Origin of the sequence: Methylocystis sp. H4A, assembly GCF_015709545.1 — a bacterium.
Classification (GTDB): Bacteria; Pseudomonadota; Alphaproteobacteria; order Rhizobiales; family Beijerinckiaceae; genus Methylocystis; species Methylocystis silviterrae.
This window is the reverse complement of record NZ_JADNQY010000028.1, coordinates 122,622-233,440: the sequence shown is the minus strand read 5'-3', so window position 1 is coordinate 233,440 and position 110,819 is coordinate 122,622. Positions and strand designations below refer to the sequence as shown.

The window sequence follows — 110,819 nt, the reverse complement described above, 5'->3', positions numbered from 1 at the left end:
GGTCGAGCGTCGGATCGATCGCGCGGGGACAAGCACATCCAGAAATTTGCTTGAGTCCAGTCGCCGGGATATGGGTTCGCCATGTTCCCGGGGGCGCACAAACTGGCGTTTGTTCTGGCCGTCGCCTGCGGGCTGACGCTTTTCAGCCTGAAGCGGTCGGATGAGCCGACGCTCTACTGCGCCAATGTGAACGGCGGCGGGGACGACTATAGAATCCTTGTCATCGGTGAATCCTGGGCCTCGGACGGCAAGGTCCTCCCCGAACTGCCGCGCGCCGTGTCAAAAAGACTTGAAGGCCGCGGCGTTCGGGCGTGCAGTCTCGGCTTTGCCGGCCGCAACTCACGGTTGCTCTACGCCGAACTGCGCGAGAAATTCCCCAAATACAAACTCTACCGCATGTTTGAGGACAAGAAGCCGGACAAGGTCGTCCTGATGAACGGCGTCAACGACGCGATTCAACACGTCGGCGCATCTGCCTATGTCGAATATACAAAAAAGCTTGTCGAGTATTTTGCCGACGTCGACGACGTCGAACTCATCTCGATACCGCGGGTCAACGAGCGGAATTTCAGACCGCCGAATTTCTACAGCGCCCTCAAGCGCTCGATATTGAGCTGTTTTTACGATGACTGCGAGCGACAGGTGAATGACCTCTATCGTGTCGCGCTGTGGCGCGACCACCCCGAACTCAACACTCTCGAATATGACGCCTTCATCGAGCGCTACGAAGGACACGAGCAGTGTTACACGAGGGACGGCGTTCATCTGACTGACGAATATTTCCACAAATACGGAGAGTTTGTCGGCGGCGCGGTTTCGCTCGGAAAGACCGCGCCGGCCGTGAAATAGCGCCGTCTTGCGCGCGTCGCTGCTATAAGCCGCTGATGGACCTCCTCTCTCGCCTGCTCCACCGCGACGGGCTGATGCTAATCATCGACAAGCCCGCGGGCGTCGCCGTCCATCGAGGACCGAAGGGCGGCGCAAGCCTTGAAGACGCCTTCGACCAGCTGCGCTTTGGACTGCCCCGACCGCCGGCGCTGGCCCACCGACTGGACAAGGACACGTCCGGCTGCCTCGTGCTTGGGCGCCACCGCAAGGCTCTCGAACGGCTCGGCAGGCTGTTCAAGTCCGGCCGAATTGGCAAGACCTATTGGGCGGTGGTCGAAGGCGCGCCCACGGGTGAAGAAGGCGAAATCGACCTCCCGCTCGGGCGGCTCGACGCGACGCGCGGGTGGTGGATGCGTCCGGACCCGCTGGGTCTGCCCGCCAGAACCTCCTGGCGCGTGCTTGGCAGAAGTCCGGACAACGCGCTGACGTTCATCGAATTCACGCCGCACACGGGCCGCACGCATCAGATCCGCGTGCATGCGCAGGCGATGGGGTGGCCCATTCTCGGCGATCCGATCTATGGCTCCGGTCGCCGCGAGGACTCAGCCCCTCTGCATCTTCATGCGCGCGCGGTGAGCGTGCCAATGCAGGACGGCAAGCCGCCCGTGGAAGCTGTCGCCGCGCCGCCCGCGCATATGGGCGAGGCGCTCGCCGCATGCGGATGGAACGGCGAAGCGCAACCGTAACACGGCGATTGCAAATCGTCGCCGAAACGACCACCATATGAGGCAATTTTGGAGCGACCAATGGCGGCCACGCCTTCGACGACCGAAGCCTCACGCCCCAGGGGCGGCAACGCCTTCGCGTTGGACCGCGCGCTGCTCTACGATCTTGCCGATATCGCGCTGACCGCCGCGAAGCGAAACGGCGCCAGCTACGCCGACGTCAGGATCGGCGAAACCCGGCGCGAATACGCCTTCGCCAAGGACGACCGCTTGGAGAATTTCGACGAGCGCGCCTCGCAAGGCTTCGGCATGCGCGTGCTGCTCGACGGCTGCTGGGGATTTTATGGCGCGCGGCGGCTCGACTCACAGAGCCTGCGCGATGGCGTCGAGCGCGCGCTGGAGAACGCCCGCGCGGTGAAGCGGATACAGTTCCAGCCGATCGCGCTCGAGCGTCTGCCCGTGCATGAAGCCGAATGGATCATGCCGATGGGCATCGATCCCCTTGAAGTGTCCGCCGGCGAGAAGGCAGACCTGCTGCTTTCGATCATCGCCAGCGCGCGCGATCACGGGGCGGATTTTTGTTCAGCCTCGCTTTCGGCGACCTGCGAAGAGCGATTCTTCGCCAATAGTCTTGGCAGCCGCATTCATCAGACGCGCACGCGCGTCGCGCCCAACTTTCAGGCGACCGCCATCGACCGCGCCAGCGGCCGTTTCGCGACGCGCGACTGCCTGGCGCCGGCGCGCGGCGCCGGCTGGGACTATATCGTCGGCGCCGGCCTGATCGAGGAGGCCGCACAGGCCGGCGAGGAGGCGCGCGCGAAGCTTGGCGCCAAGCCAGTGACGCCGGGCGACTACGACGTCGTGATCGACCCGACGAATCTGTGGCTCACCATTCACGAGACGGTCGGCCATTCGACCGAACTCGACCGCGTGCTGGGCTGGGAGGCGAATTTCGCCGGAACGAGTTTCGTCAAGCCGCATATGCTCAACGAACTGCAATTCGGCTCCGAATTGATGACGATCGTCGCCGATCGCGCGCAGCCCGGCGCGCTCGCCACGATCGGCTACGACGACGACGGCGCCCCCGCGGAAGCCGCCGACTTCGCCATCGTCGAAAAGGGCGTGTTCAGGAATTTCCAGATGGCGCTTGGACAGGCGCATCTCATCGGCCTGTCGCATTCGAACGGCTGCGCCTATGCGGACAGCCCCACGACGTTTCCCATTCAACGCATGCCGAATATTTCGCTCAAGCCCAATCCGCAGAAATGCTCCTTTGACGATCTCATCAGCGATGTCGAGAACGGCATTTACGTCGTCGGCGCAGGCAGCTGGAGCATCGATCAGCAGCGCGACAACTTCCAGTTCGGCGGACAGCTGTTCTATGAGATCAAGAACGGCAAGCTCGGCGATCTGCTGCGCGACGGCGCCTATCAGGGCCGCACCACGCAATTTTGGAACTCTCTCGCAGGTCTATGCGACGCGAGCGCCTATCATCTCGACGGCACCTTCACCTGCGGCAAGGCCGAGCCGGTGCAGGTGGCGCCGGTCTCGCACGGCAGCCCTCCGGCGCTCTTTCGCAATGTGCGCGTGCTGAACACGAGCGACGACGCATAGCGCATGTTTCTTTCTTCAGAAGACGCAAAGTCGATCGCCGACAATGTTCTCGCGCGCTCCAAGGCCGACGCCTGCGCCGTGCAGATTCACGGCGGCCTGGACCAGAGTCTGCGCTTCGCCCGGGGCGGCGCCACGACCAATCTTGCGACCGCGGAAGCCAATCTGCGCATCTCGTCACATATTGGCGGTCGCATCGGCTCTTGCAGCATCTCGCGTTTCGACGACGAGGCGCTGGCCGCCGCCGTGGCGCGCTCGGAAGAGATCGCGCGCCTATTGCCCGTCGATCCCGATTATGTCGCGCCGCTCGGCCCGCAGAATTATGGCTTCTCCGACCGCTATGACGACGCGACCGCCAATCTGCGCCTCGACGCCCTCGCCGACGCGGCGGCGCGCGTCATCGACGAGGGCGCGCGCATCGGCGTCGACACCTTCGGCTGCGCGACGACAGCAAGGCGATTCGACGCATTCGCGACGAGCGCAGGCCTCTTCGCCTATGAGCGGCGCAGCGAGATCGATTTGTCCGCCACGGCGCGCAACCGCGCCGACGCTTGGTCGGGGTGGGCTGGCGCGCATCAATTCTTCGCGGATCGTCTCGACGCGGAGGCGATCGCGCGCGTGGCCTGCGCCAAGGGCGCGCATGACGCGACGCCGGTTGATCTCGAACCCGGCGCCTATACCGTGGTTCTCGAGCCGGAGGCGACGACCGAGCTCGCTTTTTGGCTCATCAGAACGATGGAGGCGCGCGCCGCCGACGAGGGGAGAAGCTTCTTCGCGCGTCCTGGCGGCGGAGCGCTTTTGGGCGAGAAGCTCTTTGACGAACAGCTCACGATCCGCGTCGATCCCGCCGACCCGCTGGCGCCCGAAGCCGCCTTCGGCTTCGAGGGCCTGCCGCATCGCGCCCGCGCCTTCGTTGAGAACGGCGTTGTGACGACGCTCTATCGTTCACGCGCCTGGGCGCAAAAGACCGAATCCGAACCAATCCCCTTTGCGAAGAATTTCGTAATGTCCGGCGGCGACGTTTCGCTGGACGACATGGTCCGCTCGGTGCGGCGCGGCGTTCTCGTGACGAGACTTTGGTACACCAATATCGTCGACCGGAAGAGCCTGCTGCTGACCGGGCTCACGCGCGACGGCAATTTCCTTATCGAGAACGGCCGGATCGTCGCGCCCATGCGCAACATGCGCTTCAATCAGCGGCTCGGCGAGCTGTTCAGCAACATCAAAGCGCTCGGTCCAACGCGTCGGACCTGGCGCGCGGCGGGCGAAGGCGGCGCGCCGGCGGCGCCGGCGATGCTCGTCGAAGGCTTCAATTTCTCGTCGAAGTCGAGCGGGATATAGAGCCCGCGCGCGTTCATGTATGATGCGCGCCTCGCAGCCGGAGCCCGCACCATGCGCCTTGTCGCCTTGCTCATCGCTCTCCTCATCGCGGCGCCCGCCCTCGCGCTCGACAAGGTGCGCTTCGCCACCGATTGGCGGGCGCAGGCCGAACACGGCGGCTTCTATCAGGCCGTCGCCGACGGCACTTATGCGCGCTACGGACTCGACGTGACCATTCTGCAAGGCGGCCCGCAGCTCAACGCGCGGCTGCTCCTCGCGGCGGGCCGGGTCGACTTCGCGATGGGCGCAAACACGATTCAGATGTTCGAATCGGTGCAGCAGAACGTGCCGGTCGTCACCCTCGCCAGCATGTTTCAGGTCGATCCGGTGATTTTCATGTCGCATCCCGGCGTCGGCCTCGATCGTTTCGAAGATCTGCCGAAGGCGACGGCTTTCATCGCCAGCGACATGCGCGCTTCCGTCTGGCAATGGCTGAAACAGGCCTATGGGTTCAAGGACCAAAACGCCAAGCCCTATAATTTCAACTCGGCGCCTTTCCTTGCCGACAAGAAGTCGATTCAGGAGGGGATTCTCACCTCGGAGCCCTACGCCATCGAACGCCAAGGCGGCTTTACGCCCAACGTCTTTCTTTTGCATGACTACGGCTATGACAGCTATTCGACGACGATCGAGACGCGCGCCGACACGATCGCGAAGACCCCCGACCTCGTACAGCGCTTCGTCGACGCCTCGATTGTCGGTTGGTACAATTACCTCTACCGCGATAACGCTCAGGCGAATGCGATGATCAAGCGCGACAATCCGGAGATGACCGACGATCAGATCGCCTATTCCCTCGCCAAGATGAAGGAGCGTGGCATCGTCGATTCCGGCGACGCGCTGACCTATGGCGTCGGCGTCATCACCGACGCGCGGATGAAGAGCTTTTTCGACAAGATGGCGAAGGCCGGCGTGGTTCCCGGCGACATTGATTACACGCGCGGCTACACGCTGCGTTTCATCGGCAAGAAGGTCGGCATGGAGCTACGGCCCAAATGACGCCGGGGGCTTCGGCGGTCAAAGAGATGCAAGTGACGGCGCCCACGCTCGTTTCATTACGCGAGGTCGGCAAGATTTTTCCAAGCGGGCTCGTCGCCCTCGCCGACTATGACCTCAACGTGCGCGACGGCGAGATCCTGACGCTGCTCGGGCCTTCGGGCTGCGGCAAGTCGACGGTGCTGCGGCTCATCGCAGGGCTTGCGAGCCCAACGGCAGGCGCGATCGACTGGAGCGCGCCTCAAATTAAGAACAATATCGGCGTCGTGTTCCAGGATGCGACGCTGCTGCCCTGGGCGAGCGTTTCCGACAATGTCTTTCTGCCGCTGCGGCTTAAGGGCGTTGCGCGCGAGGCGGCGTCGCCGCGCATCGAAGAGGCGCTCGCGCATGTCGGTCTTCTGAACTTTTCGCGCGCGCTGCCGCGAGAACTCTCTGGCGGGATGCGGATGCGCTGCGCCATCGCCCGCGCCCTGGTGACGCAGCCCACGCTGATGATGATGGACGAACCTTTCGCCGCGCTCGACGAGGTGACGCGCTTCAAGCTCAATGACGATCTGCTCGCGCTCAAACGCCGGTTCGACGCGACGATCGTCTTCGTCACCCATTCGGTGTTCGAAGCCGCCTATCTCTCGACGCGCATCGTGGTGATGTCGCGGCGCGCCGGCAGAATCATCGACGAGATCAAGATCGACCCGGCGATCCCACGCGACGACGACTATCGGTCGAGCAAGAATTTCGCCGACGTGTGCCGCCGGGCGTCGCAGGCGCTTCGCGTCTCAATCGAAGAGGCGACGCCGTGATCCAGAAACCAAGCGCGATCGCCTGGCGCGATATCGGCGTGCCGCTCGCCGTACTTTTCGCAGCGCTCGCGCTGTGGGAAGCGCTCGTGCGGTGGAAAAACATTCCGCCCTATATTCTCCCGGCGCCGAGCGTCATCCTCGCCAAGCTGATCGAGGACCGTGAACTCCTGTTCTCGTCGCTATTGGTGACTCTCGGCGTCACCTTCGAGGCGCTCGTCGTCGCTACGGTTTGCGGCGTGGCGCTGGCGCTGCTGATCGCCCAGTCGAAATGGCTGGAGCGCGCGCTGCTGCCCTTCGCCATCACCTTGCAGGTCACGCCGATCATCGCCATCGCGCCTTTGCTGCTCGTTTATCTGCAGCCCGGCAATGCGGTGCTGGTTTGCGCCTTTCTCGTCGCCTTCTTTCCGATTCTCTCGAATACGTCGCTCGGACTCGCCTCCGTCGACTTCGGCTTGCGCGACCTGTTCGACCTTTATCGCGCCTCGCCGTGGCAGAAGCTGATTTATCTGCGCCTGCCCTCGGCGCTGCCGCAATTCCTCGCCGGCTTGCGCATCGGCGGCGGACTGGCGCTCATCGGCGCCATCGTCGCGGAGCTCGCCGCGGGCGCATCGGGTCAGGGAACCGGCCTCGCCTATCGCATCGTCGAGGCGGGCTTCCGTCTCGACATTCCACGCATGTTCGCGGCGCTGGCGCTCATCTCGCTGAGCGGGCTGGCGATCTATGGCGCGCTCGCCGCGCTCTCATATGTTCTGCTGCGCGGCTGGCACGAAAGCGCAAGAGCGCAAGACGAATGACGCTCATCCGGGACATTCGCGAGTCAGACGCCGCGGACTGGCGCAGACTCTGGGCAGGCTATAACGAATTTTACGCAACGACTGTGCCGATCGACGTGACGGAATTGACCTTGCGCCGCCTGCTCGATCCGACATCCGCGATGCTCGGACGGATTGCAGAAAGCGAGGGATGCATTGCCGGCTTTTCCGTCTCCGTGCTGCATGAAAGCAGTTGGACCTCCTCCCCTTCGTGTTACCTCGAAGACCTTTTCGTCGATCCAAATGTTCGGGGCGCGGGCGTGGGACGCGCGCTCGTTCAAGACCTCATCTATCTTGGACGCGCGCGCGGATGGGCGCGCCTCTATTGGCACACGCAAGCGGACAACGAACGCGCGCGGCGCCTCTATGATTCATTCGTTGAAGCCGACACTTTCGTTCGCTACCGCGTGACGCTGTAGCGCTCATACGGACGATACGTTTGGGTGTGATTCCCGACACGCGCGACGTGCGTGATCGGGAATCCAGAACTTGAATAGCGCTCTGGATTCCCGGTCGGACCTTCGGTCCGCCGGGAATGACATCCCGGCCATGCAAACCAACGAGGCCTACTGCTCGGCGACTCCGCTCACCTCGTCGAGATGATAGACGTCGTCGCGAAAATGCACGAGGCCGTCCGCCGACGCCCAGCCGGTCATATAGACCCACGCCACCGGCACGTGCTGCGTCAGCCTCGCCTCCACGCGTTCGCCCGACGCGATTTTTGCGTTGATCTCATCCTTGCTCATCTGCGGGCCGGATTCGCCGTCAAGCAGCCAGGCCGCGAGATCGACGACGCCCTGCACGCGCACGCAGCCATGCGACAGGAAACGATAGTCATTGGCGAAGAGATTTCGCGAGGGCGTGTCATGCATGTAGACGGAATGGGGATTGGGCATCGAAATGCGGATCGAGCCCAGCGAATTGTCCGCGCCGGAATCCTGCCGCAGCGTATATTGGGCGGCGCGCTCGCTCGCCCAATTGATCGAGCGCGGATCGACCTCTTCGCGCTGCGCATTCAGCACGCGAATGTGCGAGCGCTGCAGGTAGGTCGGATCCTTCAGCATCTTCGGCGCGATCTCGTTCTTGATGATCGAGACCGGAACCGTCCATGTCGGATTGATGTTGACCGCGACGACCTTCGCATGCAGCTCCGGCGAATGGTGCTCGGGATCGCCGACGATCGCAGCGTAGCGGCGCACGACGCGATCGTCTTCCACCGCGTCGACCGCCGTCGACGGAATGTTGACGACAATGTAGCGCGGGCCAAAGGCGAAATCGAACGCGGTGAGACGTTGTGCGGTGGACTCGAGCTGATGGAAGCGGGTCTCCGCCGGCACGTCGAGTTCGCGTAGCGTCGCGCCGGCGACGACGCCCGTCTGTTTCAGCCCCAGGCGATACTGAAAGCGCTTCACCGCCGCCGTGAGATCGGCGTCCCACTTCTCTTTCGCCGTGTCGACGATGCTGTCGTCTTCGGCCGCAAGGCGCCGGCGCAGCGCCGAGACCGCAGCTCCCTTCGCGCCAGGCCGAAGCGAGACGCCCACTCTTGGCCATCCGCCGAGATCGACGATCTGCCGATAGCGATCCGCCGCCTTCGACGTGGTGAAAAATGTTTGAGGCTGCAATGCGGGCGTCGGATCGTCGGAGAGCGCCGCCTCGCGCGGCGGCGCGGGTTTTGGCTTTGGCTTTGGCTTTTTCACGGCGGTCTGAGCGGGCGCTGGATTTGTCGCTTGCGGCGCGGCCGGCGCGACGCTGACAGGCGGCGCAGATGTCACGGGCGCAGGTTCGGACGGCGCCGCGGGCGCCGGCGGCGCTATGGGCGTCGGCGCCGACTGCGCGGGAGCCGGCGCCGGTTCGGGCGTCGCGGTTTCAGCGCGAAGCGGCGCGCCTGTCGCGAGCATCGCCAACAGCGCCCCGATGAGGAGGCGAAGACTCGAAGCGGAAGACATTTTCTTCATTTTCATGCCGTGTCGGCGCGTGCATAGCGCACAGCGGCGGCGCGCCGCCGCCCGTTGTGAATCACGCGCGCCTATGCTCTAATTTCATCGCATATTCTATTGTTTTGGGGGAGCCATGATTGCAAACAAAGCACTGCGCCCGCTATTGCGGGCGCACATCGCCGCCGCGCTGCTCGCGTTCGCCGCGGCAAATCCTTCGTCAGCCGCCGAACCGAACTACGCGAATCAGGGAGTTCATTGGACGCCCGCCGAGCGCACGGAATTCTACAGTCTCGATCAGGGCTCGCGAATCATGCCGCTCGACTGGTTCAAGGCGCTGAAGCGTCCCGACGGCTCACATTTTCTCGACGACGGAATGACGCGCTACGGCTATCTGCGCAATCCGGACAGCGCCGCCGGCCTCCCTGTTGGATTTCTTATCGCGCCTGAGAGCAAGACGCTCAGCATGACATGCTCCGCGTGCCATACGCGCCAGATCGACGTCGGCGGAGTGTCGTGGCGAATCGACGGAGGTCCGGCGATCGTCGACATTCAGCACTTTTTTGCGGACATCGACACGTCCGTCGATAAGGTTGTCAACGACACGCCGACATTCGCCGAATTCGCCAAACAAGTGCTGGGCCAGCATGCGACGGAGCTGGAACGCAAACTGCTCCACAAGCAGGTGGAGGACTGGTTCAAGCCCTACCATGTGCTGATGAAAGAATCCCTGCCGCCCCAAGGATGGGGCGTCGGGCGTCTCGATGCCGTGTCGATGATCTTCAACCGCGTCTCGGGATTGGACATCGGGACTTCGCCCGATCACATCATCAAGGAGAATATAAAGAGGGCCAACGCGCCCGTGCGCTATCCCTTTCTTTGGAACGCGCCGGTCCAGGATATGACCCAGTGGCCGGGGTTTGCGGAAAACGGAAACGGCATTCTCGGCCTCGCGCGCAACGTCGGCGAGGTTTATGGCGTCTTCGGCGTCTTTCATCCCCGTAAGGATTTTTTGTATCCGGACGGGGTCGAATATCTGAATGGCTCTTCACTCAATATGCCGGGCCTCATGCGTCTCGAAACGCTCATAAGGCAAATTGAGCCGCCAAAATGGCAGTGGGCCGTCGACAAGAGACTCGCCGACGCCGGAAAGAAAATTTACGACCGCGAATGCGGAGCGAATTGCCACGAGATCAACACCAAGGACGCCGCCAAGCGCTTATGCGCGAAATTTACCTGGAGAACGCCGATACAGGACGTCGGAACAGACGTTGCGGAATATGGGGTTCTCGAGCGTGTCGGCAAAACCGGCGTGCTCGAAGGCCAGTTGCTCCCAAAACCTCCCTTTAATCAGAGATTAAAGCGCGAGGGTGAAAGCCAAATCAACATTTTAACCGTGGCTGTCGTCCAATCGATCCTTCGCGCGCCCATACATTTCAGAGACATCGCACTGTATGAGCCCCTGCTGCGGGAGTGCCTAAATAATGAGTCCGATAGGGCGGATGTGACGGCGCAGGCATTGAGGGAGAACTTTCTCGGCGTCATCGGGAAAAGCCTCGCCACTCTCTATCAAAAGCCGGAGGAAAAGACGCCGCCTGCATATGAGGCTCGGGTCATGCAAGGCATCTGGGCGGCGGCGCCTTATCTGCACAATGGCTCTGTGCCGACGCTCGCCGATCTCCTGAAAAAGCCTGCCGACCGTCCGGCGTCTTTCAAGGTCGGCCCCGCCTATGACATCGAAAACGTCGGCCTCGCCAAGGAACAGACGAAGTTCGACGACACCTACACCACCACCGCCAGTTGCGATCCGAAAAACCGCGACGCTTCCGGCAACAGCCGCTGCGGCCATGACTTCGGGACTTCGCTTTCGGACCCCGACAAGAAGGCGCTTCTTGAATATCTGAAGAGCCTATAGCGCCAAGGCCGAGAGCCCCGCGCGAGATACTGCAGCGACACGAAGACGAGGGGGACGCGCGTCCCCCTTGCCTTTTCTCGCGCCGCCCCGCATACCGCGCCGCAACGCGCAATCCAAAAACCGGGACGGATATGGGGTTCAAATGTGGCATCGTCGGCCTGCCCAACGTCGGCAAGTCGACCCTTTTCAACGCCCTCACGCAGACCGCCGCGGCGCAGGCCGCGAACTATCCCTTCTGCACGATCGAGCCCAATGTCGGCGAAGTCGCCGTTCCGGACCCGAGGCTTGAGGAACTGGCCAGGATCGCCGGCTCCAAAGAGATCATTCCGACGCGCCTGACCTTCGTCGACATCGCCGGCCTCGTGCGCGGCGCCTCCAAGGGCGAAGGGCTCGGCAACCAGTTTCTCGCCAATATCCGCGAATGCGACGCCATCGCCCATGTCGTGCGCTGTTTTGAGGACGGCGACGTGACGCATGTCGAAGGCGGCGTCGATCCGATCCGCGACGTCGAGACGATCGAGACGGAGCTGATGCTCGCCGATCTCGACAGCCTCGAAAAGCGCGTCGTCGCCATGGAGAAGAAAGCCAAGGGCGGCGACAAGGAGGCGAAGGAACTCGCCGATTTGATGAACCGCTGCCTTGTCCTGCTGCGCGAGGGCAAGCCCGCGCGTCTCGCCAAGGTGAGCGCGGAGGAGCGCGTCGCCTTCGCGGGTCTCGGGCTCCTCTCGTCGAAGCCCGTGCTTTACGTCTGCAACGTCGAAGAAGCCTCGGCGTCCGAAGGCAACGCCCAGTCAGCGAAAGTCGCGGCGCGCGCCGCCGAGGAAGGCGCGATTGCGGTCGTCGTCTCGGCGAAGATCGAAAGTGAGATCGCGGTGCTGCCGGCCGCCGAGCAGAAGGATTATTTGGAGGCGGTCGGCCTCACCGAGCCCGGGCTTAATCGCGTCATCCGCGCCGGCTACGACCTCCTGCATCTCATCACCTATTTCACCGTCGGCCCCAAGGAGGCGCGCGCCTGGACCATCGAGAAGGGCGTGCGCGCGCCGGCGGCGGCAGGCGTGATCCATACCGATTTCGAGAAGGGGTTTATTCGCGCCGAGACGATCGCCTATGGCGATTACATTTCAAACAAGGGCGAGGCGGGCGCCCGCGACGCCGGGCGCTTAAGGCTGGAAGGCAAGGAATATGTCGTCGCCGACGGCGACGTGATGCATTTCAGGTTTAATACGTAGGACTTTTACCCCTTCGACAGATTATCGATCCGCTTGTTCAGCTCGTCGAGCTGGCGCTTCAGGTCGGCGACGTCGCCGCCTTCCTTGCGAACGCCGCCATTCTCCTGCTCGTCGAGCGTCGGCGCTGTAGTCATCATGCCCTCCGTCGGCACGCCAAAGGGATTGAACATGGTCAGCGCCTGACGGAACACGGCCATATTCTTGCGCGCCTGCTCTTCGAGCGATTGGAACGCCGCCCGTGTCGGCTCGGCGAACGGAGCGCCCCCGACGCCGAGCGCCGAGGTGAACTGATCCCGGAATCTTTGCTGTTCCTTCGTCAGCTTGTCGATCGAGAATTCGAGATAGCTCGGCACCAGCATCTGCATCGAGTCGCCGTAAAAGCGGATGAGCTGGCGCAGGAAGGCGATCGGCAGCAGGCTTTGGCCTTCCTTGCCCTCCTGCTCGAAGATGATTTGGGCCAGCACCGGGCGGGTGATGTCATCGCCGCTTTTTGCATCGCACACGACGAAATCCTCGCCGCGCTTCACCATCCCGGCAAGGTCCTCCAGCGTCACATAGGTGCTCGTTCCCGTGTCGTAGAGCCGACGATTGGCGTATTTCTTGATCGTTGTGGGTTTTTTCTCAGTCGCCATACGCCTGACACTCTCCCCTCGCCGCACGACCGCCGCCCGCCTAAAAACAGTCGTCTAGCGTTGGACGATACGCGCAAATTGGCGCCTGCGGCAATATTTTCATGCCGAAAGCCTTTCGCTACCGCTCGATTCCGTGCAAAACGGGCCGCGGCTTGCCCACCGCAAGCGCGAAAGGACCAACACTTCGCCCCCTGACCGGCCAAGGCGGTCGGGCGGTTGGACTATTTTTTTAAGGAGATCGACAGATGACCGATATCGTGATCGTTTCCGCGGCGCGCACCGCCGTCGGATCGTTCAACGGAGCCTTTGGAGCGGTTCCGGCCCACGAGCTCGGCGCCGTCGCCATCAAGGCCGCTCTCGAGCGCGCCAAAGTCCAGCCAAGCGAGGTCAACGAGGTCATTCTCGGGCAGGTGCTCGACTCCGCGCAGGGCCAGAATCCGGCGCGTCAGGCGGCGATCAAGGCCGGCGTTCCGGACAGCGCCACGGCCTTCGGAATCAATCAGGTCTGCGGCTCCGGCCTGCGCGCCGTGGCGCTCGCGGCCCAGCAGATCCAGGCGGGCGACGCCAGCATCATCGTCGCCGGCGGTCAGGAGTCGATGTCGCTCGCGCCGCACGCGTCGCAGCTGCGCACGGGCACGAAAATGGGCGACGTCAAATTCGTCGACACCATGATCATTGACGGGCTCACCGACGCCTTCAACAATTATCACATGGGCGTCACCGCCGAGAACGTCGCCCGGCAGTGGCAGATCACCCGCGAGCAGCAGGACGAATTCGCGGTCAAGTCGCAGAACAAGGCCGAGGCGGCGCAGAAGGCCGGCAAGTTCAAGGACGAAATCATTCCCTATACGATCTCGACCAGGAAGGGCGACGTCGTCGTCGACGCCGACGAATACATCAAGCATGGCGTGACCATCGAGGGCGTCGGCAAGCTGCGCCCGGCCTTCGCCAAGGACGGCACGGTGACGGCGGCGAACGCCTCGGGCCTCAACGACGGCGCCGCGGCGCTCATCGTGATGAGCGCCGAAGAGGCCAAGAAGCGCGGCCTGACGCCGCTGGCGCGCATCGCCTCCTGGGCGACCGCTGGCGTCGACCCGTCGTTGATGGGCTCCGGGCCGATCCCCGCATCGCGCAGAGCGCTGGAGAAGGCCGGCTGGAAGGTCGCCGACCTCGATCTCATCGAGGCGAACGAAGCCTTCGCGGCGCAGGCGCTCGCGGTCAACAAGGACATGGGCTGGGATCCCGCCATCGTGAACGTCAATGGCGGCGCGATCGCCATCGGCCATCCGATCGGCGCCTCCGGCGCGCGCGTGCTCACGACGCTCCTGCACGAGATGGCGCGTCGCGGCTCCAAGAAGGGCCTCGCGACGCTCTGCATCGGCGGCGGCATGGGCATCGCGCTGACGGTGGAACGGTAAGCCGGGGCAGTCGGCAATAGGCGATAGGCAGTCGGATTATGACGATCTCCGACTGCCTGCTCACGACTGCCGACCGCCGTTTCAAACGATCAACAATTCTGGAGGAGACTCTTTAAATGGCAAGAACTGCAGTTGTGACAGGCGGCACGCGCGGCATTGGCGAAGCGATTTCCAAGGCGCTGAAGGCGGCGGGCTACACTGTCGCGGCGACTTACGCCGGCAATGACGAAGCCGCCAATAAGTTCAAGGCTGAGACGGGCATTCCGGTCTTCAAGTTCGACGTTTCCGACTATGACGCCTGCGCCGCCGGAATCGCGCAGATCGAGAAAGAGATCGGCCCGGTCGACATTCTCGTCAACAACGCCGGCATCACCAAGGACCGTCTGTTCCACAAGATGGAGCTTGCCCAGTGGCAGGCGGTGATCAACACCAATCTCAATTCGCTGTTCAACGTCACGCGCCCGGTCATCAACGGCATGCGCGATCGCGGCTTCGGCCGCATCATCGTCATCTCGTCGATCAACGGCCAGAAGGGCCAGGCCGGCCAGACCAACTATTCCGCCTCCAAGGCCGGCGACATCGGCTTCGTGAAGGCGCTGGCTCAGGAGAGCGCGTCTAAGGGCATCACCGTCAACGCCATCGCGCCGGGCTATATCGCCACCGAGATGGTGAAGGCGGTTCCGCAGGACGTGCTCGACAAGCACATCATTCCCTATATCGCCGTCGGCCGGCTCGGCGAGCCCGAAGAGATCGCGCGCGCCGTCGTATTCCTCGCCGCCGATGACGCCGGCTTCATCACCGGCTCGACGCTGACGATCAACGGCGGCCAGTATCTGCACTAAGCGGATGGTCTGTGCGGGCCAGAGAATTGGCCGGTCTGAGCGCCGGCCATTTTTCTGACCTTTGAGGCGAAGCGCTATTCCGCGCATAGCGAGATGGCCATGAGCGTAGAGGACGATCGACTTCGACCGACGCGTCTCGCGCCCGAGCTGCAATTGAGCGAGATTGTCTCGCCGGTCGGCGGCCTTCGGCCTTTGCCCGCGAACTCCGGGCCGCAGCGAGCGACCAGCTCAATAAAATACATCTCTCAGCGTAGCGGATATGTCGCGCTGATTTTGAACGCCGCTTTTTTTGCCTACATATCCTACTGGCTTTACCAGAACATAGAATTTGCGGGTCTCTCGCAGGAACTCAAGCAGATCCCCTTAAGCGCGATTCTGATCGCAATGACGATGAATGTGTTCGTCTTGCTGTTCTATGGGTCACGCCTCTCGACGCTGCTTGGCGGCGGACTCTCGTCCGGTTTTCTGATCGCCACGATGGGATTCACCTTCAACAGTTTAGTTCCGTTCAGGGCTGGCGAAGGCGTGAAAATCTATTTTGGACATTCCTATTATAATTATGCGATTGGCGGCATCAGCGCCGCAGTCCTGCTGGAAAAACTCTACGACGTTACAGCGATCGTCATTTTGTCGTTGCTGATTCTGGCAAGCTCAGATTCGCGCATCATCGATCCACGCTTGTTGATCGCAGCCGTCGTGTTCATTTCAATTGTTTTTTGCGGCATGTTCGTCTTCCGAAGGAAAGCCGTCATTTGGCGCCTTCCGGACTGGCGCATCCTGGACGCCTTGCGGCTGGACGCATTTTTCAAACAGGCCGGAGGATTGGTCGCCCATCATCGCGCCGCGAGAACCGCGTTCTTCACGGCCACGATATGGACGACGAATGTCTGCCTGGTCTACGTCGCCTTTCGAACGCTGCTCCCCGAAATCGATTTCACCCTCATCCACGCGATGACCTTATTGATGATCGGCGCGCTGGCGGTCGCCGTTCCAGCCAGCCCCGCCGGCTTGGGGCTGTTTGAGGCCGGCATCGTCGCCTATCTCGTCAACGGCTACGGCGTTCAGAAGGAACGCGCCATTTCCGCGGCCTTGGCGTATCATTTCTCAATCACCGCGCCCCACACGCTGATCATCGTGGGTTTTCTTGGAATTGCATGTTTCAGATGGTTGAAAGAACGTGCGAGGCCTGAGGGAGCTGCGCAAGACTCCGCTTCGACACTCACCTGACGGAATTTCCCGCGTGCGCCACCGCACGGATTGCGGGCGGCGGCTCTTCTACAACGCGCTCATCGAGACATCGAACATCGAGCGCAAGACAATGAACCGCCGCACTTCCAAGATCGCCCAATTCGCTTTCGCCGCCGCCCTCATCGGCGCCGCCGCCGCGCCGCAGGCCGCCGCCGCCCGCGAATTCGTTCATTATCACTCCGAGCTCGACCCCGGCTCCATCGTCGTCAGCGAGCACGAGCGCAAGCTCTATCTCATCGTCGATCAGGACGACGCCATCGCCTACAAGGTCGCGGTGCCGAAGGCGGGCAAGGAATGGAGCGGCGTCGTCCAGATCAACGCCAAATTCGTCGAGCCCGATTGGACGCCGCCGGAAGATGTGAAGCACGATCATCCAGAACTGCCGGAGGTGATCCCCGGCGGCGCGTCGAATAACCCGATGGGCGCCCGCGCCATGACGCTCAGCGAGGGTCAGGTCGCGATCCACGGCACGACGCAGAAGATGCGCAAGTCGATCGGCTCGGCCGCTTCCTATGGCTGCATCCGCATGCTCAACGAGGACGTCGTCGATCTCTACGACCGCGTCGCCGTCGGCGCCACAGTGGTGGTGACTCCGTAACTTGATGCTGCCTCGCCGACGGAAAACGCCCCTTAGCGCTTCTGTATCTCATCGAAGATCCCGCCGTCGGCGAAGAATTTCTTCTGCGCTGCAGGCCAGCCGCCAAACTGCTTGTCGATGGTGACAAGTTTGATTTGGGCGAAGCGTTTAAGATCCTCTTTCGAAGCGTATTGGGGAGAAGCCGGACGGTAGCCGAATTTGGCGATAAGCGCCTGCGCCTTCGGCTTGAACAGGCTATCAAGATAGGCCTCGGCGAGCTTGCGCGTGCCTTTCGCGTCGACGTTTCCGTCGACGATCGAGATGGCAGGCTCGGCGAGTATTGAAATAGACGGCGTGACGATCTCAAATTTGTCCGCGCCAAATTCCTGCAGCGTCAAGAACGCTTCGTTTTCCCAAGTGATCAGCGCATCGCCGATGCCGCGCTGGGCGAAGGTCGTCGTCGAACCGCGCGCGCCGGAGTCGAGCACCGGGGCATTGGCGTAAATCGCCTTGACCAATTCTTGCGTCTTCGCCTCGTCGCCGTTGAATTTGTCGAGGCCATAAGCCCAGGCCGCAAGAAAATTCCATCTTGCGCCCCCGCCTGTTTTCGGGTTGGGCGTCACCACTGCGACGCCGGGTTTTGCAAGATCGCCCCAGTCCCGGATCGCCTTTGGATTTCCCTTGCGCACAAGCAGCACGATCGTCGACGTATAGGGAGACGAATTGTTTGGCAGGCGCTTCTGCCAGTCTGCGGGAATTTTACCGCTTCTGGCGGCAATTTGGTCGATGTCGTTCGCCAACGCCAATGTCACGACGTCGGCGGCGAGACCGTCGATGACCGCCCTCGCCTGAGCGCCAGACCCGCCATGCGACATTTTGATCTCGACTTCTCCGGCGCCGCTGGCTTTCCAATCGGCCACAAAAGCTTCGTTGACCGCCTTATAGAGCTCGCGAGTAGGATCATAGGAGACGTTCAGCAGCGTCTGACCGGCCAAGGCTGGCGATAGAAACAGACCGATAACGAGAGAACCCAGTCGAGCAGCGGCGAACGTTCCTGACATTTGCGAGTTTCTCCATTTCGTGTCGAGCTAGTCTATTAAATTAGTAGTCTAATAGCTCAACATCGCGCGGAGAGCAAACGGCCTGCACGACAGCTAACAGTGCGATCACGCTTCCGGCAGCGGAATGAACTCCGCGTCGCCCGGCACTGAAGGGAACTTCCCTTCCCGCCAATCGCGCTTGGCCTGCTCAATCCGCTCCTTGCTGGAAGAGACGAGGTTCCACCAGACATAGCGGCGCCCGTCGACCGGCGCGCCGCCGAGCAGCATCATCCGCGCATCGGAAAGCGCGCGGATCGTGATCGCGGCGCCCGGGCTGAAGATCAGCAATTGCGGCTCATCGAAACGTTCGCCGGCGATCTCTACGGCGCCCTCGACGAGATAAAGCGCGCGCTGCTCATAGTCGGCGTCGAGCGGCGCTGAGGCGCCGGCGGCGAGACGCAGCTCGACATAGAACCAATCTGACAGGGTCTCCACGGGCGACGTTGTCCCGAACGCCGCGCCGGCGATGACGCGCGCGAACACGCCTTGATCCTCAACGATGGGAAGAACGTTCGCGCTAAAATGCTGGAAGCTCGGCTCCGTCTCTTCATGCGCCAGCGGCAAGGCCAGCCAGCTTTGCACGCCGAGCATCTGTTGCCCCGCCGCGCGCGGCCCCGGCGGCGTGCGCTCGGAATGAACGATGCCGCGCCCGGCGGTCATCAAATTCATCGCGCCTGGCGCGATCTCCTGCACATTGGCCAAACTGTCGCGATGCAGAATGCGCCCGTCGAAAAGATAGGTGACCGTCGCCAGGCCGATATGGGGATGCGGACGCACGTCTATCCCCTGCCCCGGCCCGAATTGAACCGGGCCGAAATGATCATAGAAGACGAACGGCCCGACCATCTGGCGCCTGTCGTCGGGCAAAGCCCGCCTGACGCTGAAGCCGCCGAGATCGCGCGCGCGCGGCGCAATCTGCAATTCAATTGTCTTCGCCGCCGTCTCGGCGCCCCCGGGAATGGACATGCTGAGCCTCTTCTCGCGCGTGAGGGTTGCGCGAGTAGCTAACGCCGCCCGTCGACGGATCAAGCGCCCCAATTACGCGCTGCGGCGCTTGCCCTTCATGACGCATCCGACGTTCGCCGCCTGTCGCACCCTCTTGCTATTGGCGCAACGCGGCGGCGGATTGGCGTCGAGACCCGTCGCCTGAGGCGCAGAGATCGACGCGCGCTTCAAGCCGCCAGCGCTCGAATAGAGACTGAACGACATGGCCAGAGCAGCGACCACCAGGAATAAGAACATTCGCATCCCATCACTCCCCTTTTGATAATGAGAAAAGCAGTTCACGACCCTCATCCGAAGCGAGCTGGTTTGCTGTGTTCTTGCGCACAAGCGAGCGCCGGCCGCCTTGACGGCGCGAATAAACGGGCATATACACATATCATGACTTCGTTAGACCAAGCCGACGTCAAGCTGTGCGCGCAAAGCTGCGCGGCCGCGAATATCCGCCGCGCCAGCCGCGCCATCACGCGGCTCTACGGGCAGTTTATGGCCGCGACGGGTCTGGAGCCGACGCAATATTCGCTGCTCGTCGCCTGCTCTCTCACCGGAGGCGCGACGGTTAGCAAACTGGCCGAATATTTCGCGCTTGATCGCAGCGCGCTTGCGCGAAACCTCGCGGTTTTGGAGAAGCGCGGGCTTGTAAAGGTGAAGCGCGGCGACGATCGCCGCACGCGCAAGATTGCGCTGACGCCGTTCGGCGAGGCGACGCTCGCCAACGCGCTGCCGCATTGGCGCGAGGCGCAGAATGCAGTGGAGTCGAAATTCGGCGCCGAACGCCTGCAAAAGCTTCTCTCAGAACTGCGCGTCCTGACGGAGGCGACCTCGCCAATCTAAGGTGAACGGCGCCGAGACTGTCGCCGCGCTGAAAGGGGTATATGCAATGACGGTAGATCGCAGCCTCTCCTTCGCACATGACGCCGCAGTTCTCGATGCGAACGCCCTCCGCGAGATTGCTCTTGAGGCCGGCGCCGACGACGTCGGCCTTGTCTCGCTCGACGATCCGGCGCTTGACGATCAACGGGACGACATCCTCGCGGCCTTTCCCTTCGCGCGCACGCTCATCTCCTTCGTCCTCCGCATGAACCGCGAGAACATCCGCAGTCCCGCGCGATCCGTCGCCAATCTCGAATTCCACCATGCAGCCGATGATTGCGACGAAGTCGCGCGCGCGATTGCCCAGTCCCTCGAAGCGCGCGGCGTGCGCGCCGCCTATCCGTCGATGGGATTCCCAATGGAAGCGTCACGCTGGCCGCGCAAGATGTGGATCGTCTCGCACAAGCCCGTCGCCGTCGCCGCGGGTCTCGGGCACATGGGACTCCATCGCAATGTCATCCATCCGACGTTCGGCAATTTCATTCTGCTCGGCACGGTCGCCGTCGACATCGAGCTTGAGGCGCGCGCCACGCCGCTCGACTTCAATCCGTGCTTCGAATGCAAGCTCTGCGTCGCCGCCTGTCCGACGGGCGCGATCGCGCCGGACGGACATTTCGACTTCGGCGCCTGCTACACGCATAATTATCGCGAGTTCATGGGCGGTTTCGGCGAGTGGGCAGAGACGATCGCGGATGCAAAAAGCGCGCGCGCCTATCGCGCGAAAGTCAGCGACGCCGAGACCGTCTCAATGTGGCAGAGCCTCGCCTTCGGTCCGAACTACAAGGCGGCCTATTGCATGGCCGTCTGCCCGGCGGGCGCGGATGTGATCGGCGCCTATCAGGCGGACAAGAAGCATTATCTTCAGGAGATCGTCGATCCGCTGCAGAAGAAAGCCGAGACGGTCTACGTCGTCGCGGACTCCGACGCCGAAGCTTATGTGGCGCGCCGGTTTCCGGCCAAGACGCCGAAACGCGTGGGCTCGACGCCACGCGCCATGACGATCGAGGGTTTCCTCTCCGGCTTGCGGCTATTCTTCCAGCGCGGCAAGTCGACCGGTCTCGACGCGGTCTACCACTTCGTCTTCACCGGCGCGGACCGTCGCAGCGCCACCATCGTCATCGCCAACAAAACGCTCAGCGTCAACGACGGCCTTGTCGGCGACTCCCGACTGCTCGTGACCGCCGACTCCGAAACTTGGCTGCGCTTCGTGCGCAAGGAGACGAGCCTCGTCTGGGCGCTGCTGCGCGGCAAGATCCGGCTGCGCGGCGATCCGCGCCTGCTGCTGGCCTTCGGGCGCTGCTTTCCAGGCTGAACCGCTATCCCCCGTTCGCCTTCGCCGTATGCGCGGCGACGATGTCGCGCGCCTGCTTGCCGACGACTTCCGCGAGATGGTCGAAGCGCGCCTGGTAAAAGCCCGCGCCCGCCGTCGCGGAGCGCAGTTCGACGATGAGATTGTCCATCTCCGCCTCGGGAATCAGAGTTTCGAGTTTGTCCCAGCCTTCCCACCCCTCGCGCGGACCAAAGCCCATGATCTGGCCGCGCCGCGCCGAGACGATGCCGGTTGCGCGCGACATCGCGTCGCTCGGCACGAAAATATCGACCGCGAGCACCGGCTCCAGCAGGATCGGCTCGGCCTTTTCCAGGGCTTCGCTCATGCCGATGCGCGCCGCGGTGCGGAACGCCATGTCGGAAGAATCGACGGAATGGTACGAGCCGTCGGTCAGCACCGCCTCGACGTCGACCACGGGAAAGCCTAACGGGCCGTGCAGCAAGGCGTCCTGACAGCCGGCCTCGACGGACGAGAAATATTGCCTGGGCACGGAGCCGCCGTGCACGCGCTCGCTGAAGGCGAATCCTTCGCCGCGGCCGCGCGGCGCGATCTCCATCACAACGTCGCCGAACTGGCCATGTCCGCCCGACTGCTTCTTGTGACGGCCGCGGATGGTGACCTTATGGCGGATCGTTTCGCGATAGGCGACCGTCGGCTTTGAGCAGTCGACCGCGACGTTGAAGCGCGAGGCGAGGCGTTCGAGGGCCACACGCAAATGCATCTCTCCCTGGCCGAAGAGCTTGATCTGCGACAGCTCCTGGTCATGGACAAAAACGAGCGAAGGATCCTCTTCGATGAGCTTCGTCATCGCCGCGGCGAGGCGCATCTCGTCCTTGCGGTCCTTCACATTGAGCGCGAGGGCGTGCACCGGATCGGGAGCGTCCGCGCGCGTCTTCTGCAAATCCGCCGCGCCGGAGCGGGCGTCGGCGACGATCGTGTCGCCGGTCTGCGAATGATCGAGACGCCCGAGCGCGACGACGTCTCCCGTCTTCGCCTCCGTCGTCTTACTCGTCGCCGCGCCCATCAAATGCGACATGCCCGAAATGCGATCCTCTCCCTGAGGCGAAGCGACGGTCTGCCCGTCCGCAAGGGAGCCGCGCAGCACGCGCGCGACCGATATTTTTCCGCCGTGCGGCGTGTGGATCGTACGGATGATGCGCGCCAGCGCGGGGCCGCCCTCGCCGACGCCAAGCCGCACGCGGGTCGCTTCGACTCCCGGCGCCTCGTGGCGCATCGCTTTCAACAGCCGCGTCACCCCGGCGCCGCGTTCGGCCGAGCCGATGAACAAAGGCACGACCAGCCCGGCGCGCAATTCCTTGGTGAGGTCGTCGAACACCTGATCGCGCGGCGGCTCGATGTCGGAAATCAGCTCCTCCATCAACGCGTCGTCATAGTCGGCGAGCCGCTCCAGCATCGAATAGCGGGCGTCCTTCTCGGTCGCGACGTCGCCCCCGGAAATGTCGACGACTTCCGACGGCGCATGTTCGCGATAGACATAGGCGCGCTCCAGCGCGAGATCGATGAAGCCGACCGCGACGCCATTGTTCCAGATCGGAACCTGGCGCAGCAGCAGCGGCGTGCGCGAAGCCTGCTGCAGAATGGTGAGCGCCTCGCGCACATCGATGGTCGCGGCGTCGATCTTATTCAGGAAAATGAAATGCGGCACGCCGAACTCTTCGAGCTGGCGCAAAATGAGCTGCAACGCCGGTATCTTGCGGGGGTCGGCCTCGCAGACGACGACGGCGGCGTCGACCGTCGGCAGGATATTGCGCGAGTCATGGGCGAATTCGACGGAGCCTGGCAGATCGACGAATGTGTAGCCGTCGCCCATATAATCGACCGTCGCGACATTGGACTCGACGCTCATCTGATGGGCGCGGGCTTCCGGACTGGAGTCGCCGACGCTGGCTCCTGCAGCGACGGGGCCCTGCCGCGGGATCGCGCCGGCGTGGGCCAGAATAGCCTCGAGAAGAGTGGTCTTGCCGCATTGGAACGGGCCCGCCAGCGCAATCAGCCGGGGGCCCCGTGCTCTCGCCTCGTGAGAATGCGCTCCTTGGGACGACGCTGGGGACAATGTTTGACCCATCACTCCCTCCTTATCTATCGGAGCCTGGTTTCCGTCCGGCCCCGTTAGCTCATGGTTTCACCATGCGGCCGCCAGCGCAAGACGCCGTCCCTCGCCCGGCGCTTCCACGCTCGCGGAAAGCGCGATAGAAGGCGCAACCCATACGACAACGGAGCTATTATGCGCCCCAGTAAACGCGCGCCCGACGAGATGCGCCAAGTGAGTTTCGAGCGAGGCGTCGCCCGCTACGCCGAGGGCTCCTGCCTCGTAAAATTCGGCAATACGCAGGTGCTCTGCGCGGCGTCGCTCGAGGACAAGCCGCCGCCGTGGCTGCGCGGCCAGGGCCGAGGCTGGGTGACGGCGGAATATTCCATGCTGCCCCGCGCCACCCACACGCGCACGCGTCGCGAGGCCGCCGCCGGCAGGCTCTCGGGACGCACGCAGGAAATCCAGCGCCTCATCGGCCGTTCGCTGCGCGCCGTCACCAATCTGCCAGCGCTTGGCGAGCGGCAGATCGTCGTCGATTGCGACGTCATCCAGGCGGATGGCGGCACGCGCACGGCGTCGATCACCGGCGCCTGGCTGGCGCTGCATGATTGCCTTGATTGGATGCGTTCGCGCTCCATCGTCAAGGAAAGCCCGCTGCGCGATCATGTCGCCGCGGTGTCCTGCGGCATCTTCAACGCAACGCCGGTGATCGACCTCGATTACGCCGAGGATTCAACCGCGGCGACCGACGCCAATTTCGTCCTCACCGGGTCGGGCGGCCTCGTTGAAATTCAGGCGACAGCCGAAGTCGCGGTTTTCTCCCAGGATGAGTTGTCGGCCATGCTGGCGCTCGCCCAGCAGGGAGTCGCGGACCTCGTCGCTCTGCAGAAGGCGGCGCTCGCGTGAGCGATCTCGTCCGCGTCAGAAGCACAAAGGCCGCAATCGGCTCTTCATCCATTAGCGCGTGAAGAGGCGGCGCAGCTCAAGCCGATTTGTTACGCGCCCTGCATCGATCGCCGGGCGCGTTTCTTTCAGTGTTCCGCTTACGCTGGCGATGGCGGATTGATCGGCTGAGGATCAGTTTCCAACAGCGCATAAAGCAAATGGTCACGCCACTGGCCGTTGATGTTGAGATAGGAGCGCGCATAGCCCTCCTGCTTGAAGCCGACGCGCTCCAGCAAGCGCTTCGAGGGCTCGTTCGTCGGCAGGCAAGCCGCCTCGATGCGATGGAAGCCGCGCTTCTCGAAAGCATAGGCGCAAGCGGCGCGAACGGCGCGGGTCATGTGGCCCTTGCCTGCATAGGGTTCGCCCATCCAGTAGCCGAGCGTCGCCGCCTGCGACACGCCCCGCCGGACATGGCCGAAGGAGAGGCCGCCCATCAGCGCGTCGTCCTCCTCACGGAAGACGAAAAAGGAATAGGCCTCGTCACGGGCCATTTCCTCGGCGTGGCGGCGCACGCGATAACGAAAGCTCGCCCGTGTGAGATCGTCGATCGGCCAGAGCGGCTCCCAGGGCGTCAGGAAGGAGCGGCTTTTTTCGCGCAGCTCGGCCCACTCAATGTAGTCGCGCATTTCGGACGCGCGCAGATAAAGACCGTCGCCTCTAATCGGCAGGTCTCGCCGCCCGATTACGCTGAAGATCGCCATCTTGCTCCTTGCCAGACCTTGTCAGCTCTTCGCCGCCCGCGCGTGCGACGAGATGAATTCGGCGACTCGCGCGCCGTCATTTTCAAGAATCGTGAATCGTTCCGGCGCGTCAAGTCGCGCCGCAATATTTTCAGGCGGCTGCGGACGCAGTCCGATGGCGCGCTCAATGGCGTCTGGAAACTTTGCCGGATGCGCCGTCGAAAGCGCGATGACGGGCGTCGCGGGATCTTTCGCAAGCCGCGCGCGCGCCGCAGTGACGCCGGTCGCGGTATGTGGATCGAGCACATAGCCGGTCTCGCGCCAAGTGCGGCGAATCTCCTCCGTCGTCTCGGTCTCGCCAACGGACTCGGCATCGAATTCGGCGCGAATGGCGGCGAGCGCCGCAGGCGGAATCTCGAAAGCTCCGGATTGATCGAGCGAGGCGAAAGCGGCGCGGACCGCAGCCGGATCGCGTCCCGTCGCATCAAACAATAGGCGCTCGAAATTGGATGAAACCTGAATGTCCATCGACGGCGACTGAGTTGGCGTGACGCCCCGCGGCTCGTATCGGCCGCTCGCAAGCGCGCGCGCAAGGATATCGTTGGCGTTGGTCGCGACGACCAGTCTGTCGATCGGCAGACCCATCCGCTTGGCGACATAGCCGGCCAGCACGTCGCCGAAATTGCCTGTCGGCACGGCGAAGGAAATATGCCGATGCGGCGCGCCGAGGGCGACGGCGCTCGTGAAATAATAGACGGTCTGCGCGACGACGCGCGCCCAGTTGATCGAATTGACCCCGGCGAGTCCGACGCGCGTGCGAAAGTCGGCGGCGCGAAACAGCCGTTTCAAAATCGCCTGCGCGTCGTCAAAGGAGCCCTGCAGCGCGATCGTATGAACATTGTCGTCAGCGACCGTGGTCATTTGCTTGCGCTGCACGTCGGAGACCCGGCCATGCGGAAACAAGATGAAGACGTCGACGCGATCCAGACCCTTGAACGCCTCGATCGCCGCGGCGCCCGTATCGCCGGACGTCGCGCCGACGATGGTAGCGCGCAGATTTCGCTCTTCGAGCACATGATTCATCATGCGCCCGAGGAGCTGCATCGCCAGATCCTTGAAGGCGAGCGTCGGCCCGTGAAAAAGTTCGAGAACGAAGAGATTGTCGGCGATCTGCGTCAGCGGCGCGATCGCGCGGTGACGAAACCCGCTATAGGCGCTCTCTGTCTGCGCCCGCAAAATCTCACGCGAAAACGTCTCGCTGAGATAGGGCGCGATCACTTGCGCCGTCGCTTCGGCATAGGACCGGCCCGCGAGCGCGGCGATCTCGGAAGGCGCGAGACGCGGATAGGCGAGCGGCGTGTAGAGCCCGCCGTCAGTCGCAAGACCGGCGAGCAGAACCTCGTCGAAGCCAAGCTGCGCGGCCTCGCCGCGGGTTGAGAGATAGCGCAACCGTCAATCCATGGATGGAAGAGCGCGCGCCGCGCGCGCGCGTGTCAGTGCGCTTTTCATAGCATATTCGACAGCGCTGCAAGCCCGAGGTCGCTAGATGCGCTCCTGCGCAAGGACGCCCCGCGCGTAGATCCCAAAAACGACGAGAAGCGCGAGGGACAGGCTGAACCACGTCACGGCGTAGGAGAAGTGATTATTGACGATCGTTGGAACGCCCCCCACCGGGCGCGGCCAATCCGGCCCCGCTGCAGGAACCGCGTCAACGACGAGCGCGAAAGGCGCGGCGTCGGCTAAGCCGAGAGCGCCGGCGATCGCCGCGGGATCGCGCGCATAGAAGACGCCCTTCTCGGGCTCGTCGGCGGGCGTAAAGGAGTTGCGGCGCTCCGGCGCACGCAGCAGTCCGACGAGCGTCACTTCGTCGGGAGCGACGGCGCGTATCGCAGCGTCGCCGGCTTTTGACGCTGGAAGAAATCCGCGATCGACAAGCACAACGCCGCCGCCCGTCAGCGCGAAAGGCGTGAGCAGCCAATAGCCCGGCTCTCGGCTCGCGCCTTCCGGCGGCGCGGCGAAGACGAGCGCGTCGCGGCCGCCGATAAAACGGCCCGTCGCCCGCACATGCATGAAGTCGTAATCTTCAGCGCGAAGGCTCGCCCATCGCTCAGGCGGCGGCAGTGGCTGCGGCGACTGCGTGGAGCGCTGCTCGACGCGCGCGATCAGCGCCTCTTTCTCGCCAAGCCGCCGCACCTGCCAGAATCCCAGACTGACCAGCAGCGCAAAGAGCAGCGTCGTCGCAGCCGCCGGCCCCAGAAGCGCGCGGACGGCGGAACTCACGACTGATGGCGGCTTTCTTCGGCCTTGTTGAAATATTGCAGGGCGATCAGCAGGCCCTTCATCGGCCGCAGCAGCCCCACGCAGAGAATGGCCGACAGGGGCACAAGGATCGCTGCATGCACCCAATAGGACGGCTGATAGTTCACCTCGACATACCACAGCACCGCGATCGCGACGAAACCGACGACGGTCATGACCAAGATCGCCGGACCGTCGCCCGCGTCGGCAAAGGAGAAATCGAGCCCGCAAACCTCGCAGGTCGGTGCGACGGTCAGCAGGCCGCGAATCATGTGGCCCTTGCCGCAGCGCGGACATCTGCCGAGGATTCCGTCGACATAGAGCGAAACGGGCGGATAGACGTGCTCTTGTGACATGTTGGTCCTCCAACGAAAACGGTCACGGGCGCGCCCGTGACCGTCCAATGTTCTAATTGGCGTCGGCGCGCCTATTCCATTGTCCCGCCCCAGTTCCCCCACACGTAAATGCAGGCGAACAGAAACAGCCAGACGACGTCGACGAAGTGCCAGTACCAGGCGGCGAATTCGAAGCCCAAATGCTGGTCCGGCGTGAAGGCGCCCCTGAAGACGCGCAGCAGGCATACGATGAGGAAGATCGTGCCGACGATCACATGGAAGCCATGGAAACCGGTCGCCATGAAGAAGGTCGAGCCGTAATTCGTCGCCGCCGGCTTTGCCGGGTCGAAGGCGAAGGCGAAGGGCGCGTGCAGATATTCATAGGCCTGGATCGTCGTGAACAGCAGGCCGAGCGCGATCGTCGCAATCAAGCCCTTCTTCAACACGTCGCGCTTGTTTTCCAGAAGGCCGTGATGGGCCCAGGTCAGAGTCGCGCCGGAGCTGAGCAGAATGAGCGTATTGATGAGCGGCAGTTTCCAGGGGCTCAACACTTCCATGCCCTTGGGCGGCCAGACGCCCTGAAATAGTTCGGTGCGCATAACCTGCACCGCATCTGCAGGGAAAAGCGCCGAATTGAAGAACGCCCAGAACCAGGCGACGAAGAACATCACCTCCGAGAAGATGAACAGGATCATGCCGTAGCGATGATGCAGCCGCACGACCGGCGAGTGGAACCCGCCGACGCTCGCTTCGCGGATGATGTCGCTCCACCACGCGTACATCACGAGGAGAATGCCGCCCATGCCGACAAAGAACATGGCGCCGCCGAAGGTCATGCCGCCGATCGGCGCGCCCTTGTGCTGCGCCATCCACATGACCGCGCCGATCGCCGTGATGAGCGCGGCGAACGCGCCCACGATCGGCCACGGACTCGGATCGACCAGATGATAGTCGTGTTCGGGTTTCGCGTGTCCGTCCGCCATCTTGCTCTTCCTTGTCATCGGCCGGCGCTACCGGCCAGTCCCCTAGTTTGCCGCGCGGTCAAGTCGCGCGGCGCCGTCAACCCTTCGGCTTTGCGGTCGCCGTCTCGCTCGTCTTCGCCGCAGTCGAATCCTTGATCGCGAAGAACGTGTAGGAAAGCGTGATCTCGCGAACGCCGCGCATGCCTTCTTCGCGCTCAAGAGCGGGATCGAGATAGAAAACCACCGGCCATTCCTCGGCCTCGTGCGGTCCGAGCCGCTTCTCCTCGAAGCAGAAGCAGGCGACCTTGACGAAGAAGGCCCCGGCCTGGCCGGGCGTAACATTGTAGGCCGCCTGGCCGCTGGTCTCGCGATCAGAGAGATTGGCGACCTTGTAATAGACGGTTTTCGTCTCGCCGGTGCGCAAGGAGATCTTGGCGACCTCGGGCTCGAAGCGCCACGGCAGATCGCGGGCGACATTGGCGTCGAAGCGCACGGTGAGCACGCGCTCGCCGGGGGACGGCGCGCCGGCGACATCGGTCCTCGGCGTGCCGCCAAAGCCGGTCGCGGCGCAAAAGGCCCGGTAAAGCGGAACCGAAGCGAAAGACAGGCCGAGCATCGCCGCCGTGCCCACGACCAGCGCCGCCGCGATCATCTGCGGGCGTTTGCGTGAACGAGGCGCCGGCGCGTTCATGGTCAGATCGTCCGATTGACGATGGCCGCGCCAAATTTGACGAGCGTGACGGCGTAGAACAGCACGGCGAGGAGCGCGATCGTCACGCCGATCGCGATATTGCGCGCGCGACGGCTGCGCGCTTGCTCTTCGGTCAGAACGACCCCTGGCCGATCGAATAAGCTCGCGCGCGCTTTCATCTTATCTCCTGCATCGGTCATTTCGTTCACCATCCGCTTGGCCGCCTAAATCAGCGCAAAGATATGCGCCGTCTGCTCGACGACGAGGACCAGGAACAGCAGGAACAGATAGAGGATCGAGAACAAAAACATCCGGCGGGCGGCCAGCCGGGCCGCGTCGCCTTCGCGCTGCTTGAACACAGCCGCGGCGAGGCCGACGAGCGCGATCCCGCAGCCGATCGAGACAAGCCCATAGGCGAGCGAGGCGAAGCCCATCAGCCATGGCGCAACGCCAAGCGGCGCAAGCGCCAGCGCATAGATCAGGATTTCGAGACGCGTGCGGTCTTCGCCGGCGACATTGGGCAGCATCGGCACGCCGGCGCGGGCGTAGTCCTCGCTTCTCAGCAACGCGAGCGACCAGAAATGCGGCGGCGTCCACATGAAGATGATCGCAAAGAGCACGACGCTCGCGAGATTGATCTCGCCTGTCGCGGCGGCATAGCCGACCATCGGCGGAAGCGCGCCGGCGGCGCCGCCGATGACGATGTTCATCGGCGTCCAGCGCTTCAGCCACATCGTATAGATCACGACATAGAAGAGAATGGTGAAGGCGAGCAGCGCGGCGGCGAACCAGTTCGCGACATAGCCGAGCGTAAAGACCGACAGCGTCGCCAGCACGAGGCCAAAGGCGAGCCCCGTTTCGGGATCGAGGCGACCGGCGGGAATTGGCCGCTTGCGCGTGCGCGTCATCAGCGCGTCGATGTCGGCGTCGTACCACATGTTGAGCGCGCCGGAGGCTCCGGCGCCGACGGCGATCGCCAGGAGCGACGCAAAGCCGATCAGCGGATGCGGCGGCGTCGGCGCGAGCAACAGGCCGGCGAGCGCGGTGAACACCACGAGCGACATCACGCGCGGCTTAAGCAGCGCAAAATAGTCCGACGGCGACGCGACGGAGATTCGCGGAGCCTTTTCGTCGTGCAGATAGGATGCGTCGCTCATGGCGTTTCACTCAAAACCTTGGCCGCCGAGACGGCGCAGTGAGCCACGTCATGCTCGCCGGCGCCGGCTTGCATCGTCGGCGCGCGTTCTTTCGCGCCGACGCGTCGTTTTGTTACCGCGCCGACCCGGTGATGCGCGGCAGAACCTCGAACTGGTGGAAGGGCGGCGGCGAAGACAGGGTCCATTCCAGCGTCGTTGCGCCCACGCCCCAGGGATTGGCGCCGGCCAGCCGCTTCTTCATGAAGGCCTCGATGATCGCGTAGAACCAGACGATCAGCGAGAGCGTCACGAAGATCATGCCGGAGGACGACACCAGATTCCACAGCGCATAAGCGTCGGGATAATCGATGTAGCGGCGCGGCATCCCGCCCAGTCCGAGGAAGTGCTGGGGGAAGAAGACGACGTTGACGCCGATGAACAGCAGCCAGAAGTTCGCCTTGGCCAGAGTCTCCGAATACATGTAGCCGGTCATTTTGGGGAACCAGTAATAGAACCCCGCATAGAGCGCGAAGACCGCGCCGAGCGACAGCGTGTAATGGAAGTGCGCGACGACATAGTAGCCCTCATGGAACTGCTTGTCGGCGCTGGCGTTGGCGAGCACGACGCCCGTGATGCCGCCCATCGTGAACACGAAGATGAAGCCGATCGCCCAGACCATCGGCGCGCGGAACGAGATCGAACCGCCCCACATCGTCGCGATCCAGGAGAAGATCTTGATGCCGGTCGGCACCGCGATCACCATGGTCGCCAGCGTGAAGTAGCGCTGCGCATTGAGCGACATGCCGACCGTATACATGTGGTGCGCCCACACGATGCTGCCGAGCACGCCGATGCTGACCATCGCGTAGGCCATGCCGAGATAGCCGAACACCGGCTTTTTCGAGAAGGTCGACACGATCTGGCTGATGATGCCGAAGCCGGGAAGAATGACGATATAGACTTCCGGATGGCCGAAGAACCACAGCAGGTGCTGGAACAGCAGCGGATCGCCGCCGCCCGCCGGGTCATAGAACATCGTGCCGAAGTTGCGGTCGGTGAGCAGCATCGTCACGCAGCCCGCGAGCACCGGCAGCACGAGCAGCAGCAGGAAGGCGGTCACGAGCATCGACCATACGAACAGCGGCATCTTGTGCAGCGTCATGCCGGGCGCGCGCATGTTGAAGATCGTCGTGATGAAGTTGATCGCGCCAAGGATCGACGATGCGCCGGCGAGATGCAGCGCCAGGATCACGAAATCCATCGCCGGGCCGGGCGAGCCGGTGTTCGACGACAGCGGCGGATAGAAGGTCCAGCCGCCGCCGAAGCCCTTCATGCCCGGCGCGCCCTCGACGAACATCGAAATGACGGCGAGCACGAGTGAGGCGAAGAGCAGCCAGAATGAGATGTTGTTGAGGCGCGGGAAGGCCATGTCCGGCGCGCCGATCATGATCGGCACAAACCAATTGCCGAAGCCGCCGATGAGAATCGGCATGGCCATGAAGAAGATCATGAGCACGCCATGGACCGTGATGAACACGTTGTAGAGGTTCTTGCCCGCGTCCAGCGCCATCGACGGATCGGCGCCCTGGAGCGCTTCCGCAAGCCCCGGAAAAATCTGCACGCCCGGATACGCCAGCTCGAGCCGCATGCCGAGCGACAGCAGGAAGCCGATGACGCCGCCGACTGAACCAAGGATGATGTAGAGCGTGCCGATGTCTTTGTGGTTGGTGGAGAAGAGGAAGCGGCGCAAACCCCTCGGATGATCATGCGCCCCGGCCATCGTCGAACTCGCCATCGTCATGTTCCTTAGAAAAACTAGTGTGTTCCGTTGCGTCTCGTTTCAGCGGCTATTCAGTGGCTCTCGGCGGCGACCCGCACCCGCGAGTCGGCGCTGGCGAACTTCTGCTTCGCCTCGGCAAGCCACTCATTGTATTTCTCGCGGCTGACCGCGCGGATCACGATCGGCATATAGGCGTGATCCTTGCCGCAGATAAAGAAGCACTGGCCGTAGTAGACGCCTTCCTTCTCGATCTTGAACCATGTCTGATTCAAACGACCGGGAATCGCGTCCATGCGAACGCCGAACGAAGGGACGCCGAACGCGTGGATGACGTCGTTCGACGTGATGTGCACGGCGATGACCTCATTGACCGGCACAACAGCCTCATTGTCGACGGACAGCAGACGAAGATCGCCGGGCTGGAGCTCGGATTCGGGCTTCATCATCTGATCGAAGCCAAAGCCGCCGCCCTGATCCTCCGGATATTTATAGGACCAATACCACTGGTTGCCGGTCACTTTGATCGTGACGGACGCCTCCGGCACCTCAACTTGCTCCGCCAGCAGTCGCAGCGACGGAACGGAGATGAACAGAAGGATCAGAACCGGAATCAGGGTCCAGACGATTTCGAGCGGCGTATTGTGCGTCAGCTTCGAAGGAATGGGGTTCTTCTGCTCGTTGAAGCGATAGCTCACATAGACCAGCAAGCCCAGAACGAAGAGCGCGATGAACGAAATGATCGGCATCAGCACCATGTTGTAGAATTGCTGAGTCCCCAAGCCGACCGGCGTGACCATGTTCGGCAGGCCGAGGCCGCCCGGGGTGGGCTGCCCTTCAACTTGTGCGAGGGCGAAGCCCGCGAACAAAGTCGCAGAAATCGCCACGGCGGCCGCCAATGCGCCACGTGTGAGCATCTGTCGATTGACGTTAAACATTAAAGCCGCCTTTCGAACCCTTCGCCAGACAGTCGTTGTTCTTTTTGTGATTTCCGTGCGCAGCCCGCCCAAAGCCCGCCCCGCTCGGTAGTCGGCCGGTTCAATCACAAACCGTCGGTCCGCGCAATTGTTGCAACGCCAGATTCGACAGACAAATCGTCGCGTCAAAGGGTTTGCCAAACAATGCGGCGCGAACGCCGACGACCTTGACAGTTGAAGTCCATTTGATAGGCAACGGCCTGTCGCGCAGGACGGCCCGAGGCGACCGGCCACTTTCCCTGCGTCACGAAATTGGAACGGCGACGGAGCCGTCCGCCAGGAGCCATCATGAAGCCCTTGCGCGCTGCAAAAACGCGTCGCCTGTTGCGACATCAGGTCGCGGCGGCGGTCTCATTGCTGTTGCTCGGACTCAGCGCCAACGCGAGCCATGCGCAAGGCGGCCCCGCCAAGGCCAAATTCGGCGATTGGGAAATGCGCTGCGAAAAGCCCGCAGGCGCGGCCGCGGAACAATGCGCGCTGATTCAGAGCGTCGTCGCCGAGGATAAGAGCAACATCAACCTCGTCGTCATCGTCTTGAAGACGAGCGACGGCAAGAGCCGTCTGCTGCGCGTGATCGCGCCGCTCGGCGTGCTCCTGCCTAGCGGGCTCGGCTTGAAAATCGACCAAGCCGACGTTGGCCGCGCCGGCTTCGTCAAATGTCTGCCGACGGGCTGCGTGGCCGAGGTGATGATGGACGACAAGCTCATCGATCAACTGAAGAGCGGCAAGACCGCAACCTTCATCATTCACCAGGTTCCGGAAGAAGGCATAGGATTGCCGCTGACTCTGCAGGGATTCAAGGATGGATTCGCAAAGCTGCCGTAACGTTTGCACGAAGCGCCCGGTGGGCAAGCTCTTTAGAACTGCGCGGAGTCGCCTGGCGATTGCTGTTTCAGCGTCCATCGCGCTCACGCCTGTGGCGGCGGCGTTCGAACTGCCGCGGCTTCGCGTGCCCAGCATCTTCGGCGGCGGCGAACCAAAGGAGGGGCCGCCAGCGCCGCCCGGCGCGACGCCCGATTGTCCTGAAGTCTTCATTGAAAGCGGCGCGGCCATGCTGCGGTCGCCGCCGGACGCCGATGGCCCCAATGTGCGCTATCAGCTTTCGCTCGGTGAAACCGCGCGCCAATGCATTGTCGACGGCGACCATCTGACGATCAGAGTGGGAGTCGAAGGTTCGGCCGTACTCGGCGCGGCCGGTCAGCCCGGCGCCTTTGGCGCCAATCTGCGGGTGGCGATTCGCCGTCTGAAAGACGATACGCTCGTCACCTCGAAGACCTATCGCGTTAACGCGTCAATCCCAAAGGGCGGCGCGCGCGGCGAATTTCAAGTCATCGCCGATCCGTTCACGGTGCCTCTCATGAGCCCGCGCGCCCAGGACGATTACGAAATTCTCGTCGGCTTTACCCAGGGCGCAGAAAAGCCCGCAGCCGAAAAAAAGCGCAAGGGCGGCTAGCTCGCCCTTCTCATCAGTGCGCGAGCGACTTCAGTTCCTTGATGCCGTCGCCGACGAAATCCTTGCCAGCGCCCGCGCCGGCGGAGAGCGCGCGCTCGGCGATCTTGACTGCGGCGTCCGCGGCGGCGGCGCGCACTTCGGCCGAGGCCTGCGCCTCCGCCTGAGCGATCTTCTGTTCGACCTGCTTGACGCTGCGGTCCATGAATTCGCCGAGGCGGCGACGCCCCTCGGCGGCGATCAACTCCGCCTCTTCCTTCGCCTGCGCGACGATGGACTTGGCTTCGGCTTCCGCTTCCGCCCGCTTCTGTTCGAAGGACGCAAGAAGCGCCTCCGCTTCGTTGCGCAGGCGTTCGGCTTCGGCGAGTTCGCCCTTGATGCGGTTGATGCGCGCATCAATGAACGCGGCGAACTTAGAGTGCGCGCCGACCCAAACCATCACGAGAACGAAGATCGTGAAGCCGACGGCGACGTAGAATTCCGCGTCGAAATGCATTGAGCCTCTCCTCAGTTCGACGATGTCGCGTGCTTGGCGAGCGCGGCCTGGTCGATTTTTGCGCCGGTGAGCTTCTCGACGATGGAGGCGGCGGCGTCGACGGCGATCTGCTCGACATTGGCCAGCGCCTGAGTCTTTGCGCTCGCGATGCGCTCGTCGGCGACGCGGATCTTCTCCGCCGCCTGCGATTCGGCAAGCGCGCGCTGCCTTGCGCTCTCAGCGGCGATCTTGTGCTGCGCCTCGCGGCCGATGCCTTGCGCCTCGTCACGACGGCGACGAAGGTTTTCGTCATTCGCGGCCGCGGCGGCCTGCGCCTTCGACTGCATCTCGCGCGCGGCGCCGAGATCTAAAGCGATCTTGGCGCCCCGGTTCTCGATGATGCCGCCCACGCGCGGAAGCGCGATGCGCGACATCAGCACGTAGAGCAGTCCGAAAATGATGACGAGCCAGAAAATCTGCGGCGCGAAATTTTCAGTCTGGAAGGGCGGAAAGACGCCCTCATGATGCGCCTCGCCGGCGCCGACGGCCTCGTGCGTCGTCTGCTCGCCCTCGGCGGCGAAAGCGGAAGAGATGATCGCCATGGACATGATCCAAGTCTCGGACAAAGGCCGCGCGGCGGCCGCGCGGCGCATGAGAAAGCGCGCCCGGCCGAAAGGCCGGACGCGAAACGTCACTGCTTCAGGAACAGCAGGATTGCGATCAGAAAGGCGAAGATGCCCAGGCCTTCGGCAAGCGCCGCGCCGATGATGGCGTTGGTGAACTGGGAAGCGGCCGCCGACGGGTTGCGCAGGGCGCCGTTGACGAAGTTGCCGAAAATGATGCCGACGCCGATCGCCGCAGCGCCGGTGCCGATCGCCGCCAGTCCGGCGCCGACGAGTTGCATTTCTGACATATCTTTCTCCTGCTGAATGGGGCGACGTTTATTGTTCGATTTTTATCAGTGGCCCGGGTGAATAGCGTCGTTCAGATAGACGCATGTGAGAACGCTGAAGACGAACGCCTGCAGACAGGCGACGAGCAGTTCGAGCGCATAGAGCGCGACAATCGCCAGGATCGGCACGGGCGCGAGCGCCGCCCAGGCGCCGGCCCCGAGCAGCATCACCACGAAGCCGCCGAACACGGCGAGGGTGATGTGGCCGGCGAGGATATTGGCGAAGAGACGGACGGAAAGCGACACCGGCCGCGACAGGAAGGAGATGATCTCGATCGGCACCAGCACGACGAGCACGGGCAGCGGCACGCCATGCGGCACGAAAAGGTTGAGGAAGCCGAAGCCGTGGCGATAGAGGCCGTAAACGACCACGAGCGAGATCACCACGATCGCGAAGGCGAAGGTGACGACGATCTGGCTCGTCACCGAATAGGTGTAGGGCACAAGCCCGATCAGATTGGCGATGAGAATGAAGGCGAAGAGCGTGAAGACGAAGGGGAAGAACTTCATCCCTTCCGTCCCGGCGGTCTGACGCACCATGCCGGCGACGAATTCATAGAGCATCTCAGCCATGGCCTGCACGCGGCCCGGCACGATCGCCTTTTTGGAGGTCGCGAGGATCATCAGCGCGACGACGCCGAGCGCGGCGAGCAACATGAACAGCGAGGCGTTGGTGAAGGATGTCTCGACGCCGTTGATCTCGAAGGGCCACAGTCGATGCAGTTCGAACTGCTCGATGGGATTGGACTTTGCGGCTGCTTCTTCCGGATTCATCGCTTTTTCCGGGCGTCGCCGCCCGGCCCCGCTTGGCGCTAGGACGCGCCTTCGTGTTCCCTAGAGCGCCTGCCGATCACATCGAATCATGCGATCGATAGGAATCGCTCAAAATCAAAACGCTGGAGCAGGTTCCCATCGAAAAAGTCTGTCGACTTTTCGGAACCTGCTCTACTCCTCGCCCGGCGCTTTCGGCTTCGCCACGCGATAGACATTCCAAAATCCCGCCGCGACGCCCAGTCCGAGCATCACGATCAGAAGCCATGGCGTCGTGCCAAGCCACTGATCCGCCTGCCAGCCAATGACGGCGCTGACCAACACCGCCCCGACGAATTCGGAGAACGCGTTGAGGCCGACGCGCATGGCGCGCGTGAAGCCCTTGCGCTCCGTCCGCGGCGCCGCTTCGGCGGCGGCCTGCTCTTCGTCGACCTTGCGCAAGGCCGCGTTGAGCTTTTGAAGCCGCGCGTTGAGCGCCGCGCGCTCCGCGTCTTCCGCGTCGTCGTCGTTTTCGTCGCTCATCGGCGTTTTTCGCCTCGCAGATTGCGCCATGCGCAAAAATTGAACGATGGCGCGACGCCGCGCGACGGAAAAGTCGAACCGTTCGGGAGACGGCGCGAAATTCTCGGCTTTGCGGCCAATCCTTTCGAGCCGCGCGCAACATATTTCCGCGCTTTCATTTAGTCAAGGCGAGGCTCGTTTAGATAACCTATTGATATAAAAGCGTGTTTATCGGAGCGGACCCATCTGCTCTCCAACGAGGCGCCGCGGCGCGGCAATTTGCCGGAGCTCGGGCGCACGGAACTGTGACAGAGGAAAGTCTGTTACGCTTTTATGACGCTTCCCTCGCGATCCCTGGCGCCGCTGATCGGCTTCGTGCTTTTGCTGCTCGCGCCGAGCCTCGCGATCGCCGCCGGCGCGCTGTCATTCCAGATCCGCTTCGAAGCGCTGCTCGTCGTTTCCGGCCTTTGCATCGCCGCCTGCGTCATCGGCGGATATTCCTTCGCTGAACTCGGTCTGGGCGCGCCAAGAGGCGGTCGCGCCTGGCTGATCTGCGGCGCCCTGACCTGCCTGCTTCTGGCGGGAATCGTCGTCGAAGCGCAGTTCCTGAATCATTCGAGTCCGGAGCCGAACTGGGTCGCCTTCGCGCCCTTCTATGTGCTCGTGTCGAGCCCCTGCCAGGAGATCGTCTGCCGCTCGGTCCCCAAGCTGATCGCCGATCGGCTGCAGATGAGCGGACGCCACTACGTGCTGTTTTCCTCGGCGGTCTTTTCGCTGATGCATGGCGCCTATGGCGATCCCGTCCTGCTCGCCAACACGTTTCTCGCCGGAGTCGCGTGGAGCACGGCCTATCTTTTCACGCGCAACGTCTGGCCGCTGACCGCCTCTCACGCGGCGGTCGGCTCTTTCGCATTCTGGATCGGGCTCGCCTGATCGCCACGCGGTCCGGCGATGATCGCCGCGCGCAGCAGCAGCCACAACACGCAGGCGTTCAGCATATGCCACAGGACATGCGCGCCGAGCGGAAAGGCGGGACAGATCGCGCGATCGATCGTTCGAAAGACAAGCGAGATTGCGAACAGGAGCGCGGCGGCGGCAAGTGTTCGCCCCGTCTCGCGCCGTCCTCTCGACGTCCACAGCAGCGCGGCGAAGATCGACAGCGCCGCGAGAGCCGGCAGATAGCCGACCGAACCGTTCAGCGCGTCCACGGTCGTCGCGAAAGACGAGCCGGCGGCGAAGCCCAGCGTGATCGCCATCGCCGGAACCATCGACAGACGAAAGTACCGGCGAAGCGCCAGCAGAAAATAGCCATAGATGAAGATCGCGATCGGAACGACGTCGAGCAGCATGGCGCCGCGCGTCGCGACCGTATGGAAAACGAAACTCCCGACGCCGACCGACGCCGTGACGATGATGAGCGCGAGCGCAGGATAATCCGCCCCGCCCCGCCGTCGCCAAAGAAGAAAGGCGCTGGCGGCCGCGATCACGAAAGCGAAATTGCTCAGCGCATTCGCCGGCTCCGCCCAGAAGGCCGAGCTCTGCCTTTCGCAATAATCCATCACTGGCGCGCGCCAATCCATGAACGGTTCTTGCAATCAATTGCTACGGCAGGACGACGGCGTTCGTCGTGTCGCCCACCCTCCCCTTGAGGGGGGAGGGTGGAAACGCGAAGCGTTTCGGGGTGGGGTGACTTACGGATAAATGCATAAACAAAGTCGCACTGAATGGCGCACGCCATAAGCAATCATCGGAGAAGGGCTTCACCCCACCCCGCGCCTTCGGCGCGACCCTCCCCCTCAAGGGGAGGGTTTTTGCGCAGCTTCTCACCCACTCATGCCAGCGCCAGGCAGACTCTTCAGATCCGCTTTCTCTCCCGGCAGCGGCGTCGACTCGCCCAGCGTATCCCGCACATAGAGCTTGATCACCGCGACATAGATGATGACCGTCAGCGGCGCGGCGAAGATCGTGGCGCCCAATCCGAACAGCGTGCCGAATAGCGCAATTGAAATCAGCATGAGCGCCGGCGGCACGCGCACCAATTGCCGCTGGATGAGCGGCATGATCATATTGCCGTCGAGCTGATGAATGGCGAGATAGGCGAGGATCGTCCAAAGCATCGTATAGGGTCCGATCGTCGCCGCGACCGCCACTGATGGAAAAATCGCCAGAATCGGCCCGATATAGGGGATGAATTCCGAGAGCCCCGATATGGCGCCAAGCGCGAAGGGCGACGGCAGGCCAATGAGCCAGACCGCCACGCCGGCCATGACGCCCATTGTGACCATTTCAATCATTTGACCGAGCAGCCAACGGCGCAGCGCGGTGGAGACGTGACCGAGCGTTTCGCGCGCTCTGTTGCGCCAGCGCGGCGCAAATAGCAGCGTGAAGCCTTCGCTGTAGAGCGCCGGTTCGCTCGCGATGAAGACTCCGGCGAAAAAAGCCACGAGTCCGCCAAGAACGGCCTCGATGCTGACGGTGAACGAACGTCCGATCAGACCCGACAGCGAAATATTTTCGCCGAAGGAAGACGGCAGATAGTCGGAGAGTCCTGATCGGGCGATTTCGAGCGAGATAACGTCCGCCGTCTGCTCGGCGCGGCGCAGCACGTCGTGAAACTCGCCAGCCATCGTCCGGCCGAAGAGATAGAAGGTCCCGCCGATGATCGAGGCGATCAGCAGGCCCGACAGCGTGAGCGCCACGCCGCGCGGCAGGCGGAGCTTGAGAAACGGCGTCGCGACGAGGTGAATGAGCGTCGCGACGAGCACCGCGCCTGTCGCAAGGACGATGACGTCGAAGAGCAGCCAGATGAGAAACGGCGTTAGGGCGAGCGCGATAAAAATCGCTGAGCGCAGAACGAATTCGCTTCTGGTCATATCAGCTTCGCCCGGTCATTCGATTTCCGTTCGAACCGCTCGCAGGTCATTCCCGACGCGCGTCTTGCGCGCGATCGGGAATCCAGAAGCAAAACCAGCATTCCTGGACCGGCTCTGGATTCCCGGTCAGGCCTTCGGCCTGCCGGGAATGACGGCGTTGCGAACAGATCAACCGAAATTGGCATCTCGCGTGCGACGCGCCCAACGGAGGCCAAGGGCGTCCTCGTCTGCGACATTTAGGGCGCCTGGGGTCCAATCAGATCGAGAGCGGTCTCAAACCCTCAACTCGCCAGCGCGAATTTCTCCGCCTGCTCCAGATCGACCGAGACGAGCTGCGAGATGCCGCGCTCGGCCTGCGTCACGCCGAACAGCCGGTCCATGCGCGCCATGGTGATTGGATTATGGGTGATGGTGACGAAGCGCGTGTCGGTCTTCTTGCGCATCTCCTCGAGGAGATCGCAGAAGCGCTCGACATTGCTGTCGTCGAGCGGCGCGTCGACCTCGTCGAGCACGCAGATCGGCGACGGATTGGTCAGGAAGACCGCGAAAATCAGCGACATGGCGGTCAACGCCTGCTCGCCGCCCGACAGCAGCGTCATCGTCGTCGGCTTCTTGCCCGGCGGTCGCGCGAGAATGTCGAGGCCGGCCTCGAGCGGATCGTCGCTTTCGACAAGCTGCAATTCCGCCGCGCCGCCATCAAAGAGCAGCGTGAACAGCTCCTTGAAGTGCGCGTTGACCTTGTCGAAGGCGGCGAGCATGCGCTCGCGCCCCTCCTTGTTGAGACTGGCGATCGCGGCGCGCAATTTCTTGATGGCTTCCGAAAGGTCGTCGCGTTCGGCGATCATCTTTTCGCGCTGCGTCTCGACCTCGGTGAGTTCGTCCTCGGCGCGCAGATTGACGGCGCCGAGCCGTTCGCGGTCGGCGCGTAAATTCTCCAGCCGGCGTTCGATGTCGGCGATCTCCGGCAGATCGTCGCCGTCCTTGACCTCGGCAAGTTGCGCGAGCGCTTGCGGCGTCGATTCGAGATCATGCGCGATGGCGCGCTCGACGTCGGCGACGCGCTGGCGCACGGCCTCCAACTGCGCCTCGCTGCGCGCCATGTCTTCGCGCGCGGCGCTCATCGCCTCGAGGGCGGCGCGGGCGGCGCGGTCGGTTTCGGCGAGACGCGTTTCGGCGCTGGCGCGCGCGTCGGACGCGTCGCGGCGCGCGGCCTCGGCCTCTTCGAGCGCATTCATCAGCGCGCGGCGCTGGCCGATGAAAGCGTCGGGCGCGTCGCCTATGCGGGCATGTTCCTCTTGCGCCGTCGCCAGCCGCTCTTCCAGCTCGCCGATGCGGTCCTGCGCACGATCGCGGCGTTCCGCCCATGACGAGGCCTCTCGCGCGATCGCCGAGAGCCGCGACGCGCGCGCCGCTCTTTCGTGGCGCAGGGAGGCGACCGCGGCCCGCGCCTCGCCAGCCTGGGCGCGCTCGGCCATGGCGCGGCCGCGCAAATTCTCCAAAGCGCCGGCGAGAAAGGCCGGCTCCTCAAGCTGGTCGAGCGCCTGCGTCACGCTTGCGCGCTTCTGCGCGGCCTCGTCGCGATTGGCGAGCGTCCGCGCCTTGGCTTCCTGCAGCGCCGACAGGCGCTGGCCGATTTGCGCCTGACGACGCTCCGCCGTCGAATGGCGTTCGCGCGCTTCCTCCAAGCGAACGCGGGCGCGACGATGCGCGTCGCGCGCCTCCGCTTCGGCCTGCGCGGCTGCTCGCGCGGCCTCGCGCGCGGCGTTCAGCGCTTGCGTCAGCGCATCGGCCGCGGCGCGCGCGGCGGCGGCCTCGACGCGCAGATCGGCGAGCCGGTTCTTCTCGGCGAGGCGGCGCGCGGCGGCGGTCGGGGCTTCGGCGGCCTGGGTGAAGCCATCCCAGCGCCACAGATCGCCCTCTTTGGAGACGAGCCGCTGGCCGGGCTTCAAGAGTTTGCGCAGGCTCTCGCCCTCGGTGCGCAACACGACGCCGATCTGCGCGAGGCGGCGGCGCAGCGCCGGCGGCGCGTCGACAAGCGCGGCGAGCGCGCGCACGCCATTGGGCAGGGCCGGATCGCCCTCCCCGGGCGTCACCGACCAATGCGCCGGCGCCGAATCATCGGCCGAGGCGTCAAGATCGTCGCCGAGCGCCGCGCCCAGCGCGGTCTCATAGCCTTTCTCGACGGTCATGCTTTCGACCACCGGCGCCCAGAGGCCGCCGGAGCCGGTTTGCAGCAGATGTTCAAGCGTGCGGATCTCGGTCTCGAGCCGCTGCGCGCGCAGCGCCGCCGGCTCCAATGGCGCGCGGGCGGCGGCCTCGGCGTCGCGCGCCCGCCGCGTGGCGGCCTCGGTCTCCTGCGTCGCTTCTTCGGCGGCGCGCGCGTCCTGCGCCGCCTGTTCGAAAGCCTGCGTGAGACGCTCGACTTCGTCGGCGCCGCCGCCCTGCCCGGCGATCAGCGCAAATTCCGTCTCGATGCGGGTGAGCTCCGCCTCGAAGCGCGCGACCCGCTGATTCTCGTCGCGCAGCGCCGCTTCAAGCGCCGACCGCCTGGCGTTGACGCCGGCGAGCTGCTCCTGCGCGCTCGACAGCTCGGCCTCGGTCGCCGCCAGCGCCGCTTCGATGTCGACCAGCCGCGCTTGCGCCTCTGTCTCGCGGCCGGCGTCGTGGGCGTCGCCGCCTTGCAGCTCAGCGCGCTCGTCCTCAAGCCGCTGCGCGACCTCAGCCGCATCCTGGATCAGCGCGCGTTCGCGCTCGAGATCGCGGCCGAACTGTTCGATATGGCGCTGAAGCTCGGCGATTCGTTGCTTGGCGCGCTGCTCGTCGGCCTCGAGCGCCTGACGCGCGACGACGAGCCGATGCAGCGCCGCGCCGGCCTCCGCCTCCTTCTCGCGCAGCGGCGGCAGCTCATGCGCGGCGACCGCCTGGAACTTCGCCGCCTCCGCCTGCTCCAGCGTGCGTTCCTGCACGCTGCGCCGGCCGGCGTCGAGCTTCTCGGCGGCGCCCTGCAGCTGCTGTGCGGCGAGCTGATAGGCGAGAAGCGCCGCCAGCGCCTCATTCTTGCGGATTTGCGCTGCAAGCCCGCGGTATTTGTTGGCCTGGCGCGCCTGCCGCTTCAAGCTGTCGGCCTGGCTGTCGACCTGCTTCAACACGTCTTCGAGGCGCGTGAGATTTTCGGACGCGGCGTTGAGGCGCAGCTCAGCCTCGTGCCGGCGCGAATGCAGCCCGGCGACGCCGGCGGCGTCTTCGAGGATGCGGCGGCGCGCCTGCGGCTTCGCTGAAATGATCTCGCCGATCTGGCCCTGGCGCACGAGCGAAGGCGAGCGCGCGCCGGTGGCGGCGTCGGCGAAGAGAAGCTGCACGTCGCGGGCGCGCACCTCGCGGCCGTTGATTCGGTAGGTGGAGCCCTGCTCGCGCTCGATTCGGCGCGTCACCTCGATCGCGTCGGCGTCGTTAAAGGCCGCCGGCGCGGTGCGCGACGAATTGTCGAGAACAAGCCCGACTTCGGCGAGATTGCGCGCCGGGCGCGAGCCGCCGCCGGAGAAAATCACGTCGTCCATGCCGGACGCGCGCATGTTTTTATAGGAGTTTTCGCCCATCACCCAGCGCAGGGCTTCGACGAGATTCGACTTGCCGCAGCCATTGGGGCCGACGACGCCGGTCAAGCCCGGCTCGATGAGGAAATCGGTCGGCTCGCAGAAGCTCTTGAAGCCCAGAAGGCGCAGGCGCTCGAATTTCATTGCCTAAAGACCGCCACAAACTGCAGGGGAAAGCAAGAAAACCGACGCGATATGTTGTGGGTAGGCTCTACGGAAGGGCGCTCCCGAGACGGAGGCGCGTCGCATTCCGCCACCGAATCACGATTTTCATTGCATCGCAGGATTGCGGCGGAAAAAATAAGAAAGAGACGCTGGGCGTCTAGTGAAGGACAGCTATCCTCTCCCTCATGCTGAGGAGCGCCTGCAAGTCGCGGTTTACCCGACTTGCGGATTTAATGTCGATCTCGGGCAAGCCCGAGATCGAAGGCGCGTCTCGAAGCACGAGGGAGAGCTTATAAGGGGTGTGTGAAGGTTCCCTCGTCCTTCGAGACGCCTGCTGCGCAGGCTCCTCAGGATGAGGAAACCTTCAGTCGAGCACTGCGAATCTTTGACCGAAATCGCGAGGCTTAAAAGGCGAAGAATGGGTTCAGCCAGTCCGCGGGACGAAGATTTCTGGGTGTTCGGCTACGGGTCGCTGATGTGGCGGCCGGGCTTCGACTTCATCGACAGCGCGCTCGCCTGGGTGCACGGCTATCACCGCGCGCTGTGCATCTTCTCGCATGTCCACCGCGGCACGCCGGAGCGGCCGGGACTGGTGCTCGGATTGGATCGCGGCGGCTCCTGCCAGGGCGTCGCCTTCAAGATCGCGGGCCGCGACCGCGCCGAAACGATTCGCTATCTGCGCGAACGCGAACTCGTCACCTCGGTCTATCTGGAGAAAACGCTCGGCGTGCGATTCGTCGACGGCGGCGGCGCCAAGGCCCTCGCCTATGTCGTCGACCGCACGCATATCCAATACGCCGGGCGGCTGCCGGAAGACGAGATGATTCGCCTGATCGCCGAGGGCGTCGGCCTCAATGGCGACAATCCCGCCTATGTGCGCAACACCTACGAACATCTGCTGCGGCTCGACATCCACGACGCCGAACTCGCCGAGGTCGTCCGCCGGCTCGATCATCAGTCGTGCAGAACCGCCGGGCCCGCGACCGGCGGCGCCGGCGATGAGCCGACGCCGCTTTGACGCGACGCCATACACAACGCTTTTGCACTACGCTTTTGCGCAACCACGCAACGCTTGCGCGCAGGAAACTCGCGACGCAACGCTTACGCTACAGACGGTCCGCCTGATCAGTTGAGCAGCGACGCGGAAAGATCGCGCAGCGACGCGGCGTCGGCGCAAAAATGCACATGCCATTCGGCGACGCCGAGCTCCCGCGCGATCTCGCGCAGCCTGCGGCCGGCGCGTTCCTGCGCGAGAAAGACGCAGACCGGCCGCGTCGTCGCGCCCTCGCGCGCGACGCCGATGACGACGCCATTCGTCACGTCGGCGACGAAAGAATCCTCGCCCGACTGAAACACCGAGCACACATAGCGGCGGCCGGAAGCGCCGCGCCAGGAAAAGAACCGGCTGCGCAGCGAATCCGTCTCGGCGAGCGATTGAAGCGCCTGGCCGCGTGGCGCGGAATCCTCAAGCGTTTGCCCCAAGACGCTGCTGGAGGCGCTGCGAGAGACGCCGCGAGAGATGCTGAAAGACGGATAACGAGGCTGATACATGGCACGATCCGCTAATCGAGGATGAACACGGAACATGACTAGAACAAAACAGGCACATCGTCAAGGAGCGCGCGCCCATCCATGTCTCTTGGGTTCCTGGCAAAAGACAGGACAGGCGCGCACGCGCCGCTACTCGCCAACGGCGCAAGACGGTTTCCCGTCTCGCGCTAAGTTATGCATGGCGATGATCTTGGAAGATGTGCGCCAACGCGCATGACAAACGCTGTTACCTCTCACGAGGTGGGCGCCGATTGAGGCTTTCGCAATAGCGCGAGCGACTATCCGTTCGCGCCGCCGCCCGCCGTGCGCAGCCAAGCCGCGCCGCAGGCCTTGGCGAGTTCGCGCACGCGCAGAATATAGCTCTGGCGCTCGGTCACAGAGATCACGCCGCGCGCGTCGAGAAGGTTGAAGGCGTGGCTCGCCTTGATGCATTGGTCATAGGCCGGCAGCGCCATGAGATGCATCTCGTCGCCGGAGCCCGCGCCAAAATGCAGCAAGCGCTCGCATTCCGATTCGGCGTCCTTGAAATCTTCAAAAAGTTTTCCCGTGTCGGCGGCTTCAAAATTGTGGCGCGAATATTCCTGCTCGGCCTGCAGGAAGACGTCGGCGTAAGTGACTTTCTCGTCGCCGTCGCGGCCGTTGAAATTCAATTCCATGATGCTGTCGACGCCCTGCAGATAGCAGGCGAGTCGCTCCAGCCCATAGGTGAGTTCGCCGGCGACCGGCGCGCATTCGAAGCCCGCGACCTGCTGGAAGTAGGTGAATTGCGAGACCTCCATGCCGTCGCACCAGCATTCCCACCCGAGCCCCCAGGCGCCGAGCGTCGGGCTTTCCCAATCGTCCTCGACGAAGCGGATGTCGTGGAGCTTCGGGTCAATACCGATCGCGGCGAGCGAAGCGAGATAGAGCTCCTGCAGATCGGGGGGCGAGGGTTTGAGGATCACCTGGAACTGATAATAATGCTGCAGGCGGTTGGGGTTCTCGCCATAGCGCCCGTCCTTGGGACGCCGGCAGGGCTGCGCATAGGCGGCGCGCCAGGGTTTTGGGCCGAGCGCGCGCAAAGTCGTGGCGGGATGAAAAGTGCCCGCGCCCATCTCCATGTCATAGGGCTGCAGGATGACGCAGCCCTGCGCCGCCCAGAAGTTTTGCAGGGTGAGGATGAGGCCCTGGAAGGAGCGGATGGGGGAGAGGTGGGGGGAGACGGGGGGCATGGGGAGTCCTGAAGCGGTCGGCGGCAAGCTACGAATCCGAGGCGCTCCAGTCAAACACTGCTACGGGCGAGCTTGGCGATGCACTTTAGCAGCGCAGGCCAACCGAGATCATTCGCCCCCCGAGGGATCAAATTCAGGATCTTCGTCAGCCACCTCTCCTTCGTAGGAGATCAATTGACGCTGCATAATTCTCTCGATTCTAGCATCTACAATTGTATATTCGTTTGCGGGCTTACCGCCCAGGACTCCTTCTGCTGCACGAGTGCCAGATAATTTTATTATGCCAGCGCTCTCCCAAGACTGAATCCGAGTGCGCGCAGACTGCGCGCCCACTTTGAATGTTAGCTGTACGTCTTTGTTTGAAAACGTCGTCTTATTTAACCTAAAAATTTGAGCTAGTAGTCGATCTCCATAGATCGACGAAATTCGATCTTTAACATACGTATCGACCCCTCCTTGCACCGAATGATCGTCCAAGAGAAGAATTTCATCTTTCTCTGCGTGCAAAACGTCATGCTCTCGAATGATTACGTCCATAAGACGAATGATCTCACGAGGCGAGCGCATACACACGCGCACCAGTTCATTCCTTATAGTAGGAACATCAACACTTCCTTCGAACAAGCCAGAAAAATCCATGCGTCCATTTGAAAAAAATTGCATTCTCTTATCGAGCATCAAAGCGAAAAACTGATCACTCCACGCCACGGTGGCATGACCTATCTTGTCCAGTCTAACGTTATATTTATCCCCCTCGAAAATTTTCTTAATGCTATGCCATAAGAAGAAAACCCATGAAAATGAATCGACCTCCATAAGCTGAACTCGAGAAAGCAACGGGTGAATTAGCTCGGCGGTCCTATCAGCAGAATTACTTGTTGCATCCGTCTCATCCACTTTATCTATCAGGATAACAATCCCTGAAAAATCGAATATAGCAATAAGTTCCACAAGTTTCCTTAACACCAGGATCGGATCAACTTTTAATTCCCGGTCTGCGGAAATTGTAGCTGTTATGTCTTGAGCGACACTCGCATTCGCATCGGCATAATGCCGGATTATAACTTCGCTGATAGTTCCAATGAGCCTTGCAATCGGCTCCCACCGCCTTTCAAGCCACAGCTTGCTCTTGGATAAAAACGCTTGATTGAATAGAACCATAGCTTCTCTAATAGACCGTTGCCTTTTTTGCTCCGGCCGCGACAAATAGAAATCACGAAGCATTTCATAGCATAAAGTCGATTCGTCAGCATCTAGCGCGCCGAGATATACTTCACGGTCACCCTCATCAAGCGAGCTAAGCCAGGTGAGCAAACTTTCTAATATTACAAATGCGACCTCCTTAACTAGTACTATTTCTGTTGAAGAAGTGATATTTCGTCCGCTAATTGCAACTGAGAAGTCTGTCATGTTAACAGCGAATGGAACTTTATTCCCGTCTGCTTTTTCCCGCCACAGCTCTTTGAAGATCGTAAGTCTAGTGGCGCTTTTTCCCGCCCCACGATCTCCGAAAAGAATAAATGAAGAAGTATTCTTCGCTCGCGCTCCGATAGCTTCAAAATACGGAGGCTTAACAGCATAATCAGCAATATCCGGTTCCAATTCAGCAACATAGTGCTCGAACGGATTTCCTCTTAGCCCTAACCCCTCAACCAATCTTGCCATTACTTTATTTCCGCGCATTGATTCGGGAAAATTTTAATGCTGGATTGTTGTTTTGCAATGGCAATGTTCAAGAATCCCCATATTGTAATCGCGAACAGATGCGACCTGAGCTGTCGCAAACCGCTACCCTTTGCGCAATAGCATTCTAGTCACCCTTCGCCTGCTAAAATCGCGCGAATCCCCCCTTAAAACTCCTGCACGGTGGCCGCACCACAATCTCGTTCACGTCCACATCCGCCGGCTGTTCGATGGCGAATGCAATCGCGCGGGCGATCGACTCAAGGATCGCCAGCTTGTAATCGTCGACGAAATTTGCGGCTCGCCGCGTCGGACGTCCCGGTCTTCAATTCGGCGCCAACCGCGCCGGGCATGATGTCGTCGTGCGATCTTGCCGCCAATCTCAGCGCAGCCGTTCCGAAATCGCCCCCCGCGCCGCGAGGTCGCGCCCCACGACTGCGCCGCGGCGCCTTGACGCGCCCGTTACGGCCAACCTTGCATCCGATTGGCGCTTCTAATAGTCAGACCGCGTCCCTTTTCAGAACGATTTAAAGCAGCGAAGCTTTCGCCGTCGCGCTGAACCAGAACGCGCCTGCGGCAAAGCCTCAATCTGGGCGCCAAAGCGGCGGCAAACTTGGCCGCGCCGTGGCGGGACATTTCGCGAAAGCCGGCGTTTTCAAAGCCTTAACTATTCGTCTTTACCGTAAGCGCGGACAAGAATTCGCCCTAAAGCAGCCAAAGCAAGGCCGCTTAGTTCTGGTGAGAATATGTGAAGGCGTTCCGTGCAGTTCTGGCTTTCGCCGAACTTTGTCGCGATTTCGCGCAAATGTCAGCGAAGCTCAGAGCCTTGCGACGGAAGAGTAATTCGGAGGTAGGGGCGGATGATGCAAGGGATCGGTGCGCCAATCGATTTCATTTCTTTGGATCGCCGTATTTATTCTCGCAAGAGCTCGTCCCATCTGGTCATCGCCGGCGTCGCGCTGGCGGTGAGCCTGTCGGCGGGGTGGTGGGCGCTCTCGCAGCGCTCGGCGACCGCCAGCTCTGAGACAGCCGCGGCGGCCCTCAGGCAGAACGCCTCTATCGCGCAAAATCCATATGGCGCCATCGTCGGCCTCGGCGGCCGGCGGCAGACGCTGGCGCTCGCTGAACCGACGCTGCGCGGCGCGCTTGACGCCAGCATCCAGCCCGCCGCGCAAACGCCGGCCGCCATCGTTCCCGAGCGCCAAGACATCGACGGAGAGCAGATCGCCTCGGCGGATGATACGCCGCTGCCGCCGCGCCGCCCGGTCGAACTCACCGTCGCCAATCGCGGCCTTTATGAAGGCTCGCTGCGCCGCATGGCGCGCACCACCGTCGTGCCGGGCTCGGGGGCGGACGACCGCTCGATCTTCGAGAGATTCTTCGGGCTCGGCGACGCCGCGCAATCGGCGCAAGAGGCGCGTCAGCAGCAACCGCGCGGTCAGGCGCTCGCCTATGCGGCGCCGGACGGCGGCACGCTTTCCGACCTGAAATCCGGCATCCTAGGGGGCGTTTCGGGCGCGGCTGGCGCGGCCGTCGGACCTGCGGCGCACTTCGACCGCTACACCGCCGTCTATGACATCTCGTCGCATACGGTCTATTTGCCCAGCGGCGCAAAACTCGAGGCGCATTCGGGCCTGCGCCAACATCTCGACGATCCGCGCTACGTCCATTTGCGCATGCGCGGCGCGACGCCGCCGCATCTTTACGATCTCAAGCCGCGCGAGGCGCTGTTCCATGGCGTCGAGGCGCTGCGTCTCACGCCGGTCGGCGGCGAAGGCGCGATCTTCGGCCGCGCCGGCCTTCTCGCGCATACTTACATGCTCGGCCCGAACGGCGATTCGAACGGCTGCGTGTCGTTCCGCGACTATCAGGCCTTCCTGCGCGCTTATAAGAACGGCGAGGTTCGCCGGCTCGCCGTCGTCGCGCATCTCTAGAGCAGGTTCCGAAAAAGTTGATAGACTTTATCGATGAGAACCTGCTCCAACGTTTTGATTGAGCGATTCCTTATCGATCACATGATTCCATGTGATCGGGAAGCGCTCTAAGCGTTTTTTCCTGCGCACGAAAAAAGCGGCCCGTAGCGGCCGCTTTTTTTGTGGTTTGCGCTCGATCATTCACTTTGGAATGACGGCAAGTTCTTGTCGGTATTGCGAAGTTCAATTAGCGTACGGTTCGGAGCGCATGAGGGGTCGTGCATGTCCGTTTCGATTTATCTCATCAATCCTGGCGGCGATTTTCCAACTTATTTCGGCGGCGAGGCGCTGGCGGCGTCCGGCGCGCCGGGCGGCGTCATGATGGCGGACCTCGCCACGGCGACCGTCGCGGCGCTCGCGCCCAAGGACTTCGCCTTCGAACTTTGCGAGGAGTCGGTCGAACCGGTGAATTTCGACCATTCCGCCGACTACATCGCGATCACCGGCAAGGTCAGCCAGCGCGGCCGCATGATCGCCATCGCCGACGAATTCCGCCGCCGCGGCAAGCGCGTCATCATCGGCGGCCCCTATGCAAGCCTTTCGCCGGCGCGGCTGCGCGACCACTGCGACGTGCTGGTGAGCGGCGAGATTGAGGAAATCGCCGGCGACCTCTTCGCCGATCTTCGCGCCCGCAAGCCGAAGGACAGCTACGTCGGCGACAAGCCGTCGCTCGCCGCTTCGCCGCCGCCGCGCTGGGATCTTTATCGCAACGACCGCGCGATTCTCGGCGCGGTGCAGACCTCGCGCGGCTGTCCGTTCGAATGCGAATTCTGCGACGTCATCCAATATCTGGGGCGCAAGCAGCGCCACAAGCCGATCGCCAACGTCCTCGCCGAACTCGACGCGCTCTGGGCGGCGGGCTACCGCACCGCCTTTCTCGCCGACGACAATTTCACCGCCTACCGCGCGCACTGCAAGGAGCTGCTCGCGGCGGTCGCGCATTGGCGCCACGATCGTCCGATGGAGTTCGTCACGCAGATCTCCATCGACGCGACGCGCGACGAAGAGCTGCTCGACATGTGCGTCGCGGCGGGCCTGACGCAGGTCTTCGTCGGCATCGAGACGCCCAATGTCGAAAGCCTGCGCGAGACCGGCAAGCGGCAGAATCTCAAGGTCAGCCTCGTCGACGAAATCCAGAAGCTCGTCGGCCACGGCATGTCGGTCATGGGCGGCATGATCGTCGGCTTCGACCACGACGGTCCGAGCGTCTTCGCCCAGCAGTATGATTTCGCCATGGCGACGCCGATCCCGATCTTCAGCCTCGGCGCGCTGATGGCGTCGGAGGCGACGCCGCTCTTCGACCGCATCACGCGCGAAGGCCGCCTCATCACCGGCGGCGTCGAGACCCAGGCGGTGCCGTGGAGCTCCAACATCCAGTGCCAGACGATGAGCATGGAGGAGCTGCATCACGGCATGCAGAATCTCTGCAACGCGATCTACGCCCCGGCCGCCTTCGGCGAACGCATGCTGCGCCTGATCAGCGCGTTCGGCCGCCACCGCAAGGCGCCGGCGCCGCAGCCTTTCGACCCCAAATCGCTGCGCGAGGTCGAACAGCAGGCGATGCAGGTCGGCATGGACGTGCGCAAGATGGGCGAGGCGGAAGGCCGCATGTGGAACAGGGTCTGGGGCGCCGCCGTACGCAAGCCGGAAACCATCACCATCGTCGCGCGCATCATGTTCCAATATGCGCAGGCGCGGCACATGTTTGATAAGGGCAATTACTGGGAGCCGCGGCTCTCGAGCCCGCCCGCGGCGTCGCAGCGCGCGGCGTAGCGCGTTCCATCTTAGTCGCCGCCTGTCATTCCCGACGCGCGGAGCGCGATCGGGAATCCAGAGCAAAGCCAGCGCTGCTGTATCGGCTCTGGATTCCCGGTCAGGCCTGCGGCCTGCCGGGAATGACAGGCCCAGCGAACTGATCAACCGGAACTCGTATTAGACAACGATCGCCTTCAAGATCGACAGCGGCGCTTTCGAGCCCTTGACGCCGGCGAGAAGAATGCGCGTCGCCGGCGCGTCGGCGCGGGTGTGAATGGGCTGGATCGAGACGCCCCCTATTCTGCCCTCGACAGCCGCGAGACATTCGGCGAGCGCGTCGGCGCGATGGATCATCACGAAGGTTCCGCTAGGCGCGAGCAGCGCGAGACAGGCGCGCGTCCACTCGACGAGCGGCGCGCTGGCGACATGGGCGCGCGCCTTGGCCGCGTCAGGCGTGACGCGCACTTTGCCGGCGTCATGAAAGGGCGGATTGGTGAGAACGAGCGCCGCCTTTTCGTCGATCAGTCCAGCGGCGCGGCGCGATTTCGCGGCGAGAACGTCGGCTTGGTAAACTGTCGCCCTTGCGTTAAGCGCATTTTCGGCGACGTTTTCACGCGCGAGCGCGCAAGACTCGGGGTCGATCTCCACAAGTCCAACGATCGCGCGAGGGGCGCGCAGCGCCGCCATCAGTCCGACCGCGCCCGACCCGGCGCCGACGTCGAGAACGAGCCCCTGCTGATGTTCGGGCGTCGCGGCGGCGAGCAGCTCGGCCTCCGTGCCGGAGCGGTGGCCGGCGGCGCTTTGACGCAGGCGCAGGCGCCCGTCGAGAAAACCGTCAAACTCTGTTGCGCGCTTCGTCATTGCGTCGGGAGGCTTACCACGGCGGACCGCGCGCACGCCTCGCCCGTGTGGGGAGGTCGCGCGCGCCGAGGCTCCGAGCGAAAGCGCAGAAACGCGCCGGCGAGCCTCGCTGGAGGCGGCGAAGCGGCTCCCCGCCTCGACCTCGCATGACGGCTCTTCGGTCGGGCATGATATGAGACATTTGGCGGCCGTTGCGCGGGGCGCGCGTTCGGGACAAGGACGGAACGCGAACATCCTCGGCGACTTGCCGCCTCCATCCCAAAGCCGTAAGTTCGCCCCAGAAAACGTAAGGCTTAAGGGGGGTCCGTGGGTATCGTCATTCCGCTCGATGAGAAAAAGGACGCCGGCCTCGACAGCCTCCTCGAACTCATCAAGCCCGACCTGGAGCGCACCAATCAGCTGATCATTCAGCGCATGGGCTCCGACGTCACGACGATTCCCGAGGTCGCCAATCATCTCATCTCCGCCGGCGGCAAGCGCCTGCGGCCGATGCTCGTTCTCGCCACCGCCGGCATGTGCGGCTACAGGGGCGACGGGCATCTGAAATTCGCCGCCGGCATCGAATTCATGCATACGGCGACGCTGCTCCACGATGACGTCGTCGATGAAAGCGACATGCGCCGCGGCAAGATCGCCGCCCGCATGCTGTGGGGCAATCAGACCTGCGTGCTCGTCGGCGACTTCCTGCTCGGCCACGCCTTCAAGATGATGGTCGAGCCAGGCGTCATCGCGCCGCTCTCCGTCGTTTCGCAAGCGGCGGCGGTGATCGCCGAAGGCGAGATCATGCAGCTCAACGCCGCGAAGGACACGACCACGACCGAGGACGCCTATATGGGCGTCATCCGCCGCAAGACGGCCGAGCTTTTCGCCGCCGCGGCCGAAGTCGGGGTGATGCTCGGCGGCAAGCCGAAGGCCGATGAAGCCGCCGCGCGCAGCTACGGCATGAATCTCGGCATCGCTTTCCAGCTCATCGACGACGCGCTCGATTACGGCGGCTCCTCGGCCAAGCTCGGCAAGAATGTCGGCGACGACTTCCGCGAGGGCAAGATCACGCTGCCCGTGGTGCTCGCCTTCCGCCGCGGCAATGAGAAAGAACGCGAGTTCTGGCGGCGCACGCTGGAAAAGGCCGAGATCAAGGACGGCGACGTCGAGACCGCCTGCGGTCTGATGAAGAAGCACAAGGCGCTCGACGACACGATCGAGCGCGCGACGCATTACGGCGCCATCGCACGCGACGCGATGGAGATTTTTCCCGCATCGCCATGGAAGAGCGCGCTGCTCGAAGTCGTCGACTTCTGCATCGACCGCGTCTACTAAAGCAGGTTCCGAAAAAATTGACAGACTTTTTCGATGAGAACCTGCTTCAACATTTTGATTTTGAGCGATTCCTTATCGATCACATGATTCCATGTGATCGATAAGCGCTCTAGCGCCGCCGGCCGCGCGAAGCGACCGGCGCGCCTATCATCCCTTCAGACAGTCGGTCTTGAAGTGTTTGCGGTCTTTGCCGTGAAGCCCTTTGGCGTCGGCTTGCGCGCGGCAGTCTTTTTCCCTCTCCGCATGCGTCCTGGCCGGAGCGGCGCTCGTTGGCTGCGCAGCGGCGGCAGGCGCTTCGGCGCTTGGCGCGGGCGCGTCTGCAGGCGCGGCGCTCTTTGGCGCGATCTCGGCGGGCGGCGCCCAGGCGGTCGGCGCGTCGGTTGGCGCAGCGGCCTTCGGCTCGGCGAGCGCAGCGGCGCCTAAGGAGAGGCTGGCGCAAATGACGCCAGCGGCCATGCTTTTCATGCTCGTGAACATTTTAAGTTTCTTCTTTGCTTCGAGGCGCGCCGCGACGCCGCATGTTGATCCAGTTGTGGCGCGACTCCATCACGCGCGAGCGCGCATATCCGTCGGCCACGCCTCAAGCTTAGGCGATTTATGACGGTTTGTCTTTGATGCAGCGCAGCAGCGCCAAAAAACGACTAGCGCCGCCACCACACGTAGATCGCGACGCCGGCGATGAAGCTCGCATAGACGATCTTCCATGCGAGCCGGCGCAGCGTGGACGCACGGCGCACAGGAAGGACATTAGGGCGGGAGATCTTTCGCTCGCCGACGGAAACCGGACTGAGCGCAGCATGGGAGTAACGCATGAATCGCTCCTTATCCAAAAACGGACAGGTCATTAGCGGCAAGGCTAAGGCGCGATTGATTTACAAATTGCTTCGATCCCATCCGCCCGAGAGATCGCTGCCCGAGAGATCGCTGCGTTGCGCGCCATGCGATGATAAAAGCCTCTGACGACAATCGGCGGAGGATGCCATGGCCCGCGACACGGCGGCGAAATTATCGGATTGGCGATTCGAACTTGCAGGCGCGGCGCCGCCCGTCGCGGCGCAGCGCCACACGCGCAGAGTCATCCATGGCCGCGTGCTTGATGATCCTTATGACTGGCTTGCCGCCAAAAACTGGCGCGAGGTGCTGCGCGATCCCGACGCTCTTCCCGCCGACATCGCCGAGCTGATCAAGGCGGAAAACGTTTACTGCGATCGCGTCATGGCGCCGCTCAAGAATTTACGAATAGCGCTGGTGGCCGAAATGCGCGGCCGCATCAAGGAGGATGACAGCGAAGTTCCCGAGCCGGATGGGCCTTACGCCTATTACGAACGCTTTCATGAAGGCGCGGAACATCCGCTCTACTGCCGGACGCCGCGACAAGGCGGCGCCGAAACCGTGCTCCTCGATGGCGATGCGCTCGCCAAGGGCCGCGACTTCTTCGACATCGGCGACGCGGCGCATGCGCCCGATCACGCGCAGCTTGCCTGGAGCGTCGACGACGCCGGTTCGGAGCTTTACGACATCCGCACCAGGGCGTTGAGCGATGGCCTCGACCGCGCCGACATTGTGAGCGACAGCGACGGCGCCATTGTCTGGAGCGCCGATTCGAACGCCTATTATTATGTGCTGATCGACGAGAACCATCGCACCGCGCAGGTCTTTCGGCACGAGGTGGGCGCCGATCCCGCCGACGACGCGCTGATCATCGAGGAATTGGACAGCGCCTGGTTCGTCAGCCTGCATGAAAGCCGTTGCAGGCGTTTCGCCATTGTGTCCATCCACGGCCATGACGCGACGGAATGCTGGCTGATCGACCTTCGCGAAGACAATCCAACGCCGCGCATTGTCGCGCCGCGCGAACCGCGACTGCGCTACGACGTCGAGCCGCATGGCGACCTTCTCTACATTCGCAACAACGCCGACGGGGCCGATGATTTCCGCATTTCCGTCGCGCCGCTCGCAGAGCCCGGCCGCGAGAATTGGAAGGACGTCGTTCACCATCGCCACGGCGTCTTGATCGACTCCTTCACCGTGTATGCGCGCTATCTTGTCTGGCTGCTTCGGGAAAACTCTTTGCCGAAGCTCGTCATCCGCGCGCTCTCCAGCGGCGCGGAACATGCGATTCACTTCGAGGAAGACGCCTATGCGCTGTCGATTGATCCGGGGCTTGAATTCGACACCGACATCTTGCGCTTCGTCTATTCGTCAATGACGACGCCAGACGAGACTTATGACTACGACATGGCTACGCGCACGCGCGTCCTGCGCAAGCGCCAGGAAATTCCGTCTGGACACGATCCAAAGAACTATGTGACGCGGCGCCTGTTCGCGACGGCGCGCGACGGCGAAATCGTGCCGATCACGCTCCTGCATCGCGCCGACTTCACGCCCGGCGGAGACGGCGCGCCGCTGCTGCTCTACGGCTATGGCGCCTATGGCTACGCGCTCTCGGCACACTTTAACGAAGACGCGCTATCGCTCGTCGATCGCGGCTTTGTCTATGCGCGCGCCCATATTCGCGGCGGAACGGACAAGGGCTGGCGCTGGTATGAAGACGGCAAGCTCGAGAAGAAGCAAAATAGCTTCTTGGACTTCATCGATTGCGCGCGGCATCTGGTTTCGGCCGGCTACACGCGCGAAGGCGGCGTCGTCGCGCAGGGAGGATCGGCGGGCGGTCTGCTGATGGGCGCTGTCGCCAACGAGGCGCCGGAGCTGTTCGCCGGCATCATCGCCAGCGTGCCTTTCGTCGACACGCTGAATACGATGCTGCGCGACGATCTTCCGCTGACGCCGCCCGAATGGCTGGAATGGGGCAACCCGATCGCCAGCGCCGAAGCCTATGATCGCCTTGCGTCCTATTCGCCTTACGACAATGTGCGCGCGCAACACTATCCGCCGATTCTCGCCGTCGCCGGCGTGAGTGATCCTCGGGTCACCTATTGGGAGCCGCTCAAATGGGTCGCGAAGCTTCGCGCGACGATGAGCGGCGGCGGACCTGTGTTGCTGTTCACCCATATGGGCGCGGGCCACGCCGGCGCCTCGGGCCGTTTCGAAGCGCTTGAAGACACGGCGCTGGAATATGCCTTCGCGCTCGCCTGCGCCGCACGCGCATTCAAAGACGACACAGATGTCCTGGCGGAATGCTGAGGCGAGCCGCTGCATTTCCCGAGAGTCGGGAAATGCAGCGAAGAAAGTCACTTAGCGAAGAAAGTCACTTGGTGGGGTGCACCCACTCCGAATCGGGGGGAATGACGGGCTTGCTCTCGGCGGCCGGGGCGCTCGTTTCGGCGGGCGCGCTGGGCGCCGCCGTTTCGGCTGGCGCTGCGCTCACCGCAGCGGGCGCTGCGCTCGCCGCAGCGGGCGCTTCGCTTTGATCTTCGGCGCGGACCGGCGCGCCGAACATTGCGCCCGCAGCGATTGCGGCCGTCAACAGCAGTAGTTTTTTCATATGGCGAATCCCCCTTTGGATTGGGCCCGAGTCGCGGGGTTGCGCTCATTTATGGCCGGGGCGGATTATAGTCGGCGAGTTCCTCGACTCAAGGAATAACGCCAAGCTTGGATTCGCATGTTTGATTCGCATTCATGTGGAAAGGCGATCGGCGACTCTCACGACGCTGAGTTCAGTCGCCCATGCATCGCGAAGCCGCCGATCGATTCACACACGGCGATTCCCGACCGGTGTTTTTCTTGCCGCTGATCGCAGCTCGAACTGACGCTATGAGGTTGGCCCCTTCTTCCGCCTGATCTCTTCGGGCGGGGCCCATTCCTGCCCGCTCTGTGTTCCTTTCTTGCCCTCCACCGCCGGCGCGCCGGCGGAGGTGCCACTTGGGCCGGAAACGCCGCTTGGGTTGACGTCCTCCGCTTTGGGATTGTCCTTCTGCACCGATCCCGAAGGCTCAACAGGCGTGCCGGCGGCCGGCCCCGACGTCACGCCCTGCTCCTGTTGCTGCGGCTGTGACTGCTGTTCCGACTGTTGTTGCGGCGATTGCCCCTGCTGCTCCTCCTCGGCCAACGCCGCAGGCGCCAGAAAGGCGAGGGCAAGGCTTCCGATGACGGCGATTCTTGTCTTCATGTCGAACTCCCTGGCGGGGCGCCAACGCGCAACATTCGCCCCGCGGGTAAATGGAGGAGGGAACAAAACTAGCAATGGCGTGAAGCGCGCCATGTAGCGCTCGCACACGCTTTGCCGTATTCAGCTTGCGCTTACGCCGCAGCGCTTCCCGATCACATGGAATCATGTGATCGATAAGGAATCGCTCAAAATCAAAATGTTGGAGCAGGTTCGCTTCGAAACAGTCTGTCAACTTTTTCGGAACCTGCTTTAGGAGGAAAATGATGGCCGTCGACAGCACGCACGCCGAAACGATCGCGCTCCACGCCGGCTGGCGCGCGGATGAGACCAACGGCGCCGTCGCCGTTCCGATCTATCAGACGACCTCCTATCAGTTTCACGACACCGAGCACGCCGCCAATCTTTTCGCGCTGAAAGAGCTCGGCCACATCTATACGCGCATCGGCAACCCGACGACCGGCGTCTTGGAGGCGCGGCTCGCGGCGCTGGAAGGCGGCGTGGCGGCCCTGGCGCTGGCTTCGGGACAGGCGGCGTCGGCGCTCTCGATTCAGAATCTCGCGCGCGTCGGCGACAATGTCGTCTCGTCCACCGATCTTTACGGCGGCACCTGGAACCTCTTCGCCAATACGCTGAAGGACCAGGGCCTCGAAGTGCGCTTCGTCGATCCGGCCGATCCCGAGAATTTCCGCCGCGCCACCGACGATCGCACGCGCGCCTATTACGCCGAGACTCTGCCTAATCCGAAACTCACGGTGTTTCCGATCGCCGAAGTGGCGGCGATCGGTCGGGAGCTCGGCGTTCCGCTGATCATGGACAACACCGCCGCGCCAATCCTCTGCCGGCCGATCGATCATGGCGCGGCGATCGTCGTTTACTCGACCACAAAATATCTTGGCGGCCACGGCACGTCGATCGGCGGCGCCATCATCGACTCCGGCAATTTCGACTGGGAGAAATTTCCGCAACGTCAGCCGGCGCTGAATACGCCTGATCCGAGCTATCACGGCGCCATCTGGGTTGAGGCGGTCAAGCCGATCGGGCCGGTCGCCTATATCATCAAGGCGCGCGCGACGCTGTTGCGCGATCTCGGTCCGGCGCCCTCGCCGTTCAACGCTTTTCTCACGCTGCAGGGCGTCGAGACGGTGACGCTGCGCATGGAGCGTCATGTGCAGAACGCGCAGAAGGTCGTCGACTTCTTGAGTAAGCGCAGCGAAGTGACGCGGGTCATTCATCCGTCGCAGCAGACGGGCGAGATGCGCCGCCGCGCCGACGCTTATCTGAAGGGCGGCTATGGCGCGCTGCTCGGCTTCGAGCTGAAGGGCGGTCTCGACGCCGGCCGCAGATTTATCGACGCGCTGGAGATGTTCTATCACGTCGCAAATATCGGCGACGCGCGCAGCCTCGCCATCCATCCGGCGACGACGACGCATTCGCAGCTCGCCGAGGACGCGCAGCTCGCGAGCGGCGTCACGCCCGGCTATGTGCGGCTCTCGATCGGAATTGAACATATCGACGACATCATCGCCGATCTCGAAACGGGGCTGAACGCGGCGGGAGCGTAAGGCGCTCCCTTCTCCCGTGAAGCGGGAGAGTGGCCCCGCGACGCGGGGTCGGATGAGGGCGATTGCGACGACATTTCTTGGTTTACAGGCGACGACACCTCAGAAGTTCAAGAAGCCATGTGAGCGAATCGTCCATCGTTTGGCGTTGATCACGAGGCGCGGTCGCCCGAGCATGATCGTTTCGGACAACGGCACGGGTTCACCTCGAACGCGACGGCAATCCGCGCTTTAGTGAAGCTTATCGACGCTTTCGCCTCGCATTCGGCGCTTGTGTCCGTCCTGACGATCGGACCTGCCATTCGTCAAAAAAAAGGCAGGGGAGGCGGAGGAGGAGGTGGTGGCGGTGGAGGCAATCGACGCCATCGTCTGCGGCGTGGTCCCCACGAGTCTGGGGGCGGAGGCGGCGGTCCCCAGCCGGGCCCCGGAGGCGGCGGTCCCCAGCCAGGCTCCGGAGGCGGCGGTCCCCAGCCAGGCTCCGCTTGTGCGAAAGTCGCCGACGCAACTGAGACGACGCCGGCGAGCGCGGCCAATTCGCTACAACAAATAGCAAATGCCAGCGCTCCGGCCGTCGCGGTCAGCCGTTTGCGCCGTCGAGACGACACATCTTTGTTACGCATGATGTCTTCACGCTTGATAGGAAAGAACGCGCTATGGTGATGAACATCGCCTAGCGGCTCAGCGTATCCGTGGAATATCTGCGACCCTTGGGAACGCTTAGAAGGCCTTTGGCGGGCTTAGAAATGCATATGGATCGAAGCGATAGTTGAGTCCCGCTCGCACGACGTGGAAACCCTGGTCGCCATGTCGACGTGGCCCAAAATCTTCGTTCTGGGAAAGGCGGACATAGAGGTATTCAACCTTCGCGGACCATTTCGGAGCGAAAGCCCATTCAACGCCGCCGCCGGCGGTCCAGCCTGCCCCCGCGCCGCCGCTTCCGCCATAGGCGAATCCTCCGGTCCCATAAACGAGCAAGGTCGGATTAACGACAGTTGTGCCCAAGCGTCCCCGAACCGTTCCAAACCAATGCACGCCACTCATGCTTGATCCTTGGATATCGGTTTCAAGGCCGGCAACAAACAGCCGCGAAAATTGGTAATTGTAACCCAGCTGACCGCCGCCGATTACGCCGCCGGCTCCCCTATTCGGCACTCCTCCTCCGAGGTTTGCGCCAACATAGAAGCCGGTCCAAAGCGGAGGTGGCGCAATCAAGTACGGCGGCGAAGATTTAGGGGAAGGCAAGTCCGCCGCCTGTGCGCCCATTGAAATCGCGCTAAATGCAATGAGCGCGCCAAGCGATCTTTTCATATCCTTACCCCTTTTTTATCCACGGCGTCCGGGATCGAGCGAACGCAGTGACGTCCGACAGTTCCGAGCTGCGCCTAGCATATGGGGCTACTTCCTCGGCCGGACTGGGGCCAACTGATTTCAATTTGTTTCGGGCAGTCGCTCGTGCGAACTCGAGAATATAGGCGCTCTCGGCCCCTCGCGACGTCTGCCTTTTGGCGCGACGAGCTTGCCCGTCCCCCATCAACGTCACGCGACCCGAACGATGGCCACATGCCAACTCTTCGCGTCCTTAGCCAAGCGGAGCAAGGCGCGGCAGACTGAGTGGGAAACGGCGGTGGGTCTTCGTCCTATCGCGCGAGTCGAGGGTGGAGGCGCGCAAATGACGCGCCCTAATTCGCAATTTGGCTATTATTCCGATAGCGAACGACGCCAAAAGCCACACCCAAATTGTCACAACAATCGCCATCTCCCGCCATGCGCAATGATAATGCACAAGCACAACATGAGGCGCTAGACTCAAGGCTTCGTCGCGAGCCGGTCTACGATCGCGCGAATGGCGGCGATCTGTGGACCTTTCTTGGTGTGATGCTCGGCGTTGTCATAGCCCCACCAGTCCCAGCAGGCGTTAGGGTTCCACACGAAATTCAAGGTGTAGAACGGCCAGCCCCAGCCCCAGCGGCTGATGGTTTGCGGATACACAACGATAATGTGGTTCGTATCCGCCCAACGATTGTAACCGGCGTTCTTATAGAAGGCGTCGCCGATTTGGGCGGCCTGCTGTTTGCAGCCATGCAGCGCGACATGCACACGGCACGTCTCCAAGGCGCAGGCATGCGGCACATAGGCGTAGCCGACATCGCTTAAACTGTGATTGTAGGGATTGCCGTCGGGCAGAAATTCTTTCTGATCGAACTCGACATATTTTCCCGAAGGCTGCGCGCTCGGCGAATTGAGCGGACCGTAAATCTGCTCGAGCAACGCTTTCGCCGCGTCGAAGTCGCAATCGACGATGAACGGAGCCTTGGTCGCGGCGCAATCCTTGTCGCCATAGTCCTCGGTCACCATGGCGTGGCCGGCGCCAATATCGGTTCGATAGGCGCTGCGATCCGGCGGCACGTAAAACGCGTAATAGTCGCGCGCCGCATCCATCACCACGGGAAGCACCACACCGTCCTTGCGGCCGGAAAAAAGCCAGACGCGCGCATCGTTCAAATTGGCGACGTCGTCTATGGCGCCGGAGCGCGCGAGCGAGTCGGTGATGTCCGTAAGATGCGCCGGATCCGGGACAGGATGCGCGGCGTCCGGCTTCATGCAATTGCCGGTCGCGCGATTAGAGCTCTGCTCCGCGCAGTCATAAGGCACGCCGGCGATGATCCCGGCGCCCTGCACAATGCCGGAATGCGCCACATGGAATTGCAACGCCATCGCCGCGCCCGATGAAAGCCCGGACACCGAAGTCTCGGACAGATTTGCGCCGTAAGCTGGCAGGCGCTCGGCGCCCGACGCAGCTTCGATCGCAAATAGGGCCGCGATGGCGACAGCGACAAGGATTTTTGATTTGAGCAAACTGTTGCACATGAACTTTCTCCTTCAAATTACGCGCCACAAGATTCATTATGCGCCCAAGACTCAATCTGCGCAGAACGCCAAAAATCAGACGTTCGGCTGACCCTTCACGATCAGCGGATTGCCCGCGACGACGAGCGCGACCCTTCCCGAACTCCGGGAAACAGCCTGATGCAATTCGCCTGCCGCATCACGGAAAGAACGCGCCAGCGCATTGTCCGGCACGATCGACAACCCAACCTCGGACGAGACGGCGACGGTTGGCGCCGAACGGGACGACAGCGCATGGACAAGCGCGGCGCGATCGCGCGAAAGATCGGCGCCGCCAAGCAGCCGATTGCTCAGCCAGAGCGTGAGACAATCGATCAGCAGCGGTCCATCGACTGGCGCCTCACAAATCGCTTCAACGAGCGCTTGCGCCGCTTCGACGGTGCGCCAATCGTCGCCGCGTCTTGCGCGATGCGCATCGACGCGCGCGCGCATTTCCTCATCGAGAATGTCCGCCGTCGCAATATAGGTCCAGGGCGACGGATGCGTGACGATGAGACTTTCCGCATAAGCGCTTTTGCCGGAGCGCGCGCCGCCGAGCACAAGGGTGAGATACGGATTTTCGTTCATGTCTGGGCTCTTTGGAGCGGCGTGCGGGCAAGCAGAGCGCCCTCCCGATCGAATATGATGATCTCCAATTCGCTCTCCGCCGTATTCAGCGCGCGCGCGGCGGTTCTCCATGCGGCGCGCGCGACCGGCGCTGCGAGATCGACCCCGGCGCTTCGCGCGATCTGCAAGGCTTCGAGCGCGCTGTTGGCGCTCTCGATGAGCGCGGCAATCTCTTCGCCCGCGCCCGCCTCTCGCACGGTTTGGGCAAGCCGCGCAAAATCAACGCTCGAGCGTCCCGAATGAAGATCGAGCCGTCCTTGCGCGAGCTTGGTCATTTTGGCGAAGCCGCCGCCGATCGTCACGCGCGCGACCGGATGCGTGCGAAGATATTTCAACAGCCCGCCGACGAAATCGCCCATTTCGATGAGCGCCGTCTCCGGCAAATCATAAAGCCGCTTCACCGCCGCCTCGGAGGTCGAGCCTGTCGTGCCGGCGACGTGGGTCAGTCCGCTCGCGCGCGCGACATCGACGCCGCGATGGATGCTGTCGATCCAGGCGGCGCAGGAAAACGGCGTGACGATTCCGGTCGTGCCGAGAATGGAAAGGCCGCCGACGATCCCGAGCCGCCCATTCAGCGTATGCTTGGCCAATTCCTCGCCGCCGGGGACCGAAATTTCGATGTCGGCGTCCGCGCCGACGCCGATCTTCGCGCTCGCCTCGATGATCGTCTCAAGCATCATCTTACGGGGCGTGGGATTGATCGCCGGCTCGCCGGGCGGCAGCGGAAGCCCCGGACGCGTCACTATGCCGACGCCCTCGCCCGCGAAAAATCGCACACCGGCGCCGGCAGCGCCGCGGCGCACTTGCGCGCATATCAGGGCGCCGTGGGTGACGTCCGGATCGTCGCCGGCGTCCTTGACCACGCCGGCGCGGGCGAAATCCGCTTCCCGTTCGAAGGTCGCGAGCGCGAAGGCGACGCGCTTTCCCGACGGCAACGCGATCTCGACCGGGTCGGGAGGCGGCGCGTGTGTCATCAGCGCCTCGAAGGCGGCGCGCGTCGCGGCGGTCGCGCAGGCGCCCGTCGTCCAGCCGCGGCGCAAAGGACGCCCACTTCCCGCATCGCTCATGCGCCCTCTTTACCGCGAAGCGCGGGCGCGCGACACCGGCGCGCCGATCCGCTAAAGATGCGGCGATTTCCAGATTTGAGGAGCACGCTTACATGTTGCGCAGCGTTTCATCCTTTCTCGGCCTTATCGCGCTGGCCGCCGCCGATTCGAGCGGCGCCCACGCTTTCGAGCTCACAAGCCCCGACATCGCCGAAGGCAAGACGATCAATATGAAGCATGTCTATGATTCCATGAGCTGCACCGGTGAGAACGTCTCGCCCGAGCTCAATTGGAGCGACCCGCCTCCTGGCACCAAGAGCTTCGCCGTCGCCGTGCACGATCCCGATGCGCCGACGGGCGGCGCCGGCTTCTGGCACTGGCTCGTCGTCGACATTCCGGCCGACGCTCGCGGCTTGAAGCGCGGCGCCGGCAACGCGTCTGCGAAAAATCTGCCGCCCGGCGCGCATCATTTGGAGACGGACTTCGGCGACAAGGCCTATGGCGGCCCCTGCCCGCCGCCGGGCAAGCCGCACCGTTACGTTTTCACCGTCTATGCGCTCAAGACTGAAAAGCTCGGCGACGCCGCTCACGGCCGCACGGCGGTCGCGGGCTTCACCATTAATCAGAATGCGCTGGCCAAGGCCTCGATCACCGCGCTTTTTGGACGGTGAATTTCGGCGTTGCGCTTCTGGCGCTCGCGATCGAGGCGGGCGCCGGCTATCCGGATGCGCTTTTTCGCAGGATCGGCCATCCGGTGACATGGATGGGCGCGCTGATCGCCGCGCTCGACCGAGGGCTGAACCGTGAGAGCGACTCCTTCGCGCTTCGACGGTCGAAAGGCGCCGTCGCTCTCGCCGCGCTTCTAGTCATCGCTGTTGGGAGCGGCGCGCTGATCGAACGCGCTGCGCTCGCGCTTCCGCTCGGCTGGATTGCGCTCGCTGTGGTTGCGTCCAGCCTTCTGGCGCAGCGCAGCCTTGATGCGCATGTCGTCGCGGTCGCGGAGGCTCTGGCGATTTCGGTAGAGGACGGCCGGGCCGCGGTGGCGAAAATCGTCGGCCGCGACGTATCGGCGCTCGACGCGTCCGGCGTCGCCCGCGCCGCCATCGAGAGCCTCGCCGAAAATTTCTCCGACGGCGTCGTCGCGCCAGCGCTCTGGCTCGCGGTCTTCGGCCTGCCGGGCGCGCTGGCTTATAAGATCGTCAACACCGCCGACAGCATGATCGGCCACAAGTCGCCGCGCTATCTCGCCTTCGGCTGGGCCGCGGCCCGCTGCGACGATGTGATGAACTTTCTCCCCGCGCGCGCGGCTGCGGGCCTGCTGGCGATCGGCGCCTTGGCGGTGAACGGCGCCGCCCCGGCCAAAGCGCTGACGGCGGCCTGGCGCGATGCGCCGAATCACGCCTCCCCAAACGCCGGCTGGCCCGAAGCCGCGGCTGCGGGCGCTCTTGGCCTCAAGCTCGGCGGGCCACGCTCCTACGGCGGGGCGGAGGCGGTGGATGGCGCGAGTCTTGGCGACGGCAGGAGCGAGGCCAATGCGGCGGATATTCGCCGCGCTTTGGCGCTCTATCGGATTTCAACCGCCACGCTCTGGTTTTCGCTTGCAGTCGGGGCCTTGACTGCGAGAATATGACGGAACTGCGAATTTTCAGGTCCGTGGCGCCACAGCTCTGCTCGCCAGATTTCTAACTTGGCCCATCTTGAATGTGTTATAAATTTGATTGTGCAGTGCAACATGAAATCGCAGCGCGGCGGCTGCGACGGGGGTGGCGGGGAGAAGCGTAAAGATGGACCGTATGTCTTACCAGCTCTACGAGATGTTGCACTTGGCTTTCGCGCCGGCGCGGGCGGCGACGGATGCGATGTTGCACGCGATGAAGAATCCGCTCAATCCGCTGCATCACACGTCGTTCGGCCGCAACGTCGCCGCTTCCGCGGAGCTGTTCGAGCGCATGACTCGCCGCTACGGGAAACCGCTGTTCGGCTTGGATACGACGGTTGTCGACGGCGCCGAGGTCGAGATCGTCGAGGAAGTTGTCTGGAGCCGCCCCTTTTGCGGCCTGCTGCATTTCAAGCGGCAGTTTGCTGGTCCGGCGCCCCGACAGTCGAAACTGCTGATTGTCGCGCCGATGTCCGGCCACTACGCGACGCTGCTGCGCGGCACGGTCGAGGCGTTCCTGCCGACCCACGACGTCTACATCACGGATTGGAGCGACGCGCGCACGGTGCCGCTCGTCGACGGCTCCTTCGATCTCGATGATTACGTCGATTATGTCATTGAAATCATGCGCTTCCTTGCATTGGACGCGACCCAAACGCCCTTGCATACGCTTGGCATCTGTCAGGCCTCGGTGCCGCTCATCTGCGCGATCGCCGCGATGGAGGCGGACAACGATCCTGACGTCCCGGAATCCATGGTGCTGATCGGCGGCCCCATCGACCCCCGGGTGAATCCGACGGCCGTCAACAAGCTGGCGCAGCAGCGCGGCATGGATTGGTTCCGCAGCCATTGCATCCACACCGTGCCGTTTCCGCACGCGGGCATGGGACGCCAAGTTTATCCGGGCTTTCTGCAGCTCTCCGGCTTCATGTCGATGAATTTCGAGCGCCATATCTCGGCGCATCTCGAAATGTTCAACCATCTCGTCGAGGGGGACGGCGACTCCGCCGAAAGACACCGCGATTTTTACGACGAATATCTCGCGGTGATGGACCTGACCGCAGAATTCTATCTTCAAACCGTCGATCGCGTGTTCGTCCGCCACCAGGTGCCGCTCGGCCTGTTGCGCCACCGAGGCACTCTCATCGACCTCAAAGCGATCCGCCGCACGGCGCTCTTTGCCGTCGAGGGTGAAAAAGACGACATTTCCGGCGTCGGCCAGACCGAAGCCGCGCTGGATCTCTGCGCCAACATTCCTGCCGCCCGGAAGCGTCATTATGTGCAGAAAGGCGTCGGCCATTACGGCGTCTTCAACGGCTCGCGCTTTCGCGACGAGATCGCGCCGCGCATTCGCGCCTTCGCGACGGACATGGAGAGTCTCGACGGCGTCGGGACGGCGCGTCCTCACCTTGCATGGAGCGCGGAATAAAGGCAAACTCCGCGCCCTCGCCGCGCGATCAGAGTGGACGCTTTCGCGCGCCTGACGCAATTATCCAAGGAACATTCGATGGACGTGCAGGACGCAGCCTCGCGCGAAGCGCTGCAAAAAGAAATTGACGCCATTCATTGGTATCATGAGTTCGATTTCGGAGACGGGCTGCGCGCCCTCAGCGTGTCGCAAGCCGATGATCACCGTCGCATCTGGCGCTTCATCGAGAACGAGCTCGACAAGATCGATTTCGCCGGCAAGAGCGTGCTCGAAATCGGCTGCTGGGACGGATTCTGGAGCTTTTACGCCGAGCGACGGGGCGCCAAGCGCGTTGTCGCCACCGACGACGTGAGCCAAAACTGGGCGAGCGGCGCCGGACTGCGCCTCGCCAAGAAGCTTTTAAAGTCCAACGTCGAGATCAATCAGAACGTTTCGATCTACGAAGCCTCGAAGCTCAATGAGACCTTCGACATCGTCCTCTGTCTTGGCGTCTACTACCATCTCGTCGACCCCTTCGCGGGATTTGCCGAAGTGCGGCATCTCATGCACGAAGGATCAATCGCGGTTTTCGAAGGCGACGCGACGCTCGAATTGCGACCCGACACCTATTATTGGGACATGTCGGATTCGGCCAAATCCTGCTTCGTGCCGACGCAGTGGGGCCTCAACCATATGTTGAAGACGGCCTATATGGATGTGGCCGCGCAGAGCTGGATGCGCCCGCCGCCGGCGTTCAAGCTCAACGTCGACCCGGCGCATCTTATCGGCTTCACCGGCGCGCTGGACCCTTCGGGTTTCGCGCCTCTGAAACATCGCGAGCGCATTCTCACCGTGGTGACGCCCTTCAGCGGCGAAAATCCGCTGCATCCCTATAAGCCGCCGTTCAACCTGTCGAAATTCGACACGCGCTGGAAATAAGCGCGCTCACAGGGTCGGCATGAGGCCCGCGACGAAATTCTGCCGCGCCAATCTCATCAGCAATCCGCTCGTCGACTCGTCGGCGAGCCAGGCGTCGACGCGCGGATTGCTAAGCTGCGATGGATCATGGCCGCTGTAGATCTTGTAGCAGGATGCGATGTACTGCGGCAGCGTCAGGAAGTCGCCCACCGCCGTCGATATATGGTGGTTCTGCAGTTTGAACATATAGCCGCCCTGCGCCCCATATCGCTTGGCGATCGACGGATAGATCGGGAAGATCTCGCTGCGCGCGAGATCATGAATGGCGTAATAGTTGAAATTCACTGTCCGCGGCTTCAGTCCGACCGTCTCGAAAAGCTTCTTGGAGAGATCGAACAGCACAAAGCTCATCGGATGCACGGTGCTGTACATGAAGACGCCCCGACGCGACCAGTTCATTAGCTCGGCCGAAAGATCGAGGCCATATCTGTCGCGCGTACCGTCGAGCAGTTCGCGCGACGCGTCGTTCCACATGTCGAAATAGCCGAGCGCGTCAAAGACGTTCTCGTTGAAGAGCGCGTTCGCCATCTCGACCGACAAGCCCTTGCGATAGGCGAAAAGCGCGATCGCCGAATGGTAGGGGCCGATCGGCCCGCAAACGAAACCGTGCAGGCGCGACAGATCGTGAATATAGACGAGATCGGGATGAAAGGCCGCGAAGGTGATCGCAGGAAAGATCATCGTCTTCGGCAGGCGCTTGCATAGTTCCTCCGATCCGCCACCGCGCACATGGCCGTCAAGAAAGTCGTGCGAGAAGACGTAGTCGTAGGTCTCCAGCGTCTTGACGAAGAGGCCCATCGTCGAGCGGGCGCGGGCGATCATCGAAAAATGATCGACCGTCGCGCTCGGATCGAGCATTTTCATCGCATAGGCGACGCCGAAACTCTGGCAGTTGCCGATGATGGCGATCCGCGGCCCGGTGTTGCGCATGACGCGGCCGGTGAATTTCGCGATCCTCGGCTCGATGGCGTATTGCCGCCAGGATTTTAGAATCTGTCTGTCAACCTGCGTTAACATGCGGTCTTTCATGGATTGGCGACGGCGCGGGCGTTCTCAGCGGCGCCGCCGGGTGACAAGCGGGCGGGCGCCGTCTATGTTGCGACGCCAGAAGGCGGCTCGCGAACGACGCGGGAAAAGCTCGATCCGCAACCATCGGCCGGATCAGAAAGGAGTGCGACCATGGCGGAGAACCCCTATAGCTCCCTACCCGACCATCGCTTTTGGCGCAAGGCGGTGACGTCGCTGCCGCCCTTCGCGCTCGATCCAATCATTCGCACGCCTTTCAAGATTTCGCCGCAGGACAAGGTCGCCACAGGCGGCAGCTGCTTCGCGCAGGAGATCGCCATGGGCCTGCAGGCGAGCGGATTCCATTATTATCTCGCCGAGCAGCCGCCGGCCGGCATGTCCGCGGATGAGGCGCTGCGCCGCAACTACTCAATGTATTCCTGCCGCTACGGCAATCTCTACACGACCGCGCAGCTGCTGCAATTGATCGAACGCGCCTATGGACGCTTCACGCCGCAGCTCGATCACTGGAATCGTCCGGAAGACGGCCGCGTCGTCGATCCGTTCCGGCCGCGCATCGAGCCCGACGGATACGCCACTGTCGACGAGATGCGCGCCGATCGCGAGCGGCATCTCGCCGCAGTCCGCCACATGCTCGAGACGATGGACGTCTTCGTTTTCACATTCGGCCACACCGAGACCTGGCGCCACAAGCCGGATGGCGCAATCCTGCAGCTTGCGCCGGGCGTCGCCGGCGGCGCCTGGGATCCGAGCGTCTACGAGTTCTACAATATGACCGTCAGCGAAGTCGTGCGCGACTTCATGGCCGCCGTCGACCGCATTCGCGAGGTCAATCCCAAGGTTCGCATCGTGCTGAGCGTGTCGCCTGTCGGCATTATCGCGACCTACGAAGACCGGCACGTCATCGAATCGAACTGCGCCGTCAAGGCGATTCTGCGCGCCGCCGCCGACGAGGTGGTCCGGGCAAGGCCGAACATCGCCTATCTCCCGTCCTATGATCTCGCCACGGTTTCCCCGAACGTGCCGATGTTCTATCGGGAGGATACGAGACGCATCAATCCCTATGGCGTCGATCGCGCCATGAGGGTGTTCTTCGACCATTTCACCGATCGCCGAAAAGAGCAGGATGCGGTGAAGGCGGTGAAAATCGACGTCGCCGCTGAAGCCGAGAGCAACTCCCGCGTCGTCTGCGACGAGGAAGCGATCGAGTCAGCTTAAAGAATAACGGCGGCGGGTCGGCGGTCGGGGTCGATTCGCCAGGAACGCCGAGTTATGCGCCGACCGCCAAAGGACGCTTGAATGATTATTGGTTCGCTTGCGCTCGCGACGGCTGGCGCTTTCACCGGCGCCTCGCTCTACGTCAACTATGTCGAACAGCCGGCGCGGCTTGCGCTCACTGACGACGCGCTGATCAAGGAGTGGGAGCCCTCCGATCACCGCGGCTTCATTGTGCTCGCAAGTTTTGCCGCGCTTGCCGCCCTCTTCGGCTTCATCGCCTATCGCGAGCTCGATGACGTCAGATGGCTTTTCGGCGCCCTGCTCGCCATCGCGAGCTGGCCCTATACCTATCTCGCCATCGTGCCGCTCAACAATCGCATCCTGGCGCTGATCGAGGCCGATGCGGCGCATGAGGCGCGCAAGGTCATCGACCTTTGGGGGCGCCTGGAGCTGGGTCAAACCGCGCTCGGGCTCGTCGCAACGCTCATCTACGTCTGGGCCGCCGCCTGATTTCCGAGAGCGGCGTTTAGCCAAAATTCATCTTGGATGCGTTCATCTGAGAAACGGATCTTGGAAGCGGCGCCATTTTTGAGTTGCGGATGACATGACCTACGATCTTATCGTGATCGGATCCGGTCCAGGCGGTTACGTATGCGCGATCCGCGCGGCGCAACTTGGATTGAAGACGGCCGTCGTCGAGAAGGACCCGACATTCGGCGGCACATGCCTCAATGTCGGCTGCATTCCGTCGAAGGCGCTGCTTCACGCGTCGCATATGTTCGAAGAGGCGGCGCATGGATTGGCGCCGCTCGGCGTCATGGTCGATCCGCCGCGTCTCGATCTCGCGGCGATGATGAAGCACAAGGACGACACCGTCGGCGCGAACGTCAACGGCGTCGCCTTCCTGTTCAGGAAGCATAAGATCGAGTCGTTTCGCGGCGTTGGCCGGCTGAAAGGCGCCGGGCGAGTCGCGGTCGTCGGCCCCGACGGCGCCGTTCAAACGCTCGAAACGAAGAACATTGTTCTCGCCACCGGTTCGGCTGTCGCGCCGCTGCGCGACGCCTCCGGCGCGGAGATTGCGGTCGACGAAAAGCTGATCCTTTCGTCGACCGGCGCCTTGGCCCTGGCGAAGACGCCGAAGCGGCTGGTCGTCGTCGGCGCGGGCGTCATCGGACTCGAGCTTGGATCGGTCTGGCGCCGGCTGGGAACGGAAGTGATTGCGATCGAATATCTCGATCGCATTCTGCCGGGCTTTGATCTCGAGATCGCCGCGCGCTTTCAGAAAATCCTCGAAAAACAGGGCTTCGATTTCCGCCTCGCCTCCAAGGTGACAGGCGTGCGGTGCGAGCGAACCGGCAAGGCCGAGCGCGCTGTCGTCTCCTATTCGTCGGTCGATGGCGCGACGTCCGACACGATCGAGGCGGACGCGGTGCTCATCGCGACGGGCCGCATCCCGTTCACGCAAGGCCTCGGACTCGAGGACGCCGGCGTCGCCCTGGAGCGCGGGCGCATCGTCATCGATGAAGGCTTCGCGACCAATGTTCCGGGCGTCTACGCCATCGGCGACGTCGTGCGCGGGCCGATGCTCGCCCATAAGGCTGAGGACGAAGGCATCGCCGTCGCCGAAATCCTCGCCGGACAGGCGGGGCATGTGAATTACGGCGTCATTCCCAGCGTCGTCTACACGATGCCGGAAGTCGCGGCCGTCGGCATGACCGAGGAAGAAGCCAAATCCCGAGGGATCGAGGTTACGATCGGCAAATTTCCCTTCACCGCCAATGGCCGCGCGCGCGCGATGCGCGCGACCGACGGCTTCGTGAAGATCATCGCCGAAACAGCGACCGACCGTGTGCTCGGCGTCCATATTGTTGGCGCCGCGGCCGGCGAATTAATCGCTGAAGCTGCGGTGTTGATGGAATTTTCCGGCTCGGCGGAAGATCTCGCGCGCACCTGCCACGCCCATCCGACGCTCTCGGAGGCGATGCGCGAGGCGGCCTTCGCCGTCGCCAAGCGCGCCATTCACATGTGAGCTATCTATGATCGGCCGTCGTGGTTCACGCCGCGCGCTGGCGCTACGCGCCCGCCGCCATGTGAGAGGAAGAACTTATGGAAGATTGGAAACGGCGCCTGAGGGATGCGTTCTGGTTCACGCTCGCCGTCCTCTTTCTGGTCGAAACCTGGCTGTGGGATCATTTCAGAGATTGGCTGCACGATTTCGCGCGCGCGCTTGGGCTTGAACGTTATGAGCAGCAGTTCAAGGACTTCGTTGCGACGCTGACGCCCGTAAAAACATTGGCGATATTTATCGCGCCAATGTTCGCGATTCTCCCTGCCAAGCTGGTGGGATTTGAATTAATCGCACATGGACATGTGTTCACGGGGCTGTTGGCGATCCTTCTCGCCAAAACGCTGGCGCTCGGCGTCATGTCGTTTCTTTTCGACATCTGCCGGGACAAGCTGATGCAGATGAACCGCTTCCGTCAGATCTATTCGGTTGTCCTTGAAATTCGCGCTTGGGCGGCGAGACTGGTCGCGCCGTTCAAACAGCGCGTTTATCAGACCGCCGACGCGATCTGCAGGCGAATAGAATCGTTTATCGGCGTTGAAGCAGGCTCGCTAACGCGCAGCGTCGCGCGCTTGCGCGAACTCGCGCGTCAGAAACGTTCGGTCTGACTATTCGCAAATCGCATATCCAAAGCAAAAATCATCGTCGCTGGGCGACGGTCGAGAGAGAATCGTCGTGGCGCTTGCAACGCTTGCGGCGAATAGGAACAACATCAATACATACAAAACCAAATTGCGCATGACGGGCCCAGCCTTCCGCCTCTCGCTGCAACGGATATGAAAACTTGAAAGGCGCGGCGCTCCGAGTCTCCACTCTTTCGAGCATTGATTTTGGGCGCGCCGGCCTTTCAGAACAAAAACGCAGATGTCGCGCGCGCGTTCCACGAATTGCGCGACCGAATGAAAATTTTTACTGGCAAATCGCATAGCCGTAGCAAGGGTCCGAGGGTTTCGCTTGCGCGGACGACGCGAAGTAAGCGCCCGCGCCAGCGAATTCCAGCAAGAGAACGCAGACCACCAGGACTAAGCAGCCCATGCTTGTCGTCGGACGCATAACCATTTCCCCTCTTCTGTCGCCCGCACCCTGCGAACATTCACAACGTTAAGGTTCGCTTTACCAAGGCGCAGTGCGACGGCGCACACTGGCGATCGGTCGAAGACCGGTTTGCTCGGGCTGCGGTTACGCCGAGCGACGGGCAAGACGTCTGATGGCAAAAAAGACGACGCCCTCGCGCGCTGGGCGGAGGGCGTCGCAGAAAGCTTAATGAACTGTGGCGAAAAGCCTTAGAGCACGACGACTTTCGTGCCGACCTTTACGCGGTTGTAGAGATCGATCGCGTCGATGTCGCGCATGCGGATACAGCCCGAGGACACCGCCTGTCCGATCTTGTCCGGCTCATTGGTGCCGTGGATACGATAAAGCGTATCCTTGCCGTTCTGATAGAGGTAGAGCGCGCGCGAGCCGAGCGGATTGTCGGGACCGCCAGGCAGACCGCCGGCATCCGCCGTCGGCTGGAGATGCGGCCAACGCTCAAGCATGTCCTTTGGCGGGATCCACCGCGGCCATTCCTGCATGCCGCCCACATAGGCCCGGCCGGTGAAGGCCATCGCGTCCTGACCGGTGGCGACGCCGTAGCGCACGGCCCTTCCGCCCGGCATGACATAGTAAAGGAATTTCGAGCGGTTATCGACGATGATCGAACCGACGGGCTCGTTCGTCTTATAATCGACGAGGTAGCGTTCGTATTGCGAGCTTACCCCAGCCTTGGGAGCAAGCGCCATGAATTCGGCGTCGCGGCCATTAAGCCTCGGATCGGGAAGAGGCGTTCCCCCGTTGCAACCCGCCAAAAAAACAGCGAGAAGCGCAGACGCCGCTGTCACATATCTGAAACTCATTTCAGGCACTCCTTTCCGCCCGCAAAACAGTTGTTACGATTTTCTTATCATGAACTTTGGCGCTGGGATCACGTCTTCCGAATTATTCCCTTACTGTTGCGCCGGCGCCACGCTAACCGGCGCAGCCCCGCGCTTGAGCTTTACCATTTCTTTTTCATGGACAGGAGGCCGCGGAAGGCCGAAAATCCTTGCGTTGACTGGCGTAGCGTCGCCCGCTTGGATTGCGTCGCAGCATTGAAAACCCTCCTCATCACACATGAAAGCGGGCTCCTTCATGAGATGGGTCCCGGCCATCCCGAAGCCCCCGAACGGTTGCGGGCGATCCAACGCGGCCTGGAGCAAGCGCGATTCGCGTCCCTGAGCCGAATGAGCGCGCCCGAAGCGCAAGCGGAATCCCTGCAACGCGTCCATCCGCAATCCTATCTTGCAGCCCTCGAGCGCGCCGCGCCGCGCGAAGGCTATTCGGCGCTCGATAGCGATACGCTGATGTGTCCGAAGACGCTCGAAGCTGTTTGGCGGGCCGCCGGCGGCGCCCTCGCCGCCGTGGACGAGGTGATGTCGGGACGGGCCGACAACGCCTTCGTCGCCGTCCGGCCCCCCGGACACCATGCCGGCGTGCATAATCCAATGGGTTTTTGCTTCGTCAACAATGTCGCCGTAGCCGCGCGCCACGCACTGGCGGCGCATGGGGCGGAACGGGTGGCGATTGTCGATTTCGACGTCCATCACGGCAATGGCACGCAAGAGATTTTCTGGGCCGACGACAAAGTGCTGTTCTGCTCGACGCATCAGGCGCCCTTTTATCCAGGCACGGGCGGGCGCAATGAGACGGGCGACCATGACAACATCGTCAATGCGCCGCTGCTCGCCGGCTCGACGGGGGACGCCTTTCGAGAAGCGCTCGCCGACCGAATCCTGCCGCGGGTGCGCGACTTCGCGCCCGATCTGATCCTGATTTCGGCGGGCTTTGACGCCCATGAGCGGGATCCGCTCGGCGGCCTGCGACTCCGCGAGACGGACTTCGGCGACGCGACCAAACGGCTGATGGACATCGCCGACCGGCGTTGCGGCGGCCGCATCGTCTCAACGCTCGAAGGCGGCTATGACGTCGACGCCCTCAGCCGCAGCGTCAACGCGCATGTGCTGGCGCTCATGGGCGTTCAGGAGGCGGGCGATTAGTCGGGCGTCTATTCGCTTCCGATCAAAGCGTCTGCTTCAGGTCAAAAAGCCCTAAGGCCTCGCGCACTTCCGCCATGGTCTCTGCGGTTAGACTTTGCGCTTTGCGCGTCCCCGTTCGGAGAACGTCCATAACGAAATCAGGATCGCGCATCAGCTCAGACCTCCGCTCGCGAATTGGGCCAAGTAACGCCTTTAAAACGTCAGTCAGACGCGATTTCAGCGCCATATCGCCGAGCCCGCCACGCTGATAATGAGCCTTGAGATTGGCGACGGACTCGCGGTCATCGTCGAATGCATCCAGATAGGTGAAGACGACATTACCTTCGACACGGCCGGGGTCAGAGGCGCGCAGATGGCCGGGATCGGTATACATGCGCCGCACCGCCTCCTCTATTTCATCATCACTTGCCGAGAGCGGGATAGCATTGCCTTGGGACTTACTCATCTTCGATCTGCCGTCGACGCCGGGAAGGCGTCCGACGCGCGGGATCAAAGCCCGAGCTTCCACGAGCACCTCTCGACCGATCTGTCGATTGAGCCGCCGCACGATCTCGTTAGTTTGTTCGATGATCGGCGCCTGGTCTTCTCCAACAGGCGCCAGCGTCGCTTTGAACGCCGTTATATCGGCCGCTTGCGCGGCAGGATAACAAAGGAACCCGGCAGGGATGTCGCGACCGAAACCACGTGCGCGTATCTCCTCCTTGATGGTTGGGTTGCGCTCGAGACGGGCGAGACTAACAAAGTTCAGATATAGCAGCGTCAGTTCGCAAAGTGCGGGCAGCGCGGATTGGACGCAGATCGTGGAGACTGCGGGATCGACGCCAACAGCCAGATAGTCGAACGCAACTTCCAATACGTTACTGCGTACCTTCTCTGGGTCATGAGCGTTATCGGTGAGCGCCTGCGTGTCAGCCAGCAGTAGATATTGCTGGTGAATGTGTTGCAAGGCGACGCGGTTCTGAAGCGAACCGGCATAGTGACCTAGATGCAACGGACCGGTCGTACGGTCGCCCGTCAGGATCACAGAGGGACGGGTTCTGGTCATGGCGCAAAGTCTCTCTCGTTGAGAGCCGCAGCCACGGTCGCTTAGTCATTAGTAAATGCCCGACGCCGTAACAGCGGCTCGGGTCATGGAAATATGACGCGCCGCGCTTAGAAAGCGCGACGCCAGCGATATGCAATGCTGAGCAAAAGCGACGTTTCTCGCGTAGCAGAAATCACGACGGACCCCTGATCAGCCTTGGCGCGCCTTATAGCGCTTCTGCACCTTGTTGATGATGTAGACGCGGCCTTTGCGGCGCACGATCTGGTTGGCGCGATGGCGCGAACGCAGAGATTTCAAAGAGTTGCGGACTTTCATCGATCTCACCCCGGCAATAGTGAACTGGCCGGGATACGCCCAGCGCTTCGTTGGCCCCGCCTATGCCCTATTTCGCCCCGGCGATCAAGCCGAAACGCCTCAGGCGCTTAAAAGCGCGCATTCGCGAAAAACCGCAGATTCGCGCCCGGGAGCAGCACTTCATCCTTGCGGTAGGAGACGCTGTTGCGGATGTCCTCGTTGAGGAGATTGTCGCCGACCAGTCCCAGCCTCAATTCGCGGCTCAGCGGATCGCCCGGATCGAGCAGCATGCGGTAGCTGATTTCAGCCCTCAGCAAATTATAGCCCTTCGTTGGCGTTTCATTGGTTGGGTCGATGTTGCGCTGCGCGAAGGCGTGCAGGAGGTTGACCCGCAGCAGCCAGTTCGTATCTCGCCAGAACAATCCGCCTCCGAGCCGAACGGGCGGAATGCGGGGGACGTTGCCGCCGCCCACGAATGTCGCCCGCACCACGTCGAACTGGTGCTCCGCCCCAAAAACGCCGCCTGCCAGCGTCGCGACGTCGAGTTGGCTTTGAAACTCGCCGCCCCGGAAGAGCGCATTGCGCTGCGAATAGATCGCCTCGCGCAGATCGCCCTCGCCTTCCAAGGCGCAGCTCGAAATATCTTCCTCGCAGACCGCGCCGGTGAGATTTCGGAAGATAAAGCCGTCAAAGCGCGTGAGGTAGGCTGTCGCCTCGAAGCGGAATGGGCCGACTGGGCGGCGCAGGCCGATTTCGATGGTCTTCGCCCCTTCAATGCGAAGATTCGGATTGCCGATGTCGAAGGTCCCCGTCGCTTCATGGATCCCGCGCGAAAAGAGTTCGGGCGCGCGCGGCGCGCGTTCGACATATTGCGCGGTCAGACTGGCGACGACGCCTTCCGGCAGATCCTGGAGGAACCCAAAGGCCCCGCTCTTCGGCGTGAAATTTCGCACGCGGGCGACTTGCAGCGCCGGATCAGCGAGGGGTTCGGGAAATGCGCCGGAGACGAGGAGTTCGGGAAACGCGCCGGAGACGAGGAGTTCGGGAAACGCGCCGGAGACGGTCGCATGTTCGATGCGTCCCGCAAGCTGCATTCTCGATGTGTCGGTCAGTCTGAATTCATTGAACCAATAGCCGGCGACGCTTCGCGTCCGATTGGGGTCGAAGAGCCCGCCCTCGCGTCCTGGCGAGGTCAGGATCTGATGCATGCCCTGCACGCCGAAGGCGCTTGTCAGAGTCGCGAAGGACAGATCGACCGGGCGAAGCTGCGTTTCGACCCGCGCCTCGAGATCCTTGTTGGTGAAGGTCTGCTGAACGCCGTCGAAGCCCCCCTCATTGGCGAGTTCGTGGTGCTTGTAGTCGGTCAGACCCGCCCAGAAGCGGACGGCTTCGATATAGGCCGACTGCGGACGGAACTCGCCCTTGGTCGTCACGCGCGTCTGGCGAAGTTCGATGCGCGTATTGGTCTCCGTCGGCTCAATGCCGGGGATGTGATAGCGCGAGTTGAACTGCGTCACCGCGACGCCGACGAAGCCGCCGTCGAAGAAATAGGAGCCGCCGACCGAACCGCCGGCCGAGCGCATTGACGAATTGGGCTGGCGTCCAAAGACCGGCGGCGCCGGATCCGGCGGAAAAAGATAAGGATAGCCGGGAATAAGGTAGTCGCTGCTGCGACGGCCATGGACATCCATGTGGAAGGCGACGTTGCCGCGGCCGACGTCGAGCAGCGTCGCGTTTTCCAACCCATTGTCGACAGTCATCACCGCGCCGCGAGTCTCGATGACCGAGCAACCCTCCGTCTCGGCCGTAGGGATGAAAGCAAGACGGCAGGGCAAGGCCGTGGGAATGCGGTTGTTCTCGACGTTGACGACGCCGCCGATCGCTTGCGACCCCCAGCGCAGCGTCGCGGGGCCGCGCACCACCTCGACCTGGCTCGCGCCGACAGGATCGAGCGGTACGGCGTGGTCCTCGCCGAGTTCCGAGACGCCGCTGTTGCTGACGCCATTTTCCTGGATGCGCACCCGGTAGTTGTCGAGGCCGCGCACAATGGGACGGCTCGCCGCGCCGGGCGCGAAGGTCGATCCGGTGACGCCCGGCTTGGCGAAGAGCACATCGCCAAGCGTCGCGCCCGGCGAGCGCCGCAGCTCTTCATTGGTGACGACCGTGACCGTCGCGAATTGATCGGCGACGATGGGAAGGACGCCTAGCGGCGCCACGGCCGGTTCGCGCGGCTCGGGTCCGCTCGGGCCGGCGACGTTGCGGTTGCGCCCGCCGGGGGCTGGGGGTGTCTGTGGCGGGGAGACGATCTTGGCGCGCTTGATCGGACTCACGGAGCCGACTTCAATCGGCGGCAAGGCCTGCTGAGCCAACGCGCTCGCGACGCTGGTGAAAAGCCCCACGACTGCGCCGCCGGCCGCTGCGCCGACCAAAACGCTCTTCCTCATCGACGCCCGCTCTCTTCGTGAATATGTTATAACATAACATATTCAGAGCTGGCTGAAGCCTGTCAATGAGTCTTCGTTCGGCGTGATGACGTCAGCGCCGACTGTGGCCCTCATGCCACAGTTGAGCGGTCGGACTGGTCTCAAGCGGTCGCGCGAACGCTTCCGGCGCGATAGTTCTCCCAGCCATGCGCGCGCAGCTTGCAGGCGGGGCATTCGCCGCAGCCATAGCCCCAGTCGAAACGGCGGCCCCTCTCGCCGAGATAGCAGGTGTGGGTTTCTTCGACGATGAGCCGCACCAGCGGTTCGCCGCCGAGCGATTCCGCCAGTCGCCAGGTCGCCGCCTTGTCGATCCACATCAGCGGCGTATGAATATTCATGCTGCGGTCCATGCCGAGACTGAGCGCCTGCGCCATGGCGCGGATCGTCTGATCGCGGCAATCGGGATAGCCCGAATAGTCCGTTTCGCACATGCCGCCGACGAGATCGGCGACGCCGCGGCGATAGGCGAGCGCCGCGGCGAAGGTCAGAAACAGCAGATTGCGCCCCGGAACGAATGTGTTGGGAAGCCCGTCGGCGGCGAAGGCGATCTCCGCGTTGCGCGTCAACGCCGTCTCGGAGATCGCGCCGAGCGCCTCGATCGAAATCGTGCGATCTTCGCCCAGCCGCTCGGCCCAAAGCGGCGACAGGCGAATAAGGCCGTCGCGTAGCCCCGCGCGGCGCGAGAGTTCGACACGGTGGCGCTGGCCGTAATCGAATCCGACCGTCTCGACGCGGTCGAAGCGTGACAGCGCCCAGGCAAGGCAGGTCGTGGAATCCTGCCCGCCGGAAAACAGCACGAGCGCAGCGGCGGAGTGAGTCGAGAGAGTGTTCGTCATCGCGCTTAACTTAAATCATGGCGCTAAAACTGCGAACCGCCGCTGACGGGAATGCATTTTCGGAACGTTTTCACGCCGCCATCGCCAGTCGCAACAAATCCCCCTATCCGAACCCGGAACGAGATCGACATGCTGCTCTATAATACGCCGCTCGCGCCCAATCCCAGACGCGTCCGCATTTTTCTGGCTGAGAAAAACGTCACGATTCCCGTTCGCGACGTCAACCTCATGGCGCAAGAGCATAAGAGCGAGGCCTATGCGCAGATTAACCCGCTCAAGGAGGCGCCGGCGCTCGTTCTCGACGACGGCGCGACTCTCACCGAATCCGTCGCCATCTGCCGCTACATCGAGTCGCTTTATCCCGACCCGCCGCTCTTTGGCCGCGACTCGCGCGAACAGGCCTTTGTCGAGATGTGGCAGCGCCGGGTGGAATTTCGCCTGTTCACGCCGGTGGCGCTCGCTTTTCGTCACAGCCATCCGGCGCTGGCGCGGCTCGAATCGCCGCAGCTGCCGCAATTGGCCGAGCATCAGCGGCCGCGCGCGCAGCAGATGATGCGCTTTCTCGATGGGGAGCTCGCCGCGCGGCGCTTCATCGCCTCCGATGACTTCACGATCGCCGACATCACCGCCATCGTCGCCATGGATCTGACCAAGGCCGCGCGGGTCGAGATCCCTCAAGATCTGCCGAATCTTTCGCGCTGGCGCGCGGACGTCTCGGCGCGTCCAAGCGTCGTGCCGTAATGACGGGGCGTTCGCTGAACGGGAAGCTTGAGGAGATAACGGGGCGCATCCGCGCCTGCCGTTTCTGCGCCGAAACGCCCGCGGGCGTGAAGCTGCTGCATGAGCCGCGGCCGGTGCTGCGCGTCTCGCCCAGCGCGCGGCTTCTCCTCGCCAGCCAGGCGCCCGGCAATCTCGTCAATCAGACCGGCGTTCCCTTCAACGATCCTTCCGGCGATCGGCTGCGTGACTGGATGGGCGTGGATCGAGAGACCTTCTACGATGTCTCGCGCATCGCCATCGTCCCGATGGGCTTCTGCTTTCCGGGTTACGACGCCGCCGGCGGCGACCTGCCGCCGCGCCCTGAATGTCGCCCACGCTGGCACGACGAACTCTTCGCGACGCTGCCGCAGATCGAGACGGTCGTCGCGATCGGCCGATATGCGCAGGACTATCATTTCGCGCGGCTCGGCCATGCGCTGCGGAAAGGCGCGAGCGTTTCAGAAATCGTCGCGCGCTGGCGCGAGTTCCAGAACACGACGCCGCTGATCTTTCCCCTCCCCCATCCGTCCTGGCGCAACAGCGGCTGGCTGAAGCGCAATCCCTGGTTCGAAGCCGAGGTCCTGCCGGCGCTGCGCGCCGAGGTCGCGCGGCTCGTGAAAACATGAGAAAAGGCCTGGGTGACAAGCGTAATCATCGGAGACGGCGCGCGCCGCGTCGAGATCGGCAACGATTTGCCGCTGACGCTGATCGCCGGCCCCTGCGCGCTTGAAAGCGCGGACATGGGGCTCAAGGTCGCTGAAGAGCTTGCCCGGCTCGGCGAGCGGCTGAAGATCGGCGTCGTCTTCAAGGCGTCCTTCGACAAGGCGAACCGCACCAGCGGCGAAGCGGCGCGGGGCGTCGGCCTCGACGCCGCTCTGCCGATCTTTGCTAAAATCAAAGAAAAGACCGGCCTCCCGATAACGACCGACGTGCATGAAGCGTGGCAATGCGCGCGCGTCGCCGAGGTCGTCGACCTCTTGCAGATTCCCGCCTTCCTCTCCCGCCAGACCGATCTCATCGTCGCGGCGGCGAAAGCCGGACGCCCCGTCAATATCAAGAAGGGTCCGTTCCTGGCGCCCTGGGACATGATCCACGCCGTCGAGAAAGCGCGCGAGGCCGGCGCCGCCGGCGTGCTCGTCACCGAGCGCGGCACGAGCTTTGGCTATAATGCGCTCATCGCCGACATGCGCGCGCTGCCGATTTTGAGGGAAACGACCGGCGCGCCGGTTATTTTCGACGCGACCCACGCCGTTCAGCAGCCGAGCGGCGCCGGCGCGGCTTCTTCGGGCGAGCGGCGTTTTGTTTCAACGCTCGCCCGCGCGGCGGTCGCCGTCGGCGTCGCGGCGCTTTTCATCGAGACGCATCCCGATCCGGGCGCGGCGATCTCGGACGGCGCGACGCAAGTCCCGCTCGGCGAGCTCGAAACAATGGTCAAGGAGCTGATGGCGTTCGACCGTCTGGCGAAGGCTATCCGCTAAGCCTTGCGCGCAGCCAACGGATGGTCGAGAAGCGCGCGATCAATCGTCACGAGACGCAACGCCTCGATTTTGCATTGCGCCAGCAACAGGCGATCAAACGGGTCGCGCGTGTGCGGCTCAGGTTCAACCGCGACGAGCGCATGCCGCGCGTTGATTGAGATGACCTCGATCCCCATCGCTTCCAGCAGTTCGGGAAGCATCTCAAGATTTATCGCGAGTTCGAGTTTGCCCAGACGCCACTTGATGGCGATCTCCCAAAGACTCGCGACGCTGACCAGAAATTCCGCATCTTCATTCTTCAGCAAAGACTGCACGTGCGATCCGAACTCGGCGACACAGTTTTCAATCAACGCCAGCAGAATATGCGTGTCGAGCAGCAGCCTCATGCATCATCCGGCAGCGGGCGCAGCAGGAAGTCTTCCGGCAAGGGCGCGTCGAAATCCTCAGCGAGGAAAGTGACGATGGACTGGAGGCCGTGTCGTTTCTTGAATTCGTCGACGGCTTCGAGCCGCAAGCCGCGTTTGGGTTGATGAGGAACCAGATCGAACACCGGTTTCCCATTCCGCGTCACGACGATCGTTTCGCCCTTCTCGACCTGTCGGGCAAGTTCGGTCAGGCGATTTTTGGCGTCTTTGATCGAAACAGTCGTCATGGGAGAATAGTGGCTACCCGTAGCCACTTGGTCAAGTCGGTTCCCGCCCGCTCGTCGCCCGTATGAACTTTCCTAATTAAGCGATTACGGTTAAGGGTCTTTATTGCTCAGGCGGCGGGGGTCATGGCGCTCAATCCTTTCGATGACCAAGGCGACAATTTCAAAGCCAAGGCTGCGGCGACCTATGGCGTGATCATCGCGGCGAATGTCTTGGCCTGGACTTGGGCGTGGACAGCCTTCTCCGATCGTCCGGGCCTGATGGGGGCCGCCGTTCTGGCCTTTATGTTCGGGCTTCGCCATGCCTTCGACGCCGATCACATCGCCGCTATCGACAATGTCGTCCGCAAATTGATGCAGGACGGCAAGACGCCCTATTCGGTCGGATTTTTCTTCTCGCTCGGCCACTCCACCTTCGTCGCGCTCGCTTCGGTCCTGATGGCGGCGGCGGCCGTGGCCATGCAGGGCCAGGCGCAGGAGTTTCAAGCCTTCGGCGGCGCCATCGGCACGATGGCGTCAGCTTCGTTCCTCATCGTCATCGGCCTTGCAAATCTTCTCCTGCTCAGGGGCATCTGGTCGGCCTACAGCCGCGCCCGACTTGGCGAACCGGTCCTCGAAGAGGACCTCGACCGTCTGCTCAACGGGCGAGGCGTGTTCACCCGGGTTTTCCGCCCGCTGTTCCGCTTTGTTTCGCGGTCATGGCACATGTACGTCGTCGGATTTCTGTTGGGACTGGGCTTCGACACGGCGACGGAGATCGGCCTGCTCGGAATTTCGGCGGCGCAGGCCGCGCAAGGCATGTCATTTTCGACAATTCTGGTCTTTCCGGCGCTGTTCACCGCCGGCATGTCGTTGATGGACACCACGGACAGCCTCGTGATGACCGGCGCCTACGGCTGGGCGTTCGACGATCCGCTGAGGAAACTTTGGTACAATCTGGTCATGACCGCGATGTCGGTGATCGTCGCCATTTTCATCGGCGGCATCGAAGCGCTCGGCTTGATCGGCGATAAGCTCGGCTTCGAAGGCGGCCTTTGGCGCCTCGTTCAGGGACTTAACGACAATCTTGCCAATTTCGGCTTTGCGATCGCCGCGATCCTGATCGCGAGCTGGATCATCTCTATGCTCTTCTATCGAAGCCAGGGGCAAATGAAGGCGTATCGCGACGCAGTCGGGATGGACTATCCGGCGCGGCGCTAGAGCGCGGCTCGCGAAAAAGTGACTCCTAGCCTCGCCCCCGGTAGGGCGGCACGCCCTGATCAGGAAGCCACAGCCCTTCGGGCGGGGCGCCGGTCTGCCAGAAGACGTCGATCGGCATGCCGCCGCGCGGATACCAATAGCCGCCGATGCGCAGCCATTTCGGCGTCATCGCCGCAACGAGATCGCGCGCGATCCGCAGCGTGCAGTCTTCGTGAAAGGCGCCGTGGTTTCGGAAACTTCCAAGGTACAGCTTCAGCGCCTTTGACTCGACCAGCCATTCGGCCGGGACATAGTCGATAACGATATGCGCGAAATCGGGCTGTCCCGTCACCGGGCAAAGCGAGGTGAACTCCGGCGCGGTGAAGCGCACGAGATAGGTCGCGTCTTTGTGGGGATTGGGAACGAGATCGAGTTCGGCCTCGTCCGGCGAAGCCGGCAGCGCGGCCGTGCGGCCGAGCAGCGCGGCGCCCTTATGCGTCTTGGTCATGCGCGTAACAAAGGCGCGATCGCCGCCGCGTCAAGCGCCAAACGGCTCACGGGTCGCGCGAGTCGGGACATTCGCCCGCGCGCAAGGTGATCGGATGCGCCGACATCCAGCCCGAGAGAAGGCGGTTCTCGGGGCTCTCCAGCGCCTTCAGCATTTCGACACGCACCATTTCGAGCCATTTCTCGCGCCTGTCCGGCGTGTTCATCTCCGCCGGCACGGCGAATTCGAGGGCCTTGACCGCGAATTGATAAGGCAGGGTGTTCCACAAGGCGACGCCGCCACGGTCGAGCATCGCCGAGACGTCCTTTTCCGGCATATGCGCGATCTGCTCCTGCTCTTGGATCGGCACGGCGCCCGGCATCCCGCTTTTGGGCGCAACGATCGCGACGCCGTTGCGATAAAAGCGATTCTGCTTCACGCCGCTGCGTGCCGCGATCAGATTGCCGCCGATCACGAAGCTGGCGCCTGTGCTGTCGAGCGCGCATTTCAGCGTCCGGTCGAAACAATGGCCGGCGCCGACCATCAGCGCGCTGCATCCGGTTTCGACCCAGCGCGCCAGAGTTTCCGGCTTGATGTCGAGCACATAGGCGAGGCCAGGCATAGCCTCGTGCTGATATTCGCACCGCTGCACGAGGCTCGCCGGCCAGCCCAGAAAATCTTCCTGCGCCGGCGCGCAATTGCCTCGGACGGGAGATTTCTCCAAAACCGCCTTGGCGGCGGCGACGTGCTCCGGCGATTGAGCCCAAGCGCTGGCCGAACTCCAAAGCCCAAAGCAAAGGGTGAACACGACGCCACGCGCGAACCGCGTTGTGCTTAGGGCCATCCGAACCTCCCGCCGACCGTCGCGCTTGGCGGCGAACGCCCGCTCATTAATCAAGCTCAAGGATAGGGAGGTCCCCTCCCCAGTCAACGGATTTCACCGGCGCGGCTCGCCGCGGCGCAGCACAGATCCCACAAAAGCCCGCCGCGGACGCAGAACCTTTTTACGGCTGAGGCTTTTCGGGACCGCGCAATAGGTCTAAGAAGTCGCGCCGCTCCGCGCCGCATCATGAAGAGGCACCCATGACCGAGATCGTCGACATCCACGCCCGCGAAATTCTGGATTCTCGCGGGAACCCAACCGTCGAGGTCGACGTCACCCTGGAGGATGGATCGTCTGGACGGGCGGCGGTGCCGTCCGGCGCCTCGACGGGCGCGCATGAAGCGGCGGAAAAGCGCGATGGCGACAAGTCTCGCTATCTCGGCAAGGGCGTGCTCACGGCGGTCGACAACGTCAACGACGAAATCGCCGGCGCGCTGCTCGGCTTCGAAGCTGAGGATCAGGTCGCCCTCGACGAGGCGATGATCAAGCTCGACGGGACGCCGAACAAGTCGCGGCTCGGCGCCAACGCCATTCTCGGCGTGTCGCTCGCGGTCGCCAAGGCGGCGGCCGAGGCCTCGGCCCTGCCGCTCTATCGCTACGTGGGCGGCGTGCAGGCGCGGGTGCTGCCAACCCCGATGATGAACATCGTCAACGGCGGCGTGCATGCCGACAATCCGATCGACTTCCAGGAATTCATGATCATGCCGACCGGCGCGCCGAATGTGCGCGACGCCATCCGCTGGGGCGCGGAGATTTTCCACACGCTCAAGGCGGCGCTCAAGAAAGCCGGCCTCAGCACCTCGGTCGGCGATGAAGGCGGCTTCGCGCCCAATCTTCCCTCCGCCGAAGCGGCGCTCGACTTCATCATGAAGGCGATCGAGACGGCGGGCTTCAAGCCCGGCGTCGACGTGCATCTTTGCTCCGACTGCGCCGCGACGGAATTCTTCAAGGACGGCAAATATGTCTACGAAGGCGAAGGCGTGACGCGCTCGATCGACGAGCAGGTCGCCTATCTCGCCAAGCTCGCCAGCGCCTATCCGATCGTGTCGATCGAGGACGGCATGGCCGAGGACGATTGGGAGGGCTGGAAGAAGCTCACCGACGCGATCGGCGACAAAGTGCAGCTCGTCGGCGACGATCTTTTCGTCACCAATGTCGTGCGCCTCAATGAGGGCATTAAGATGGGCGTCGCCAATTCGCTGCTCGTCAAGGTCAATCAGATCGGCACGCTGACCGAGACGCTCGCTTCGGTCGAGACCGCGCATCGCGCCGGCTACACCACCGTCTTCTCGCATCGCTCCGGCGAGACCGAGGATTCGACCATCGCCGATCTCGTCGTCGCGACCAACAGCGGCCAGATCAAGACCGGCTCGCTCGCCCGTTCCGACCGCACCGCCAAATACAACCAGCTCATCCGCATCGAGGAGGAGCTGGGCGACGCGGCGATCTACGCCGGCAAAGGCGCACTCAAGGCGCTGGCGTAACCCCCTCCCCTACCCTCCCCCGCTTCGCGGGAGAGGGAATAGATTCGAGCCTTCACTGACGTGCGACGAAACGCCGATCGTTAGCGTCCCCTCTCCCGCGAAGCGGGGGAGGGACAGGGTGGGGGCCAAAAGGCTCCTCACCCGATGACCATGGAAAAAACCTTCGCTCCCGCCTCAATTGAATCGCGCATCCGCGACGCGTGGGAAGAGGCGCAAGCCTTTCGCGCCGGACGGCCCGAACGCGCGCGGGCGGCGCCCTATTCCATCGTCATTCCGCCGCCGAATGTCACCGGCAGCCTGCATATGGGCCATGCGCTCAACAATACGCTGCAGGACATTCTCGTGCGCTATCGCCGGATGAAGGGCGACGACGTGCTCTGGCAGCCCGGCACCGACCACGCCGGCATCGCGACGCAGATGGTCGTCGAACGCCAGCTGATGGAGCGCCAGGAGCACCGCCGCGAACTCGGACGCGAGAAATTCGTCGAGCGCGTCTGGGACTGGAAGGCGGAGTCAGGCGGCAAGATCGTCGAGCAGCTGAAGCGGCTCGGCGCCAGCTGCGACTGGTCGCGCGAGCGATTCACGCTCGATGAAGGCCTGTCGCGCGCCGTCGTCAAAGTCTTCGTGCAGCTCTATCGCGACGGCCTGCTCTACAAGGACAAGCGCCTCGTCAATTGGGACCCGGCGCTGCACACGGCGATCTCCGATCTCGAAGTGCAGCAGGTCGAAGTGAAGGGCCATTTGTGGCGCTTCAAATATCCGATCGTTGACGACGCTGGGCACGAGACCGGCGAATATATCGTCGTCGCCACGACGCGCCCCGAGACGATGCTCGGCGACACGGCGGTCGCCGTGCATCCGGAAGACGAACGCTATACGGCGCTCGTCGGCAAGCGCGTGCGTCTGCCATTGGTCGGCCGGCTGATCCCGATCGTCGCCGACGAATATTCCGATCCCGAGAAGGGCACCGGCGCGGTGAAAATCACGCCGGCGCATGACTTCAACGATTTCGAGGTCGGCAAGCGGCATGGGCTGCGGCTCGTCAATGTGCTCGACCCGCAAGCGCAGATGACGCTTGCCGCCAGCGCCGAGTTTCACGAAGGCGTCGACCCCTCCCCCGAACTCGCGGCGACGGTCTCCATCCTCGACGGGCTCGACCGTTTCGCGGCGCGCAAGCGCGTCGTCGAAATGATGGAGGAGCGCGAGCTGCTCGAGGGCGTCGACGACCATAAGCACATGGTGCCGCATGGCGACCGCTCGGGCGCGGTGCTCGAGCCGCGTCTCACCGACCAGTGGTATGTCGACGCCAAGACCCTGGCGCAGCCGGCGCTCAAAGCCGTGCGCGAGGGCCGCACGACTTTCGTGCCGAAGAATTGGGAGAAGACCTATTTCGAGTGGCTGGAGAATATCCAGCCCTGGTGCGTGTCGCGTCAGCTCTGGTGGGGTCATCGCATCCCCGCCTGGTATGACGAGGACGGCAACGCCTATGTCGAAGAGACGGAAGAGGCTGCGCTTGCCACAGCGCGCGCCAAACTCGGCGATGGCGTGACTCTGACGCGCGACGAAGACGTGCTCGACACCTGGTTCTCTTCCGCGCTTTGGCCCTTCTCGACTCTCGGCTGGCCGGAGAAGACGCCGGAGCTTGCGCGTTATTATCCGACGAGCGCCCTCGTCACCGGCTTCGACATCATCTTCTTCTGGGTCGCCCGGATGATGATGATGGGCCTCTATTTCATGGATGAGGTCCCCTTCCGCGACGTCTATATCCACGCCCTCGTTCGCGACGAGAAGGGCGCGAAGATGAGTAAGTCGAAGGGCAATGTCATCGACCCGCTGCGCCTCATCGACGAATATGGCGCCGATGCTCTGCGCTTCACGCTCGCGGCGATGGCGGCGCAGGGCCGCGACATCAAGCTTTCGACGCAGCGCGTCGAGGGCTATCGCAATTTCGCGACGAAGCTGTGGAACGCCTCGCGCTTCGCGGAAATCAACGGCTGCGCGCGCGTCGCTGGCTACGATCCGCGCGCCAATAAGATCACGCTCAACCGCTGGATTATCGGCGAAGCGGCGCGCACAACGGCGGACGTGAGCGCGGCGATCGAAGCCTATCGCTTCAATGACGCGGCGAACGCCGTCTATCGCTTCGTCTGGAGCGTCTTCTGCGACTGGTATGTCGAACTCGCCAAGCCGCTACTGCAAGGCGCCGACGGCGCCGACAAGGACGAGACGCGCGCAACGACAGCCTTCGTTCTCGATCAGATTTACGCGCTGCTGCATCCCTTCATGCCCTTCCTCACCGAGGAGCTCTGGGCGATCAAGGGCGCGGATGGTCCCAAGCGCGAGACGATGCTGGCGCTCGCCGCCTGGCCGTCGCTCGAAGGACTCGAAGATGCGGAGGCCGAAAGCGAAATCGGCTGGGTCGTCGACCTTATTTCCGAGGTGCGCTCGCTGCGTGCGGAAATGAATCTGACGAGCGAGACGGAGCTGCTGCTGATCGGCGCAGATGACGGGCTCAAGGCGCGCGCGACGCGCTGGGACGAGACGATCCGCAAGCTCGCGCGCCTCTCGCACATCGGCTTCGCTGAGGCCGCGCCAAAGAGCAGCGCCCAGATCATCGTGCGCGGCGGCGTCGCCGCCATGCCGCTCGAAGGCGTGATCGACCTTGGCGCCGAAAGAGCGCGACTGGCGAAAGAGATCGGCAAGCTCGAAGGCGAATTAAAGAAGCTCGACGCCAAACTCGCCAATGAGGGCTTCCTCGCCAAGGCCGAAGAAGAGGTCATCGACGAGCATCGCGAACGGCGCGAAGAGACGGCGGCGCGCGTCGAAAAGCTCAATGCGGCGCTTCTCCGACTGAGCTAGCGGTTCGCCTTCTCGACGACGCCGAGGATCGGCCCCATGGTCGGCGCGAAGCGGTCGTGACGCGAGAGCGACGGCGCATAGAGCGCCGACGCCGAGCCGCCATCGAGAAACAGCGCGTCGGGGCAATGCAGGCGATCGCGAAACAGCAGCGCGAATTGATGAAACGTCACCGGCTGGTTGGAGATCGCGAAGCGCATGATATGGCCGTCCTCGACGCAGACGCCGTTGCGAAATTTCTGCGACATGCCGTCCCCATGAATGCGGGGATGAATGCGCCCGCCGATGACGAGCATCGGTCCTGATTGGGTCGCGAATTGCGCGCGCTGCGGGCTTTTTAAGTAGCGCGCGGTCTCGGTGACGCCGGCGCGCGCGCCGTCGACCCAGAACACGCCATTGGGCTTCAGGTGGAAATTGCCGGCGCCGGAGCGCGTATTGGCGGCGTTGAGCGTGCGGCCGTTTTCGACATGGAGGCCGACCGGCGTGCGGTCTTCCGCATACATGCCGGCGTTCATCGCGAAAACGAGCGTTTCGCCCTTGTTCGCCAATTCGCTCGCAAGGCGGGAAAAGGCCCCCAGGATTTCGCCTTTGTCATCGCGCAGAAAGAGCCGGATGTCGCTCTTGCGCGCGTCGAAGTCGCATACTGTGTAGGCGGCGCCTTGCTCCTCGATCTCGGCGCAAGGGCCGGGCTCGGCCGCCGCCCCGGAGGCGATAAAAAGCGCCAGCCCTAGCGACGCGAGCGTTTTTTTTGAAAAGACGCGTATCATGCGCGTCTGTGGCTCCGTACCGAGCAAATGCCCCCTCCTTTTTTCCGATCGTCGGAACCACCATCCGGAGGCGCCGACTTTGGGACGATGTCATTCCCGGCAGGCCGCAGGCCTGACCGGGAATCCAGAGCAACGCCATGAATGGCCGGCTTTATGCTGGATTCCCGATCGCGCGCCGCGCGTCGGGAATGACAATTGCGAAAGCTGCGCAGCCGCCCGTTTGAAACGTCGCCGCGGCAAGGCTAGATATGCGACGCAGGCGCCGCAAGCGGCGGGTTCCGGAGATCTCATTGTCCCATTCCATCACAGAAGCCGTCGAGGCCGTCGCGCGCGGCGAAATCGTCGTCGTCACCGATGACGACGATCGCGAAAACGAAGGCGACCTCGTCGTCGCCGCCGCGCTCTGCACGCCGGAAAAAATGGCCTTCGTCATCCGCCACACGAGCGGGATCGTCTGCGCGCCGCTCACGCTCGAGGAGGCGCGCCGTCTGCATCTTGCGCCCATGGTCGCGGAAAACGACGCGCCGCTCGCGACGGCCTTCACGGTTACCGTCGACGCGCGCCACGGGCTCACCACCGGCATTTCCGCCGAGCAACGCTGCAATACGGTGCGCGCGCTCGCCAATGGCAATATGGGCGCGGGCGACTTCGTGCGGCCCGGCCATGTCTTCCCGCTGATCGCCAAGGATGGCGGGGTGCTGATGCGCTCCGGACATACGGAAGCCGCCGTCGATCTGTGCAAGCTTGCCGGCCTGCCGCCGGTCGGCGTCATTTGCGAACTCGCCAATGACGACGGCACGGTGATGACCGGACGCCAGATCGAGGAATTCGCGCGCGCGCACGCCCTCAAACTCGTGTCGGTTTCCGATCTTATCGCGTTCCGACAGGCGCGCGAAAAGCTCGTCGAACGCGTCGCGACGTTCCCCGTCGAGACGGAGGCCGGCGCAATGATCGGCCACGCCTATGTGACGCCGTTCGACAGCGTGCAGCACTTCGCCTTCGTTCTGGGCGCGATTGGCGACGGGCGCGACGTGCCGACGCGACTGCATCGCGCCGATATCATCTCCGATGTGATGTGCGGCGCGCCGACGATCAAGAAGACTCTGGCGCGCTTCGCCCGCGAAGGGCGCGGCGTGCTCGTCTATCTGCGCGACGGCGCGGCGGGCGTGCCGGCGAATATCGTCGGACGCCAGAAGGACGAGGAGGAAAGAGCGGAGGAAACGCGCAAGCGGCAATGGCTCGACGTCGGTCTCGGCGCGCAGATTTTGAAGGATCTCGGCGTTTCCTCGATCCGTCTGCGCTCCTCGTCGTCAAAGCCCCGCGCTTTCGTCGGCCTCTCGGGCTTTGGCATCGAGATCAGCGCGGTGGAGCCGGTGGAGTGAGCGGCTTCTGACGGCGTCGCCGCTCGCACCGTCTCACGCGCGCGTCACGGGCATCCACCCGCGCGGACATCACGCGATCTTTGGCCTCACTTCGCGCGGGGATGCGCCGAGCGATAAGCATCCAGCAGCCGCGTCTTATCGACCGCGGTATAGATCTGCGTCGTCGAGAGCGAGGCGTGGCCAAGCAATTCCTGGATCGTGCGCAGATCGCCGCCGCGACCCAGGAGATGCGTTGCAAAGGAATGACGCAGCGCATGCGGCGTCGCGCTCTCGGGCAGGCCGAGCGCCCCGCGCAGGCGCTGGACGGCGAGTTGGATGATGCGCGGCGAGAGCGGCCCGCCGCGCGCGCCGACAAACAGCGGCCCGCCGGCAAGATCATAGGGACAGAGCGCGAGATAGGCTTCGATCGCTGAGCGCACCGGCGCGATAACCGGCACGGTCCGGCTCTTGCCGCCCTTCCCCAGGATCGTGACCCGATCGGCGGCGCCGACCGGCGCCGCGGCGCTCCCGATCGACAGCGCCTCGGAAATTCGCAATCCGGCGCCGTAGAGCAGCGCCAGCACGGCGGCGTCGCGAGCGATCACCCAAGGCTCTCGCGCCTCGCCCGCTCTTTGTTCGGGGTCCACGACGTCGCGGGCGTCGGGCACGGTAAGCGCCTTGGGGAGGCTGTGCGGACGCTTGGGCGGACGCACGGCGCCAAAGACGTCCGTGCGGGCGAGGCCCTTCTTCTCAATGAAGCGCAGAAAGTTGCGCACCGCCGCGAGCGCTCGCAGCAGCGACCGGCTTTCCAGCCCGTCGCGGCGACGCTTGGCCATGAAGGCGCGCAGGTCGGCGGGTTGAAGCGACTTAAGCGCGGCCGCGTCCGGCCGCTCACCAGTATGATGCGCCAGAAAGCCCAAAAAATTGGCGAGGTCCCGGCCATAGGCCTCGACCGTGTGCCGGGAGGCGCGCCGCTCGCCGGCAAGATAGCGCAGCCATAGCGCCGCTTCCTCGGCGATCGCCGGCGCCGCCTGAAAATGGGAGGCGTCGGGAAGCGGCTTCTGACGGGGCGCTCTCAGGGGCGAATCGCGCATAAGCGACGATCGCCCAAGAAGATGAACAAAGGCGAACGGAGCTATTGGCCCGACTTGATCTCGGCCTTCGCCTTCGCCAGCATCTCGTCCATGGTGCGGCGGATCTGATGCTCGGACTGGTTCACGCCGGCCGCCTCAAAATCCTTCTTCACCAAAGCCACGACCCGCTCATCGGCGTCGGCGGCGACTTCCACTGCGACCAAGGCGTCCGCGTAAGCCTGCGCTTCGGCGCCCGTCTTGCCGAGCTTTTCGGCCGCCCAGAGGCCAAGCAGCTTGTTGCGGCGCGCTTCGGCGCGAAACTGCAGCTCCTCATCATGGACAAAGCGTTTCTCGAAGGAATCTTCGCGCTGGTCGAAAGTGCTCATGTCCATCCTCGGCCGGGTTGTTCTTAAATCAGGGCTCGGCGATCATGCGCCGCATCGGCGTGGGCTCGATATATGCGTATTCGCGCGCAAAGCCAATGCCGGAAAGCGTGGTCCTGGCCGACGATGCCCATGCCCGCCACAGCGCGGGCGCGAATATGGCCGCGCCGCGCGCCGAGATGGAAAAAGCATGGTTTTTCCGGTATTTGTCGAGACGTAGATTTTTCCGTCCGGCGATCGGACGAAACGGGGGCGCTTCATGAAGAAATTTGCATGCGTTATTTTGTCCGCCTTGGCGCTTACGAGCCCGGCCTTCGCCCAGAAAATGACGAGCGACGACCTCAAATGGATCAATCAATGCATCAGCGATAACAAGGGCGAGGAAGGCGGGACGCCCGCCATTATCCGCGCCTATTGTGTATGCATGAACGAGAAGATGGACGACAACGAAACCCGGTCCGTCACCCAGTGGGAAAAGGCCAATCCTGAAGCCCGGCAGGACTGCGAGAAACAGGCCGGCTGGAAGTAGCCAAGGCCGCTTCCGTTTGCGCCCTGAGCGTCGCAGGGGCGGACCGCCAAAAATCGGCGAATTCGGCGACCAGTTGCTCAAATTAGGGGCGCCCGCGCGTTCGAGAGGAATCCCCACGGCGACGGCGCCGCTGGACCGCCGCCCTCTCAGTTTCATTGTATCGTCTTCCCCTTTGCGATAGAGTGCCCCGTCGGCTTGTCACTGGCCGCCAAAGACGCTAGGACCGCCGGTGCTCGCGGCTGGGCGCACGCCCGCCGCCGCTCCCTGAGAGCCGCCCACAAGCCGGCATGCGTTCACACTTCGGAGGAGCGACGACCCGCCAGATGGACTTCCTCAAGCCCCGGTTGATCCCAATGAACCGCCGACGCCGTATCTACGAAGGCAAGGCCAAGGTCCTCTATGAGGGCCCGGAGCCCGGCACTTTGATTCAGCACTTCAAGGACGACGCCACGGCCTTCAACGCGAAGAAACACGAGGTGATCGACGGGAAGGGCGTGCTCAACAACCGGATCTCCGAATATATCTTCCAGCATTTGAACAGCATCGGCGTGCCGACCCACTTCATCCGCCGGCTGAACATGCGCGAGCAGCTCATCCGCGAGGTGGAAATCATCCCGCTCGAAGTCGTCGTGCGCAATGTCGCGGCCGGCTCCCTGGCCAAGCGTCTCGGCATGGAAGAGGGCACGCAACTGCCCCGCTCCATCATCGAATTCTACTATAAGAACGACGCGCTCGACGATCCGATGGTGTCCGAGGAGCATATCACCGCCTTCGGCTGGGCGACTCCCCAGGAGATAGACGACGTCATGGCGCTCGCCATCCGCGTCAATGATTTCCTCTCCGGGCTCTTCCTCGGCGTCGGCATCCGCCTCGTCGACTTCAAGATGGAATGCGGTCGGCTCTGGGAAGGCGACATGATGCGGATCGTCGTCGCCGACGAGATTTCGCCCGACAGCTGCCGGCTGTGGGATATCAAGTCGAACGACAAGCTCGACAAGGATCGCTTCCGCCGCGACCTGGGTGGGCTGGTCGAGGCTTATACCGAAGTCGCGCGCCGTCTCGGCATCATGCAGGAAAACGAGACGATCCGCACCGGCGCGCCCAAGCTCGTGCAGTAGGCAATCCCGAAGGGCCGCCATGGGCGTTCCTCATCTCGATTCAGGTCCGATGCGCGCGGAGGAGTTCTTCGCGTTCACCGCGACGCGTCCCGACGACGAAAAATGGGAGCTGATCGAAGGGGAGCCGGTCTTGAACGCTTCCGCCAGCCGTCTGCATCAGACGATCATTCGCAATCTCACGGTAATGCTCGATGCGCTGGCGCGCGAGACCAGCGTGCCTTGGGAGGTGCTGCCGGGGCTGGGCGTCCGCATTTCCGACATCAGCGTGCCAGTTCCTGACGTTCTGATTCGACCCGCAACGTTCACTGGCGTCGAATGCAATGACATGATCATCGCGTTTGAGGTTCTTTCGCCATCCACAGCGAACAAGGATCTGCGCTGGAAACGGAAAGCCTATGCGACGCTGCCGTCGCTCAGGCAGTATGTGGTCATCGCGCAGGACGCGGTTGAAGTCGTCTCCTTCGATCGCGCCAATGAGTTCTCGGAGCGCCGTTTCGAGACGGCGGAGAGCGTGCTCGACCTGCCCGTCATCGGCGCGTGCATCAACTTGCGCGAGATTTACCGCGGCACGGGTCTGCTCTAAATGCGCCGGGTTGCGCTTCGCGCGTCGAGCCAGTAACCGTTTCGCCATCTTCTGAACTTGGAACAGCGCATGAAAGCCCGCGTCGTCGTCACTCTCAAATCCGGCGTCCTCGATCCGCAAGGCAAAGCGATCGAAGGGGCGCTGAAGTCGCTTGGCGTCGAAGGCGTCGCCAGCGTGCGGCAAGGCAAGGTGTTCGACGTGGAGCTCGCCGGCGCCGACGCCAGCGCCGCCAAGGCGCAGTTGCAAGCGGCCTGCGAGAAGCTGCTCGCCAATACCGTGATCGAAAACTATCAGATCGATCTGTGATGAAAGCCGCCGTCGTCGTTTTTCCCGGCTCCAATCGCGAAGGCGACATGGCCCGCGCGCTGACACAGGCGACCGGGCGCCAGCCGTCGATGCTGTGGCACGCCGACCACGAGTTGCCCGCCGGGACGGACCTTGTCGTGTTGCCCGGAGGCTTTTCCTACGGCGATTATCTGCGCTGCGGCGCGATCGCTGGCCGCGCCGCCATCATGGACGCGGTGCGCGCGCACGCCGCGCGCGGCGGACTGGTGCTGGGCGTGTGCAACGGCTTCCAGATTCTTTGCGAAAGCGGCCTTCTGCCGGGCGTGCTGATGCGCAACGCCAATCTGCGCTTCGTCTGTCGGATGCAGCATCTCAAAGTCGAGCGCAACGACACCGCCTTCACGCGCCATTACGCCAAGGGTCAGACCATCGAAGTCTGCATCGCGCATGGCGAAGGCAATTACGAAGCCGACGACGCCACGATCGACCGGCTTGAGGGCGAAGGCCTCGTCGCCTTCCGCTATTGCGACTCCGCCGGCGCTGTCGGCGGCGAGTCCAATCCCAACGGCTCGCGCAACGATATCGCCGGCATCTATTCGGACGGGCGCAATGTGCTCGGCCTGATGCCGCATCCTGAAAATCTCATCGACGCGCTCGTCGGCGGAACCGACGGCCGCGGGCTTTTCGAAAGCCTCGCCAGCGCGGCGTGATCCTCACGCTTTTTGCGGCAGCGGAAAGAGCCCGGTGAACCGTTTCGCGAGCGCGCGAGCACCCTCGATCGCGAGCGCCTTCTTCGTTTCGAGCGCCTCGAGCGGCGCGCCGCCATAGACCGCCGCGGCGATCGCCGTCGCCGGCCCGGCGAAGACGACGTCGGCGCCATCCAACGACTGCCGCGCGGCCTCGCATGCGCCGCCATGGATATGCACGAGGAACGTCTCCTCGCCGATGCGAAAGCCGATGCGCGCGTTCAATCCCTCTGCCTTCCGGGCGTCAAACATCGTCTTGAACGACAGCATCAGCGAGGCGGCGCTGAGTGGCAGCGTCGGGTCGTGCAGCGGCGAGCGCGCCGCCCAGCGGCCGAGAACACTCAAAGCCGGCTCGAGCTCATAGCCCCAGGGCGTCAATTCATAGACATGGCTCGCCGCCGGCGGCGGCAGCTTGCGCCGGCTCAGCGCGCCGATGTCCTCCAGCCGCTCCAGCCGCTGCGTCAGCACATTGGCGCTGATTCCGGGAAGATCGGCGCGCAGGTCGCTGAATCTTTTCGGGCCGAACATCAGTTCGCGCATCACTAGCAGCGCCCAGCGCTCGCCAATCAGATCAAGCGCATGAGCGGCGCCGCAGGCGTCGTCGTAACGGCGCGCGGAAGGCTCTCTGAACGCCGGTCGCGCCTTTTTAGTTATCTTTACTAACTTCATTGTTGCATTTTATAACTTATACGGTAGGTTCGGCAACGCTGGTTTGAGAGGAGCGTCCATGTCCAAGCTTATTTTCATCAATCTTCCGGTCGCCAATCTGCCCAAGGCGACCGCTTTCTACGAGGCGGTCGGGGCCAAGAAGAACCCGCAGTTTTCCGACCACACCGGGTCCTGCCTGGTTTTCTCCGACACGATTCACGCGATGCTTTTGACGCATGAGAAATTTCGGCAGTTCACGACGAAAAAGATCGCTGATGCGCATTTGAGCGCCGAAGTTCTGATCTGCATTTCGGCCGACAGCCGCGCCGACGTCGACGCCATGATCGAGAAGGCGACGCGCGCCGGCGGCGCCCCGGATCCGACGCCGACCCAGGATTTCGGCTTCATGTATGGCCGCAGCTTCGAAGATCTCGACGGTCATATCTGGGAGATTATGTGGATGGACGCCGAAGCGGCGTCAAAGGCGTGCCAGAAAGAAGGAGCGGCGCAATGAGCTATGTCGACGGTTTCGTGATTCCCGTGCCCATGGGCAAGAAGGAAGATTACCATAAGGCCGCCGCGCAGATGTGGCCCATCATGAAGGAGTGGGGCGCGCTACACGTCGTCGAATGTTGGGGCGACGACGTGCCCGACGGCAAAGTCACCGACTTCAAACGCGCCGTCGCCGCCGAGAACGGCGAAAACGTCGTGTTCTCGTGGGTTCTGTGGCCGTCCAAAGACGTGCGCGACGCGGCGCACAAGAAAATGCACGAAGACCCGCGCATGAAGGACATGCCGATGCCATTCGACGGCAAGCGCATGATCTTCGGCGGCTTCAGCGTCCTGCTCGACGAAAGCGCGTCATGACGCTCGCGCTCTATGGCCATCCGTTTTCGTCCTACACGCAAAAGGCGCTCATTGCGCTTTATGAGAACGACACGGCTTTCCAGTTTCGCTCGCTCGAAGACAAGCAGGCGGCAGCGGAATGGGCCGCGCTTTGGCCGATCAAACGCTTTCCGCTTCTGCTCGATGATGATCGCAGCGTTATGGAGGCCAGCGTCATCGTCGAATACCTCGACCTCCATCATCCTGGCCCAAGCCCTCTCCTGCCGACGGACCGGCAGGCGGCGGTCGATGTCCGCTTCATGGATCGGTTCTTCGACAATTACGTCATGACGCCGATGCAAAGAATCGTATTCGACCATCTGCGCTCAGAAGAGAATCGCGATTCATTTGGCGTCGCTGAAGCGCGTCGGGCGCTGGAGACGGCATATGGTTGGCTAAACGAAAAGATGGAAGGTCGGGAATGGGCGGCGGGAGAGGATTTCTCGCTCGCGGATTGCGCAGCGGCGCCGGCGCTTTTCTACGCCGACTGGGCGCACCCCATCGACAACGCGCTCGTCAATGTAAAGGCCTATCGCGGGCGGCTGCTCGCGCGCCCCTCCTTCGCGAGAGCCGTGGACGAAGCAAGACCTTATCGCGCTTATTTTCCACTCGGCGCGCCGGACCGGGACTGACGCCGCCCTCTCACCGCCGCGCCGCGCGCGCGACGTTCCACAGCGCGCGTTCGGCCTCCATCTGCGCCACGCCGGCGTTGGCGCGCGCCCGCATCTGCGCGGCCCGCAGCGGCTCGATCAGCGCGCCAAGACGCGCGGATGACCAGCTCTTCAGCTGCTCGTCCATCAGCGCGCGGTGCATGAAGCCGAAGCCCGCGCGCATCAGCGCCGAAACGCCGGCGTCGGGTCGCCCGCCCTCACGCTCCATGGCAAGACGGGCGCGGTGCAGCGCCACGGCGTAGCGCAGCGCCCCGATGACAAGCTGCTGCGCGTCGCCGTCCTGCGCGAAATAGGCGTCGAGGGCAGCGCCAATATCGGCGTCGCCCGCGAAAGCCGCCGTCACCATCCGGTCCGACGCAATGTTCGAGGCGTGCGCGACGATCGCTTCGACGTCCTTTGCCTCGACATGTTCGCGGCCATGCATGTAGAGCCCGAGCTTTTCAAGCTCGGCACGACTCATCAGCCGGTCTTCCCCAAGCGCGCCGAGCAGCAGGCCGCGGGCTTCCGGACTTGCGACAAGGCCGGCGTCGCGCAGGCTGCGATCGATCAGCGCCTGCAGATCCGCTTCCGCGTCGGGCTGGCACTCGATCGCCGCGCCCTGCTTGGCGCCCTCGACCAGCTTGCGCAGCGGCGAGTCGCGCCTCAGCGCGCCCGCTGTGAGCACGATCGTGCAATGCGCCGGCGGCGCGCCGATAAGCGACGTCAGCGCCGGAATGACAGATTTGGCGCCGGTCTCGACGAGGATCGCGCGCCGTCCGCCAAAGAGCGGCGTGGTGTTCGCCTCGTCGAGCAACGCAAGCGGGTCGGAAGCGACGCCATCGCCGCTCATCTCGACGAATTGGAAGGGATCGCGGCGATCGTCGACGCGTTTCTCGACAAGCGCGAGCGCGCGTTCACGCACCATGCCCGCGTCGGAGCCGAAGACCAGGAAAAGAAAGACGCCCTCGGGCGGCGCGGCGATGAAACGTTCGGCGTCGCGACTCTTGACCGCCGTCATGAGGCGCTATCGTCCGCCTCCGCCGTCAATAGCGAACGACGGCGGGAGGCGAGACCGGCGACAGACGCGTGGCGAGCACGGTGGCGATTCTGGTGCGGATCGAATCGGCGATGACCCGCGCGTTGCGGATCTCTGCGTCGCGTGCGGCGCGCACATTGGAGAAACGGTTCGAGAAACGATCGTAGCTCGCAATGTTGAAAGCGATGCCTTTCGTGACCTCCACCTCGTCAGGCAAGGTGACGAGCCGATATTCGGCGTCGACGATCACCGTCGCCGACGTGGCGCGGCCGGTCACGGTGTCGAGAATCGGCGTCTGCACGCGCTCGCGAAGCACGACCATCAGCCGGTAGCGCGGCGGCGGCTGCGAGCCGGTGCCATTCAGCCCGAAGATCAGGTCGTTTCGGACGTAGTGACCGAGCCGCTGCGGAATTTCGTCAACCGCGATCGACTGCAGCTCGGCCGCGAGCGGCGCGGAGTCGAGCCCAAATCCTGCCGGCGCATAAAGCGGCTGGATGCAGCCGGCGAGCGGCAGGACGAGCAGCGTCGCCAAAACAACCATAACTTGCCGGAACAGGGCAGTCGGCAGTCGGCCTTCGGCAGTAGGACGCGCGCCGACTGCCGACCTGCCGACTGCCGATTTGCTAGACGACCACATTGACGATCCTTTTCGGAACGAGAATGAACTTCCTCAGCGGCTTGCCTTCCATGGCGCGCTGAACGCCATCTTGCGCCAAAGCCTCTTTGCGAATCGTTTCCTCGTCGGCGTCATGGGCGACAAGAATTTCGGCGCGCTTTTTGCCGTTGACCTGCACCGGCAGGCTTATCATCTCCTGGGCCAACAGGGTAGGATCGGCCGCCGGCCAAGGCGCTTCAGCAACCAGACCTTTGTGGCCCAAATCGGCCCAGCACTCCTCGGCGACATGCGGCGTCATCGGCGCGACAAGCCGAATGAGCGCGTCCGCCGCCTCGCGGAAGGCGAAGGCGAGATCGGCCGGAACCGGCGTTTCGGTCACGGCGTCGAGCGCGCTGGTCAGCTCATTGGCGAATTCGCGGATACGGGCGATGGCGCTGTTGAAGCGCAGCCGCTCGATATTTTCGCTCGCCTGCGCGATCGAACGATGCGTCGCCTTGCGCACGGCGAGCGCGAGATCGTGAAAGGCCGCCGGCGGCTCAGCCCCGACGGGCGCGGCCACATGCCCCAGTTCGCCGGTCAGGCGCCACAGGCGCTGCACGAAGCGCCATGCGCCCTGCGCACCCTCGTCCGACCAGATGACGTCGCGATCGGGCGGGCTGTCGGACAGGACGAAGAGGCGCGCCGTATCGGCGCCATAGCTTGCGACAATGTCGTCAGGGTCGACAGTATTCTTCTTCGACTTCGACATTTTTTCGATCGGGCCGATGCCGATCTCCACGTCGCCGTCGACGAGAAAGGCGCGGCGGCCGCCGTCCTTGGCTTCGATCCGGACATCATACGGCGCGACCCATTGGCCGTCCGGCGCGCGATAGGTCTCATGCACGACCATGCCCTGGGTGAAGAGTCCGGCGAAGGGCTCCGCCACCGCGGCATGGCCGCTGTCGCGCATGGCGCGGGCGAAGAACCGCGAATAGAGAAGATGCAGAATCGCGTGCTCGATGCCGCCGATATATTGATCGACCGGCAGCCAGCGCGCGAGCGCCTCGGCGCTTGCCGGCGCCGTCTCATTATGCGGGTCGGCGAAGCGCGCGTAATACCAGGACGAGTCGACGAAAGTGTCCATCGTGTCAGTCTCGCGCCGCGACGGCGCGCCGCATGAGGGACACGGGACATTTTTCCAGCTTGCGTGGCGATCGAGCGGATTGCCGGGCTGATCGAAGGAGACGTCTTCGGGCAACCGCACCGGCAGATCGGCCTCGGGAACCGGAACCGGGCCGCAAGTCTCGCAATGGATAATGGGGATCGGGCAACCCCAGTAGCGCTGGCGCGAAATCCCCCAGTCGCGCAGCTTGTAATTCACCTTCCGCTCGCCCTGAGGATGGCCGAAAAGCGCCGTCGTCGTCAGACGGTTTGCGACGTCGTCCTTCGCCTGCGGCACGGTCATGCCGTCGAGAAAGCCGGAATTCGCCAGCCTGCCCTCGGCTTCGAAGGCTTCACCGCTTTCGGCGATCTGCTTTTCGAGCGCTTCGGGAGCGAGATTTTCCGGGCAGACGACGACCTTGAAGCCGAGCGCATATTTGGTCGCGAAATCCAAGTCGCGCTGGTCATGCGCCGGGCAGCCGAAGATCGCGCCCGTGCCGTAGTCCATCAGGATGAAATTCGCGACATAGACCGGCAGCGTCCAGTTCGGGTCGAACGGATGAACGACGCGCAGCCCCGTGTCGTAGCCCATCTTTTCCGCGGTCTCGATCGCTTCAGCGGACGTCGCCCCCCGCCGACACTCCTCGGCGAAGGCGGCGAGCGCCGGGTCCTTCTCAGCGGCGGCTTTCGCCAGCGGATGGTCGGCGGCGAGCGCGACGAATTTCGCGCCAAACAGCGTGTCGGCGCGGGTGGTGAAGACTTCGATCTCTCGCGTTTCTCCGAGCGGCTGCGCGAGCGCGAAGCGCACGAGCATGCCTTCCGAGCGCCCGATCCAGTTGCGCTGCATGAGCCGCACCTTATCGGGCCAGCGTTCGAGCGCGTCGAGCGCGGAGAGCAGCTCTTCGGAATAGTCAGTGATCTTGAAGAACCATTGCGTCAGCTCGCGCTGCTCGACCAGCGCGCCGGAGCGCCAGCCGCGGCCGTCGATGACCTGCTCATTGGCGAGCACCGTCATGTCCACGGGGTCCCAATTCACTTTCGACTTCTTGCGGTCGACGATGCCGGCTTTCAGGAAATCGAGGAAAAGCTTCTGCTGGCGTCCATAATATTCCGGATCGCAGGTCGCGATCTCGCGCGACCAGTCGAGCGACAGCCCCAGCGTTTTAAGCTGCGCGCGCATCGCCGCGATATTGGCGTAGGTCCATTGCGCCGGATGCGCGCCGGTCTGCGCCGCGGCGTTTTCGGCGGGAAGGCCGAAGGCGTCCCACCCCATCGGATGCAGGACGTCGAAGCCCTTGGCGCGCATGAAGCGCGCGATGACATCGCCCATGGAATAATTGCGCACATGGCCCATGTGCAGCCGACCCGAGGGATAGGGAAACATCTCGAGCACGTAATATTTGGGCGCGCCGGTGCTGTCGCCTGCCTTAAAAGACTGTTTTTCTTCCCAAATCTTTTGCCAGCGCGGCTCCGCCTCGGCGAAATTATAGCGTTCGGGTCTCATCTTGCTGGCGCGTCCGGTCAAAAGGCTTGCGGGATTGCGCCTCTAATGCCGGGCGGTCCGGGCGATGTCAAAGGCAGGAGCCGTTCGCAGAGCCGCGAAAAAGCTCGGGGGCCGCAAGCACGGCCCCCAACAGTTTCCCATGAACTCAGGCCTTCGCCGAAAGCCCGACGGTGATCCAGCTGACGCCCTCGAAGATCAGATTGATCGCGAGGAAGAGGCCAAGGATGTAGAGGCCGGACATCGGCCACTGGGCCAGGATCATGCCGCCCAGCACGATGCTGATCACGCCCGAGAACGCCACGAGGCCCCAGGGGCCGACGTCGCGGATGTGCCAGGCGAGGACCAGTTTGAACAGCCCGGCGACCACCAGCGCGACGCCAATGATCGCCGTCAGCGACACCGCCGCGAGCAAAGGATCGCGGAAGACCAGAAAGCCCGCGACGATCGTGATCAGCCCGATCGCGCCCCACAGCAGCGCCCTGGTCCAGGGCCGGATCTGAACGGCGGTAATGATCTCCATCGCGCCGGCGACGAGCATCGCCGCGCCGACATAGAACACGGTCACGAGCGTGGCGGTCGTCACGTCGTAGAGAGCAAACAGTCCGCCGGCGAGCATGAGCGCGCCGAGCGCGACGATCCATCCCCATTTGCGGCGCAGATGATGCAAATGCATCGCGCGCCCGTCGTAAATCAGGCTGTCATTGACCATATCGGCCTCCAATTTAGTAGGAACAATCATTGGTAGGCGGGACGCGTTTCTCAATGATGAACGTTGCGACGATACCGCCCCTCGCCCGGCCCCTCGCCCGCCGGAAGCTTAACGCGCCGGACCTGCACGAAGTTCCGCGCTGCGAAGGCGTAAAAGATTCGGCGCTTGACCCGGCCGCCGAAATCGCGATTTTCGCGCCATGGGAGCCGCCGATCGCCTCGAATCGACACGCGAAGCGATTTGCCGCGCTGCAGAGGACTGTGGCCGCGATCCTGGCTCAATTCGCCTCGTCTGCGTCACCAAGACCTTTCCGGCCGAGGACGTGGTTCCGCTGCTGGAAGCGGGCCATCGCATTTTCGGGGAAAACCGGGTGCAGGAGGCTTTGTCGAAATGGCCGGCGCTGCGCGAAAAATATCCGGACATCGAATTGCATCTCATCGGCCCGCTGCAGTCGAATAAGACGCGCGAGGCGGTCGAGCTCTTCGACGTCATAGAGAGCGTCGACCGCGAAAAGATCGCCAAGGCGCTGTCCGAGGAAATCGCCAGGACGGGTAAGCATCCGCGGCTTTTCGTACAGGTCAACACCGGCGCCGAGCCGCAAAAGGCCGGCGTCCTTCCCGAGAACGCCGACAGCTTTCTGGCCGCCTGTCGTGACGCTTATGGATTGAACATCGAAGGGCTGATGTGCGTGCCGCCTGTGGGCGAACAGGCGTCTCCGCATTTCGCGCTGCTCGCCGACATCGCCGCGCGCAACGGAATCGCCGAACTCTCCATGGGGATGAGTTCGGATTTCGAACTCGCGATCCAGTTAGGGGCGACCTATGTCCGGGTCGGTTCGGCGATCATGGGCGAGCGGGACTATCCCGCGTGAAACGGCGACCCCTCCCAGACTGGCGCGGATGATGGCGGGCCGGGCGGTCAGCGCTATCCGATCAACAGTGCGACCTTGCGTCCCAACCTCGGCAGAAGCCGCGCCATGTCGCGGGCGCGCAATGCGACGCAGCCGGCTGTGGGCGAAAGATCATCCGTGGCGATGTGAAAGAAAATCGCGCTGCCGCGACCGCGCGCGCGAGGACGAAGATTGTAGCCCATGACGCCGACGGCGTCATAGAGCGCGTCCTTTCGCCACATTTCCTCATGGCCGAGTCGCGACGGCGCCCGCAGCGGTTTGTTGTAGAGAAAGGAGCGCGGATCGTCGCACCAGAGGTCGTGCGGCCGCGTGCGCCGCCATGGCAGGCGCAGGGGCGCGGGCGTGCGCAGGTAAAAATAGAGGAGCGGCCAGCGGCCGGCCGGACTCGCGCCGTCGCCTTCGCGCTTGTTGCGCACAACGCCGCTGCGGCCAAGCGCGCAAGGAAGAACGAGCGAGCCGGCGATCAGCCTTCCCTCGTGCGGACGGCCGCCAATGCGCCGCGCGACGCGCAGCAAGGCCAGTCCGGCAGGTTTCGTCCGGTTCGTTCGGCGATGCATGATGCGTTATATGCGCCGCTCGCCGGCGCGTCTGACCGCCTATAGCAGGAATATTCTCTTCGAAGCGAGGAGCGACCCCGGCCGATGTTCTTTCCGCGCGCTCTGATCATCGCCGCCGAACCCCAGTTGCGGGCGACGCTCGTCGAGCAATTCGCCGCGCTCGGCCGCTATGCGCTGCGCGACGACCCGCTCGGCGCGCCGGGAGAAGATTGGCCGGATGCGGCGATCTTGGACGAATCCCATTGCGACCCTGAGGCGCTTGCCGATGCGCGCGCGCGCGGTTGCAGCACCCGTGTCGTGCTCATCGCGGATGAGCCGAATTCGCCGCCGCCAGGGGTCGACGCCGTCGTTACGCGTCCCTTCCGCTTTGCAGAACTGGTCGCGCTGATAGATTCCACGCCTTCTCGGGCGGCTGTCGGCCCCTATCATTTCGAGGCCGGCGAACTGCGGGCGCCTTCTGGCGCGCGCCTGAAGCTGACCGAAAAAGAAACGGCGATTCTCGCGAGGCTGGCGCGCGCACACGGCGCGACGGTGTCTCGCGCAGCGCTGCTGCGCGACGTGTGGGGCTACGGTCCGAATATGTCGACCCGTACGCTCGAAACGCACATTCACCGTCTGAGACGCAAACTCGAGCCATCGCCCGAACAGCCGCGCTGGCTCAAAACGGAACGCGACGGATACCGGCTCGCCGCCAGCGAAGAGGACCCCGCGTCTTAACGCTTACGCCCCGGCGTCAGCGCATATAGAGATAGCGTGGGGGACGCCGAACAAAAGTGACATGACGCTGGACGACGATATCGACAATCTCGCGCGCATCCCTCTCTTTTCGATCTTCGAGCCGAACGCCCTGCATATGCTCGCGCTTTCTGCAGAAACGCGCCTGCTGCGCGCCGGCGACGTCCTGTTTCGACGCGGCGAAATGTCGGACGGCGGCTATGTGCTCACCGTGGGGTCGATCGAGCTGACCGCCGCAAACGACGGACGTCCTCAGTCGAAGATCGTCCGGCCCTGGACGCTGATCGGCGAAACCGCCCTCCTCACGCCCTCGACCCGCCCCGCCGTCGCGATCGCGCAGGAGCCGGCCACGGCGCTTAAGATCTTGCGGCCATTGTTTCATTTGATTTTGGAGCAGCATCCGGCGACCGCCGCTCGCGTGCGCGATTTTTTTCGTTGCAGGCTTTTGGATTTCATCCACGATATCGGCGCCGAGGCGTCGGCCACTGACAGCGACGTTGGGCGCTTAAGGTAAACGCCCAAAAAAGTCACGTTTCAGCCTCTCGCAACGGATCAATTTCCGCCTAACTAAGTTGTTAGTGCGGCGTGAGCTCCAGGGGAGTTTGCGGCGCAGCGCGGCGGGACGCCGCGCCAGCAGGAGGATGAACGATGCGAAAAGGCCTGAAATTGGCGCTGTCCGGCGCGCTCTGCAGCGCGACATTGGCGGCCGCCGTTCCGGAAGCGATCGCCGGGCCGATGAGCGCGCCCGATCGGTCAATCGTCGCACCTTCGAGCCCGATCGAAAATGTTTGGTATCGTCGCGGCTGGGGCAATCGCGGCGGCTGGGGCCGGCGCTACGGCTACCGGCGCGGCTATTACAACCCCGGCGGCGCCATCGCCGCGGGCGTGGGCCTCGGGCTGCTCGGCGCCGGCCTCGCGGCTTCAAGCGGTTATGGCGGCTATTATGGCTACCCCTATGGCTATGGCTATTACCCGACCGCCTACAGCGGATGGGGAGATCCCTATGCCGGTTGGGGCGGCTGGGGCGGTGGCTGGGGAGGCGGCGGCTGGGGCGGCGGCTGGGGAGGCGGCTGGGGCGGCGGCGGCTGGGGCGGCGGCTGGGGCTGGTAAGCTCAACATTTCTCCAGGCAGTCTGAACGGCGGCGCGGGACTCGCGCCGCCTTTTTGCCGTTCCCGGAGACGAATTGTAGAAGCGGACGCCGCGTCCCCGCGGCGCCGACAAACACGCGAGGCCTCCGCTCCAAAATGGGGAATTCACAGGCGACCACGATCGCAACGACGCCCTTCGCCGATCAACGCCCGGGCACATCCGGCCTACGCAAGAAAGTCGAGGTCTTCAAGCAGCGCCACTATCTTGAAAACTTCATTCAATCGATTTTCGACAGTCTGGAGGGATATCAAGGCGCAACGCTCGTCGTCGGCGGCGACGGCCGCTATTACAACCGCGAGGCGATTCAAAAGATCCTGAAGATCGCCGCGGCCAACGGCGTCGGCCGAATCGTCATCGGACAAAGCGGCATATTATCGACGCCCGCAGCGTCGGCGCTCATTCGCGCGCTTACGGCCTTCGGCGCAATCGTGCTGTCCGCCAGCCACAACCCTGGCGGCCCGCACGGCGACTTCGGCGTGAAATACAATGTTGCGAATGGCGGTCCGGCGCCCGAGAAGGTGACGGACGCGATCTACGCGCGCACGCGCGAGATCACGTCGTTCAGGATCGTCGAAGCCCAAGACGTCGATATCGACAGGCTTGGCGAAACGCGCGTCGGCGACATGCGCGTCGATGTCGTCGACAGCGTCGCGAATTACAAAGCGCTGATGCAGACGCTCTTTGATTTCGATCGCATCCGCGACGCTTTTCGGTCAGGCTTCACCTTCACCTTCGACGCCATGTCCGCCGTCACCGGCCCCTACGCGCGCGTGCTGTTCGAAGAGGAGCTCGGGGCGCGGCCGGGCAGCGTCATCAACGCGACGCCCCTGCCCGATTTCGGCGGTCATCATCCCGACCCCAATCTCGTCCACGCCAGGCATCTTTATGATCTCGCCATGTCGGACGCCGCGCCCGATCTTTGCGCCGCGTCGGACGGCGACGGCGACCGCAATCTCATCATCGGCCGCGGGTGTTTCGTCACGCCCTCGGACAGTCTCGCGATCCTCGCGGCCAACGCCACGATTGCGCCGGGCTATCGCAAAGGCGTCACAGGAATTGCGCGATCGATGCCGACAAGCGGCGCCGCCGACCGCGTCGCGGAAAGGCTCGGCGTCCCGCTCTACGAGACGCCGACGGGGTGGAAATATTTCGGCAATCTGCTCGACGCCGGTCTCGTGACGATCTGCGGCGAGGAAAGCGCCGGCGCCGGCTCCGACCATGTGCGCGAGAAAGACGGGCTATGGGCGGTGCTGTTCTGGCTCGACATTCTCGCGGCGCGCAAAGAGAGCGTCGACGCCATCGTTCGACAGCATTGGACGACCTATGGGCGCAATTACTATTCGCGTCACGACTATGAGGAAGTCGCAAGCGACGGCGCCCATGCGCTGATCGACGCGCTGCGCCGACGTCTGCCGACTCTCAAGGGCCAATATCTCGGCGGCCTTGAAGTCGCGACGGCCGACGACTTCGCCTATCACGATCCGGTGGACGGCTCGGACTCGCAGCATCAGGGCTTGCGGGTGATCTTCGCCGACGGCTCGCGGATTGTTTACCGGCTATCGGGCACCGGCACGGCCGGCGCGACGCTGCGGGTTTATGTCGAGCGCTACGAACCCGATCCCGCGCGTCAACATATGGAGACTCAGGCGGCGCTCGCCGATCTCGTAAACCTGTCGCGCGAAATTGCCGCCATCGAACGCTATACGCAGCGCGCTGCGCCGAGCGTGATCACCTGAGCCCCCGGGCCGGTGAATAGGATTCAGTCGCGTGAACGATACAACCCTCCAATGCGAGCCAAGAGACGCAATGGAAATCAGCGAAGACGAACCCAAGACTCTCAGCGAGCATCCGTTCCGCGAGGCGGTTCTCGCGGAGCTGCACGCGCGGCCGTTCCTGCCGCTCGACGCGCCCCGGCGCGTCTATCACTACGCCTTCGCCACGGACCATGAAGCGGCGGCCGCCGATCGTGAAGCGATCGGCGCGCTCGCACTCGCGCATGGCGTGCTGGCGCCGGATCCGGGCGCGCGGTTCCACTACTTTATCTTTGGCGACTGGCGGCTTCGCTGGGAGCAACATAGCGAATTCACCACCTACAGCTGGTCGACGGGCGTCGGCGCCGATATCCCCTTCGCGCATGCCGATCCGTTCAAAGCGGGCGAAATCGCCTTTAAGCCGCCGGGAGTTCTCATCGTCGCGACGCAACTCTGCGTCGTCGACGGCGCGCGATCGGTCGAAGAGCTTGCATCCTATTTCAATTCGCAGAGTCTTTGCGTCGTCGGCATCGAAGATCGCGACGCGCAGGTTCTGACCGACTTCGCCGTCGACGCGTATGGCTTTACGCGCATGCTGATCCGCGGAAAGGCGCTGCCGCGCTTCGAAGCCGGCCGTCTCGCGCAGCGCGTCCTCGAGATCGAAACTTATCGCACGATGGCGCTGCTCGGGCTGCCGCTCGCGCGGCAAGTGTCGCCGCAGCTCGCCAACATGGAGCGAGAGCTTTCGGGCATCACCGAAGCGCTGAACGAAGCGCATGATATGCGCGTCAATTACCTTTTGCTGAAGCGGCTCTCGGACCTGCTCGCGAGCGGTCAGGCGCTGTCGACGCGCACGGCCTTCCGTTTCGACGCGAGCCGCGCCTATCGCGCGCTGGTGAAGAACCGGCTCTCCCAGCTGCAGGAACGGCGCGAAGGACAATATGTGACAATTTCAGAATTCCTCAATGCGCGCCTTGATCCAGCGATCGAAACCTGCAACGCCGTCGAAGCGCGCCAGACCCGCTTCTCGGCGCAGGTCGAGCGCGCGACCGATCTGATGCGCACCGGCATCACGCTGGAGATGGAGCGGCAGAACAGCGCGCTGCTTGAAGAGATGAACCGCCGCACGCGTTTGCAGATGCGGCTCAACCGCATCGTGCAAGGAATCACGATCGCCGGGCTCGCCTATTTTCTCACCGGACTCTTCAGCTTTGTCGCCAAGGGGCTCAAGGCCGCTGGCGCTCTGCCGCCGCAGGTTTCCGCCGATCTCGTCGCCGCCCTCGCGATGCCGATCGCCGTGCTCATCGCGATCGCGTTCATGGCCCGCGTCCACAGATTGTCGCGAGAGGCGGCGGAGGAGGAACACTTGGATTAACACTTGGATTAACACTTGGATTAAC

The 110,819-nt window shown here is 63.2% G+C and carries 112 protein-coding genes; 57 read left to right on the top strand and 55 right to left on the bottom strand.

All coding sequences use genetic code 11. The annotated features are described in order from the left end of the window. Positions 1-81: 81 nt before the first annotated feature. The 8 genes from IYW40_RS17805 to IYW40_RS17770 are packed head-to-tail and all read left to right on the top strand — an operon-like array spanning position 82 to position 7,571. Positions 82-849 (top strand): SGNH/GDSL hydrolase family protein, encoded by a 768-nt coding sequence (locus IYW40_RS17805; RefSeq protein WP_196401612.1) that lies wholly within the window; start codon positions 82-84, stop codon positions 847-849. Between the two features lie 35 nt (positions 850-884). Beyond that, positions 885-1,574, top strand: a complete 690-nt coding sequence (locus IYW40_RS17800) for an RNA pseudouridine synthase (RefSeq protein ID WP_196401611.1) — start codon at positions 885-887, stop codon at positions 1,572-1,574. Positions 1,575-1,634: 60 nt separating this feature from the next. Further along, the gene (locus IYW40_RS17795) at positions 1,635-3,167 is read left to right on the top strand and encodes a TldD/PmbA family protein (protein ID WP_196401610.1); all 1,533 of its coding nucleotides are present in this window, start codon (positions 1,635-1,637) and stop codon (positions 3,165-3,167) included. 3 nt (positions 3,168-3,170) lie between these two features. Next, on the top strand, positions 3,171-4,505 hold the full coding sequence (locus tag IYW40_RS17790) for a metallopeptidase TldD-related protein (protein WP_196401609.1): 1,335 nt from the start codon (positions 3,171-3,173) through the stop codon (positions 4,503-4,505). Positions 4,506-4,556: 51 nt separating this feature from the next. Beyond that, positions 4,557-5,543 carry an ABC transporter substrate-binding protein gene (locus IYW40_RS17785; RefSeq protein WP_246720900.1) on the top strand — a complete coding sequence of 329 codons (987 nt, stop codon included), beginning with the start codon at positions 4,557-4,559 and terminating at the stop codon, positions 5,541-5,543. Continuing rightward, positions 5,540-6,340 carry an ABC transporter ATP-binding protein gene (locus IYW40_RS17780; protein WP_196401607.1) on the top strand — a complete coding sequence of 267 codons (801 nt, stop codon included), beginning with the start codon at positions 5,540-5,542 and terminating at the stop codon, positions 6,338-6,340. Before IYW40_RS17785 ends, IYW40_RS17780 begins: the two co-directional genes overlap by 4 nt. After that, on the top strand, positions 6,337-7,134 hold the full coding sequence (locus tag IYW40_RS17775) for an ABC transporter permease (RefSeq protein WP_196401606.1): 798 nt from the start codon (positions 6,337-6,339) through the stop codon (positions 7,132-7,134). The genes IYW40_RS17780 and IYW40_RS17775 overlap by 4 nt, the downstream gene beginning before the upstream one ends. Next, positions 7,131-7,571 carry a GNAT family N-acetyltransferase gene (locus IYW40_RS17770; protein WP_196401605.1) on the top strand — a complete coding sequence of 147 codons (441 nt, stop codon included), beginning with the start codon at positions 7,131-7,133 and terminating at the stop codon, positions 7,569-7,571. Before IYW40_RS17775 ends, IYW40_RS17770 begins: the two co-directional genes overlap by 4 nt. A 147-nt stretch (positions 7,572-7,718) precedes the next feature. Here the strand turns inward: IYW40_RS17770 and IYW40_RS17765 are convergent, their stop codons facing one another. Then, positions 7,719-9,113, bottom strand: a complete 1,395-nt coding sequence (locus IYW40_RS17765) for a L,D-transpeptidase family protein (RefSeq protein ID WP_196401604.1) — start codon at positions 9,111-9,113, stop codon at positions 7,719-7,721. A 109-nt stretch (positions 9,114-9,222) separates the two neighbouring features. Between IYW40_RS17765 and IYW40_RS17760 the strand changes: the two genes are divergently transcribed. Both IYW40_RS17760 and ychF read left to right on the top strand, forming a co-directional pair. Then, positions 9,223-11,001, top strand: coding sequence for a di-heme-cytochrome C peroxidase (locus IYW40_RS17760; protein WP_196401603.1), 1,779 nt, complete (start codon positions 9,223-9,225; stop codon positions 10,999-11,001). Positions 11,002-11,132: 131 nt separating this feature from the next. Continuing rightward, positions 11,133-12,230: a redox-regulated ATPase YchF gene (gene ychF, locus IYW40_RS17755; protein ID WP_175093552.1), complete on the top strand. Its 1,098-nt coding sequence runs from the start codon at positions 11,133-11,135 to the stop codon at positions 12,228-12,230. 5 nt (positions 12,231-12,235) lie between these two features. On the opposite strand, the gene phaR is transcribed toward ychF, so the two are convergent. Next, entirely contained in the window at positions 12,236-12,862 is a 627-nt protein-coding gene (gene phaR / locus IYW40_RS17750) for a polyhydroxyalkanoate synthesis repressor PhaR (protein ID WP_196401602.1), read from the bottom strand. Between the two features lie 245 nt (positions 12,863-13,107). Here phaR and IYW40_RS17745 point away from each other — a divergent pair, with 245 nt between their 5' ends. The 4 genes from IYW40_RS17745 (at position 13,108) to IYW40_RS17730 (ending at position 16,968) form a co-directional block, all read left to right on the top strand. Beyond that, a complete protein-coding gene (locus IYW40_RS17745) occupies positions 13,108-14,280 on the top strand; it encodes an acetyl-CoA C-acetyltransferase (protein WP_196401601.1) in 1,173 nt (390 codons plus the stop codon). Positions 14,281-14,396: 116 nt separating this feature from the next. Beyond that, a complete protein-coding gene (gene phbB, locus IYW40_RS17740) occupies positions 14,397-15,122 on the top strand; it encodes an acetoacetyl-CoA reductase (RefSeq protein WP_026222828.1) in 726 nt (241 codons plus the stop codon). A gap of 99 nt (positions 15,123-15,221) precedes the next feature. Further along, positions 15,222-16,349 carry a lysylphosphatidylglycerol synthase transmembrane domain-containing protein gene (locus tag IYW40_RS17735; protein ID WP_246720898.1) on the top strand — a complete coding sequence of 376 codons (1,128 nt, stop codon included), beginning with the start codon at positions 15,222-15,224 and terminating at the stop codon, positions 16,347-16,349. Positions 16,350-16,362: 13 nt separating this feature from the next. Then, positions 16,363-16,968 carry a L,D-transpeptidase gene (locus IYW40_RS17730; protein ID WP_196401599.1) on the top strand — a complete coding sequence of 202 codons (606 nt, stop codon included), beginning with the start codon at positions 16,363-16,365 and terminating at the stop codon, positions 16,966-16,968. A 32-nt stretch (positions 16,969-17,000) separates the two neighbouring features. On the opposite strand, the gene IYW40_RS17725 is transcribed toward IYW40_RS17730, so the two are convergent. The 3 genes from IYW40_RS17725 to IYW40_RS17715 form a co-directional block, all read right to left on the bottom strand. Continuing rightward, the gene (locus IYW40_RS17725; protein WP_196401598.1) at positions 17,001-18,008 is read right to left on the bottom strand and encodes a sulfate ABC transporter substrate-binding protein; all 1,008 of its coding nucleotides are present in this window, start codon (positions 18,006-18,008) and stop codon (positions 17,001-17,003) included. 105 nt (positions 18,009-18,113) lie between these two features. Further along, on the bottom strand, positions 18,114-19,013 hold the full coding sequence (locus IYW40_RS17720; RefSeq protein ID WP_196401597.1) for a pirin family protein: 900 nt from the start codon (positions 19,011-19,013) through the stop codon (positions 18,114-18,116). Positions 19,014-19,085: 72 nt separating this feature from the next. Then, positions 19,086-19,295, bottom strand: coding sequence for a hypothetical protein (locus IYW40_RS17715; RefSeq protein WP_246720896.1), 210 nt, complete (start codon positions 19,293-19,295; stop codon positions 19,086-19,088). A 135-nt stretch (positions 19,296-19,430) separates the two neighbouring features. On the opposite strand from IYW40_RS17715, the gene IYW40_RS17710 reads away from it, so the two are divergent. Together IYW40_RS17710 and IYW40_RS17705 are read left to right on the top strand one after the other, a co-directional pair. Beyond that, positions 19,431-19,883 (top strand): MarR family winged helix-turn-helix transcriptional regulator, encoded by a 453-nt coding sequence (locus tag IYW40_RS17710; RefSeq protein ID WP_175093559.1) that lies wholly within the window; start codon positions 19,431-19,433, stop codon positions 19,881-19,883. A gap of 46 nt (positions 19,884-19,929) precedes the next feature. Next, a complete protein-coding gene (locus IYW40_RS17705) occupies positions 19,930-21,234 on the top strand; it encodes an SCP2 sterol-binding domain-containing protein (RefSeq protein WP_196401596.1) in 1,305 nt (434 codons plus the stop codon). Between the two features lie 4 nt (positions 21,235-21,238). On the opposite strand, the gene IYW40_RS17700 is transcribed toward IYW40_RS17705, so the two are convergent. Then, complete coding sequence (locus IYW40_RS17700) at positions 21,239-23,338, bottom strand: elongation factor G (protein ID WP_196401595.1); 2,100 nt, start codon at positions 23,336-23,338, stop codon at positions 21,239-21,241. A gap of 159 nt (positions 23,339-23,497) precedes the next feature. Between IYW40_RS17700 and rph the strand changes: the two genes are divergently transcribed. After that, the gene (gene rph, locus IYW40_RS17695) at positions 23,498-24,211 is read left to right on the top strand and encodes a ribonuclease PH (RefSeq protein WP_018407504.1); all 714 of its coding nucleotides are present in this window, start codon (positions 23,498-23,500) and stop codon (positions 24,209-24,211) included. A 137-nt stretch (positions 24,212-24,348) separates the two neighbouring features. On the opposite strand, the gene IYW40_RS17690 is transcribed toward rph, so the two are convergent. The 10 genes from IYW40_RS17690 to coxB form a co-directional block, all read right to left on the bottom strand. Next, positions 24,349-24,951, bottom strand: coding sequence for a GNAT family protein (locus IYW40_RS17690; RefSeq protein WP_196401594.1), 603 nt, complete (start codon positions 24,949-24,951; stop codon positions 24,349-24,351). Positions 24,952-24,972: 21 nt separating this feature from the next. Further along, positions 24,973-26,379, bottom strand: coding sequence for a threonine synthase (gene thrC, locus IYW40_RS17685; RefSeq protein ID WP_196401593.1), 1,407 nt, complete (start codon positions 26,377-26,379; stop codon positions 24,973-24,975). Between the two features lie 93 nt (positions 26,380-26,472). Then, entirely contained in the window at positions 26,473-27,210 is a 738-nt protein-coding gene (locus IYW40_RS17680) for an SURF1 family protein (RefSeq protein ID WP_196401592.1), read from the bottom strand. Further along, complete coding sequence (locus tag IYW40_RS17675) at positions 27,207-27,584, bottom strand: DUF983 domain-containing protein (RefSeq protein WP_196401591.1); 378 nt, start codon at positions 27,582-27,584, stop codon at positions 27,207-27,209. The genes IYW40_RS17680 and IYW40_RS17675 overlap by 4 nt, the downstream gene beginning before the upstream one ends. A gap of 71 nt (positions 27,585-27,655) precedes the next feature. Then, the gene (locus tag IYW40_RS17670) at positions 27,656-28,546 is read right to left on the bottom strand and encodes a cytochrome c oxidase subunit 3 (protein ID WP_196401590.1); all 891 of its coding nucleotides are present in this window, start codon (positions 28,544-28,546) and stop codon (positions 27,656-27,658) included. Between the two features lie 76 nt (positions 28,547-28,622). After that, positions 28,623-29,216 (bottom strand): cytochrome c oxidase assembly protein, encoded by a 594-nt coding sequence (locus tag IYW40_RS17665; RefSeq protein ID WP_196401589.1) that lies wholly within the window; start codon positions 29,214-29,216, stop codon positions 28,623-28,625. A 2-nt stretch (positions 29,217-29,218) separates the two neighbouring features. Then, positions 29,219-29,428 carry a CoxF gene (locus IYW40_RS17660; protein ID WP_246720893.1) on the bottom strand — a complete coding sequence of 70 codons (210 nt, stop codon included), beginning with the start codon at positions 29,426-29,428 and terminating at the stop codon, positions 29,219-29,221. Positions 29,429-29,440: 12 nt separating this feature from the next. Continuing rightward, positions 29,441-30,373: a heme o synthase gene (locus IYW40_RS17655; RefSeq protein ID WP_196401587.1), complete on the bottom strand. Its 933-nt coding sequence runs from the start codon at positions 30,371-30,373 to the stop codon at positions 29,441-29,443. A gap of 112 nt (positions 30,374-30,485) precedes the next feature. Beyond that, complete coding sequence (gene ctaD / locus IYW40_RS17650; RefSeq protein ID WP_196401586.1) at positions 30,486-32,147, bottom strand: cytochrome c oxidase subunit I; 1,662 nt, start codon at positions 32,145-32,147, stop codon at positions 30,486-30,488. 56 nt (positions 32,148-32,203) lie between these two features. After that, positions 32,204-33,067 carry a cytochrome c oxidase subunit II gene (gene coxB, locus IYW40_RS17645; RefSeq protein WP_175093567.1) on the bottom strand — a complete coding sequence of 288 codons (864 nt, stop codon included), beginning with the start codon at positions 33,065-33,067 and terminating at the stop codon, positions 32,204-32,206. Positions 33,068-33,394: 327 nt separating this feature from the next. On the opposite strand from coxB, the gene IYW40_RS17640 reads away from it, so the two are divergent. Together IYW40_RS17640 and IYW40_RS17635 are read left to right on the top strand one after the other, a co-directional pair. After that, complete coding sequence (locus tag IYW40_RS17640; RefSeq protein ID WP_175093568.1) at positions 33,395-33,931, top strand: invasion associated locus B family protein; 537 nt, start codon at positions 33,395-33,397, stop codon at positions 33,929-33,931. A 19-nt stretch (positions 33,932-33,950) separates the two neighbouring features. Next, complete coding sequence (locus IYW40_RS17635; protein ID WP_175093739.1) at positions 33,951-34,559, top strand: hypothetical protein; 609 nt, start codon at positions 33,951-33,953, stop codon at positions 34,557-34,559. 13 nt (positions 34,560-34,572) lie between these two features. On the opposite strand, the gene IYW40_RS17630 is transcribed toward IYW40_RS17635, so the two are convergent. The 5 genes from IYW40_RS17630 to IYW40_RS17610 form a co-directional block, all read right to left on the bottom strand. Further along, entirely contained in the window at positions 34,573-35,052 is a 480-nt protein-coding gene (locus tag IYW40_RS17630; RefSeq protein ID WP_123175216.1) for an ATP F0F1 synthase subunit B, read from the bottom strand. A gap of 11 nt (positions 35,053-35,063) precedes the next feature. Then, positions 35,064-35,633: an ATPase gene (locus IYW40_RS17625; protein ID WP_246720891.1), complete on the bottom strand. Its 570-nt coding sequence runs from the start codon at positions 35,631-35,633 to the stop codon at positions 35,064-35,066. 89 nt (positions 35,634-35,722) lie between these two features. After that, positions 35,723-35,944 carry a F0F1 ATP synthase subunit C gene (locus tag IYW40_RS17620; RefSeq protein WP_014892520.1) on the bottom strand — a complete coding sequence of 74 codons (222 nt, stop codon included), beginning with the start codon at positions 35,942-35,944 and terminating at the stop codon, positions 35,723-35,725. Positions 35,945-35,989: 45 nt separating this feature from the next. After that, positions 35,990-36,757 carry a F0F1 ATP synthase subunit A gene (locus IYW40_RS17615; RefSeq protein ID WP_018407488.1) on the bottom strand — a complete coding sequence of 256 codons (768 nt, stop codon included), beginning with the start codon at positions 36,755-36,757 and terminating at the stop codon, positions 35,990-35,992. Positions 36,758-36,928: 171 nt separating this feature from the next. Further along, positions 36,929-37,276, bottom strand: a complete 348-nt coding sequence (locus tag IYW40_RS17610; RefSeq protein WP_026222820.1) for an AtpZ/AtpI family protein — start codon at positions 37,274-37,276, stop codon at positions 36,929-36,931. A 312-nt stretch (positions 37,277-37,588) separates the two neighbouring features. Between IYW40_RS17610 and IYW40_RS17605 the strand changes: the two genes are divergently transcribed. Continuing rightward, complete coding sequence (locus IYW40_RS17605) at positions 37,589-38,188, top strand: CPBP family intramembrane glutamic endopeptidase (RefSeq protein ID WP_196401584.1); 600 nt, start codon at positions 37,589-37,591, stop codon at positions 38,186-38,188. Here the strand turns inward: IYW40_RS17605 and IYW40_RS17600 are convergent. The 3 genes from IYW40_RS17600 to smc form a co-directional block, all read right to left on the bottom strand. Beyond that, on the bottom strand, positions 38,143-38,835 hold the full coding sequence (locus tag IYW40_RS17600; protein WP_196401583.1) for a ceramidase domain-containing protein: 693 nt from the start codon (positions 38,833-38,835) through the stop codon (positions 38,143-38,145). The two genes, IYW40_RS17605 and IYW40_RS17600, sit on opposite strands and share 46 nt — an antisense overlap. A gap of 243 nt (positions 38,836-39,078) precedes the next feature. After that, positions 39,079-40,128 (bottom strand): AI-2E family transporter, encoded by a 1,050-nt coding sequence (locus tag IYW40_RS17595; RefSeq protein WP_196401582.1) that lies wholly within the window; start codon positions 40,126-40,128, stop codon positions 39,079-39,081. 281 nt (positions 40,129-40,409) lie between these two features. Further along, on the bottom strand, positions 40,410-43,865 hold the full coding sequence (smc, locus tag IYW40_RS17590; RefSeq protein WP_196401581.1) for a chromosome segregation protein SMC: 3,456 nt from the start codon (positions 43,863-43,865) through the stop codon (positions 40,410-40,412). Between the two features lie 439 nt (positions 43,866-44,304). On the opposite strand from smc, the gene IYW40_RS17585 reads away from it, so the two are divergent. Further along, the gene (locus tag IYW40_RS17585; protein ID WP_196401580.1) at positions 44,305-44,904 is read left to right on the top strand and encodes a gamma-glutamylcyclotransferase; all 600 of its coding nucleotides are present in this window, start codon (positions 44,305-44,307) and stop codon (positions 44,902-44,904) included. A gap of 107 nt (positions 44,905-45,011) precedes the next feature. On the opposite strand, the gene IYW40_RS17580 is transcribed toward IYW40_RS17585, so the two are convergent. The 3 genes from IYW40_RS17580 to IYW40_RS17570 all read right to left on the bottom strand — a co-directional run bounded on the left by IYW40_RS17580 (position 45,012) and on the right by IYW40_RS17570 (position 48,313). Next, a complete protein-coding gene (locus IYW40_RS17580; RefSeq protein ID WP_246720889.1) occupies positions 45,012-45,437 on the bottom strand; it encodes a hypothetical protein in 426 nt (141 codons plus the stop codon). 278 nt (positions 45,438-45,715) lie between these two features. Then, complete coding sequence (locus tag IYW40_RS17575) at positions 45,716-46,648, bottom strand: glycine--tRNA ligase subunit alpha (protein WP_196401579.1); 933 nt, start codon at positions 46,646-46,648, stop codon at positions 45,716-45,718. 108 nt (positions 46,649-46,756) lie between these two features. Beyond that, positions 46,757-48,313: a hypothetical protein gene (locus IYW40_RS17570; RefSeq protein WP_196401578.1), complete on the bottom strand. Its 1,557-nt coding sequence runs from the start codon at positions 48,311-48,313 to the stop codon at positions 46,757-46,759. An 878-nt stretch (positions 48,314-49,191) separates the two neighbouring features. Here IYW40_RS17570 and IYW40_RS17565 point away from each other — a divergent pair. Both IYW40_RS17565 and IYW40_RS17560 read left to right on the top strand, forming a co-directional pair. Next, entirely contained in the window at positions 49,192-50,265 is a 1,074-nt protein-coding gene (locus IYW40_RS17565; protein WP_196401577.1) for a DUF2778 domain-containing protein, read from the top strand. A gap of 261 nt (positions 50,266-50,526) precedes the next feature. Next, positions 50,527-52,077, top strand: coding sequence for a radical SAM protein (locus tag IYW40_RS17560; RefSeq protein ID WP_196401576.1), 1,551 nt, complete (start codon positions 50,527-50,529; stop codon positions 52,075-52,077). 159 nt (positions 52,078-52,236) lie between these two features. Here IYW40_RS17560 and IYW40_RS17555 read toward each other — a convergent pair whose 3' ends face one another. Next, the gene (locus IYW40_RS17555; protein WP_196401575.1) at positions 52,237-52,920 is read right to left on the bottom strand and encodes a methyltransferase; all 684 of its coding nucleotides are present in this window, start codon (positions 52,918-52,920) and stop codon (positions 52,237-52,239) included. Positions 52,921-53,226: 306 nt separating this feature from the next. Here IYW40_RS17555 and IYW40_RS17550 point away from each other — a divergent pair, with 306 nt between their 5' ends. After that, the gene (locus IYW40_RS17550; protein ID WP_175093582.1) at positions 53,227-54,237 is read left to right on the top strand and encodes a polyprenyl synthetase family protein; all 1,011 of its coding nucleotides are present in this window, start codon (positions 53,227-53,229) and stop codon (positions 54,235-54,237) included. A gap of 147 nt (positions 54,238-54,384) precedes the next feature. Here the strand turns inward: IYW40_RS17550 and IYW40_RS17545 are convergent, their stop codons facing one another. Continuing rightward, complete coding sequence (locus IYW40_RS17545) at positions 54,385-54,714, bottom strand: PsiF family protein (RefSeq protein ID WP_196401574.1); 330 nt, start codon at positions 54,712-54,714, stop codon at positions 54,385-54,387. Positions 54,715-54,878: 164 nt separating this feature from the next. After that, entirely contained in the window at positions 54,879-55,049 is a 171-nt protein-coding gene (locus IYW40_RS17540; RefSeq protein WP_196401573.1) for a hypothetical protein, read from the bottom strand. Positions 55,050-55,218: 169 nt separating this feature from the next. On the opposite strand from IYW40_RS17540, the gene IYW40_RS17535 reads away from it, so the two are divergent. Beyond that, on the top strand, positions 55,219-57,381 hold the full coding sequence (locus tag IYW40_RS17535; RefSeq protein ID WP_196401572.1) for a S9 family peptidase: 2,163 nt from the start codon (positions 55,219-55,221) through the stop codon (positions 57,379-57,381). A 64-nt stretch (positions 57,382-57,445) separates the two neighbouring features. On the opposite strand, the gene IYW40_RS17530 is transcribed toward IYW40_RS17535, so the two are convergent. Together IYW40_RS17530 and IYW40_RS17525 are read right to left on the bottom strand one after the other, a co-directional pair. After that, positions 57,446-57,682, bottom strand: coding sequence for a hypothetical protein (locus IYW40_RS17530; RefSeq protein ID WP_175093586.1), 237 nt, complete (start codon positions 57,680-57,682; stop codon positions 57,446-57,448). 267 nt (positions 57,683-57,949) lie between these two features. After that, the gene (locus IYW40_RS17525) at positions 57,950-58,306 is read right to left on the bottom strand and encodes a hypothetical protein (RefSeq protein WP_196401571.1); all 357 of its coding nucleotides are present in this window, start codon (positions 58,304-58,306) and stop codon (positions 57,950-57,952) included. Between the two features lie 263 nt (positions 58,307-58,569). Between IYW40_RS17525 and IYW40_RS17520 the strand changes: the two genes are divergently transcribed. After that, entirely contained in the window at positions 58,570-59,868 is a 1,299-nt protein-coding gene (locus IYW40_RS17520) for a PLP-dependent transferase (RefSeq protein WP_196402205.1), read from the top strand. Between the two features lie 714 nt (positions 59,869-60,582). Here the strand turns inward: IYW40_RS17520 and IYW40_RS17515 are convergent. The 4 genes from IYW40_RS17515 to IYW40_RS17500 form a co-directional block, all read right to left on the bottom strand. Further along, positions 60,583-61,173 carry an outer membrane beta-barrel protein gene (locus IYW40_RS17515; protein WP_196401570.1) on the bottom strand — a complete coding sequence of 197 codons (591 nt, stop codon included), beginning with the start codon at positions 61,171-61,173 and terminating at the stop codon, positions 60,583-60,585. 498 nt (positions 61,174-61,671) lie between these two features. Then, positions 61,672-62,733 carry a polyhydroxybutyrate depolymerase gene (locus IYW40_RS17510; RefSeq protein ID WP_196401569.1) on the bottom strand — a complete coding sequence of 354 codons (1,062 nt, stop codon included), beginning with the start codon at positions 62,731-62,733 and terminating at the stop codon, positions 61,672-61,674. Between the two features lie 75 nt (positions 62,734-62,808). After that, positions 62,809-63,339: a bifunctional adenosylcobinamide kinase/adenosylcobinamide-phosphate guanylyltransferase gene (gene cobU / locus IYW40_RS17505; protein WP_196401568.1), complete on the bottom strand. Its 531-nt coding sequence runs from the start codon at positions 63,337-63,339 to the stop codon at positions 62,809-62,811. Then, positions 63,336-64,445, bottom strand: coding sequence for a cobalt-precorrin-5B (C(1))-methyltransferase (locus IYW40_RS17500; RefSeq protein ID WP_196401567.1), 1,110 nt, complete (start codon positions 64,443-64,445; stop codon positions 63,336-63,338). The genes cobU and IYW40_RS17500 overlap by 4 nt, the downstream gene beginning before the upstream one ends. Before the next feature lie 92 nt (positions 64,446-64,537). Between IYW40_RS17500 and IYW40_RS17495 the strand changes: the two genes are divergently transcribed. The 4 genes from IYW40_RS17495 (at position 64,538) to IYW40_RS17480 (ending at position 68,428) form a co-directional block, all read left to right on the top strand. Continuing rightward, complete coding sequence (locus IYW40_RS17495; RefSeq protein WP_196401566.1) at positions 64,538-65,095, top strand: YbhB/YbcL family Raf kinase inhibitor-like protein; 558 nt, start codon at positions 64,538-64,540, stop codon at positions 65,093-65,095. After that, positions 65,092-66,054, top strand: coding sequence for an adenosylcobinamide-phosphate synthase CbiB (cbiB, locus tag IYW40_RS17490; RefSeq protein ID WP_196401565.1), 963 nt, complete (start codon positions 65,092-65,094; stop codon positions 66,052-66,054). The genes IYW40_RS17495 and cbiB overlap by 4 nt, the downstream gene beginning before the upstream one ends. Before the next feature lie 154 nt (positions 66,055-66,208). Continuing rightward, the gene (gene phaZ / locus IYW40_RS17485) at positions 66,209-67,510 is read left to right on the top strand and encodes a polyhydroxyalkanoate depolymerase (RefSeq protein ID WP_196401564.1); all 1,302 of its coding nucleotides are present in this window, start codon (positions 66,209-66,211) and stop codon (positions 67,508-67,510) included. A gap of 78 nt (positions 67,511-67,588) precedes the next feature. Further along, positions 67,589-68,428, top strand: a complete 840-nt coding sequence (locus IYW40_RS17480; protein WP_175093596.1) for a class I SAM-dependent methyltransferase — start codon at positions 67,589-67,591, stop codon at positions 68,426-68,428. Between the two features lie 6 nt (positions 68,429-68,434). On the opposite strand, the gene IYW40_RS17475 is transcribed toward IYW40_RS17480, so the two are convergent. Next, positions 68,435-69,484: a WcbI family polysaccharide biosynthesis putative acetyltransferase gene (locus tag IYW40_RS17475; RefSeq protein ID WP_196401563.1), complete on the bottom strand. Its 1,050-nt coding sequence runs from the start codon at positions 69,482-69,484 to the stop codon at positions 68,435-68,437. Between the two features lie 162 nt (positions 69,485-69,646). Here IYW40_RS17475 and IYW40_RS17470 point away from each other — a divergent pair, with 162 nt between their 5' ends. From IYW40_RS17470 to IYW40_RS17455, 4 genes are all read left to right on the top strand, one after another. Continuing rightward, a complete protein-coding gene (locus IYW40_RS17470) occupies positions 69,647-70,711 on the top strand; it encodes a GSCFA domain-containing protein (protein WP_026222816.1) in 1,065 nt (354 codons plus the stop codon). Positions 70,712-70,792: 81 nt separating this feature from the next. Beyond that, entirely contained in the window at positions 70,793-71,221 is a 429-nt protein-coding gene (locus IYW40_RS17465; protein ID WP_175093599.1) for a DUF1772 domain-containing protein, read from the top strand. Between the two features lie 94 nt (positions 71,222-71,315). After that, positions 71,316-72,740 carry a dihydrolipoyl dehydrogenase gene (lpdA, locus tag IYW40_RS17460; protein ID WP_196401562.1) on the top strand — a complete coding sequence of 475 codons (1,425 nt, stop codon included), beginning with the start codon at positions 71,316-71,318 and terminating at the stop codon, positions 72,738-72,740. A gap of 77 nt (positions 72,741-72,817) precedes the next feature. After that, on the top strand, positions 72,818-73,384 hold the full coding sequence (locus tag IYW40_RS17455) for a hypothetical protein (protein ID WP_196401561.1): 567 nt from the start codon (positions 72,818-72,820) through the stop codon (positions 73,382-73,384). A gap of 675 nt (positions 73,385-74,059) precedes the next feature. Here the strand turns inward: IYW40_RS17455 and IYW40_RS17450 are convergent. Continuing rightward, a complete protein-coding gene (locus IYW40_RS17450; protein ID WP_175093602.1) occupies positions 74,060-74,671 on the bottom strand; it encodes a L,D-transpeptidase in 612 nt (203 codons plus the stop codon). Positions 74,672-74,950: 279 nt separating this feature from the next. Here IYW40_RS17450 and IYW40_RS17445 point away from each other — a divergent pair, with 279 nt between their 5' ends. Further along, on the top strand, positions 74,951-75,850 hold the full coding sequence (locus IYW40_RS17445; RefSeq protein ID WP_196402204.1) for a histone deacetylase family protein: 900 nt from the start codon (positions 74,951-74,953) through the stop codon (positions 75,848-75,850). Positions 75,851-75,872: 22 nt separating this feature from the next. Here IYW40_RS17445 and trpS read toward each other — a convergent pair whose 3' ends face one another. The 4 genes from trpS to queC all read right to left on the bottom strand — a co-directional run bounded on the left by trpS (position 75,873) and on the right by queC (position 80,508). Further along, a complete protein-coding gene (gene trpS, locus IYW40_RS17440) occupies positions 75,873-76,895 on the bottom strand; it encodes a tryptophan--tRNA ligase (protein WP_196401560.1) in 1,023 nt (340 codons plus the stop codon). 189 nt (positions 76,896-77,084) lie between these two features. Next, entirely contained in the window at positions 77,085-77,210 is a 126-nt protein-coding gene (ykgO, locus tag IYW40_RS17435) for a type B 50S ribosomal protein L36 (protein ID WP_018407448.1), read from the bottom strand. A gap of 107 nt (positions 77,211-77,317) precedes the next feature. Next, positions 77,318-79,633, bottom strand: coding sequence for a TonB-dependent receptor (locus tag IYW40_RS17430; protein WP_196401559.1), 2,316 nt, complete (start codon positions 79,631-79,633; stop codon positions 77,318-77,320). 140 nt (positions 79,634-79,773) lie between these two features. Then, positions 79,774-80,508: a 7-cyano-7-deazaguanine synthase QueC gene (gene queC / locus IYW40_RS17425; protein ID WP_196401558.1), complete on the bottom strand. Its 735-nt coding sequence runs from the start codon at positions 80,506-80,508 to the stop codon at positions 79,774-79,776. A 129-nt stretch (positions 80,509-80,637) separates the two neighbouring features. Here queC and IYW40_RS17420 point away from each other — a divergent pair, with 129 nt between their 5' ends. The 3 genes from IYW40_RS17420 to kdsA are packed head-to-tail and all read left to right on the top strand — an operon-like array spanning position 80,638 to position 82,745. After that, positions 80,638-81,249 carry a glutathione S-transferase gene (locus IYW40_RS17420; RefSeq protein WP_196401557.1) on the top strand — a complete coding sequence of 204 codons (612 nt, stop codon included), beginning with the start codon at positions 80,638-80,640 and terminating at the stop codon, positions 81,247-81,249. After that, positions 81,249-81,893, top strand: coding sequence for a uracil-DNA glycosylase family protein (locus tag IYW40_RS17415; protein WP_196401556.1), 645 nt, complete (start codon positions 81,249-81,251; stop codon positions 81,891-81,893). Before IYW40_RS17420 ends, IYW40_RS17415 begins: the two co-directional genes overlap by 1 nt. Before the next feature lie 12 nt (positions 81,894-81,905). Beyond that, positions 81,906-82,745 (top strand): 3-deoxy-8-phosphooctulonate synthase, encoded by an 840-nt coding sequence (kdsA, locus tag IYW40_RS17410; protein ID WP_196401555.1) that lies wholly within the window; start codon positions 81,906-81,908, stop codon positions 82,743-82,745. Here kdsA and IYW40_RS17405 read toward each other — a convergent pair. Beyond that, positions 82,742-83,131 (bottom strand): type II toxin-antitoxin system VapC family toxin, encoded by a 390-nt coding sequence (locus IYW40_RS17405; RefSeq protein ID WP_196401554.1) that lies wholly within the window; start codon positions 83,129-83,131, stop codon positions 82,742-82,744. The two genes, kdsA and IYW40_RS17405, sit on opposite strands and share 4 nt — an antisense overlap. Continuing rightward, complete coding sequence (locus tag IYW40_RS17400; protein ID WP_175093743.1) at positions 83,128-83,397, bottom strand: type II toxin-antitoxin system prevent-host-death family antitoxin; 270 nt, start codon at positions 83,395-83,397, stop codon at positions 83,128-83,130. The genes IYW40_RS17405 and IYW40_RS17400 overlap by 4 nt, the downstream gene beginning before the upstream one ends. 123 nt (positions 83,398-83,520) lie before the next feature. Between IYW40_RS17400 and IYW40_RS17395 the strand changes: the two genes are divergently transcribed. Continuing rightward, entirely contained in the window at positions 83,521-84,594 is a 1,074-nt protein-coding gene (locus IYW40_RS17395) for a HoxN/HupN/NixA family nickel/cobalt transporter (RefSeq protein ID WP_196401553.1), read from the top strand. 25 nt (positions 84,595-84,619) lie between these two features. Here the strand turns inward: IYW40_RS17395 and queF are convergent, their stop codons facing one another. Further along, entirely contained in the window at positions 84,620-85,081 is a 462-nt protein-coding gene (gene queF, locus IYW40_RS17390) for a preQ(1) synthase (RefSeq protein ID WP_196401552.1), read from the bottom strand. Between the two features lie 46 nt (positions 85,082-85,127). Further along, positions 85,128-85,904: a hypothetical protein gene (locus tag IYW40_RS17385; protein ID WP_196401551.1), complete on the bottom strand. Its 777-nt coding sequence runs from the start codon at positions 85,902-85,904 to the stop codon at positions 85,128-85,130. A 239-nt stretch (positions 85,905-86,143) separates the two neighbouring features. On the opposite strand from IYW40_RS17385, the gene eno reads away from it, so the two are divergent. Further along, on the top strand, positions 86,144-87,427 hold the full coding sequence (gene eno, locus IYW40_RS17380) for a phosphopyruvate hydratase (protein WP_196401550.1): 1,284 nt from the start codon (positions 86,144-86,146) through the stop codon (positions 87,425-87,427). Between the two features lie 150 nt (positions 87,428-87,577). Next, positions 87,578-90,286, top strand: a complete 2,709-nt coding sequence (locus IYW40_RS17375; RefSeq protein WP_196402203.1) for a valine--tRNA ligase — start codon at positions 87,578-87,580, stop codon at positions 90,284-90,286. On the opposite strand, the gene IYW40_RS17370 is transcribed toward IYW40_RS17375, so the two are convergent. After that, a complete protein-coding gene (locus IYW40_RS17370; RefSeq protein ID WP_196401549.1) occupies positions 90,283-91,050 on the bottom strand; it encodes a phosphodiester glycosidase family protein in 768 nt (255 codons plus the stop codon). The two genes, IYW40_RS17375 and IYW40_RS17370, sit on opposite strands and share 4 nt — an antisense overlap. 290 nt (positions 91,051-91,340) lie before the next feature. On the opposite strand from IYW40_RS17370, the gene ribB reads away from it, so the two are divergent. Further along, on the top strand, positions 91,341-92,432 hold the full coding sequence (gene ribB / locus IYW40_RS17365) for a 3,4-dihydroxy-2-butanone-4-phosphate synthase (protein WP_196401548.1): 1,092 nt from the start codon (positions 91,341-91,343) through the stop codon (positions 92,430-92,432). An 86-nt stretch (positions 92,433-92,518) separates the two neighbouring features. On the opposite strand, the gene IYW40_RS17360 is transcribed toward ribB, so the two are convergent. Together IYW40_RS17360 and IYW40_RS17355 are read right to left on the bottom strand one after the other, a co-directional pair. Next, the gene (locus tag IYW40_RS17360) at positions 92,519-93,505 is read right to left on the bottom strand and encodes a tyrosine recombinase XerC (RefSeq protein WP_196401547.1); all 987 of its coding nucleotides are present in this window, start codon (positions 93,503-93,505) and stop codon (positions 92,519-92,521) included. A 41-nt stretch (positions 93,506-93,546) separates the two neighbouring features. Continuing rightward, the gene (locus IYW40_RS17355; RefSeq protein WP_196401546.1) at positions 93,547-93,870 is read right to left on the bottom strand and encodes a DUF1476 domain-containing protein; all 324 of its coding nucleotides are present in this window, start codon (positions 93,868-93,870) and stop codon (positions 93,547-93,549) included. Between the two features lie 44 nt (positions 93,871-93,914). On the opposite strand from IYW40_RS17355, the gene IYW40_RS17350 reads away from it, so the two are divergent. From IYW40_RS17350 to purQ, 6 genes are all read left to right on the top strand, one after another. Continuing rightward, positions 93,915-94,130 carry a hypothetical protein gene (locus IYW40_RS17350; RefSeq protein WP_196401545.1) on the top strand — a complete coding sequence of 72 codons (216 nt, stop codon included), beginning with the start codon at positions 93,915-93,917 and terminating at the stop codon, positions 94,128-94,130. Next, a complete protein-coding gene (locus IYW40_RS17345) occupies positions 94,127-94,396 on the top strand; it encodes a hypothetical protein (RefSeq protein WP_196401544.1) in 270 nt (89 codons plus the stop codon). Before IYW40_RS17350 ends, IYW40_RS17345 begins: the two co-directional genes overlap by 4 nt. A gap of 323 nt (positions 94,397-94,719) precedes the next feature. Further along, entirely contained in the window at positions 94,720-95,514 is a 795-nt protein-coding gene (gene purC / locus IYW40_RS17340) for a phosphoribosylaminoimidazolesuccinocarboxamide synthase (protein WP_014892432.1), read from the top strand. Between the two features lie 19 nt (positions 95,515-95,533). Next, positions 95,534-96,097 carry a Uma2 family endonuclease gene (locus IYW40_RS17335; protein ID WP_196401543.1) on the top strand — a complete coding sequence of 188 codons (564 nt, stop codon included), beginning with the start codon at positions 95,534-95,536 and terminating at the stop codon, positions 96,095-96,097. Positions 96,098-96,166: 69 nt separating this feature from the next. Continuing rightward, positions 96,167-96,403, top strand: coding sequence for a phosphoribosylformylglycinamidine synthase subunit PurS (gene purS / locus IYW40_RS17330; RefSeq protein WP_018407422.1), 237 nt, complete (start codon positions 96,167-96,169; stop codon positions 96,401-96,403). Beyond that, complete coding sequence (gene purQ / locus IYW40_RS17325; protein WP_196401542.1) at positions 96,403-97,092, top strand: phosphoribosylformylglycinamidine synthase subunit PurQ; 690 nt, start codon at positions 96,403-96,405, stop codon at positions 97,090-97,092. The genes purS and purQ overlap by 1 nt, the downstream gene beginning before the upstream one ends. A gap of 3 nt (positions 97,093-97,095) precedes the next feature. Here the strand turns inward: purQ and IYW40_RS17320 are convergent, their stop codons facing one another. After that, entirely contained in the window at positions 97,096-97,797 is a 702-nt protein-coding gene (locus IYW40_RS17320; RefSeq protein ID WP_196401541.1) for a helix-turn-helix domain-containing protein, read from the bottom strand. A 58-nt stretch (positions 97,798-97,855) separates the two neighbouring features. Here IYW40_RS17320 and IYW40_RS17315 point away from each other — a divergent pair, with 58 nt between their 5' ends. Genes IYW40_RS17315 through IYW40_RS17305 form a run of 3 tightly spaced genes read left to right on the top strand, consistent with a single transcriptional unit; the run spans position 97,856 to position 99,293 of the window. Further along, positions 97,856-98,290: a VOC family protein gene (locus IYW40_RS17315; RefSeq protein WP_196401540.1), complete on the top strand. Its 435-nt coding sequence runs from the start codon at positions 97,856-97,858 to the stop codon at positions 98,288-98,290. Next, positions 98,287-98,643, top strand: a complete 357-nt coding sequence (locus IYW40_RS17310) for a DUF1428 domain-containing protein (protein ID WP_196401539.1) — start codon at positions 98,287-98,289, stop codon at positions 98,641-98,643. Before IYW40_RS17315 ends, IYW40_RS17310 begins: the two co-directional genes overlap by 4 nt. Further along, on the top strand, positions 98,640-99,293 hold the full coding sequence (locus IYW40_RS17305) for a glutathione S-transferase family protein (protein WP_196401538.1): 654 nt from the start codon (positions 98,640-98,642) through the stop codon (positions 99,291-99,293). Before IYW40_RS17310 ends, IYW40_RS17305 begins: the two co-directional genes overlap by 4 nt. Before the next feature lie 10 nt (positions 99,294-99,303). Here the strand turns inward: IYW40_RS17305 and holA are convergent, their stop codons facing one another. The 4 genes from holA to IYW40_RS17285 all read right to left on the bottom strand — a co-directional run bounded on the left by holA (position 99,304) and on the right by IYW40_RS17285 (position 104,316). Further along, positions 99,304-100,329 carry a DNA polymerase III subunit delta gene (gene holA / locus IYW40_RS17300; RefSeq protein ID WP_196401537.1) on the bottom strand — a complete coding sequence of 342 codons (1,026 nt, stop codon included), beginning with the start codon at positions 100,327-100,329 and terminating at the stop codon, positions 99,304-99,306. A gap of 25 nt (positions 100,330-100,354) precedes the next feature. Then, positions 100,355-100,888 (bottom strand): LPS assembly lipoprotein LptE, encoded by a 534-nt coding sequence (lptE, locus tag IYW40_RS17295; RefSeq protein ID WP_196401536.1) that lies wholly within the window; start codon positions 100,886-100,888, stop codon positions 100,355-100,357. Positions 100,889-100,970: 82 nt separating this feature from the next. Next, positions 100,971-103,607, bottom strand: coding sequence for a leucine--tRNA ligase (gene leuS / locus IYW40_RS17290; protein WP_196401535.1), 2,637 nt, complete (start codon positions 103,605-103,607; stop codon positions 100,971-100,973). Between the two features lie 145 nt (positions 103,608-103,752). Next, a complete protein-coding gene (locus tag IYW40_RS17285) occupies positions 103,753-104,316 on the bottom strand; it encodes an HdeD family acid-resistance protein (protein WP_196401534.1) in 564 nt (187 codons plus the stop codon). Positions 104,317-104,515: 199 nt separating this feature from the next. Here IYW40_RS17285 and IYW40_RS17280 point away from each other — a divergent pair, with 199 nt between their 5' ends. Next, the gene (locus IYW40_RS17280) at positions 104,516-105,187 is read left to right on the top strand and encodes a YggS family pyridoxal phosphate-dependent enzyme (RefSeq protein WP_196401533.1); all 672 of its coding nucleotides are present in this window, start codon (positions 104,516-104,518) and stop codon (positions 105,185-105,187) included. Positions 105,188-105,240: 53 nt separating this feature from the next. Here the strand turns inward: IYW40_RS17280 and IYW40_RS17275 are convergent, their stop codons facing one another. Further along, positions 105,241-105,783, bottom strand: a complete 543-nt coding sequence (locus tag IYW40_RS17275; protein ID WP_196401532.1) for a L,D-transpeptidase family protein — start codon at positions 105,781-105,783, stop codon at positions 105,241-105,243. A gap of 84 nt (positions 105,784-105,867) precedes the next feature. On the opposite strand from IYW40_RS17275, the gene IYW40_RS17270 reads away from it, so the two are divergent. From IYW40_RS17270 to IYW40_RS17250, 5 genes are all read left to right on the top strand, one after another. Continuing rightward, on the top strand, positions 105,868-106,500 hold the full coding sequence (locus tag IYW40_RS17270) for a winged helix-turn-helix domain-containing protein (protein WP_196401531.1): 633 nt from the start codon (positions 105,868-105,870) through the stop codon (positions 106,498-106,500). A gap of 61 nt (positions 106,501-106,561) precedes the next feature. Then, positions 106,562-107,032 (top strand): cyclic nucleotide-binding domain-containing protein, encoded by a 471-nt coding sequence (locus IYW40_RS17265; RefSeq protein ID WP_196401530.1) that lies wholly within the window; start codon positions 106,562-106,564, stop codon positions 107,030-107,032. Positions 107,033-107,166: 134 nt separating this feature from the next. Beyond that, positions 107,167-107,628 (top strand): hypothetical protein, encoded by a 462-nt coding sequence (locus tag IYW40_RS17260; protein ID WP_196401529.1) that lies wholly within the window; start codon positions 107,167-107,169, stop codon positions 107,626-107,628. Positions 107,629-107,763: 135 nt separating this feature from the next. Beyond that, entirely contained in the window at positions 107,764-109,404 is a 1,641-nt protein-coding gene (locus IYW40_RS17255) for an alpha-D-glucose phosphate-specific phosphoglucomutase (protein ID WP_196401528.1), read from the top strand. Between the two features lie 31 nt (positions 109,405-109,435). Then, positions 109,436-110,794 (top strand): DUF3422 domain-containing protein, encoded by a 1,359-nt coding sequence (locus IYW40_RS17250; RefSeq protein ID WP_348644305.1) that lies wholly within the window; start codon positions 109,436-109,438, stop codon positions 110,792-110,794. Positions 110,795-110,819 lie beyond the last annotated feature (25 nt).

Excerpts from the sequence above, each read along its gene's own strand:
- IYW40_RS17585 (WP_196401580.1), top strand. The coding sequence starts at position 44,305 with ATGGGTTCAGCCAGTCCGCGGGACGAAGATTTCTGGGTGTTCGGCTAC.
- IYW40_RS17605 (WP_196401584.1), top strand. The coding sequence starts at position 37,589 with ATGACGCTTCCCTCGCGATCCCTGGCGCCGCTGATCGGCTTCGTGCTT.
- IYW40_RS17345 (WP_196401544.1), top strand. The coding sequence starts at position 94,127 with ATGAAGAAATTTGCATGCGTTATTTTGTCCGCCTTGGCGCTTACGAGC.
- IYW40_RS17780 (WP_196401607.1), top strand. The coding sequence starts at position 5,540 with ATGACGCCGGGGGCTTCGGCGGTCAAAGAGATGCAAGTGACGGCGCCC.
- IYW40_RS17315 (WP_196401540.1), top strand. The coding sequence starts at position 97,856 with ATGTCCAAGCTTATTTTCATCAATCTTCCGGTCGCCAATCTGCCCAAG.
- IYW40_RS17265 (WP_196401530.1), top strand. The coding sequence starts at position 106,562 with ATGACGCTGGACGACGATATCGACAATCTCGCGCGCATCCCTCTCTTT.
- smc (WP_196401581.1), bottom strand. The coding sequence starts at position 43,865 with ATGAAATTCGAGCGCCTGCGCCTTCTGGGCTTCAAGAGCTTCTGCGAG.
- IYW40_RS17800 (WP_196401611.1), top strand. The coding sequence starts at position 885 with ATGGACCTCCTCTCTCGCCTGCTCCACCGCGACGGGCTGATGCTAATC.
- ychF (WP_175093552.1), top strand. The coding sequence starts at position 11,133 with ATGGGGTTCAAATGTGGCATCGTCGGCCTGCCCAACGTCGGCAAGTCG.
- IYW40_RS17630 (WP_123175216.1), bottom strand. The coding sequence starts at position 35,052 with ATGCATTTCGACGCGGAATTCTACGTCGCCGTCGGCTTCACGATCTTC.
- IYW40_RS17415 (WP_196401556.1), top strand. The coding sequence starts at position 81,249 with ATGACGGGGCGTTCGCTGAACGGGAAGCTTGAGGAGATAACGGGGCGC.
- IYW40_RS17615 (WP_018407488.1), bottom strand. The coding sequence starts at position 36,757 with ATGAATCCGGAAGAAGCAGCCGCAAAGTCCAATCCCATCGAGCAGTTC.
- leuS (WP_196401535.1), bottom strand. The coding sequence starts at position 103,607 with ATGAGACCCGAACGCTATAATTTCGCCGAGGCGGAGCCGCGCTGGCAA.
- IYW40_RS17565 (WP_196401577.1), top strand. The coding sequence starts at position 49,192 with ATGATGCAAGGGATCGGTGCGCCAATCGATTTCATTTCTTTGGATCGC.
- IYW40_RS17625 (WP_246720891.1), bottom strand. The coding sequence starts at position 35,633 with ATGGCGATCATCTCTTCCGCTTTCGCCGCCGAGGGCGAGCAGACGACG.
- IYW40_RS17640 (WP_175093568.1), top strand. The coding sequence starts at position 33,395 with ATGAAGCCCTTGCGCGCTGCAAAAACGCGTCGCCTGTTGCGACATCAG.
- IYW40_RS17405 (WP_196401554.1), bottom strand. The coding sequence starts at position 83,131 with ATGAGGCTGCTGCTCGACACGCATATTCTGCTGGCGTTGATTGAAAAC.
- IYW40_RS17385 (WP_196401551.1), bottom strand. The coding sequence starts at position 85,904 with ATGGCCCTAAGCACAACGCGGTTCGCGCGTGGCGTCGTGTTCACCCTT.
- IYW40_RS17570 (WP_196401578.1), bottom strand. The coding sequence starts at position 48,313 with ATGGCAAGATTGGTTGAGGGGTTAGGGCTAAGAGGAAATCCGTTCGAG.
- queC (WP_196401558.1), bottom strand. The coding sequence starts at position 80,508 with ATGACGAACACTCTCTCGACTCACTCCGCCGCTGCGCTCGTGCTGTTT.
- IYW40_RS17620 (WP_014892520.1), bottom strand. The coding sequence starts at position 35,944 with ATGTCAGAAATGCAACTCGTCGGCGCCGGACTGGCGGCGATCGGCACC.
- IYW40_RS17600 (WP_196401583.1), bottom strand. The coding sequence starts at position 38,835 with ATGGATTGGCGCGCGCCAGTGATGGATTATTGCGAAAGGCAGAGCTCG.
- IYW40_RS17450 (WP_175093602.1), bottom strand. The coding sequence starts at position 74,671 with ATGAGTTTCAGATATGTGACAGCGGCGTCTGCGCTTCTCGCTGTTTTT.
- IYW40_RS17720 (WP_196401597.1), bottom strand. The coding sequence starts at position 19,013 with ATGTCCATTCCCGGGGGCGCCGAGACGGCGGCGAAGACAATTGAATTG.
- IYW40_RS17465 (WP_175093599.1), top strand. The coding sequence starts at position 70,793 with ATGATTATTGGTTCGCTTGCGCTCGCGACGGCTGGCGCTTTCACCGGC.
- phaZ (WP_196401564.1), top strand. The coding sequence starts at position 66,209 with ATGGACCGTATGTCTTACCAGCTCTACGAGATGTTGCACTTGGCTTTC.
- IYW40_RS17280 (WP_196401533.1), top strand. The coding sequence starts at position 104,516 with ATGGGAGCCGCCGATCGCCTCGAATCGACACGCGAAGCGATTTGCCGC.
- IYW40_RS17700 (WP_196401595.1), bottom strand. The coding sequence starts at position 23,338 with ATGGGTCAAACATTGTCCCCAGCGTCGTCCCAAGGAGCGCATTCTCAC.
- IYW40_RS17285 (WP_196401534.1), bottom strand. The coding sequence starts at position 104,316 with ATGGTCAATGACAGCCTGATTTACGACGGGCGCGCGATGCATTTGCAT.
- IYW40_RS17555 (WP_196401575.1), bottom strand. The coding sequence starts at position 52,920 with ATGACGAAGCGCGCAACAGAGTTTGACGGTTTTCTCGACGGGCGCCTG.
- IYW40_RS17580 (WP_246720889.1), bottom strand. The coding sequence starts at position 45,437 with ATGTATCAGCCTCGTTATCCGTCTTTCAGCATCTCTCGCGGCGTCTCT.
- queF (WP_196401552.1), bottom strand. The coding sequence starts at position 85,081 with ATGACCAAGACGCATAAGGGCGCCGCGCTGCTCGGCCGCACGGCCGCG.
- IYW40_RS17805 (WP_196401612.1), top strand. The coding sequence starts at position 82 with ATGTTCCCGGGGGCGCACAAACTGGCGTTTGTTCTGGCCGTCGCCTGC.
- IYW40_RS17560 (WP_196401576.1), top strand. The coding sequence starts at position 50,527 with ATGTCCGTTTCGATTTATCTCATCAATCCTGGCGGCGATTTTCCAACT.
- IYW40_RS17305 (WP_196401538.1), top strand. The coding sequence starts at position 98,640 with ATGACGCTCGCGCTCTATGGCCATCCGTTTTCGTCCTACACGCAAAAG.
- IYW40_RS17770 (WP_196401605.1), top strand. The coding sequence starts at position 7,131 with ATGACGCTCATCCGGGACATTCGCGAGTCAGACGCCGCGGACTGGCGC.
- ctaD (WP_196401586.1), bottom strand. The coding sequence starts at position 32,147 with ATGGCGAGTTCGACGATGGCCGGGGCGCATGATCATCCGAGGGGTTTG.
- IYW40_RS17260 (WP_196401529.1), top strand. The coding sequence starts at position 107,167 with ATGCGAAAAGGCCTGAAATTGGCGCTGTCCGGCGCGCTCTGCAGCGCG.
- IYW40_RS17530 (WP_175093586.1), bottom strand. The coding sequence starts at position 57,682 with ATGAAAAAACTACTGCTGTTGACGGCCGCAATCGCTGCGGGCGCAATG.
- IYW40_RS17595 (WP_196401582.1), bottom strand. The coding sequence starts at position 40,128 with ATGACCAGAAGCGAATTCGTTCTGCGCTCAGCGATTTTTATCGCGCTC.
- ykgO (WP_018407448.1), bottom strand. The coding sequence starts at position 77,210 with ATGAAAGTCCGCAACTCTTTGAAATCTCTGCGTTCGCGCCATCGCGCC.
- IYW40_RS17275 (WP_196401532.1), bottom strand. The coding sequence starts at position 105,783 with ATGCATCGCCGAACGAACCGGACGAAACCTGCCGGACTGGCCTTGCTG.
- IYW40_RS17445 (WP_196402204.1), top strand. The coding sequence starts at position 74,951 with ATGGGTCCCGGCCATCCCGAAGCCCCCGAACGGTTGCGGGCGATCCAA.
- IYW40_RS17675 (WP_196401591.1), bottom strand. The coding sequence starts at position 27,584 with ATGTCACAAGAGCACGTCTATCCGCCCGTTTCGCTCTATGTCGACGGA.
- IYW40_RS17470 (WP_026222816.1), top strand. The coding sequence starts at position 69,647 with ATGGCGGAGAACCCCTATAGCTCCCTACCCGACCATCGCTTTTGGCGC.
- IYW40_RS17655 (WP_196401587.1), bottom strand. The coding sequence starts at position 30,373 with ATGAGCGACGCATCCTATCTGCACGACGAAAAGGCTCCGCGAATCTCC.
- lpdA (WP_196401562.1), top strand. The coding sequence starts at position 71,316 with ATGACCTACGATCTTATCGTGATCGGATCCGGTCCAGGCGGTTACGTA.
- cobU (WP_196401568.1), bottom strand. The coding sequence starts at position 63,339 with ATGAACGAAAATCCGTATCTCACCCTTGTGCTCGGCGGCGCGCGCTCC.
- IYW40_RS17395 (WP_196401553.1), top strand. The coding sequence starts at position 83,521 with ATGGCGCTCAATCCTTTCGATGACCAAGGCGACAATTTCAAAGCCAAG.
- IYW40_RS17420 (WP_196401557.1), top strand. The coding sequence starts at position 80,638 with ATGCTGCTCTATAATACGCCGCTCGCGCCCAATCCCAGACGCGTCCGC.
- IYW40_RS17790 (WP_196401609.1), top strand. The coding sequence starts at position 3,171 with ATGTTTCTTTCTTCAGAAGACGCAAAGTCGATCGCCGACAATGTTCTC.
- IYW40_RS17525 (WP_196401571.1), bottom strand. The coding sequence starts at position 58,306 with ATGAAGACAAGAATCGCCGTCATCGGAAGCCTTGCCCTCGCCTTTCTG.
- coxB (WP_175093567.1), bottom strand. The coding sequence starts at position 33,067 with ATGTTTAACGTCAATCGACAGATGCTCACACGTGGCGCATTGGCGGCC.
- IYW40_RS17665 (WP_196401589.1), bottom strand. The coding sequence starts at position 29,216 with ATGAACGCGCCGGCGCCTCGTTCACGCAAACGCCCGCAGATGATCGCG.
- IYW40_RS17765 (WP_196401604.1), bottom strand. The coding sequence starts at position 9,113 with ATGAAAATGAAGAAAATGTCTTCCGCTTCGAGTCTTCGCCTCCTCATC.
- IYW40_RS17495 (WP_196401566.1), top strand. The coding sequence starts at position 64,538 with ATGTTGCGCAGCGTTTCATCCTTTCTCGGCCTTATCGCGCTGGCCGCC.
- IYW40_RS17785 (WP_246720900.1), top strand. The coding sequence starts at position 4,557 with ATGCGCCTTGTCGCCTTGCTCATCGCTCTCCTCATCGCGGCGCCCGCC.
- purS (WP_018407422.1), top strand. The coding sequence starts at position 96,167 with ATGAAAGCCCGCGTCGTCGTCACTCTCAAATCCGGCGTCCTCGATCCG.
- lptE (WP_196401536.1), bottom strand. The coding sequence starts at position 100,888 with ATGGTTGTTTTGGCGACGCTGCTCGTCCTGCCGCTCGCCGGCTGCATC.
- trpS (WP_196401560.1), bottom strand. The coding sequence starts at position 76,895 with ATGACCAGAACCCGTCCCTCTGTGATCCTGACGGGCGACCGTACGACC.
- IYW40_RS17725 (WP_196401598.1), bottom strand. The coding sequence starts at position 18,008 with ATGTCAGGAACGTTCGCCGCTGCTCGACTGGGTTCTCTCGTTATCGGT.
- IYW40_RS17375 (WP_196402203.1), top strand. The coding sequence starts at position 87,578 with ATGGAAAAAACCTTCGCTCCCGCCTCAATTGAATCGCGCATCCGCGAC.
- IYW40_RS17370 (WP_196401549.1), bottom strand. The coding sequence starts at position 91,050 with ATGATACGCGTCTTTTCAAAAAAAACGCTCGCGTCGCTAGGGCTGGCG.
- IYW40_RS17690 (WP_196401594.1), bottom strand. The coding sequence starts at position 24,951 with ATGGCGATCTTCAGCGTAATCGGGCGGCGAGACCTGCCGATTAGAGGC.
- IYW40_RS17255 (WP_196401528.1), top strand. The coding sequence starts at position 107,764 with ATGGGGAATTCACAGGCGACCACGATCGCAACGACGCCCTTCGCCGAT.
- IYW40_RS17335 (WP_196401543.1), top strand. The coding sequence starts at position 95,534 with ATGGGCGTTCCTCATCTCGATTCAGGTCCGATGCGCGCGGAGGAGTTC.
- IYW40_RS17660 (WP_246720893.1), bottom strand. The coding sequence starts at position 29,428 with ATGGTGAACGAAATGACCGATGCAGGAGATAAGATGAAAGCGCGCGCG.
- IYW40_RS17510 (WP_196401569.1), bottom strand. The coding sequence starts at position 62,733 with ATGTGCAACAGTTTGCTCAAATCAAAAATCCTTGTCGCTGTCGCCATC.
- phbB (WP_026222828.1), top strand. The coding sequence starts at position 14,397 with ATGGCAAGAACTGCAGTTGTGACAGGCGGCACGCGCGGCATTGGCGAA.
- IYW40_RS17670 (WP_196401590.1), bottom strand. The coding sequence starts at position 28,546 with ATGGCGGACGGACACGCGAAACCCGAACACGACTATCATCTGGTCGAT.
- IYW40_RS17350 (WP_196401545.1), top strand. The coding sequence starts at position 93,915 with ATGCGCCGCATCGGCGTGGGCTCGATATATGCGTATTCGCGCGCAAAG.
- eno (WP_196401550.1), top strand. The coding sequence starts at position 86,144 with ATGACCGAGATCGTCGACATCCACGCCCGCGAAATTCTGGATTCTCGC.
- phaR (WP_196401602.1), bottom strand. The coding sequence starts at position 12,862 with ATGGCGACTGAGAAAAAACCCACAACGATCAAGAAATACGCCAATCGT.
- IYW40_RS17500 (WP_196401567.1), bottom strand. The coding sequence starts at position 64,445 with ATGAGCGATGCGGGAAGTGGGCGTCCTTTGCGCCGCGGCTGGACGACG.
- rph (WP_018407504.1), top strand. The coding sequence starts at position 23,498 with ATGCGCCCCAGTAAACGCGCGCCCGACGAGATGCGCCAAGTGAGTTTC.
- IYW40_RS17360 (WP_196401547.1), bottom strand. The coding sequence starts at position 93,505 with ATGCGCGATTCGCCCCTGAGAGCGCCCCGTCAGAAGCCGCTTCCCGAC.
- purQ (WP_196401542.1), top strand. The coding sequence starts at position 96,403 with ATGAAAGCCGCCGTCGTCGTTTTTCCCGGCTCCAATCGCGAAGGCGAC.
- purC (WP_014892432.1), top strand. The coding sequence starts at position 94,720 with ATGGACTTCCTCAAGCCCCGGTTGATCCCAATGAACCGCCGACGCCGT.
- IYW40_RS17760 (WP_196401603.1), top strand. The coding sequence starts at position 9,223 with ATGATTGCAAACAAAGCACTGCGCCCGCTATTGCGGGCGCACATCGCC.
- IYW40_RS17535 (WP_196401572.1), top strand. The coding sequence starts at position 55,219 with ATGGCCCGCGACACGGCGGCGAAATTATCGGATTGGCGATTCGAACTT.
- IYW40_RS17475 (WP_196401563.1), bottom strand. The coding sequence starts at position 69,484 with ATGTTAACGCAGGTTGACAGACAGATTCTAAAATCCTGGCGGCAATAC.
- IYW40_RS17795 (WP_196401610.1), top strand. The coding sequence starts at position 1,635 with ATGGCGGCCACGCCTTCGACGACCGAAGCCTCACGCCCCAGGGGCGGC.
- IYW40_RS17610 (WP_026222820.1), bottom strand. The coding sequence starts at position 37,276 with ATGAGCGACGAAAACGACGACGACGCGGAAGACGCGGAGCGCGCGGCG.
- holA (WP_196401537.1), bottom strand. The coding sequence starts at position 100,329 with ATGACGGCGGTCAAGAGTCGCGACGCCGAACGTTTCATCGCCGCGCCG.
- IYW40_RS17735 (WP_246720898.1), top strand. The coding sequence starts at position 15,222 with ATGAGCGTAGAGGACGATCGACTTCGACCGACGCGTCTCGCGCCCGAG.
- IYW40_RS17400 (WP_175093743.1), bottom strand. The coding sequence starts at position 83,397 with ATGACGACTGTTTCGATCAAAGACGCCAAAAATCGCCTGACCGAACTT.
- IYW40_RS17745 (WP_196401601.1), top strand. The coding sequence starts at position 13,108 with ATGACCGATATCGTGATCGTTTCCGCGGCGCGCACCGCCGTCGGATCG.
- IYW40_RS17355 (WP_196401546.1), bottom strand. The coding sequence starts at position 93,870 with ATGAGCACTTTCGACCAGCGCGAAGATTCCTTCGAGAAACGCTTTGTC.
- IYW40_RS17710 (WP_175093559.1), top strand. The coding sequence starts at position 19,431 with ATGACTTCGTTAGACCAAGCCGACGTCAAGCTGTGCGCGCAAAGCTGC.
- IYW40_RS17455 (WP_196401561.1), top strand. The coding sequence starts at position 72,818 with ATGGAAGATTGGAAACGGCGCCTGAGGGATGCGTTCTGGTTCACGCTC.
- IYW40_RS17320 (WP_196401541.1), bottom strand. The coding sequence starts at position 97,797 with ATGAAGTTAGTAAAGATAACTAAAAAGGCGCGACCGGCGTTCAGAGAG.
- IYW40_RS17545 (WP_196401574.1), bottom strand. The coding sequence starts at position 54,714 with ATGTTCACGAGCATGAAAAGCATGGCCGCTGGCGTCATTTGCGCCAGC.
- IYW40_RS17310 (WP_196401539.1), top strand. The coding sequence starts at position 98,287 with ATGAGCTATGTCGACGGTTTCGTGATTCCCGTGCCCATGGGCAAGAAG.
- IYW40_RS17705 (WP_196401596.1), top strand. The coding sequence starts at position 19,930 with ATGACGGTAGATCGCAGCCTCTCCTTCGCACATGACGCCGCAGTTCTC.
- IYW40_RS17480 (WP_175093596.1), top strand. The coding sequence starts at position 67,589 with ATGGACGTGCAGGACGCAGCCTCGCGCGAAGCGCTGCAAAAAGAAATT.
- IYW40_RS17270 (WP_196401531.1), top strand. The coding sequence starts at position 105,868 with ATGTTCTTTCCGCGCGCTCTGATCATCGCCGCCGAACCCCAGTTGCGG.
- IYW40_RS17715 (WP_246720896.1), bottom strand. The coding sequence starts at position 19,295 with ATGCGAATGTTCTTATTCCTGGTGGTCGCTGCTCTGGCCATGTCGTTC.
- IYW40_RS17520 (WP_196402205.1), top strand. The coding sequence starts at position 58,570 with ATGGCCGTCGACAGCACGCACGCCGAAACGATCGCGCTCCACGCCGGC.
- IYW40_RS17430 (WP_196401559.1), bottom strand. The coding sequence starts at position 79,633 with ATGAGGAAGAGCGTTTTGGTCGGCGCAGCGGCCGGCGGCGCAGTCGTG.
- IYW40_RS17515 (WP_196401570.1), bottom strand. The coding sequence starts at position 61,173 with ATGAAAAGATCGCTTGGCGCGCTCATTGCATTTAGCGCGATTTCAATG.
- IYW40_RS17540 (WP_196401573.1), bottom strand. The coding sequence starts at position 55,049 with ATGCGTTACTCCCATGCTGCGCTCAGTCCGGTTTCCGTCGGCGAGCGA.
- IYW40_RS17575 (WP_196401579.1), bottom strand. The coding sequence starts at position 46,648 with ATGCCCCCCGTCTCCCCCCACCTCTCCCCCATCCGCTCCTTCCAGGGC.